This is a genomic window from Actibacterium mucosum KCTC 23349, assembly GCF_000647975.1.
Lineage (GTDB): Bacteria > Pseudomonadota > Alphaproteobacteria > Rhodobacterales > Rhodobacteraceae > Actibacterium > Actibacterium mucosum.
The window spans coordinates 111,137-221,161 of record NZ_JFKE01000006.1 but is presented as its reverse complement, the minus strand read 5'-3'; the positions used below and the strand labels follow the sequence as shown (position 1 = coordinate 221,161).

Here is a 110,025-nt window from a genome sequence, read left to right as displayed (position 1 = left end):
TTCGGTCTGGAACCGCGTGCCGACATCCTGCACCGCGTGGTCCGCTGGCAGCGTAACAACGCGCAAGCCGGTACCCACAAGGTCAAGACCCGCTCGGAAACCAGCTATTCGACCAAGAAGATCTATCGCCAGAAAGGCACCGGCGGCGCCCGCCACGGTGACCGCAACGCGCCGATCTTCCGCAAAGGTGGTATCTACAAGGGTCCAACCCCGCGTAGCCACGGCCACGAACTGCCGAAGAAGTTTCGCAAGCTGGGCCTGCGTCACGCGCTAAGCGCCAAGGCGAAAGCCGGCGAACTGGTGGTGATCGAAGAAGCTGCTGCCGAAGGCAAAACCGCCGCCCTGGCCAAACAGGTGAAAAACCTGGGCTGGAAACGCGCGCTGGTCATTGACGGGGCTTCGGTGAACGAAGACTTCCTGAAGGCGGCGCGCAACATCGAAGGTCTGGATATCCTGCCGACGATGGGTGCAAACGTCTATGACATCCTGAAACGTGACACGTTGGTGATCACCAAGGCAGGTGTCGAAGCACTGGAGGCTCGTTTGAAATGACCGCGAAAGCAGAACATTACGACGTGATCCGCAAGCCGATCATCACCGAGAAAGCCACGATGGCGTCCGAAAACGGCGCCGTGGTGTTCGAAGTGTCGATCGACGCGAACAAACCGCAGATCAAGGAAGCGGTGGAAGAGCTGTTTGGCGTCAAGGTGAAGGCCGTGAACACGACCATCACCAAAGGCAAAACCAAACGCTTCCGCGGCCAGCTGGGCAAACGCAAAGACGTGAAGAAGGCTTACGTGACGCTGGAAGAAGGCAACACGATCGACGTATCGACCGGGTTGTGACGCACCTGCGTGCTTGAAAAACTGAAGGCCTCGTGCAGAATTGCACGGGGCCTTTTTCATTGGTGAGCTGTGATTTGCGGTATTTGAAAAGTGATTGGTTCGTCCTTCTCGCGATCAATGCTGGGTTGCCGGGATTGTTGAAGTACTGGATCTACTTTGACCCATAAAACTCTTTCCGTGGCTATATCGTGCTGTTTGTTGCACTGGGGATGTTTCTCGCAAACCTTTGGTGCGGTGCGCGCTCAAATGGAATAAGCCGATACCTATTCTATGTTATTGGTGTTTTAAACATCCTCACCTACGCCACGATAGGAAATGCCAGTTTTCTTCTTTCTGCCCAAGATTATTGGCGTCTCATCGTACTTGAGTAAGTTCGATTTGCCCGCTGCAAGGATGCAGTGTCCGCGTTGGAAACGAGAGCGCTGAATTGTCCCCCTTGCTTGGAGTGGGACGACAACTATGCTTTGGCGCGTAAATGCACTTGCGCCTTGGCAGGTATTGATACTCCCGATCCGCGGTCACCATTTGCGCAGTTGGTGGAGAGTGACACAAAAAGAACTCGTGGAGTTGCGCAGAGACTTCTGGACCGACGGGCAACTTAGGCTTATCGCAAGTTAGGTGGGCAGCACGGACGGGAAGTTGGTAAACAGCGTGAATTTTTTCAAGTGGTTGTTTGTGTTTCTTATCGCTTTGGGGTTCCTCTCGATGCTTTTACTAGTTTTTTTTATTGCGGCGAAAGAGGGTCACTTCGATAGCTGTAAGTTTCAAAAAGCGGAGCAAGCGCTAAAGGTTGCTGAACGCGAGTTCAATTATAACGTTCGTTCTAAACCTGAATGGCGCAATCTGGAGTTTCGAGCCCGTTTGATCAGTATTAGCATTATAGATAGTGGAGGAAACTCCGCGCTGGTGCTCTTCGAAAGCGTAGAAGTGCCAAAGGTTAAGGCAGAGATGTGGATAATGGACGACTGCACTCAAGGAGTAACTCTTAGATGAGTTTGCTGCCAGATATTGCGAGAAGGGTCTTTAGATCTAACGCTTCTGTTTTGTGATCGGCCAGCTTTCAGCGCGAAACAGCGGCCGCAGGCCGCCGCGCATCGCCGACGCGCCCCCACGCGGCGGCGAATTGGCTAGGCTTGGTGATCCGTTGGCAGGGTTTACCGAAGCTGCGCGATAAAGGGGCGGTCACGTATGTTGGATCGCCCCGCGCGCGTCGTCGATGCGCGGCTTTGCTCAACAATTGTTGGGGCTGCTATAGACACCACCCGCCATCCCCGTTATACTGCGCAAATCTTGTGGCCTCGGATTCGTTCCGGGGCCTTAGATATTTGGAATTTGGGGACCTTCGGGGCCCTACACATCGGCCGAAAGGCCCACACATAGCGGGGCGCAAAGCCCTCGCACAGCTAAACGGAAGACAGAAAGCATGGCACTCAAGTCGTACAAGCCGACGACGCCGGGCCAGCGCGGGCTGGTGCTGATCGACCGTTCGGAGCTTTGGAAAGGACGTCCTGTCAAATCCCTCACCGAGGGTTTGACCAAGTCGGGCGGCCGGAACAACACCGGACGGATCACATCGCGTCGCTGCGGTGGTGGGGCAAAACGCCTCTACCGGATCGTTGATTTTAAGCGCAACAAAATGGATGTGGCGGCCACCGTCGAGCGGATCGAATACGACCCGAACCGGACCGCCTTTATCGCCCTGGTCAAATACGAAGACGGCGAGCAGGCCTATATCCTGGCCCCGCAGCGTCTGAGCGCGGGTGACACCGTGATCGCATCGGCCAAGGCCGACGTGAAGCCGGGCAACGCGATGCCGTTCTCGGGCATGCCGCTGGGCACCATTGTTCACAACATCGAGCTGAAACCGGGCAAAGGCGGCCAGATCGCCCGTGCCGCCGGTACCTACGCTCAGTTTGTTGGCCGTGACGGTGGCTATGCTCAGATCCGCCTGTCGTCGGGCGAGCTGCGCATGGTGCGTCAGGAATGCATGGCCACCGTTGGTGCCGTATCGAACCCCGACAACTCGAACCAGAACATGGGTAAAGCCGGTCGTATGCGCCACAAGGGCGTGCGCCCGTCGGTGCGTGGTGTTGTCATGAACCCGATCGACCACCCCCATGGTGGTGGTGAGGGCCGCACCTCGGGTGGTCGCCATCCGGTGACCCCGTGGGGCAAGCCCACCAAGGGTGCCCGCACCCGCAACAAGAACAAGGCGTCGCAAAAGCTGATCATCCGCTCGCGTCACGCCAAGAAAAAGGGCCGGTAATCTATGTCGCGTTCTGTTTGGAAAGGGCCCTTCGTCGACTCTTACGTGCTGAAAAAAGCCGAGAAGACTCGCGAAAGCGGCCGCAACGAAGTGATCAAGATCTGGTCGCGTCGTTCGACAATTCTGCCCCAGTTCGTGGGCCTGACCTTTGGCGTTTACAACGGCCAAAAGCACATTCCGGTTAACGTGTCCGAAGACATGATCGGCCAGAAGTTCGGCGAATACGCCCCGACGCGCACCTATTACGGGCACGCGGCGGACAAGAAAGCGAAGAGGAAGTAAGCCATGGGTAAGGACAAAAATCCCCGCCGCGTGGCCGAGAACGAAGCGATGGCCAAGGCCCGCATGCTTCGTACCTCGCCGCAAAAGCTGAACCTGGTTGCCCAGATGATCCGCGGCAAGAAGGTGGATCAGGCCCTGTCTGACCTGACCTTCAGCAAAAAGCGCATCGCGGATGATGTGAAAAAGGTTCTGCAGTCGGCCATCGCCAACGCAGAAAACAACCATAACCTGGATGTGGACGAGCTGATCGTGGCCGAGGCCTGGGTTGGCAAGAACCTGACCATGAAACGCGGTCGTCCGCGGGCCCGTGGCCGGTTCGGCAAAATCCTGAAACCGTTTGCCGAGATCACCATCAAGGTGCGTCAAGTTGAGGAGCAAGCCTAATGGGTCATAAGGTAAATCCGATCGGCATGCGCCTGCAGGTGAACCGCACCTGGGACAGCCGCTGGTACGCAAACACCAAAGATTTTGGTGATCTGCTGCTGGAAGACATCCGCCTGCGCGATTTCATCAAGACCGAGTGCAAGCAGGCCGGCGTCAGCCGCGTCATCATCGAACGCCCGCACCGCAAATGCCGCGTCACCGTGCACACCGCACGTCCTGGCGTGATCATTGGTAAAAAAGGCGCCGATATCGAAGGTCTGCGTCGCAAGCTGGCGGCGATGACCGACAGCGAGCTGCACCTGAACATCGTTGAAGTTCGCAAGCCCGAGCTGGACGCCCCCCTGGTGGCCGAAAGCATCGCGCAGCAGCTTGAGCGTCGTGTGTCGTTCCGCCGTGCCATGAAGCGCGCGGTTCAGAACGCCATGCGCATGGGTGCCCAGGGTATCCGCGTGAACGTTGCCGGCCGTCTGGGTGGTGCCGAGATCGCGCGGACCGAATGGTACCGCGAGGGCCGTGTGCCTCTGCACACGCTGCGCGCTGACATCGACTATTCGCACGCCGAAGCCGAAACGCCTTATGGCATCATCGGCATCAAGGTCTGGATCTTCAAAGGTGAGATCATGGAGCACGACCCGTCGGCCCGTGATCGTCGTCAGCAGGAGCTTCAGGAAGGCCCCGCGCCCCGTGGCGCCGGCGGCGGTCGTCGCTAAGGAGTACATGACATGCTACAGCCAAAGCGTACAAAATTCCGCAAGATGCACAAAGGCCGGATCAAGGGCGACGCCAAAGGCGGCTCGACCCTGAACTTCGGCACCTTCGGCCTGAAGGCAACCACGCCCGAGCGCGTGACTGCCCGTCAGATCGAAGCCGCACGTCGTGCCATGACGCGTCACATGAAACGTCAGGGCCGTGTTTGGATCCGCATCTTTCCGGACACCCCGGTAACCTCGAAACCCACCGAGGTTCGGATGGGTAAAGGTAAAGGTTCGGTCGATTTCTGGGCCTGCAAAGTCAAGCCCGGTCGCGTGATGTTCGAACTGGACGGCGTCGACGAGGAAACCGCCCGCGAGGCCCTGCGCCTTGCCGCGATGAAACTGCCGGTGAAATCGCGCGTCGTTCTGCGCGAAGACTGGTAACCCGGAAAGCGTGCACGCCACGCACCGGTTCAAGACTTAAAGACCCCGCCGGGAAACTGGCGGGGTTTTTCTTTGGCGTGATCTGGCAAAACGCTGACTTCTGTTTCGGCAGGGCGAAAACAGGGTTGTCATATCCGACGCGCTGGCCTAAATGGCCGCTCCCTCATTCCAGCAGCCCGAGTCCGCCATGCCCGCCGATACGCTTGCCATAGACTTTGGAACCTCGAACTCGGCCGCCGCGATTCTGCGCGACGGCAAGGTTGAACGCATCGCGATCGAGTTGGGGGCCGAGACCCTGCCAACAGCCGTGTTCTTTCCAACACGCGGCGGTGGCATGCAGGTGGGAACCGTCGCCAATGACGCGCTGATCGATGGGGCCGAAGGGCGTTATATGCGGGCGCTGAAATCGGTTCTGGGGCAGGGGCTATTGCACGAGGAACGTCTAGTTGGTGGCCGCCGCCAGTCGCTGGCCGATATCATCACCGCATTTCTGACCCTGCTGCGCGAACGGGCCGAGGCCGCCACCGGCCTGACCCTGCGCCGCGCCTTGTCCGGGCGCCCGGTGCATTTTCATTCCAACGATGCCACCCGCGATGCCCGCGCGCTGGAAGATCTGCGCGCCTGCTATCTGGCCGCCGGGTTCTGCCACGTCGACTTCCTGCCCGAACCCGAGGCCGCCGCCATTGCCTGCCAAAACATGGGCCACCCCGGCGCGCTGGGTCTGGTGGTGGATATCGGCGGCGGTACGTCGGATTTCACTCTGTTCAGAACGGCCGACGGTACCCCCGAAATCCTTGCCAGCCACGGCATCCGGCTGGGCGGCACGGATTTTGACCATCGCCTGTCCATGGCCTTTGCAATGCCCCAGCTGGGGTTGGGCGGCGAGCTGCGGCGCGAGATGGGGCCGGGCCGTGTGCCAATCCCGCGCGCACCCTATGTCGAGCTGTCGACCTGGGCCAAGATCCCATTCCTGTACACCGCCAAAACCCGCCGACTGGCCGAAGATATGCACCGTATGGCGTTGGAGCCGCAAAAGCTTGCGCGGTTTGCCGAGGTGATCGAGATGGAGCTGGGTCACGAACTGGCCTTTGCCGTGGAACGCGGAAAGATTGCCGCAAATGGCGGTGCAGACGGGCATATTCGGATGGAGTTCATCGAGCCCGACCTGAAGGTGCCCCTGTCACCCGATGCGATGCAGAAAACGTTGCAGGGAAATCGCCATGCGCTGGGCGATGCTGCGGCCGAAACCTTGCGCAAGGGTGGGGTGGATGCCGATCAGGTGGGCCGCGTGATCCTTGTGGGCGGGTCCAGCCTGATGGGGTTCGTTTCCGACGAAATGTCCGCGCTCTGCCCGAATGCCGAATTGCTGCGCTCAGAGGCGTTTACCGCCGTGGTGGACGGGCTGGCCCTGGCCACGGCGCGCTAAGGTTTCGGCACCGTTGCAAAAGCGGGGGTGAAGTATTTCGCGTCCCCCTCGGCCAGCGTCGCCCCAAGCTGTTCAGCCGTGGCATAATGCATCGCATGCGCGTCCGGATCATACCCGGCCTTGGCGGCGGCCATGGCTGCGTGGGCGAAGGCGCGCTCCCAATCGGCACCGTTTTTCAGGCCGTCCAGGGCCAGTTCCGCCGAATGCTGTGCCGCCGTTGACCCGGCCCGCGCCATGGCCCACCCAAACAGCAATTCCGCATGGGCAATCTGGTTCTCGGTGCCGATCTTGCGCCAGAAAAGCCGGGCCGTCGCCGCCAGCGAGACCAGTTGCGCCACCTGCGCATCGCTCAACTCGGGCGTCTCGATCAGACCCCACGCGGCATTGTTGCACTCGGCGGCCACCGCCTTGGGGTCAATATGCTCAGGCGTCGAGCCATTTGTAGTTGAAGCTGACACTGATCCGGTCCTCCTCGGCCATGTTCATCGGAACTTCGTGGCGCAGCCAGCTTTCCCACAACACCACCTCGCCCACCTTTGGGGCGACATAGATAAAGGGCTGCAACTCTTCACGGGCGGATTTGCGCCGCGGTGGGGCGGCCATCATCATCGGGTGGCGCGGGTCTTCGAGTTTCAGCGCGCTGGTGCCATCGGGCATGGCCACATAGGTGGTGCCCGAGATCACCGAATGCGGGTGGATATGGCTGGAATGGGTGCCGCCCTCGGGCAGGATGTTGATCCACAGATCCTCCAGCACCAGCTTGCCGCCGCCCAGGTCGAACTCCAGATCCTCGGCAAAGGCGGCCACATGGGCGTCCAGCACCGTGACCAGATCGGAAAAGATCGGAAATCGCCACGGCAGATCGGTGAGCGAGGCATAGGACGTATAGCCGGGATAGGCGTTTTCCGCGCACCAATCCTGCCCCGCCGCGTCATCTTCGGCGATGGCATAGCAACTGGCCTCCATCTCGGGCGCGTCGATGGCGGGTTCAAACGCGGACAGATGGGCGCGGTACAGGCGGGTGGTGAAAAGCGAGGTGATTTGGGTCATGCGTTCGTCTTACAGGACGGGCATGACAATGACGAGAACCAAGCGATTGCGCCGGGTTGCACGTTGTGGGTGTCTAATCCACGAAAACCGAAATCTTTCCCTTGCCTTACCCCCCGCACCACCCTATAGAGGCGCATCTCGTGAACCGGCAACGGATTCGCGGGTTTGTCATTTGAACCACCGGGATGCCAGTCACCCTGCCAGATCAGGGGCTGTCCGGTGTTTGAGAAAAGGAAAAGGCGATGAACGCCAACGAATTGCGGGATAAAACCCCTGACCAGCTGCGCGATGAGCTGGCTGGTCTGAAGAAAGAAGCCTTCAATCTGCGGTTTCAGCAGGCCTCGGGCCAGCTGGAAAGCACCGCGCGCATGCGTCAGGTTCGCCGTGACGTGGCCCGTGTTAAGACCGTTCTGAACGAAAAAGCCGCTCAGGCAGCCCAGTAAGAGGATCACGATATGCCCAAACGCATTTTGCAAGGTGTCGTGACCAGCGACCAGAACGCCCAGACTGTAACCGTGTCGGTAGAGCGCCGCTTTACGCACCCGGTTCTGAAGAAAACCATTCGTAAGTCCAAGAAATACCGGGCGCATGACGCGAATGACCAGTTCAAGGTTGGTGACCAGGTCCGTATTCAGGAATGTGCACCGATCTCGAAAACCAAACGCTGGGAGGTGATTGCCAGCTAACGCCCGGCCGCTCATCAAACCTTGCGGTTTTCTTCGCTGGCGACAGCGATGAGGGCCGAAAGGACCGAAGAGCGGGTGGGAAAAGCTGTGCAGGCACATCTCGGTATGATCGAAACCCTGGGGGCAATCCCCAAAGGTCGGGAGAAACCAAATGATCCAGATGCAGACCAATCTGGATGTTGCTGACAACAGCGGCGCACGCCGTGTTCAGTGCATCAAGGTCCTGGGTGGTTCCAAGCGCAAATACGCATCCGTCGGCGACATCATCGTTGTCTCGGTCAAGGAAGCCATCCCGCGTGGTCGCGTAAAGAAAGGTGACGTCCGCAAGGCCGTCGTCGTACGCACCGCCAAAGAAGTTCGCCGCGATGATGGCACCGCGATCCGCTTTGATCGCAACGCCGCCGTCATCCTGAACAACAACATGGAGCCGATCGGCACCCGTATCTTCGGCCCGGTTGTGCGCGAGTTGCGCGCCAAGAACTTCATGAAGATCATCTCGCTGGCTCCGGAGGTGCTCTGATGGCTGCGAAACTGAAAAAAGGCGACAAGGTCGTCGTTCTGGCCGGCAAGGACAAGGGCAAAGAGGGTGAGATCACCTCGGTCAGCCCCAAGACTGGCAAAGCCATCGTCGACGGCATCAACATCGCCATCCGCCACACCCGCCAATCGCAGAACTCGCAGGGCGGCCGCGTTCCTCAGGCCATGCCGATCGACCTGTCGAACCTGGCACTGTTGGACAGCAACGGCAAAGCCACCCGCGTTGGCTTCCGCGAGGAAGACGGCAAGAAGGTCCGCTTTGCCAAGACCACCGGGGAGACCGTCTGATGCTGGATGCTGAAACCTACACCCCGCGCCTGAAGGTGCTGTACAAGGACACGATCCGCGGCGCGCTGAAGGAAGAGTTCGAATACAAGAACGACATGATGATCCCCAAGCTGGAGAAGATCGTTCTGAACATCGGTTGTGGCCGTGCTGCCGTGCGCGACAGCAAGAAGGCGAAATCGGCGCAGGCCGACCTGACCGCGATTGCCGGCCAGAAGGCCCTGACCACCGTCGCCAAGAACTCCATCGCTGGCTTCCGCGTTCGCGAAGGTATGCCGATGGGCGCCAAGGCCACGCTGCGTGGTGACCGCATGTACGAATTCCTCGATCGCCTGATCACCATCGCAATGCCGCGTATCCGCGACTTTCGTGGTGTGAAGCCTTCGTTTGACGGCCGCGGCAACTTCGCCATGGGCCTGAAGGAACATATCGTCTTCCCCGAGATTGACTTCGACAAAGTCGACGAAGCCTGGGGCATGGACATCGTCATCACCACCACCGCGAAAACCGACGCGGAAGCAAAAGCGCTGTTGAAGCATTTCAACATGCCCTTCACTGCATAAACCGCGGGAGAGAGAGAACATGGCTAAGAAAGCAATGGTCGAACGCGAGAAGAAGCGTCAGAAGCTGGTGGACAAATACGCTGCCAAGCGCGCTGCGCTGAAAGAGATCGCGAATAACGAAGATCTGCCGATGGAAGAGCGTTTCAAGGCGCGTCTGAAACTGGCGAAGCTGCCGCGCAACAGCTCGGCCACCCGTCTGCACAACCGCTGTCAGCTGACCGGTCGTCCCCACGCTTATTACCGTAAGCTCAAGGTCAGCCGGATCATGCTGCGCGAACTGGGTTCCAAGGGCGAGATCCCTGGCCTGGTTAAGTCGAGCTGGTAAGGAGGGTACGAAGAGATGTCTGTGAACGATCCCGTAGGTGATATGCTCACCCGTATCCGCAACGCGCAAATGCGTGGCAAGTCCACCGTGCGCACCCCTGGCTCGAAACTGCGCGCCTGGGTTCTGGATGTGCTGCAAGACGAAGGCTACATCCGCGGCTACGAAAAGACGCAAGGCGACCGTGGTCTGCCCGAAATCGAAATCAGCCTGAAATACTACGAAGGTGAACCGGTGATCCGCGAGCTCAAACGCGTATCGACCCCCGGCCGCCGCGTGTATGTCGGCTCCAGTGACATTCCGCAGGTCCGTCAGGGTCTGGGTGTGTCGATCGTCTCCACGTCCAAGGGCGTGATGTCGGATGCAAACGCTCGCAGCCAGAATGTTGGCGGCGAAGTGCTCTGCACCGTCTTCTAAGGAGGTCTGCAATGTCTCGTATTGGTAAGAAACCGGTCGGGCTTCCCTCGGGTGTCACCGCATCCGTTTCGGGTCAGACCATTGAAGTGAAGGGCCCCAAGGGTACCCGCAACTTCACCGCAACCGACGATGTGACGCTGGCCGTTGAAGATGGCAAAGTGGCGATCACCCCGCGCGGTTCGTCCAAGCGTGCCCGCCAGCAATGGGGCATGTCGCGTACCATGGTGCAAAACATGGTGCAGGGCGTGACCGAGGGTTTCAAGAAAGAGCTTGAGATCCAGGGCGTTGGTTATCGTGCCCAGATGCAGGGCAAGGTTCTGAAACTGAACCTGGGCCTGTCGCATGACGTGGATTTCGAAGTTCCGGAAGGGGTCACCGTGACCGCGCCGAAACAAACCGAAATTGTGATCGAAGGCATCGACCAGCAACTGGTTGGCCAGGTCGCCGCGAACATCCGCGAATGGCGCAAGCCCGAGCCCTATAAAGGCAAAGGCATCCGCTACAAGGGCGAGTTCATCTTCCGTAAGGAAGGCAAGAAGAAGTAAGGACCAGCAAGATGGCAAACAGCAAACGGGAACTGTTCCTAAAGCGCCGCCTGCGCGTCCGGAACAAACTGAAAAAACGGAATGTCGGCGGGCTGCGCCTGTCGGTGCACCGTTCGAACAAGAACATCAGCGTTCAGCTGATCGACGATGTAAACGGCACCACCATCGCCGCAGCTTCTTCTCTGGAGAAGGATCTGGGCGTTGCGGGCAAGAACAACGTCGAAGCAGCCGCCAAAGTGGGCGCTGCTATTGCAGAGCGTGCCAAGAAGGCGGGCGTGGAAGAATGCTATTTCGACCGCGGCGGCTTCCTGTTTCACGGCAAGGTAAAGGCTCTGGCCGATGCCGCGCGTGAAGGCGGGCTGAAGTTCTAATCAACGTGTGGGTGGCCGCCGCAGGCCACCCCGATGATCCGGGGGCCCATTGGCTCACCAGGGTTGGACAGATCAAGGCGCATCGCGCCACATAGATAAAGGGATGCCTCATGGCAGAACGTGAAAACCGTCGGGGTCGCGGCCGCAACCGCGAAGAAGAAACCCCAGAATTCGCCGACCGTCTGGTCGCGATCAACCGCGTGTCGAAAACCACCAAGGGTGGTAAAAACTTCGGCTTCGCCGCCCTGGTTGTTGTTGGCGACCAGAAAGGCCGCGTGGGCTTTGGTAAAGGCAAGGCCAAAGAGGTGCCCGAGGCGATCCGCAAGGCCACCGAACAGGCCAAGCGTCAGCTGATCCGTGTGCCGCTGCGCGAAGGCCGCACCCTGCACCACGACATGGAAGGCCGCCACGGCGCCGGCAAGGTGATCATGCGCACCGCGCCAGAGGGTACCGGGATCATCGCCGGTGGTCCGATGCGTGCCGTGTTCGAGATGCTGGGCGTCAAGGACGTTGTGTCCAAGTCGATCGGCTCGCAGAACCCCTATAACATGATCCGCGCCACGCTGGACGGTCTGCGCAAAGAGGGCTCGCCCCGTCAGGTTGCACAGCGTCGCGGCAAGAAAGTGGCCGACATCCTGCGCAAGCCCGAAGTTGCCGAGGCGCCCGCCGCCGAAGCAGCTGAATCGGCTGAAGCTTAAGGAGATCTGAGACATGGCCAAAACCATCGTTGTCAAACAGATCGGCTCGCCGATCCGCCGCCCCGCCAAACAGCGCCAGACGCTGATCGGCCTGGGCCTGAACAAAATGCACAAAACCCGCGAGCTGGAAGACACCCCGGCGATCCGCGGCATGGTCAACAAAATCCCGCACCTCGTCGAGATCATCGAAGAACGCGGTTGAACTGACCCATTTGCAGACATGAATACGCCCCGCAGGAAACTGCGGGGCGTTTCTTGTTGGAGGCCTATGCTCCGGACACGCATCTGGCTTCCAATGGCCCGCTTGGCGCCTGAGGCGGACGCCGCCGCAGCGCGCCCAGCCGGTTAACAGCCGCGCAGCGGCCCGGCCATCGCCAGCCCCTCTGCCGGGCTGGCGATTTGGTGGACGCAGGCGCGAGGCTCGTTCTGTGTAAGTACGTGGCAGCCATAAAGCGCCCTACATCGCAAGTAGGATCGCCACCCCAGGGCCTGGCGTTGGCCTCCGGTGGGCGGGCCCTTGGCATCAAACTCTGCTCTGTCCGCAAAGCCGCCAACAGGCCGTTCAGATAAATGTTTGTAGTGGGCTGCTCCGGCCAGCCGAACAAAACCCTCCAATGACCGCACAGAGCCCAAGCCTACAAATTTCTGCACCCAACACAAAATGTCTTCAATGCGAATGACTGTTTGATCCCACCAGCTTGATAATTGTTCGATGCAATAGATACTGTGCGTGCCTACGGTGGTTCATCAGAGTTCCTTCACATGCGCCTCAAGCCCATTCTTTTCGTCTGCTTTTTTGCTGCGCAACCAGCGCAAGCAGAAACGGTTCAGGTGCCAGTTTTACCTGATGGTAGTGTGGACGTAGAACAATTGATGTCCGGTTTTGACATCGTATTCCCCATTCTTTCGTCTGGAGCGCAAGCTTCTGGTTTTTCAGGAAAGTTGCTTGGTGAGGACTTTGACGGGAATGTAGTTGAAGCTGAATTTGCGGGAGACTTGAGGATTGCGATCGACGCGCCGACACTCTCTGAGCACGCTAACTTCCTGATAGCTGTATTGGCGACAGATGCAATTTGTGCCCGCAATGGGCTTCGTCCTGGGCTTGTGCTTTGGAGCGAAACAAAAAAACGAAAGGGCAGCAGCTGGGAGGTTTCGACGTCATGTTCTCCTTCGGACGAATAAGTTCATTCGAACCGCTTTTGGTGATTTGCAGACATTGAACGTCCGTCGATGAATGGCGGCTTCGTCCGGCATTACAGTCATTGACCGCGCGCCGCCTGCTTGCACTGACTGGCCAGTTTTGCGGCGCTCGCTTTGGCATTTTAGGTGCAGTAGCGGGGTTCTCGGATCATGGTTCAGTGCCCTAAAAACTTGGTGAACCATCGTGTTTTGCGGCTCCTCTTGTTTGAGGGGGTCACGGTGTGGTGTTTTGCACGGATTGGGTCGGCAAGGCGGCGCAATGGAACGCGCCAAAACACTGCACCCGCCTGACCAGAGGCGGTGGCCCCTTGCACCAAACCTCCACACCGCGTATACGCGCCCGGTGGCGGTCTTTGCCGCAGAATCAAAATCAAGAAACGCCGTGGTTGGCCCGTTACGCTTCGGGGGTCACATCCGGCAAAGGAGAAGCGATATGAAACTGCATGAACTGCGCGACAATCCTGGCGCAACCAAACCCCGCAAACGCATTGGTCGTGGTCCGGGTTCGGGCACCGGTAAGACCGGTGGCCGGGGTATCAAAGGTCAGAAATCGCGTTCGGGTGTGGCCATCAAGGGCTATGAGGGCGGCCAGATGCCGCTTTATCAGCGTCTGCCCAAGCGTGGCTTCAACAAACCCAACCGCAAGAAATTTGCCATCGTGAACCTGGGCCTGATCCAGAAATTCATCGACGACAACAAGCTGGATGCCGGCGCCGAGATCAACGAGGACGCTTTGATCGCATCCGGTCTGGTGCGCCGCAAGCTGGACGGGATCCGCGTTCTGGCCAAGGGCGAGGTCACCTCGAAGATCACCCTGAACGTCACCGGCGCGTCGAAATCGGCGGTGGACGCCGTTGAAAAAGCAGGCGGCAGCCTGACCACCGCGGCCGCGGCGGCAGAATAAACTTGTTTGCAGCCCCTCGGGCGCATACATCGTAACGCAAGTTTTCCAAGCGCCGCCTGACCGGAAAACGGTCCGGCGGCGCTGTCATGAAAGAGACAGGGCAACATGGCTTCAGCAGCAGAGCAAATGGCCGCAAACATGAGCTGGGGCGCCTTCGGGCGCGCGACCGAGCTGCGGCAGCGGATCCTTTTCACCCTCGGCCTTCTGATTGTGTATCGCTTGGGCACCTTCATCCCGGTTCCGGGGATCGACGGCGCCGCGCTGCGCGACTTCATGGAGCAGGCCGCACAGGGCGTGGGCGGCATCCTGTCGATGTTCACCGGCGGCGCGCTGGGCCGGATGGGCATCTTTGCGCTGGGCATCATGCCGTATATCTCGGCCTCGATCATCGTGCAGCTTCTGACGGCCATGGTGCCGGCGATGGAGCAGCTGAAGAAAGAGGGGGAACAGGGCCGCAAGAAGATCAACCAGTACACCCGCTATGGCACGGTGGTTCTGGCCACGTTCCAGGCTTACGGGCTGGCGGTCAGCCTGCAATCGGGCAACCTGGTGACCAATCCGGGGCTGTTCTTCATTGCCTCGACGGTCATCACCCTTGTGGGTGGCACCATGTTCCTGATGTGGCTTGGCGAGCAGATCACTGCGCGCGGTGTGGGCAACGGCATCTCGCTGATCATCTTCGTGGGCATCATCGCCGAGGTTCCGGCGGCGCTGGCGCAATTCCTCAGCTCGGGTGCCTCGGGCGCCATCTCACCTGCGGTGATCGTTGGCGTCATGATCATGATGGTCGCTGTGATTGCCTTTGTTGTGTTCATGGAACGCGCCCTGCGCAAGATCCATATCCAGTATCCGCGCCGACAGGTGGGTATGAAGGTCTATGACGGCGGCACCTCGCACCTGCCGATCAAGGTGAACCCGGCCGGCGTGATCCCGGCGATCTTCGCCAGCTCGCTGTTGCTGCTGCCGACCACCATTTCAACCTTCAGCCAGCAGGGCCAGACCGGCCCGGTGATGTCGACGATCCTGGCATGGTTTGGTCCGGGGCAACCGGCCTATCTGCTGTTCATGACGGCGATGGTGGTGTTCTTTACGTATTTTTATACCTACAACGTCGCGTTCAAGACCGAAGACGTTGCCGACAACCTGAAAAACCAGAATGGCTTTGTGCCCGGCATCCGCCCCGGCAAAAAGACCGAAGAGTACCTGGATTACGTCGTGACGCGCATCCTGGTGCTGGGTTCGGGATATCTGGCGCTGGTGGTCCTGATGCCCGAGATCATCCGGGCGCAGCTGTCAATCCCCTTCTACTTTGGTGGGACATCTGTACTCATTGTGGTTTCGGTCACGATGGATACGATCAATCAGGTTCAGTCCCACCTGCTGGCGCATCAGTATGAGGGGCTGATCGAGAAATCGAACCTGCGCGGCAAGAAGCGCGGTAAAAAAGGGACAGCGCGTCGATGAACATTATTCTGCTCGGGCCTCCAGGGGCTGGGAAGGGAACGCAGGCTGGCAAGCTTGTGGCTGAGCGAAACATGGTGCAGCTATCAACCGGAGATATGCTGCGCGAGGCCCGCACATCGGGCACGGAAATGGGCAACAAGGTTGCCGCGGTGATGGACCGGGGGGATCTGGTCACCGACGAAATCGTCATCGGGCTGATCCGCGAAAAGCTGGAAGCCGGCACCGACCATGGCGGGTTCATCTTCGACGGCTTTCCGCGCACGCTGGCTCAGGCCGACGCGCTGGGCGAATTGCTGAGCGAAATGGGGCAGACGCTGGACGTGGTGATCGAGCTGCAGGTTAATGACGACGTGCTGGTCGACCGCATCGTGAACCGCGCGGCCCAGGCCGTTGCGGCCGGAGGCACCGCGCGTGCAGACGACAACGAGGAAAGCCTGAAAGTGCGCCTGATGGCCTATTACAAGCAGACCTCGCCGCTGATCGGGTATTACCACGCCAAGGGCGATCTCAAGTCCATCGACGGGCTGGGCGAGATTGACCAGGTTGCGGCCGATATCAAGGGGATTCTGGGCTAAGCCAGATACCCTCTTGACGGAACTGTAAAATGGCCGTACGCACGACCACTCGATAAGAGAATCGCAAGATTCGCAAGGGTTTTGCAGGAATTGACCCGGAGGCGTTCAGCTTTCGGGTTTCCGTTGTGAAAAAAGGTTCCGGCGCTACGGAACCGCAACCGAAGGAAGAGAAATTTGGCACGTATTGCCGGGGTGAACATCCCCACCGCCAAGCGCGTACCCATCGCACTGACTTACATTCATGGCATCGGCGACCACAAGGCTGCAGAAATCTGCGAGGCCGTGGGCATCGAAGTCACCCGTCGCGTCAACGAACTGTCGGATGCCGAGGTTCTGGCCATCCGCGAACATATCGACGCCAACGTCACCGTAGAAGGTGACCTGCGCCGCGAAGTTCAGATGAACATCAAGCGTCTGATGGACCTGGGCTGCTATCGCGGTCTGCGTCATCGCCGCAACCTGCCGGTTCGCGGTCAGCGCACCCACACCAACGCCCGCACCCGCAAAGGCCCCGCAAAGGCCATTGCCGGTAAGAAGAAATAAGAGGGGGCTGGAAGAATGGCACGCGATAAGACCCGCACCAAGCGTAAAGAGCGTAAGAACATCGCCGCAGGCGTGGCGCATGTGAACAGCTCGTTCAACAACACCAAGATCCTGATCTCGGACGTGCAAGGCAATGCGATCTCGTGGTCGTCGGCCGGCACCATGGGCTTCAAAGGCTCGCGGAAATCGACGCCCTATGCGGCACAGATGGCGGCCGAGGATGCTGGTAAGAAAGCACAGGAACACGGCGTTAAGACGCTGGAAGTTGAAGTGCAAGGCCCCGGCTCGGGCCGCGAAAGCGCCCTGCGCGCGCTGGCCGCGATCGGTTTCAACATCACATCGATCCGCGACGTGACCCCGATTGCACATAACGGCTGCCGCCCGCCAAAGCGCCGCCGCGTATAATTTGATACCCAACCGGGCCGCGTCATCCCCGATGCGGCCTGGATTTTCCGTTTTTGATTGACCTCGGGCGTTTGCGGCAAGGGACATGGGCCGCAGACAGGAATTGAGGAGACACGCATGATCCACAAGAACTGGCAAGAACTCATCAAGCCGACACAGCTGGACGTAAAGCCGGGCAATGACCCCGCGCGTCAGGCAACTGCTGTCGCTGAACCGCTGGAGCGGGGCTTTGGCCTTACGCTGGGCAACGCCCTGCGCCGCGTATTGCTGTCGTCGCTGCAAGGCGCCGCGATCACCAGCGTTCAGATTGATAACGTTCTGCACGAGTTCTCGTCGGTTGCCGGTGTGCGCGAAGACGTCACCGACATCGTTCTGAACCTCAAGGGCGTGGCCATCCGCATGGATGTCGAAGGCCCCAAGCGTGTGTCGATTGCCGCCAAGGGCCCCGGTGTTGTGACCGCCGGCGACATCTCGGAATCCGCGGGCATCGAGGTTTTGAACAAAGACCACGTGGTCTGCCACCTGGATGACGGCGCCGACCTGTTCATGGAGCTGACCGTGAACACCGGCAAAGGCTATGTCGCTGCTGACAAGAACCGCCCCGAAGATGCGCCCATCGGTCTGATCCCGATCGATGCGATCTATTCGCCGGTCAAAAAGGTGGCCTATGACGTGCAGCCGACCCGCGAAGGTCAGGTGCTGGACTATGACAAGCTGACGCTGAAGATCGAAACCGACGGGTCGATCACCCCCGAAGATGCCGTGGCCTTTGCCGCGCGCATTCTGCAGGATCAGCTGTCGATCTTCGTGAACTTCGACGAGCCCGAGGCCGCCGGACGTCAGGACGAAGACGATGGTCTGGAGTTCAACCCGCTGCTGCTGAAGAAAGTGGACGAGCTGGAATTGTCGGTGCGTTCGGCCAACTGCCTGAAGAACGACAACATCGTCTATATCGGCGACCTGATCCAAAAGACCGAGGCCGAGATGCTGCGCACCCCGAACTTCGGCCGCAAGTCGCTGAACGAGATCAAGGAAGTGCTGTCGGGCATGGGCCTGCACCTTGGCATGGATGTCGAGGAATGGCCGCCTGAGAATATCGAAGACCTGGCCAAACGTTTCGAGGACCAGTTCTAAGAACTTCTGGGTGGCCTTTGGCCACCCGCAATGCCCGCACCTGGCGGGGATTATTTGGGCGCAAGCCCCAAGGTGAGCGGCCCGCACGCACGGGCCGCCGGACAAAGCAAAACGAAGTAGGAGAAGAAATATGCGTCACGCGAAAGGCTATCGTCGCCTAAACCGCACGCACGAGCACCGCAAAGCCCTGTTCGCAAACATGGCCGGCTCGCTGATTGAACACGAACAGATCAAAACCACTCTGCCCAAGGCCAAGGAACTGCGCCGCGTGGTCGAGAAACTGGTGACCCTCGGCAAAAAGGGTGACCTGCACGCACGCCGCCTGGCCGCCAGCCGCCTGAAGCAGGATCAGCACGTTGCGAAACTGTTCGATGTTCTGGGCCCGCGCTATGCCGAACGTCAGGGTGGTTATGTCCGCGTCCTGAAGGCCGGTTTCCGCTATGGCGACATGGCACCGATGGCCATTATCGAGTTCGTTGACCGCGACATCGACGCCAAAGGCGCAGCCGACAAAGCACGTGTTGCTGCCGAAGAGGCCGCTGAAGAATAAGATTTCCGAATCCCGGAAACGAAAAACCCCGCCAGCCGGCGGGGTTTTTTCATGCCATTTTGGCAGGTCTTTTATTGGCGGCGTTCTGCCTTATGCGCCGCGTCGAAACCGCGCGACATGTCATTGATCAACTGGCTCAGCCGATCGTCAATGACGGGGGTTGCCCCCAGGTATTCCAGCACATCCCGGCGTACCGGTTCGGGGAACCGCATCACCTTGGTAAACAGGCTGGGATGAATCTCCTTCACAACAGGCTCCAAATCCTTAATTCTAGTACAGTCACACCCCTCAATTTAAGGTTGACTGAAAATCAAGCAACTTGTCTAAAAGGACATGGCCATTCAGGTAGCGATTGACAGCGCTCTAGATATGCTCGGCGCAATATCCCCCAAAGGCTACTACATCGGTGTTCATATCCGTGTGGCAGCGCCCTTGATGACGTTTAACACGTATGACCGTGACTGGGTGGACCACTACACGCAGCAGGCCTTTGCCCTGCGTGACCCTACAACCGCCTGGGGGTTCTCGCAGGTTGGCAGTGTGCGTTGGTCGGAAATGGGAATCCCCGACCCGTTTGGTATTATGGATCAGGCTGCCCAGTTCGGCCTACGCTATGGCGCGACGGTTTCATTCGGCGAGATCACCTCGCGCACCATCGGTTCGATTGCCCGCGACGATCGCGAGTTCACCGATGAAGAGATCAACAGCGCCGAAAAGATAATTCAGCGGTTGCACGTCTTTACGGAACCTTCCGAAAGCCTGACCACCGCACAGATCGAAGCCCTGCAATGCATCGCCGCAGGAGACCGCCACGCTGCCGCTGCGGCCAAGCTGGGAATATCTGAAAGCGCGCTGAAGGCTCGCCTGTCATCGGCCCGCCGAAGACTCATGGCCAGAACCACCGCCGAAGCTATCCAGCGCGCCAAAGACTTCCGGCTTTTGTAAGGTACGCAGTCTCCGACTGAGCAGGGACCCTCAGTTCCTCAACCACAGTGGAGACTAAGACCATGCAAACAACCACCCTCAGTTTCGCCAATTTGCACAGCCATGGCGAGCTTTTTGCGAACCTTCTTCGCGCCAGACGCGAAAGCTTCATCGTCGAACGAAAATGGGATCTGCCCGAGGCGATGGGGATGGAATATGATCAGTATGACACCCCGGCCAGTCGCTGGATTGCCGTACACGACGGCGGGCAGATCCTTGCCGGTGTGCGCCTGACCCCCACCACGACCACCTGCGGCATCTATTCCTACATGATCCGCGACGCACAGCGCGGCCTTCTGGACAGCATTCCCAAGGATTTGCTGGAAATGGATGCCCCGGTTGATGACCATGTGTGGGAATGCACCCGCGCCTTTGTCGCATCAAAAACCCCGCTGCAACAACGTATCCAGATTTACCTGGAGTTGATCGGGGGCATGGCCAAAACCTCGCGCGAGCTTGGCGCGACACAGGTGATTGCCCTGACACCGGCCAATTGGGGCCTGTGGATGAAACGCGTGGGGCTAAAGGCCAAGGCCATCGGTCGCAAGGTCTTTATCGATGATGGCGACTATCAATGCGTGTCGCTGGACCTCAGCGATCATTTGCACTGATCACGATCCGGGGGGTCGTATTGACTTGGGGTGCCTCCTGTCGGTTACTGCCGGCCGGAGGTGCCCCCCCAATGAAACGACTTTTTCTGGCCATTGCCCTGACCCTCGCCGCGCCCTTTGCACAGGCAGACAGCCAGGTGCCGCAATCATCCGCGCAGCTGCAGCTTTCCTTTGCCCCGGTGGTCAAAACCGCCGCGCCTGCGGTGGTGAACATCTATGCCAAGCGCATTGTCGAACGCCGCGTCAGCCCCTTTGCCAACGACCCGATGTTCTCGGAAATGTTCCGCGACCGGGGGCGGTTGGTGCCGCGGGTGGAAAACTCGCTGGGCTCCGGCGTGATCGTGACGCCCGCAGGCATGGTTGTGTCCAACTATCACGTGGTCGGCATGGCGACCGAAATCCGCGTGGTGCTGGCCGACCGGCGCGAGTTCATCGCCGATGTGCTGCTGGGTGATAAAGAGGCCGACCTTGCGGTGCTGAAACTGCGCGGCGCGCAGGACCTGCCGGCGCTTGCGTTCCGCGACAGCGACGCGGTCGAGGTTGGCGATCTGGTGCTGGCCATCGGCAACCCCTTTGGCGTGGGGCAGACCGTGTCGTCGGGCATCGTGTCGGGTCTGGCGCGGTCGGGCCTGTCGTTTGGATCGGGTCGCGGCTATTTCATCCAGACCGACGCGCCGATCAACCCCGGAAACTCGGGCGGCGCGCTGGTGGATATGGACGGGCGGCTGGTGGGCGTGAACACCGCGATCCTGACCCGCTCGGGCGGCTCCAACGGCATCGGCTTTGCCATCCCCGCCAACCTGGTGCGCCGCTATGTCGATCAGGCGCTGGAAGGCCACGCCAATTTTGTGCGCCCCTGGGCGGGCATCACGGCGCAGGTGCTGGATGCCGCCATGGCCGAGGCGCTGGGCCTCGACCGGCCCGAAGGCATCGTGATCGCCGACCTGCATTCTGACAGCCCCTTCCGTGCGGCAGGCCTTGGTGTGGGGGACGTGATCGTGGCCTTTGGCGGTGTCGCCGTAAACACCCCGCAAGAGCTTTACTTCCGCATGGCCACTGAACCCAACGGGGCCGCCGCGCCCGTTGAATTCCTGCGCGCGGGTGACCTGATCGCGGCCAGCGTCACCATGATGCGTGCCCCGGAAACCCCGCCGCGCGACCCGGTGCAAATCGCCAATGGCCGCGTGCTGTCCGGGCTTTCGGTCACCAATGTGAACCCCGCCGTCGCGGCCGAGTTCAACCTGCGCGGGGTCGAAAGCGGCGTGATGGTTGTCACCCCCGGACCGGCCGCCGGGCGCGGCGGGCTGCGGGTTGGCGATATCCTGCTGAACATCAACGGCCAGCAGATCGACACCACCGCCGACGTGGCCCAGGCCGCCAGCGCTGACCGCCGCACCTGGACCTTCCGCTATCAGCGCGGCAACCAACTGGGCGTGTTGCGGTTCCGTCTCTAGCGACACTGGGCTAAACAAGGCGCATGGCCGACCTCTTTGATCAGACCCCCGCCACGCCCGACCAAGGCGCCGCTGCCACGCCGCGTCCGCTTGCGGACCGTCTGCGACCACGTGCGTTGACCGACGTGATCGGTCAGGACCACATCCTTGGCCCCGAAGGTCCGCTGGGCGTGATGCTGGCCTCGGGCTCGCTTGGCTCCATCATCTTCTGGGGCCCGCCCGGCGTTGGCAAAACCACCATCGCGCGGCTTCTGGCGGATGAGACCGATCTGGCCTTCGTGCAGATCAGCGCGATCTTCACCGGCGTGCCGGACCTGCGTAAAGTGTTCGAGGCCGCCAAGCTGCGCCGCAGCCAGGGCCGCGGCACGCTCTTGTTTGTGGACGAGATCCACCGCTTCAACAAGGCCCAGCAGGACGGGTTCCTGCCGCATATGGAGGACGGGACCATCCTTCTGGTTGGTGCGACCACCGAGAACCCCAGTTTCGAGCTGAACCGGGCCCTACTCAGCCGCGCGCAGGTGATGGTGCTGGAACGGCTCGACCTGGCGCAGCTGGAGCTGATGGCCCAGCGGGCCGAGCGCGAGCTGGACCGCGCGCTGCCCCTGACCGGCCCGGCGCGCGAGGCGCTGTTGGAAATGGCCGATGGCGACGGGCGGGCGCTGTTGAACCTGATCGAACAGGTCGCGGCCTGGCGGGTCGACACCCCGCTGGACCCCGCGTCCCTTGGCGCGCGGCTGCAACGGCGCGCGGCGCAGTATGACAAATCGGGGGACCAGCATTACAACCTGATCTCGGCCCTGCACAAATCGGTGCGCGGCTCAGACCCCGACGCGGCGCTTTACTGGTTCACGCGCATGCTGGAAGGCGGCGAAGACCCGCGGTATCTGGCCCGCCGCGTCACCCGGATGGCGGTGGAGGATATCGGCATGGCCGACCCGCAGGCGCAAGCCGTGTGCCTGCAAAGTTGGGAAACCTACGAGCGGCTGGGCAGCCCCGAAGGGGAGCTGGCGCTGGCGCAGGCGGTGATTTACCTGGCGCTGGCACCAAAATCCAACGCGGGCTATGCGGCCTATAAAAACGCCCGGTCTGCGGCGCGCAAAACGGGATCAGAACCGCCGCCCAAACACATTTTGAACGCGCCCACGGCGCTGATGGCCGAACAGGGTTATGGGGATGGGTATGAATATGATCACGATGCCGCCGATGGGTTTTCCGGTCAGAACTATTTCCCCGATGGCATGGCGCGCGGGGTGTATTACCAGCCCGTTGAGCGCGGGTTCGAGCGCGAGCTGAAGCGGCGGCTGGATTATTTTGTCAAACTGCGCGCGCAGCGGTCGTAACCCAATCGTGCGCCTTGCGGCGCAAGTTTTTTGTCTCGCGCGCCGCCTTCGGCTTTGCGCTCGGGTGGGCGCTGCTTGACATCCGTGGCGTGCCGCTTCAGGACCTGCTGCATGTGGATGACATTGGCACAAGTGGCATTGGGTGGCGCGGTTGGTGCGTCGGCCCGGTATCTGACCGGTTTGGCGGCGTTGCGGCTGTTAGGGCCGGGGTTTCCCTGGGGTACGTTTGTGGTGAACGTCGTGGGTTCGTTCGTGATGGGTATCCTGGCCGTGGTTCTGGTGCAGTCGGGCGGGCGGTTTTCGCCATTGCTGATGACCGGTGTTTTAGGCGGGTTCACCACGTTTTCGGCCTTTTCCCTGGACGCGGTGACGTTGTTTGAGCGCGGGCAGGTGGGGTTGGCTTTGCTTTATGTGGGCGGCTCGGTGTTGGTGTCGATTGTGGCTTTGGCGGCGGGGCTGTTCTTGGCGCGCGGGGTGGTCGCATGAGCGGTGTACAGCAGGTGAATGTCGCCCCCGGCGATGGCGATCAGCGGCTTGATCGTTGGTTTCGTCGGCAGTTCCCGCATGTCAGCCAGGGCCGGATCGAGAAGATGTGCCGCAAGGGCGAGATTCGCGTGGATGGCGGCCGGGTAAAACCGGCAACCCGTGTCGAGGCGGGGCAGGTGGTGCGTGTGCCGCCGTTGCCCGAGCCCGGCCAGATCACCGCGCAGGCCAAGCCGCGCGTGTCGGATGCCGACACCGCGATGATGAAGCGCGCGGTGCTGTATCGCGATGACCACCTGATCGTGCTGAACAAACCCGCCGGGTTGCCGTGCCAGGGCGGCAGCAAACAGACCCGGCATATTGACGGGCTGTCCGAGGCGTTGTGCTTTGATCTGGACGAAAAGCCGCGTCTTGTGCACCGGTTGGACAAGGACACGTCGGGGGTTTTGCTGATGGCGCGAACCCGGGCCGCGGCAGCAGGGCTAACGGCCGCGTTTCGCGCGCGTGACACGCGCAAAATCTATTGGGCCGCGGTGGCTGGTAAGCCGATGCCCGGCATGGGCACGATCCGCTTTGGCCTGGTCAAAGCGCCGGGACATGGCGCAAAGGGCGAAGGTGAAAAGATGCTGTGCCTGCATCCCCGCGACGTGGACAACACGCCCGGCGCCAAACATGCCACCACCGACTACGCGGTGATGTCGAACCTTGGCGGGCGGGTCAGCTGGACCGCGCTGGTGCCGGTGACGGGACGCACACACCAGTTGCGCGCCCATATGGCCGAGATCGGGCATCCGATCATTGGCGATGGCAAATACGGTGGCAGCGGACAGGAAAACCTGGGCGATGGCTGGGGTGCGCAGCTGGGTGGCGAAATCAGCCGCAAGCTGCATCTGCATGCCCGCTCGTTGTCGTTCACCCATCCGGTGAGCGGTGCGCGCATGTCCTTTACCGCACCTCTGCCCGAGCATATGGCCCGCACGTGGAAGCAGCTGGATTGGCGCGAAAGCGATGTGCCCGCTGATCCGTTCGAGGACCTGGAATGAGCGACCTGCGTTTGGTGGTTTGGGATGTGGACGGTACCCTGGTAGACAGTCAGGCGCATATTCTCATGGCATTTGGCCGCGCGTTTGACGCGCTGGGTTTGCCCATGCCGGACCGCGCGGCGGTGCTGTCGATTGTCGGCCTGTCGCTGCCACAGGCGGTGGCAAAACTGGCCGGTGATCAGGACGCGGTCACGCAAGAAAAGCTGATCTCGCTTTACAAGGATGGGTTTCAGGCGATCCGGGCCGAGGGCGAAACCAGCCAGCTTTACCCCGGCGCCTTGGACACCTTGCAGGCTCTGCACGGCCATGACGAGGTGCTGATGGGTGTGGCGACGGGCAAATCGAAACGCGGGCTGGACCATCTGCTGGACACGCTGGACCTGCGGCGGTTCTTTGTCACGACGCAGGTCGCGGATTTCCACCCCTCGAAACCGCACCCTGCGATGCTGCAGGCGGCACTGGCCGACGCGGGGGTCGCGCCGCAGGATGCGGTGATGATTGGCGACACAAGCTATGACATCGATATGGGCCGCACCGCCGGTGTGCCCACGATTGGCGTGCATTGGGGGTTCCATCCCGCCGTTTCGCTGACACAGGCCGATCACCAGGCCACCGAATTTGCACAAATCCCCGCGATTCTGCGCGGGCATTGGGGGATCTGACATGTCGGAATGGGCGCCGAAACGGTTTTGGGACAAGGCCGCCACGGCCGAGACAGAGGGCGGTTTCACCGTAGAACTCGACGGTCGCCCGGTGCGCACCCCGGCCAAATCCGCGCTGGCCCTGCCGACCCGCGCGCTGGCGGATGCAATTGCGGCGGAATGGGATGCGCAGGTCGAAAAAGTGGACCCGTCGACCATGCCCTTCACCCGCTCGGCCAATGCGGCAGTCGACAAGGTAACACCCCAGCACGCCGAGGTCGCCGATATGCTGGCAGCTTACGGCGAGACGGATCTTTTGTGTTATCGCGCCACCGACCCACAGGAACTGGCGGCGCGACAAGAGGCCGAATGGGCCCCGTATCTGGCCCGCGCGGCCGACGAGTTTGCGGCCCCTCTGGCTGTTACGGCCGGGATCGTACCCGTGACCCAGCCGACCCAAAGCCTGCATAATCTTGCGGCGCAGGTGCATGCCTGCCCGCCCTTCGTTCTGACCGCGCTGCATGACATGGTGGCGCTGACAGGATCGCTGGTTCTGGGGCTGGGCTGCCTGCATCGCTGGGCCGACCCGGCCGAGATATGGCGGCTGTCGCGGATCGACGAGGAATGGCAGATCGAACAATGGGGGCGCGACGAAGAAGCCGACGCGTTAGCTGATTCCAAATTTGCCGAGTTACAGCACTCTGTACGCTTTGCAGAACTGATTGCCTCTTAAGCGCAGGGCAAGTTCCCCTGAACAATTCGGCGGCGGCCCGGTGCCAAACGGTAATTATTTTGCCATTTGGCCAAATTTGCGGCGAATGCCTGCTGGACGCCTCTTGACCTTCCAGAGCGAATTTGCCCAAACTTCCAATCACCTGCTGTGGATAACCACGGTTGGCAACTATGACCCCACGGCAGGGAGATGGCCGAAGGGGCTCAACAGGAAGAGGTAAATATGAAAAAATCCGTAATTCTCGGTGCCTTTGCGGTTGCTGGACTTTCGGCCGGAATGGCTGCTGCTGGTACGCTGGACGACGTGAAAGCACGTGGTCAGCTGAACTGCGGCGTGACCACCGGTGTGCCCGGCTTCGCAGAGCCCGACGCAAATGGCGTATGGCAGGGTTTCGACGTGGCGGTATGCCGCGCCGTTGCCGCAGCCGTTCTGAGCGACTCGAATGCCGTTCAGTTCGTACCGACCACCGGTAAAACACGCTTCACCGCGCTGGCTTCGGGCGAGATCGACATGCTGGCCCGTAACACCACCTGGACCTTCAGCCGCGACGTTGACCTGAAGTTCGAATTCACCGGCGTGAACTACTACGACGGTCAGGGCTTCATGATCCCGAAAGAGCTGGGCGTGTCCTCGGCCAAGGATCTGGACGGCGCAACCGTCTGCATCCAGACCGGCACCACGACCGAGCTGAACCTGGCGGACTTCTTCCGCTCGAACAACATCAGCTACGAGCCCGTGCCGATCGAAACCGGTGCCGAAGCTGTTCAGCAGTACACCGCAGGTGCCTGTGACGTGTACACCACCGACGCCTCGGCGCTGGCCGCACAGCGTGCGAACTTCGAAGATCCCGACGCGCACGTGATCATGCCAGAAATCATCTCGAAAGAGCCGCTGGGCCCGCTGGTCCGTCACGGCGACAACGAGTGGGGCGATATTGTCCGCTGGACGCTGAACGCGCTGATCACTGCTGAAGAGCTGGGCGTGACCTCGGCCAACCTGGCTGAACTGGCCGGTGGCACCAACAACCCCGAGATCAACCGCCTGCTTGGCACCGAAGGTGATCTGGGCGGTATGCTGGGTCTGGACGGTGACTGGGCCGAACGCGCCATCGGCGTGGCCGGCAACTATGGCGAGATCTTTGCCACCAACATTGGTGAAGAAACCCCGATCGGTCTGGCGCGTGGTCTGAACGCGCAATACACCGACGGTGGCCTGATCTACTCGCCGCCTTTCCGGTAAGAACGACCATAAGGGGGTGCGCATCGCGCGCCCCCTTTTTCCTTGCAACCGGAAAACCGGGCAAGGGCTTGCAGAGCACACGAAAAGAACGTGCCTGAATAACCAAAAAGCAAACGGGGAACGTCCTGGATGACGACCATAACCGACACGCCAGCACCGGCGTCGTTTCGGCTCTCTTCGCTGATCAACGACACCCGGTATCGCTCATACACATTCCAATTCATTGCCCTGGTCGCGATCATTGCGACCATGGCCTTCATCGGCGGGAACCTGGTGCGTAACCTTGCCGCCGCCGGGTTGAACATCAGTTACGATTTCCTCGGCGCGCAGGCCGGGTACGACATCAACCAGCGTCCGATTTCTTATGAAAGCACGGATACGCATGGTCGCGCGGCCATCGTTGGCCTGCTGAACACGTTGATTGTCGCCTTCCTTGGCTGCATCACCGCGACCGTCATCGGCGTCATCGCCGGCGTTCTGCGCCTGTCGCCGAACTGGCTGGTGCGCAAGCTGATGTCGATCTACGTGGAAATGTTCCGCAACGTGCCGGTGCTGATCTGGATCCTGATCATCTTCTCGATCATGATCAACACGACACCGGCGCCAAGGGCGTTCAAGGGCGAAGACGCAACCGCGTCGATGTGGTTCTTTGACAGTGTCGCGGTGACCAACCGGGGTGTGTTCCTGCCGAAACCGATTTACGAAAGCGGCTCGCTGATCGTTGGTATCGTGTTCCTGCTGTCGATTGTCGGCATCTTCGCCTTCCGCCGCTATGCGCGCAAACAGCTTTATGATCACGGCAAGCTGATCCCAACCTTCTGGCCCAGCGTGGCATTGTTCTTTGTGCCCGCGATCCTGGCGCAGTTGGTGCTTGGCAACCCGATCACGCTGGAATACCCCGAGCTTAAGGGCTTCAACTTCAAAGGTGGCATGACCGTCCGCGGTTCGCTGATCGCGCTGTGGTTCGCGCTGGCGATCTACACAGGCGCATTCATCGCCGAGAACGTGCGCGCCGGTATCCAGGCCATCCCCAAGGGCCAGACCGAGGCCGCAGGGGCGCTGGGTCTGCGACCGGGCCGGATCATGAACCTTGTGGTACTGCCGCAGGCGCTGCGGGTGATTATCCCGCCGCTCATCTCGCAATATCTCAACATCACCAAGAACTCGTCGCTGGCCATCGCCGTGGGCTATATGGACCTGACCGGCACGCTGGGTGGGATCACCCTGCTGCAGACCGGTCGCGCGATCGAGGCTGTGCTGCTCTTGATGCTCTTCTACCTGACCATCTCGCTCAGCATTTCTTTCGTGATGAACATCTACAACAACTCGATCAAACTGAAGGAGCGGTAAGCCATGACTGACACCAATGTCTCCTTCGTGCGCACCGAACAGATCCCGCCCTCGCCGCCACCCGCGGCCGAGGCCGGGATCGTCAAATGGATGCGCGAGAACCTGTTCTCCAGCATTCTGAACACAGTGCTGACGGTGATCGCCGCGTACGTGATCATCCGGTTGCTGATGGGCATCGTACCGTGGTTCGCCAATGGCGTCTGGGAAGCCGGATCGATGCGCGAATGCCGCGACATTCTGGCCGGCGCCTCGGGCGCCTGTTTCGCGGTGCTGGTGGATCGCTGGGATCACCTGCTGTTCGGGTTCAAATACCCGCCCGAGGCCTATTTCCGCATCGTGATCGCCCTTGTCCTGCTTCTGGTGGCCGCGCTGCCGGTTCTGTTTCAGACCGTCCCGCGAAAGCTGCTGTTGTTCACCGGGCTCTACCCTTTCATCGCCTATTGGCTGATTTGGGGCGGCTCGCTATGGACACCGCTGATGCTGCTGGCGCTGTTTGTGCTGACGGCCATGGTGTACCGGCTGATCGGCGAGCAGATCTCGACCGACATGCGCAAAATCGCCGCCGCTGTGGTGGGTTTGATCGCCGGCGTTGGCCTGGCCTATCTGCTGTTCATCGGCGCGGGCGAGCTGGGCTTTATCGCCAACTCCATCGGCACCTCCGGGGCGCTGAACACGGTTGCCTACGGGGCCTTCTGGCTGATGTCGGGCTTTACCTACCTGTTCTTCATCCCGATGGGCATCTTCGTGGGCTACGCGATCTATAACAGCTACGAGGGCGGCGGGCTTGTCTCGGTTGTAACCGCGCTTCTGTTCCTCTATGCGGCGCTGACCTTTGTCTTTGGCCCTGTTTCCGACGGCCTGGCCTCGGTTGTCGGGCTAGAGCTTCAGGCGGTCGCCTCGCGCGATCTGGGCGGCTTTGTACTGAACATGATCCTTGGCACCGTCTGTGTGTCGCTGTCGATCCCGCTGGGCATTGCTCTTGCACTGGGCCGACAGTCGGACATGCCGCTGATCAAAGGCGTCTGTGTGATCTTTATCGAGTTCATTCGCGGCGTGCCCCTGATCACCCTGCTGTTCGTGGCCAACGTGATGCTGGCCTATTTCATGCCACCCGAAAGCAACTTCGACCTGGTCTTGCGGGTGATCATCATGATCACCGCCTTCTCGGCCGCCTATATCGCCGAGGTGATCCGCGGCGGTCTGGCCGCCCTGCCCAAGGGACAATACGAAGCAGCAGACAGCCTGGGCCTGAACTATGCCCAAGCCACGCGGTTGATCATCCTGCCGCAGGCGCTGAAAATCTCGATCCCGGGTATCGTGAACGTGGCCGTTGGCCTGTTCAAGGACACCACGCTGGTCTCGATCATCTCGATGTTCGACCTGGTGGGCATGATCCGCGGACCGATCCAGAACGCCACCGAATGGATCGGCGTCTACTGGGAGGTGTACGGCTTTGGCGCCATGCTCTTCTTCGTCGTCTGCTACGGCATTTCGCAATACTCACAATGGCTGGAGCGTCAGCTTCAAACCGACCATCACTAAGAAAGGTTCGGAACAATGACCCAAGCACAAATGCAAGTTTCCGACGAAGTCGCCATCGAAATCCGGGGCATGAACAAGTGGTACGGACAGTTCCACGTGCTGCGCGATATCGAACTGACCGTGAACCGCGGCGAACGCATCGTGATCTGTGGCCCCTCGGGGTCGGGCAAATCGACGCTGATCCGCTGTATCAACGCGCTGGAGGAACACCAGAAGGGCTCGATCGTGGTGGACGGCACACAGCTGACATCGGACCTGAAAAACATCGACACGATCCGGTCCGAGGTTGGCATGTGCTTTCAGCACTTCAACCTGTTCCCGCATCTGACGATCCTGGAGAACTGTACCCTCGCCCCGATCTGGGTTCGTAAGATCCCCAAGAAAGAGGCCGAGGAAACGGCGATGCATTTCCTGGAAAAGGTGAAGATCCCCGATCAGGCCAACAAGTATCCCGGTCAGTTGTCGGGCGGTCAGCAACAGCGTGTGGCCATCGCCCGGTCGCTGTGCATGCGCCCGCGCATCATGCTGTTTGACGAGCCGACCTCGGCCCTTGACCCCGAGATGATCAAAGAGGTGCTGGACACCATGATCGAGCTCGCCGAAGAGGGTATGACGATGCTCTGTGTGACCCACGAGATGGGCTTTGCCCGTCAGGTCGCCAACCGCGTGATCTTCATGGATGCCGGTCAGATCGTCGAACAGAACGAGCCCGAAGCGTTCTTTAACAATCCGCAAAGCGACCGGACCAAGCTGTTCCTCAGCCAGATCCTGGGCCACTGATCGCGCCATCGCGGCCTGAAAAGTTTAAAGAACCCCGGCTTCGCGGCCGGGGTTTTTTAATAACTACGTTAAAGATCGGCCGGAATGGTGAAGTCCAGCACCTTGCCACTACCCGGCTGAACCTCGGCCCAATCGCTGGCCTCGAAGGCGGCAACAAGGGTTGAACAGGTAGGGTAATCGCGGAATCGCGGGTGGTCTGGCGGGCTGGCCAAAAGCGCCGCGGCAAAGCCGGCAATACCGGGGTTATGGCCCAACATCATCACCGGGTCGGCGGCACAATTCTGCAATGAATTCAACATCGTAGAAGGCGGGGCAAGGTAAAGATCGGGCTCGCGCCGGATCAGGGCCGTGTCGGGGAAATGGGGGGCCATCCGGTCCCAAGTTTCCAACGTGCGGCGCGCCGGCGAGCTCACCACTTCAGCCGGGATATATCCTTTGGAATTCAACCACTTAGCAATCTCGGGCGCAGCTTTCTGACCGCGCTTGTTCAGGGGCCTATCAATATCTTCGGCGGCCGGATCTCCCCAGCTGGACTTCGCGTGCCGAACAAGGATCAGCAATAGGGTCATATTGTGCGCTTCACCCGCTTCGTTGGCACCGTGGTTTACGAAGTTTGCACAGTTTCCGATGGACGAGCAAGCATAGGTTAATTCAAGGCTATCGCTGAGGCCGGATCAGCGACCCGGCACCGTGGTCGGTAAAAAGCTCTAGCAAACAAGCATTTGGCGCGCGCCCATCCAGAATGACGACGGCCCGCACGCCGCCATCGATGGCGGCCAGCGCGGTTTCGGTTTTGGGAATCATGCCACCGGCGATCACGCCTGCTTCGGTCAGATTGCGGATCTGGTCAGGGGTCAGTTCGGTGACCACCTCGCCGCTGGCATCCTTGACCCCGGCCACATCGGTCAGCAGCAGCAGGCGATCCGCCTCCAGCGCCGCGGCGATGGCGCCAGCCGCCGTGTCGCCGTTGATATTGAATGTCTCGCCGTTTTCGCCCGCGCCCAGCGGGGCAACAACAGGGATCATCCCGGCCTCAAAAAGGTTATTCAAAACATTGGGTTGCACCTTTGATGGCGTGCCAACAAAGCCCAGATCAGGGTTGGTTTGGGTGCAGGTAATCAGGTTGGCATCCTTGCCCGAAAGCCCCACGCCTTTGCCGCCCTGCCGGTTGATGGCCTGTACGATACGCTTGTTGACCTGGCCCGACAGCACCATCTCGACCACGCGGACAGTTTCTGCATCGGTCACACGTTTGCCGTTCACGAATTCGGATTTTACTCCAAGCTTTTCAAGCATTTCGTTGATCATCGGCCCGCCGCCATGCACGATCACCGGGCGCACACCGACCTGTTGCATCAGCACGATATCGCGGGCAAAGCTGTCCATCGCCTCGTCGCTGCCCATGGCGTGGCCACCAAATTTTATGACGACGACGGCACCGTCATAGCGCTGCAGGTAGGGAAGCGCCGCAGAGAGCGTACGCGCGGTGGCGATCCAGTCACGGTTCATGGCGGTTTGCTTTTTCATCTCGGTTTCCTCTGGAGGCTGTTGGTAAACCGGCGCCGCTGTCGCGGCAAGAGCTTACCTGACCCCCTCCCTGTCCCTCCCCATGGGGGGAGGGGACCTTGGGGTGATCGCACCTGACTATTCGATGCCGGCGATCGTGGCGCGCAGGGTGGGGATGCCAAGGCCTTTTTCGGACGAGGTGAGGATCAATTCAGGATAGGCCGCCGGGTGTTTCGACAATGCATTGCGAACCTGGGCAAGGGTCTTCTCGCGGTCCTTGTCTTTCACCTTGTCCGCCTTGGTTAGCACCACCTGGAAGGTCACGGCGGACGTGTCGAGGAGGGTCAGGATCTCTTCGTCGACCTTCTTCACGCCGTGGCGCGCGTCGATCAGGACAAAGGCACGTCGCAGGGTGGCGCGGCCCGCCAGGTAGGCCTTGAGCAGGCGTTGCCATTTTTCGACCACGGGCAGGGGCGCCTCGGCATAGCCATATCCGGGCAGATCGACCAGAAAGGGGCCGCCCGTGGTGGTGAAAAAGTTGATTTCCTGTGTGCGACCCGGTGTGTTCGAAGCGCGGGCCAGCGCCTTGCGGCCTGTTAGTGCGTTGATCAGGCTGGATTTCCCGACATTCGAGCGGCCGGCGAAGCAGACTTCGACCCGATCGGCGGGCGGCAAGCCGTCCATGGCCACGACGCCTTTGAGAAAGTCGGTTTCAGCCGCGAACAGCTTGCGCCCGCGTTCCAGCATTGCCGGATCGGGATCGGGGGCGAGGGGGAAGGGCAGGGTGGTCATGGCGCGGTGACCTTGTCACCGGCAGCAATGCGCCCGGGCTTGGTGACGCGCGCGGCAACGCCAAAATGCGTGTGATCCCAACCGTCGCGCAAGGCGGCCAGTGTATTGATATCGCGGCGGCCAGTATTCGGGTTTGCCTCGGTTGCGCGGCAACGCGTTATCGGTTCTTCCACCGTCAATTCGGCGTCGCCGATACCAATGGTGGCACCAGGCCATGCCAGTTCTTCGAACGGGGCCAGACCTTCGACCCACAGGTTGCCGCGGAATCGGCGGGCATCAAGGGGCTGTCCGATCTTGTCGCCCAAAGCACGCAGCGACGACAGGCCCATGATCGAGACCGAGGCATAGTCCACATCGGCCATCCCGGTTTCCGGTGCGGCGATCATTTGGGTCGGTTGCGGTCTTTCGGGCGCGTAGATCGGTGTGATCCAGTTAACCAGCGCCGCGCCCTCGGTGGCGGGATCGATGGTGAGGTCCGGCAGATCGGGGTGGCTGAACGTGATCCGGTTGCCCTTGCATTGGGCGGTCACCGCCATAAGGCCCGGGCCGTAGCAGCCGCGCGCGAAGTTGCGGCATTGCTGCCAGGCGCCGGTATCTTGCGCGTCACCGGTCAGGATCGCCCAGGCCCGGTCCAGCGGCAGGGGGCGGCCTGGTGTCAGGTCAACCAGCTCCAGCGGCTCAGCCCCCACGCCCTTGACCGGGTGGCGCCAGATCTGGGCCAGGGTCGGCGTCATTTCGCGTCGGGCTTTTTGTTGCGCTGAAAACTGGCGCGGATGTTGCCGAACACGTCGGGTTTGTAACCTTGCAGGCGCATGATCGAATACTGCTGGATGAAGGTGATCGTGTTGTTCGCGATCCAGTACAGAACCAGCCCGCTGGCGAAGGTGCCCAGCATGAACATGAAGATCCACGGCATCCATGCAAAGATCATGGCCTGCGTCGGGTCGGTGGGTGCGGGGTTCAGCTTTTGCTGCAGCCACATCGAGATACCCAGCAGGATCGGCAGAATGCCCAGCGAAATGAACGCCACAAGACTGTTGGGATCAGGCGCGGCAAAAGGCAGGATGCCGAAGAGGTTGAAGATCGAGCTGGGATCGGGCGCCGAGAGGTCTTTGATCCAGCCAACCCAAGGGGCCTGACGCAGGTCAAGCGTCACGAAGATCACCTTGTAAAGCGAGAAGAAGATCGGGATCTGCAGCAGGATCGGCAAACAGCCCGAGGCCGGGTTGACGCGCTCTTTCTTGTAAAGCGCCATCATCTCTTGTTGCAGCTTCTGGCGGTCGTCGCCGGCCTTTTCCTTGATCTTTTCCATCTCGGGCTGCAGCTCTTTCATCTTCGCCATCGAGACGTACGAGCGGTAGGCGAGCGGGAAGAGGATGGCCTTGATCAGCAGGGTCAGCGCGATAATCGCCCAGCCCATATTGCCAATCATCTCGTTCAGGGCGTGCAGCACGCGGAAGATCGGCTTGGTCAGGAAGAAGAACCAGCCCCAGTCAATCGCATCGTCAAAATTGTCGATATTCCGGTTTTCCTGGTAACCGTGGATTATGTCCCATTCCTTGGCACCGGCAAAAAGCAGGGTTTCGGATTTCACCGTTTCACCCGGCCCAACAACCAACGTGTCCTTGCGCGCAATGGACCGGTAGGTGTTGGCGCTTTGGTCATATTGCAGGATCGACTGATAGGGCGTGTCGTGGTCCGGCACCAGCGTGGCCATCCAATAGTGGTCGGTAAACCCGACCCAGCCGCCACCATTCACCTTGGCTACATCGGCCAGGTTCGTGCCATAGGACCACGGTGTATCGTCGTCCATATCGCGCATTTTCTTGTAGGTCAGCGAGTCGCGTTCATCATCTTTCTGGCGGATTGCGCCTTCGTGCAGCATGAAGACGCCTTTCAGGTCAACCGGTTCACCAACCCGTTCCAGTGACGCTTCGGGCGCGATGCGTGCGGTGGCGCCGCTGTCGTTGCGGACGCTTTGCACGATGGTGAACAAGTAGTCCTCGTCCACCGAGATATCGCGGCGGAAGGTCAGGCCCTTGGCGTTGCGCCATTCCAGAACCACCGGGGTTTCGGGTGTCAGCGTTTCGCCCTCTGCCAGTTCCCACAGGGTGTTGGCGTTGGGCACATCGTCGAATGTCAGGTCGCCACCAGGAGCCCAGCCGAACAGGGCGTAAAAGCTGCTGAGCTCGGTCGCGGGGCGCAGGAAACTCACGCGTGGGCTGTCTGCGTCCAGGGATTCGGCGAATTTGGTCAACAACAGGTCGTCGATCCGCCCCCCCATCAGTGACAACGAGCCTTCGAGGCTGGGTGTGATCACCGGCACGCGAGGCGCCGTGGCCAAGGTCTCGGCCCCTTGCGGGCTGGCGGATGGGGTTGGCGTGTCCGAAGAGGTTGCGGTAGGCGCCGCACCGCTTTCGGCGGGCGGGGCGGTCAGGCTGCCGGTTTCGGGATCAGCCAACGACGCGGGCTGTGGCTGTTCCGGTGGAAAAAACACCAGCCACACAAGCATCACGATTGAGCTGAGAACCACAGCCAGAATTAGGTTCTTATTCTGATCATCCATCAAAGACCGCCATCCATCGCGTATTCAGGTGATGGAGGTTCAACAGAAGGCGGGCGGGAAGGTCAAGCGGATTCCCTTGTTTTTGATGTCTCACCCGGCCTGACGGCGTGGTGTCTCAACAATGGGCAGCTTCTTGCGATGGCTTGTACACCACGCGATAGTTTCTTCGAACGGGATCGGCCGCGAAATCCCATAGCCCTGAACATGGCCGCAACCCAGCTGCGACAGCATTGCATGTTCCTCGGATGTCTCGACGCCTTCTGCAACTGTGTCGAGGTCCAGACGGTCGGCCATGGTTAAAATCGCTTCTACAAGATTGCGCTGCTCGGAATCCTCGTCGATTTTGGTCACAAAGGATCGGTCAATTTTCAGGCGGCCAACCTTGAACCGCCGGATCGAAGTGATCGAAGCCTGCCCGGTGCCAAAATCATCAAGATCGATCCCGCAGCCCAGGTTCGAAAGCGCGGCAAGATTGCGAACCACAACATCGTCCGGCGAATTGGCGACGACGGTTTCCAAAACTTCGACGGTCAGGCGATCTGGTGTCAGGCCAAAACGGTCCAGCTCCCACTGTATACGGTCGACCAGCCGGGGATTGCGCAGTTCATCGCCTGAAAAGTTTACACCCACATTCGGCACCTTGATGCCCGCGGTGTCCCAGCTGCGCAGGGCAGACAAGGCGTGGAACAGGATTTCCTCGCTCAAGCGTTCGGACAGCCCCGCATGTTCAATCGCGTCCAGAAACTGCCCCGGCGGAACCAGCCCGCGTTCCGGGTGGGCCCACCGGGCAAGGGCCTCGAACCCCGAAACCTCGCCGGTGTCGGTTGAAATCTGTGGCTGAAACCATGGCCGGATCTGTCCTGTATCCAGCGCCTCGGCCAGTTCATCGATCAGTTCACTGCGTTGCGCCACGGCAACCTGCATGTCCTTGGAAAAGGCGCGGATGGCGCCGGGCCCGTGTTGCCGGGCCTCCAACATTGCGGTTTCGGCCGCATTCATCATACCGGTGCCCGATGGCTGCGGAGACCGCGCTGGCAGGCAGAAACCAATCGAAGAACTGACATAGGCCGTGGTGGCATCGATACTGACCGGTTCGCGCACCGCATCCTGAAGACGCGCGCAGATTTGAAGAACGGTTTCCAGGTCCGCCCGCCGCATCGGGGCGAGGGCAATGGCGAAACTCGACCCTTCGGCGCGGGCCAGAATGTCTTGCTGTCGCAGCACGGATTGCAACCGTTCCGCAACCTTGCGCATAACGATGTCAACGGCAGGCAGGCCAAATCGCTGCTCAACATCGCCGACATCTTCAACAGAGACCACAATCGCCGCCGTTGCCGGGCTTCGATGCGCAAAAGCCGAATCCAATGCCGCCACCGCGTCACCACGCAGGCGCAGGCCAGTTGCAACATCCGTGCCACCCTGCGTTGGACCCGCCTGCGCCGTTTTTCCGAAAATCGCATAGAAGAACGGGGGCAACAGGGCGAAGATGACCAATGCCGTTTCCCCGCCAAGCCAAAACGCCGCAAGACTGCATGCAGGCAGGAAGGCAATCCCCTGCGGCATGGCAAACAGGCTTTGCGTTAAGCACGTAGCGCGCGCAAAAATGCGATCCATCGGCCGGCATCCTTTGGTCAATCGCGGAAAAACACCGCAGACCTTTAGGACGCTAGAGACCGATACTGTTCACGAGGTTAACGGAGTTGTGGAATATCTGGATAATTTTCTCTTTCTTTGCGCGGGTCTGTTTGAAGCCCGGCAAAGTCAAACAGCTTGGGGTCCAGCAAATGCGAGGGGCGTGCATTCATCAGCGCACGGAACATGACCTGCCGGCGACCGGGGCTGTTTTTCTCCCATCCATCCAGAATTTGCTTTACCTGTTGGCGCTGCAGCCCGTCCTGGCTGCCACACAGGTCGCAGGGGATGATGGGATAGTTCATCGCATGCGCGAACTTTTCGCAATCGGCCTCGGCCACATGGGCCAATGGACGGTAGACAAACAGGTCACCTTCTTCGTTCACCAGCTTGGGCGGCATCGTCGCAAGACGCCCGCCGTGGAAGAGGTTCATAAAGAAGGTTTCCAGAATGTCGTCCCGATGGTGGCCCAGAACCACGGCGCTGCAGCCTTCTTCCCGGGCAATGCGGTACAGGTTGCCGCGCCGCAGTCGCGAGCATAGCGCACAATAGGTTCGCCCCTGCGGCACCTTGTCGACAACCACGGAATAGGTGTCCTGATACTCTACCCGGTGCGGCACCTCCATCTTTTCAAGAAACGCGGGCAAAACCGTCGAGGGAAACCCCGGCTGCCCTTGGTCCAGATTACACGCCAGCAGCTCCACCGGCAGCAACCCGCGCCACTTCAACTCGTAAAGCACCGCCAAAAGGGTATAGCTGTCTTTGCCCCCGGACAGACAAACCAGCCACTTGGCGTCCCGCTCTACCATCCCGTACTGCTCGATGGCCTCGCGCGTGTACCGCACGATCCGCTTGCGCAGCTTCTTGAACTCGGTCGTCGAGGGCGCACCATGAAACAAGGGGTGGATGTCGTCGTTATCGTCCAGCATTGGTTGCCTTTCCTGCAGGCGTTTGACTTGCCATAAAGGAGCCAGTTTGCAAACGTCAATGCACAGCATCGGTGGGGGCCGGTTTTGGAACAAAAGCAAGAGCCGCGAAAACAGGGGTTCGGGCGGCGCGCGCCGTCGGCCTCGCTGGGCCTGTTGATCTTTGCCTTCGGCGTGTCGGCGGGGTTCCTGGTGGCGTTTTCCGGGTTGGGGGTGCTGGACGAGGGCACCGGGGTGATCCTGATCATCTTCCTGGCGGTGCTGATGTTCATCGCCGCGCTGGGCCTTGTGCTGTTCGTGTTCCGCAAACCGCTGTGGCGGCGGCTTTTCGGGCTGGCGGAAACGCAGTTAGAGCTGTTCGCCGGTCCCCTGTCCGACGTGGCCAAAGGCGCGGTGGACCGCGACCCGCACCGCGCAACCGAGGCCGCGCGCGATCTGGTTAACATGGCGCTGGCGCGCTACGCTTGGGTCTCGACCCGGCGCTGGGTGATCGGTTCGTTGACGGGTCTGATTGCAGCCATGGCCGCCTTTGCCGGCACCGCGCTGCTGTTTCGCCAGAACGAGCTTTTGGGTGCCCAGAACACCCGCATCGACACCCAAATCGCGCAGCTGGACCAACAGATCGCGCTGGACGATTACAACGTTCAACTGGCCGAGGCCGCGCGCAACGCCCAGCTGGTGGTCGAGATCACCAATATCGCACAGGCGCTGGGCCAGGCCGCCGACCGCCGTACCGGCCCGGTGGAAACCGCCGAGGATTTTGTGGCGGTGCTGGACCCGGTGGCCGACCTGCCGCGCGGGCTGGTGCTGCGCATCGCCTCGGCCAGCCAGGCCACCAAACCCTATAAGTTCCTGCAAACCGGCATCCGCCCCGAAAACCACAACGCCATGATGCAGGCCGCGATGGCCCTGCGCCCCGACCTGCCGCAAACCCGCGTGCAAATGGCCCAGGCCTTCCGCTGGCCCGAACTGCAAACCGGCACCCGCCTGATCGACCGCCCCGCCAGCCCCGAACGCGGGCAATTGCTGCGCGCGCTGACGGCCTCGGGCCTGCGCGAGCTGGAAGTGCTGAATTTCTACGGGATGGACCTGTCCTATGCCTATGCGCCCGGTATCCGCCTGTTCCTGATCTCATCGCAAATGGGGCAGTTCAGCTATGCTGATTTCTCCTTCGCCAATGTGCTGGAGACCAAGATGCAGGGCGCCTGGCTGTCCCATGTCCGCTTCACCCAGGCCTACCTGCGCGACAGCGATTTCGGCGCGCTGCCCGGCGAGCTGGTCAAACCGCCCTTCTCGGGCGAGCTGCCGTTCTTCAACACACAGCTCGACGGGGCCGATTTCACCGATGCGGTGGCTGAACGGGTGGGCTTTGTCGGCGCCCATGCCATGGCGGCAAATTTCGACGGGGCCACGCTGATCGCGCCGGATTTCCGCTATGCCACGCTGGCCGCCGCCACCTTCCGCGGCGCGGCCCTGATCAATGCGCAATTCGAAGGGGCTGACCTGCGGTCGGTCGATTTCGATGGGGCCGTGGTCACTGGCGCGGGCTTCCTCGACACTCTCACGGAAACGGCTGCCCCTGAAACCTTCCGGGCCGACCGCTATACCTTGGCCGAAATCTCACCGGCAGAGGCCATCGCGCGCATCGACTCACTCTACCGCTACCTCGACGCAGATACGCTACAGACGCTTGCCGGCGAAAACGGTCTCTACATCGTCACCCGCACGTCCCCCTTCGAAAACTAGAAATAACCCCAACCGCACCCACCAAACCCGAGCGCGGAGCCAAAGGCGACAAGCGAGACACAAAAACGCGCCGTCAGGCGCTCATTTGGGTCCACACCCGCAACCCGAACCGGGCTTGTCGGGCACCGGGTCATAGCCCGACCCGCCCCACGGATGGCACCGCCCGATCCGGCGCAGGGTCAGCAGACTGCCCTTCACCGCGCCGTGTTTCTCCAGCGCTTCCAGCGCATAGGCCGAACAGGTTGGCTGATACCGGCACGAATGCCCAACCCAGGGCGAAAACAGCAACCGATAAGCGCGCACGGGCAGCGCGGCGATATGGGCCAGCGGGGTCACGAATGCACCTTCTTCAACGCGTAACGCAAATCATTGACCAGATCGACATAAGCACGATCCGCCGTCACACCAGCCTTGCCGATCAGAACATAATCCCACCCCGCACGCCCTTTGACCCGCAGAACCTCATGCGCAATCGCACGCAGCCGCCGCTTGGCCCGGTTGCGCGCGACGGCATTGCCCACTTTCTTGGAACAGGTGAACCCCACGCGCACGTGATCCGCCACCTCGTCCGGCCCGCGCTTGCGCGCCTGCAGGATGAAGCCGCGCACGTTCTGCCGCCGGGCCCGCGCTGCTTTCAGGAAATCAGACCGCTTCTGCAAGACCTCCAGACATGACAAAACCGCCGCAGGCCCGTCCGAAGCAGGCACATCAGGGCCTGCCACGTTGTCCTCCGGCGGTGTCATATCAGATGCCTTGCGGCGCCGGGCTTACGCGCTCAGCGACTTCCGGCCGCGCAGGCGGCGGGCGTTCAGGATCTTGCGGCCAGCTTTGGTGGCCATGCGCGCACGGAACCCGTGGCGGCGCTTGCGAACCAGGTTCGAAGGTTGATACGTGCGTTTCATCGCGGCTCTCCGTTTCGTCGGACCCGAATCCAAAACCGGATTCGAGGGTCAAAGGTGTTCGAAGCCCGCTCATTAGGTCCATTGCGATCCCAAGTCAATTCGCTGGCGACGTTTTTGTAACATTTCACGGTGCAAAATTTCAGTGACCCGCAAAAATGCCGCTGAAGGGCCCGTTTGGATCACCTGGCATCAAGCCGCTGTGAACTGCGTATATTTTTGCCGCCCGCACCGTCATCTATGCCCTATGACAGGCACGAAGGACCGGAATACAGGCTATGACAGACATGACCAACCAGAAACAAGGCAGCGGATGGCGCAAGAAACTGCCGTTGATCGTCATCATCATCGCGGCGCTGATCGGTGCCTTTACGCTGCGCGATTACCTGTCCTTTGATACCCTGGCACAGCACCGCGAGGCCTTGATCGCCTTTCGCGACGCCAACTACGCCCTGACGGCGGCGGCGTTCATTGGAATCTATGTGCTGATCGTGGCGTTCTCGCTGCCGGGTGCCACGGTGGCCACGCTGACGGGTGGCTTCCTGTTCGCCACCTTCCCCGGTGCGCTGTTCAACGTTCTGGGCGCCACCCTGGGCGCGACGATCATCTTTCAGGCCGCCCGCTGGGGCTTTGGCGCGCAGCTGGGCGCAAAACTGGAATCCTCGGACGGTGCCATCAAGCGGATCAAGGACGGGATTGATGAGAACCAGTGGTCGATGCTGTTCCTGATCCGCCTTGTGCCGGTGGTGCCGTTCTTCGTGGCCAACCTCGTGCCCTCGTTCCTTGAGGTGCCCCTGCGCCGCTTCGTGATTTCGACGTTCTTCGGCATCATGCCGGGCGCGGTTGTCTATACCTCGGTCGGGGCCGGGCTGGGCGAGGTCTTTGCCCGCGGCGAAACCCCGAACCTTGGGATTGTCTTCGAACCACACGTGCTGTTGCCAATCCTGGGCCTTGCGGCGCTGGCGGCCTTGCCGGTGGCCATCAACCTGCTGCGCAAAAAGGGCTGAGCCATGACCGCGATCAAGACGGATCTGTGTATCATCGGCGGCGGCTCGGGCGGGTTGTCGTTGGCGGCGGGCGCGGTGCAGATGGGCGCCAAGGTGGTGCTGGTCGAAGGCCACAAGATGGGCGGAGATTGCCTGAATTATGGCTGCGTGCCATCCAAGGCGCTGCTGGCGGCGGGCAAACAGGCGCAGGCGACGCGGTTGGGCGGGTTCGGCGTGGCCGGTCACGACCCGCAGGCCGATTATGCCGCCGCCAAGGACCATGTGCGCAACGTCATCGCCACGATCGAGCCCCATGACAGTGTCGAACGCTTCGAAGGGCTGGGCGTGCAGGTCATCCAGGAATTTGGTGAATTCATCAGCGAGACAGAGCTGAAGGCCGGCGACCACGTGATCACCGCGCGCCGCTTTGTCATCGCCACCGGCTCGTCCCCCTTCGTGCCGCCCATTCCGGGGCTGGAGGATGTGGCCTATGAGACCAACGAGACCCTGTGGGAGCTGCGCGAGAAACCCGGCCATCTGCTGATTATCGGCGGCGGGCCCATCGGGTTGGAAATGGCGCAGGCGCATCGCCGCCTGGGCAGCGACGTCACCGTGATCGAAGGCATGAAGGCGATGGGCAAGGATGACCCGGAGCTTGCCGCGATCATCCTGGACAAGCTGCGCGGCGAAGGCGTTGAGATTGCCGAAGACGCGATGGCCGAGCGCATCACCGGGGACGCGGGCAATATCACCGTGCAAACCAAGGACGGGCGCAGCTTTACCGGCACGCATCTGCTGATGGCCGTGGGCCGCAAGGCCAATACCGACCGGCTGAACCTAAAGGTCGCCGGGGTGGAGACCACCCGCGCCGGGGTTCAGGTGGATGCCAGCCTGCGCAGTACCAACAAGCGGATCTATGCCATCGGCGACGCGGCGGGCGGTCTGCAATTCACCCATGTGGCGGGGTATCACGCCGGCGTTGTGATCCGGTCGATCCTGCTGGGCCTGCCGTCCAAGGCGCGCACCGACCACATCCCCTGGGCCACCTATACCGACCCTGAACTGGCGCAGGTTGGCCCAACCGAGGCTGAGGCCCGCAAAACCTATGGCGACAAGCTGACCGTTGCACGGTTCGAATACGCGGGCAATGACCGCGCCATCGCCACCGGCAAAACCACCGGCCTGATCAAGGTGATGGTGGTCAAAGGCAAACCCGTTGGCGCCTCGATCGCCGGGGCAGAGGCGGGCGAGCTGATTGGCATCTGGGCCATGGCCATCGCCAACGGGCTGAAGATGAGCGCCGTTGCCAACATGGTTGCCCCCTATCCGACGCTGCTGGAGGTTAACAAACGCGCCGCGGGTGCTTATTTCTCGCCCAAACTATTTGAAAACATTTGGGTCAAACGCGTGGTAGGGTTTGTGCAGAAATACCTGCCATAGCGTCAACAAGGGTAAACATACGTGCTGAAATCGCTCTCAGGTCGGTTTTTGATGCTGACGATTGTGTTCGTCATGCTGGCCGAGGTGATGATCTTTGTTCCCTCGATCGCGCGTTTTCGCGAGGATTTCCTGCTCAACCGGCTTGAGCGGGCGCAAATCGCGTCTTTGGCGGTTCTGGCCTCAAGCAGCGGGATCGAGATGGATCTGGAAGACGAGCTGCTGAAAAACGCGGGCGTCTTTAACGTGGTGTTGCGACGCGACCAGTCGCGGCAACTGGCGCTCAGCTCGTCCATGCCGGCCAGTGTCACCAAAAGCTTCGATCTGCGCGATGCCGGGCCGATGATGCTGATCCGCGACGCCGTGGCGCGGGTCTCGAACCCCGAAAATGAACTGATCCGCGTGATCGGTCAGCCGGTCAACGACGCCGGGCTGTTGATCGAAGTCACCATGTTCTCAGAGCCGCTGCGCGTCGCAATGATCGACTATGGATTGCGGATTTTCTGGCTGTCGCTTGTGATTTCGGTCATCACCGCGGTGTTCTTGTTCCTTGCTGTACAACGGTTGATGGTTGCGCCGATCCAAAAGGTGATCAGCGCCATGCGCGACTATGCCGAGGCCCCCGAAGACGCGCGTCGTATCATTTCGCCCGAAAGCGCCATCAACGAGATTCACGAAGCGGAAACGGCGCTGCAAACAATGGAACAACAGCTGTCGACCGCCCTGCGCCAGAAGGAACGTCTGGCGCAGTTGGGCGGGGCCGTTGCCAAGATCAGCCACGACCTGCGCAATATCCTGACGACGGCACAATTGTTTGCCGACCGGATGGAGCGCAGCCAGGACCCGGCTGTGGCCAAGTCCGCGCCCAAGATCGTGGGTGCCATTTCGCGCGCCGTCAGCCTGTGCGAAAACACGCTGGCTTTCGGCAAGGCCGAGGAACCCGCGCCGCGCCTGTCGCACATCTCGTTGGCCCCGTTGGTGAATGACGTGGTGGATTCCGAACGACTGGCCGCCGGCGAGGCCGAGATCAGCTTTTCCGAGGATGTGCCCGCCGGCATGGCCCTGCGCGCCGACCCCGAACAGTTGTACCGCGTGATCTCGAACCTTACCCGCAATGCACGCCAGGCCATCGAGGCAACGGGCAAGCCGGGCGAGATCTGTATCCAGGGCGCCGAGGAAGACCTGGAATGGTTGATCTGCATCCGCGATACCGGTCCGGGCTTGCCTCCCAAGGCGCATGAGCATCTGTTCAAACCCTTTCAGGGCAGCTTCCGCAAGGGCGGTACGGGGCTGGGCCTGACGATCAGTTCGGAATTGATCCGCGGCCATGGTGGACGGCTGGAACTGGCGGAAACCGGTGCACAGGGTACCGCTTTCACCATCCGCATCCCCAAGGGTGAACACGTAATCGAGGCACAGGCAAAATAATCAAATTTTGCCCTTGCCATTCGCCGGGCGCAGGTCTAAATGAGGCCTCCACGCGCTGGTAGCTCAGTTGGATAGAGTACTTGACTACGAATCAAGGGGTCGGGGGTTCGAATCCTCCCCAGCGCGCCAATTCCCCCCATTAAACGCCGGACAGATTTGACCTTTGCGTCATAAACTGACCCATCACTTCACGGGTTAACCGCTGCTGTTTCGTTTGATCTGACATCCTCACCGGAAAATCACGGCAGAATTGTCCCGTGGCGAACATGGGAGGGGGCGAGGCAATGCCATTCCGCCAGGGAGGTGTGGACCGCAGGCTCGGCAGGGGATACGGCCCTGCCTAACGAGCGGCAGAGGGCAACGCCCTTGCCTTAATGGCCAGGGACGTTTGGCTTCTCCAATTCCCTCTGGCCCACGAAATGGAAACCGCCGCGCTACCGGCCACCATTGCGGTCAATCGGTTTTAGAAATGAACTTCCGAGGAGCGGACAAAGCGCCATTTCGCTGCGGATGCGCCAACGGCCGCTTATCGGATTGGTCATTCTAAACAAAGAGGAAGCAACCGAGCTATCGGCCCGGATGCCTCCATATGCTTCGTGATGCGTCACCAATGGTTGGGATCGTCCAGCGGCCCAACGCATCGCGATGAACCTTTCAGCGGGACGAATGGCCCGGCGTTCAAGGTCTGGCCCAACCATCCATGCGGATACTGGAGCGACAAGGGCGGCTGCGCATCGGCTTCGGTGACGGGCGCGAAGCCCACTTTGGAATAGAAGTTGATGTCACCATAGGTCAGGGCAACATCCACCCCACGATCCCGAAGCGTTTGCAGAGCATGGGTGATTAATCGTTGCCCCAGCCCTTTACCCTGATGTGCGGTGGCCACCGCCACGGGCGCAAGAATGACCACCGTCCGTGTGTCATCGGCATAGATCATTGGCGTGAAGATGATGCTGGCCACAACCTCGCCTTTCTCGATGGTTAAGAACACGTGGAGGTCGTCTGACCCAAGCGACGTCAGCATGTCGGTGACCAATGCCTTGATCAGCGCGGCGGCTTCAGCCCCTTCGGATGCGGAGAAGGTGTCGAAGAACATCGCAATGATGGCATCGGTTTTGTCTGAGTATTCAGTCGTAAATTCCATGGTCTGTTCCTGTGGATCAGTTTATCAGGTTATCGTTGATTGAGCTGAGCACGCACGGCTTCTATCCCCAGTTTTGAGGCGCGATACGGTCGTCCGCTTTGCGAGCGGATGAAGCGCCGTTTTTTGAGCCGCAAGAAAACTGGGAGCGTGCATTCCGACAGGATGTGCCCATCGCGCGTGTAGCAGGTGATTTTGCGAATTTTGCCGTTCTCGTATCGCTCGTGGTGGATTGTTCCACCGAGCGCGAGTTCATGCAAAACACGCTGTTCATGTTTTGAGATGTTCAACTGATGGTCTCGATTTCATGAAGATGCAACAACAGACCACTCAGCGTGCCGCGTGAGCAGTCTTGGTGTTAAGCGTTCCCAGGGCCGAGTGGCGGGAACAGGCTTATGCCCGGGTCTCTTGCATAAAAACTCCATCTAGAGCAGCGGTTGCTGCTCTAGGTGTCCAAGTAAGTCCAAGTTTCAAAGAATGCAACCGTAGACACATCACCGGGGGGCAAAGCGCGTTCAGGGAGCAGTCCGACAAGATGGTACCGGAGTACAACCACCAAAACCGGACATTCGCGCGCAATGCAGCATTCTGTAGGTTTGGGCTCTTTGCTGACATTCGCTGCCAATGAAACCAACGGCCGCTATTCTTATTGAGTCAGAAATGCTTGTCGGTTGGGTGCGAATGAATGACGCGCTGCACTGAATTGATACACGAAATTCTCGGCGCGGGGTCCTGGGTTCGGGACGTTCCGCGCGCCTGATTGAAGCATTGACCGCTGTGAATTCCCGCTTCGATGGGCAGGAATGCGTCGCGTGTCGTTTGTCGCTTCACGTACAATTTGAAACTTCCGTCGCACTTGCAAGCGCCAATCGCCACTAGGTCCGTGATCCGGTCAGCGGAAGAAGGTCACGCCGCTTTGATAAGTGCCCATGACAATCCCGGTGCGGGGTTCTTTGCCGGCCATGTATTGAAACAGCGCAGGCTGCGCGAAACTGCGAGTGGCGGGGGCGAAATCACCGTTTGAATCCAGCGCAAGCGGGCCGGTCCACAGCGGGGTAACTGACAGCTTGGTTTCGGTCAGATCCACGTGCAACGCTGTCAGAACCGCATGGGGCTCGGTGGAGCCGGCGATTTGCAGGCTCATGCTGATATAGGCCACCAATCCTTGCGTTTCGGGGTCGCGCGCAAGGGTGATCGGGCTGGAAATCTCTGCCGACGTCGCGCGTTTCATGAAAAACGGGTCCAGCAAAGTGATGGGAGGGCAGGTGAGATCGGCCTTGATCTGGCCGGAACGGTTTGCGGCGTCGCGGACCACGAACATGTTCCCCTTGGACGCACAGAAAAACAGGCCCGTGACCGGATCAATTGCCGGGGCGGCCACCATTTCAGGGCTTTCGCGATCGGGGATGTCCATGTGCCATTGCGGCTGCAGCTTGCCGTCTTTATCGGCCACGCCGGTGACGGCGAAACCGCCCTCGGGGGTATTGCCGTTGACCAGGATCACCGGCGTGCCATCTTCGCGCAAAATGGCGCTGGCCGAGCCGCCCTGGCGCCCGTCGCCAACCACGCCGAACTGATACCGATCCGAAGATGCGCCCGTGACATCTGTTTCGGTCAAACGCGCGCTTTTGTCATCGCCGTTGCCCGATACCTGCACGCGCATCAGGCGCACCGGATCCATGGTTTTCTCGGTCGTGTGATCAGCCGTCAGCGCGCCTTGCATATAAAGGGTGTCGTCCACAAGGACGATCGATTGCATGACCTTGTAGCCCGCCATCTGGGGCTGGCCATCAACCATCAGCAGGTCGCGAATGGGATAGACGTCAACCGTGCTGCCATCGACCGGATCGATTTTGCACAGCACACCCTGGTGGGTTACGAAGACAATTTTGTTGTCCTTAGAATAGCGCAGGCAGCGCGCGCCACCGATCTTTGTGTCCGCGGCCTCGCCGGCCATTTCAGCGGTCGGGCGACGCCAGATGGTTTTGCCGTTCTCATCAAGACACACCATCTCGTCCGCGTTGGCTGCATAGACACGCCGGTCGCGGCTTCCATCGTCAAAGACTAGGTTCACCAACAACAGCCCGCTGATCCAGCGACCAGGCGCGGTGGAATCTTTCGGTTGATCCAGAATCTCGCGCTTGGTTTGCCAGATTTTTCGTCCGGTGTTTACGTCAAAGGCAACCAAGGCCGGCTCGCGCGCGCTTTCATAGACGCAGATTGCGTATTTCTCGCCGGTGTAGCCGCTGAAATTGATCCCGCCGCGGCTCGGGTAGGGTACGTGTTTGACTTCGGAAAGCGTGCGCAGTGGCGGCAATTCGCACAAGGAATCGTCCATCAGGTTGGAATGCGCCATGGGGCAGCCTTTGCCGTCTGGCTCGATCCCGACAAGGGTGCGCGTGTCGGTGGTTGTGGGTGGCTTGGCTGGCAGGTCTTCGTGGCGGTAACCGAAGGATTCAGCCAATTCACGGACTTCGGGCACGAACTCACCTGCATCGCTGCGCCACGGTAGGGGGCCGTTCAGCGGAGATTTTGGTGCGCGATAGGGGCGCAGCATTGGCGCCTCGAGAAAGTTGGAATCGTTGCCACCCAAGGCGTTTGTCGGGCCATAGCAGGCAAAAGGCGACTCTTCTGGATGCCGCATTTCGGTGACGGCATCGGGCCCGTCATCGATCCCAAGCCACTGGCAGATGCCTGGCAGCACCTCTTGCGGGTTCTCCAGAATGTCTTCGCCCCGCACGCGCAACCACCTGTCCGGCGCGACGTTCTTTTCGAAATCAAGAATGTATTGGTGCGATTGCAGCCAGTGGAATTGGGGGTCAAAAACCGGGTCGCCGCCGCCCCGTGCGTCCCAGCATTCCGGGCGCGATGCTTCCAGTCCAATACGAAACCACTCGGTATTCACCATGGACGAACAGTTGGAATAGGGATGCCGGGTCACGTGGATGAACCGCGCATCGGGCGCCAGGCTCAGCAGGTTGTTCAGGTATCGCGGCTCGGTCACCGTCATCGGGCTTTTCTCGACGATCCCGCGCGGCGAAACGCTGGCTTCCAGCATCGCAAAAAGTGCGGCCGTGGTCATGGACTGGTTGTTAAACAGCCATTGTTCCGCCTGAAAGGCGGATGCATTCGTCTGGGCACCAGTTTCCAGTTGCGCAATCGCCCGCACAAGCCCGGCGCGCAGGAAGGGGCGATAATTGCCACCTGTCATCTGCAGCCACTCGCCCACCGTGTCGGCAATCGAAAGGTTCGTTTCGGGAACGCCGTAAAGCTGCGGGTGCTGGCCGATGACCGCGCTCAGGACCGACGTAAAGGCGCGGCCCGGGCCAAGCAGGAATACAGAAGCGACCATAATTCACCTTATTCAAATTCGCGCAGCATCCGTCCGGGCAGACATCCACCACCGCCGTTTTTCAAGTAACGCTATCTAGAACAGATTTTGCGAGGCCTTGAAAGAGTCTCGGGGCAGGCTGGCTCCGTTCCGGGCAAATCGTTGGCCCATGCTGCACGGTTTGGCAAAACGCGACGGCGCGACTGGACGGCACATCGCCTCCACGCCCGCTGCTGTCCGCCGTACCCGGTTGGTGGGCGCGCTAAAGCTCGGTCACCTCACCGGTCACGTTGTCCACCACCAGCAACGTGTCAAACCGGGTCATGGTAACGTCAGAGCCATAAAGATCGCGAATGCGTTGCTGATACTCGGCACCGTGCCATTTTTCGGCCGCTTCCATGGACTTCCAGACATAGACCCCGCCACCCTGTGACTTGGTTTCGTCGAAGAAATAGTTCTTGCGGATCAAGTCGGTGTTCTGCGACCAGGCCGGGGCGGTGGTGCGATACTTGGCCATCACTTCGTCCCGTGAAATGCCTTTGGGCAGATCAAAGGTCACAATCTCTGTAATCATGGCAGCGGCTCCTTTAATGCCCGAACTAGGCAAGGCAATGATCCACCATGTAACGTCAGAATGTAAAAGGAATTCGTGCGTCGGATCAGTCCGATGGCATACGCGCCAACCCGTCGACGAAGAAGGACCGGAACGCGGCGGGGTGTTCGCTCATCGGGAAATGGCCCACCTCGTCCATCACCGCCAGCGTTGCGCCGGGGATGGCGTCGGCGGTGCGGCGGGCATCATCCGGCGTGCAGGTGAAGTCATAGGCGCCCACGATGAAATGCACCGGCGTCTTGGCGGTGTCGATATCACCCAGATTGCCCACCAGGCTGTCGTCGCGGGTGTAAAAGCTCAGATCGCCCCGGAACACGCCCGGCCCGCTGGACATGAACATCCACAGCGTGTTCCACCGTTCGGCCAGCGGCGCGTGGGGCGAGATGTTGGTCGAGACCAGCGCCGCGCCCATCTCGCCGCCATGGGCGTCGGGGCGATGGAACCAGTCGATATCGTACCACGCGGGCTGAAAGTCCGACGCCTCGATGGCCAGGAACCCGGCGAACCGGTCGCCGTGATGGCGCGCCAGTTGCAGCGCGATGCGCCCGCCCATCGACACGCCCGCCAGCACCGGCCGGTCCAGTCCCAGCCCGTCGATCACCGCCAGAACGGTGGCCATGTAGGTTTCGGTGGTCAGCAGGTATTCCTCGTCGTGGAACCCTTCGGGTGGCAGGCTTTTGCCATGCCATGGCATGTCGAAGGTGATGATCCGGTTGGTCTTCGTGATCTCGGCATCGTTCAGGATATGGCGCCATTGCCGCGTGTCCGACCCCGCGGTGTGCAGGCACAGAACCGGGCAGCCCTGACCTGCCTCTTCGACGTAAATCCGTTGCGCGCGGCCCGCGACCTGCACGTTCAGATAGCGGCCAGTGATTGGTTCGATGCTCATGCCGCGCCCTCCCGTCCCAGCAACAGGACCTCTTTGAAAAACATCAGGTTCTTGACCAGCCGCAGGATGTCGCCGGAAAACTCCAGCCGCCCGATCTTGGCCATGGCAAAGATGTCGTGAAAGCCCGGCGGCGGGGTGGGGGTCCAGAATGCGGCCAAGGCTTCGGCATCGGTGCTCAGCCCAAACTGATAGGGGATCTTCTTGGACGGGCCGGGCGTGATCGTGGCCAGCGCGCCCTTGTCGAAATGCAGGTAAAACTCGTCACCATCCACCCGCAACAGCACCGTGTCCGAAATCAGCCGCCCGCGGCGCAGTAGCTGCGGTTTGTCTTGCAGGCGCATTTGCACGTCTTGCAGTTTCTCAAGCATCTTCCTTGCCCCGTGTCTCATTTGCTCGGAACCTAGGAAGACAGGGCAGACGGGCAAAGGTATCGCGCCATACCTGTACTTCGATCCGGCGAAACCGCAGCCTCGGGTCAAAGATCAGCCCGCAAGGAGGAGGACCCATGCGCAATATCACCATCGACAACATTACCGACGCCGTCGTGGCAGCCATTGGGCAGAACGGCGACATCACCCCGCGCCAGCGCGAGATCATGACGGCGCTGGTCCGCCACCTGCATGGCTTCTGCAAGGATGTGAACCTGACCACCGACGAGTTCATGGGTGCCTGCGATTTCCTGGCCCGCGCCGGGGCGGTGTGCAGCGACAAGCGGCAAGAGTTCATCCTGCTGGCCGACATCCTGGGGGTTGAGGTTCTGGTCGACATGATCTCGAACCCCACACCCAATGGCGAGACCACCGGCACCGTTCTGGGCCCGTTCTTCCGCGAAAACGCGCCGGTTCTGCCGCAGGGTGCGTCGATCGTGCAGAAACATTTCGACAACGAGGAAAGCGTTTTCGTCGAAGGTTACGTGCGCGACAAGGACGGCAATGCCATCCCCGGTGCGGTTCTGGATGTGTGGGAAGACGCGCCCAACGGTCTGTATGAAAACCACGACCCCGATCAGCCCGACTATAACCTGCGCGGCCGGCTCGAGACCGACGACACCGGCTATTACGCCTATCGCGCCCTGCGTCCGGTGCCCTATCCGATCCCCAGTGACTGGACCGCGGGCGAGATGATCTCGTTCATGGGGCACCACACGATGCGCCCCGGCCATATCCACGTGGTGATCAACAAGGACGGGTTCCGGCCTCTGATCTCGCAGCTTTACGACGGTTCGTCCGACTATCTGGACAACGATTCCGTGTTCGCCGTGAAGGAGGAGTTGATCGGAGAGTTCCAACCCGCTGGCGATGCGCTGGACACCGATCTGAAGGTGCGGTTCGACTTTGTGCTGACCGCCGCCGACACGGCCATGGCGGCCGAGTGATCTGCCGCCGGCGGAGGGATGTCCCCGCGTCCCTCCGCTCTCCCCCCTCGGATCTAACCAAACGGCCTCACGATGTTGAACCCTTCCCCTGTCCTTTCGGATCCCCTGGTGATTGAAGCGATCGAAACCACGATCGTCGATTGCCCCACCACGCGCGCGCACAAACTGTCGAACACCTCGGTGTCGTATCAGTCCTACGTCGTCGTGCGGGTCGCTTTGTCGGATGGCACCGAAGGATGGGGCGAAGCGGCCACGTTGGGCGGGCCACGCTGGGCCGAGGAAAGTGTCGAGGCGATCAAGGCCAATATCGACACCTATCTTGCCCCCGCGCTGATCGGGGCCGAGGTTCTGAGTTTTGAGGCCAACGCGCTGCGGATGCGCGCCGCGGCCACGCGCAACTCTGCCGCCCGCGCCGCGGTCGAGGCCGCAATGATCGACGCCGCCGGCCATTCTCTGAGCTTGCCGGCCTACGCGTTTCTGGGCGGCAAGGTCCGCGACGAGGTCGAGGTCTTGTGGGCGCTGGCCTCGGGCGATGCCGATCAGGAGATCGACGAGGCGCGTGACAAGCTGCAAACCCGCCAGCACCGGCGGTTCAAGATCAAGCTGGGCTTTCACACGCCGGCCCGCGACATGGCGCGGCTGGCCCGCATCGTCGAGGCGCTGCCCGGCGCCGTGATTGTCGTGGACATCAACCAGGGCTGGTCCGAGGCCACCGCGATCCGATATTTGCCGGCCTTGTCCGAGATGGGCGTGGCGCTGATCGAACAGCCACTGAAACCCGGCGCGCTGGCGGCCACCGCGCGCGTGGCCCGCCGCAGTCCGATCCCCGTGATGGTGGACGAAGCCGCCTTTTCCGCTGCCGAGATCGTGCAAAATGGCATCGCCGGGGCGGGCAGCGTCTATTCGCTGAAACTGGTCAAAAGCGGCGGGTTGTTTGCGCTGAAACGTGCCGCCGGTGTCGCCAATGCCTTCGGGATGGAGCTTTACGGCGGCTGCCTGCTGGAAAGCAGTATCGGTGCGGCCGCGCATTTGGCGGTGTTTGCGACTCTGCCTGAACTGGAATGGGGTTGCGAGCATTTCGGCCCGCGTATCCTGCGTCGCGACCTTGCCGCGACGGGGTTGCAATTCAGCGACTACAAACTGCGCATTCCCACCGGACCGGGCATGGGGGTTCGTCCGGACATGGACGTGCTGCGCGACGTGGCGCGCCCTTAGTCCTTTGGGCCGCGCCGAAACTTGCGGGCGACGTCGAAGAAATTCATCACGTGGGACGTGCGGTTGTCGATCCGCGCATGCAGCGACAAAGCCGTGCCGGGATTGTGGCCCTTGTAGCTGCGAAAAAACACGCCGGGCCGCGTTGCTTCGGACACCGATTTCGGCACAACCGCGATGCCGGCCCCAACTGACACCAGCGAGATTGCGGTCTGGTAATCCTGCGCCATTTCCGTGGCGCGCGGCTCGAACCCTTCACGGGCGCAGATCGCCAGCACCTGATCGGCATAGCTGGGCCTTGGGCGGCGCGGGTACAGCACCAGCGTCTGATCGGCCAGATCACGAAACGACAATGCCGATTTGGCGGCCAACGGCGAGTTGTCAGGGATCGCCAGGATCAGCGGCTCCATCGACAGCTCCTGCGACCGCAGCTCGTCATCCTGCAAGCTGGGCCGCGCCACAGCCAGATCGATCTCGCCCTGCACCAGCGCCGAGTGCAGCGCCGCGTTATTCATCGCCGACAGGGCCAGTTCCACCTCGGGATAGTGCGAACGATAGGATTTGATCAGCGTCGGCAGCACGCCATACGACGCGGACCCCACAAAGGCCAGCCGCAGACGTCCGGCGCTGCCTTGCCCCACGGCGCGGGTCTCGCGATAGGCCGAATCCAGACGGTCCACCAGATGGCGGGCATGGCCTTCGAACACCTCGCCGGCCTGCGTCAGCTTGATCTGAGACCGCGACCGGTCAAACAGCTGCGCGCCCACCTCGTCTTCCAGCGCCGAGATGGCGCGCGACAGCGGCGGCTGCGCGATCTGCAGCCGCGTCGCGGCGCGGCCGAAATGTTTTTCCTCGGCCAACGCAATGAAATACCTAAGGCGCCTCAGTTCCATAGCGTATCCCCCGGGTGTCAAGCCTCCTTTGTACCAGATGCCGCGTCCAAGCAAACAGTGGGCCGGGTATGACCCGATACCTTTCTGTGATGGAACACCGGCGTCATCCTGTTGTCAGCCGCATGAAGGGACATCAGGGAGGGAAACCATGTTCATCAATCGCCGCAAGTTGTTGAAGTCTGCTGCCTCGGCCGGGCTGGCCGCGGGGGCATCGGGCCTCGCGCTGCCGGCTTATGCCGCCAGTCGCCCGATCAAGATCGGCTTTGTCTCGCCGCAGACCGGCCCCCTGGCCATTTTTGCCGAGCCCGACAACCACGTGCTGAACACGTTCCGCAAGCAGATTGGTGACGGCATCATGATCAACGGGTCCAAGCACCCGGTCGAGTTCATCGTGAAAGACAGCCAAAGCAGCTCGAACCGCGCCTCAACCGTGGCGCAGGAGCTGATTTTCGAGGACGAGGTTGACCTGTTGGCCGCCACCTCGACGCCCGACACCACCAACCCGGTCGCCGACCAGGCAGAGCTGAACGGCGTGCCCTGCATCACCAACGACACCCCGTGGCAGCCGCATTTCTTTGGCCGCCAGGGCGACCCGGCGGTTGGCTTCGACTATACCTATCACTTCTTCTGGGGGCTCGAGGATATCGTCGAGGTCTTCATGGCCCAATGGGCGGCCGTGTCCACCAACAAGGTTGTGGGCGCGATGTGGCCCAACGACCCCGACGGCAACGGCTGGGCACATCCCGAGCTGGGCTTTCCACCGGTGATGGCGGCCAACGGGTTCGAACTGGTGGATACCGGCCGTTATCAGAACCTCAGCGACGATTTCTCGGCCCAGATCTCGGCCTTCAAGAATGCCGGGGTCGAGATTGTGTCGGGCGTGATGATCCCGCCCGATTTCACCACCTTCTGGACGCAAGCCGCCCAGCAGGGCTTTAACCCCAAGGTCGTGAATGTCGGCAAGGCCAGCGAGTTCCCGCAGGCCATGGCGGCGCTGGGCGACCGGGCTGACGGGCTGTCGGTCGAGGTCTGGTGGCACCGCACCTCGCCCTTCAACTCGTCCTTCACCGGCCAGACCAGCGCCGATATCGCCGACGCGTTCGAGGCCGATACCGGCGCCCCGTCGACGATGCCGCTGGGCTTCAAGCACTCGCTGTTCGAGGTGGCGTTGGACGCGTTGCAGCGCACCGAAGACCCCACCAGCCCGGAAAGCATCGCAAAGGCCATTGGCGAGACCAAGCTGGATACCTGCGTGGGCCGGATCGATTTCTCGGCCGGGCCGGTGCCCAACATCGCCAAGACGCCGCTGGTTGGCGGGCAGTGGACCATCGACAGCAAGGGCAACCCGCATCTCGATATCACGCTGAACCTTGGCCACACCGATATCGCCACCACCGCGGAAATGCGGCCCATCGGCTGATCGGCAATCCCTGCATGTCCGGGGCGGCCGCCTGCCGCCCCGGTTCCTGCTTGAAACGGAGGAACGCGTGACCGTACTTCTTGAACTTAAGGGCGTGAACAAGTCGTTCGGGGCCTTGCGCGTGGCGCAGGACGTGACGTTCGACCTGCCCGAAGGTCAGGCGCTGGGTGTGATCGGCCCCAATGGCGCCGGTAAATCGACCCTGTTCAACCTGATCGGCGGCGCCTTGCCGCCCTCGTCGGGGCAGATTGCCTTTGACGGCCACGATGTGACGCGCACCCCGGCCTCGGCCCGCTGCCGCGCGGGTGTTGCGCGGTCGTTCCAGATCCCGCACCCCTTTGTCGGCATGTCGGTGTTCGAGAACCTGCTGGTCGCCTCGTCCTTCGGCGAAAGTGGCCACACCGATCCCGAAGCCGCGGCGGCGCATATCCTTGACATCACCGGGCTGCGCCATCGCGCCAACCGGCATGCCGGATCGCTGACCCTGTTGGAGCGCAAGCGGCTTGAGCTGTCCCGCGCCCTGGCCACCGGCCCCAAACTGCTGCTGCTGGACGAGATCGCCGGCGGTCTGACCGAGGGTGAATGCCACGACCTTGTCGCCACCATCAAGGATGTGCAGTCCACCGGCGTGTCGATCATCTGGATCGAACATATCGTGCATGCGCTGATGGCGGTGGTGGACCGGCTGATCGTGATCGACTTTGGCCGCATCGTCGCCGATGGCGACCCTGCCACCGTGATGGCGCAGCCCGAGGTGCAGGAGATCTATATGGGCATCAGCGTGGAGGACGCGGCATGAGCCTGCTGTCCGCCACATCCGTCACCGCCCATTACGGCGATTTCCAGGCGCTGTTCGGCATCAACTTTGCCATGGCCGCGGGCGAGACCGTCGCCATCATCGGCTCAAACGGCGCTGGGAAATCCACTTTTCTGCGCGCCTTGACCGGCCTGCGCCCCACCACGGGCCAGAACATTCAGTTCGACGGCGCCCTCATCGCGGGCCTGCCCGCCGACGCGATCCACAAACGTGGCCTGGCCATGGTGCCCGAGGGTCGGCGGCTGTTCCCGTCGCTGACGGTCGAGGAAAACCTGCAGATCGGCGCGGCCGGCGGCCGGGCGGGGCACTGGACGCTGGACGCGGTTTACGACCTCTTTCCCGACCTGCGCGACAAACGTCGCAATGGCGGCACCGAATTGTCGGGCGGCCAGCAACAGATGGTCGCCATTGGCCGGGCGCTGATGTCGAACCCCAAGCTGTTGCTGTGCGATGAGATCAGCCTGGGCCTGTCGCCCAAGGTGATCAAGGACATCTACGCCGCGGTGCCCCGCATTCAGGCCGCCGGCACCTCGTTGATCGTGGTCGAACAAGACGTGGGTCAGGCGCTGGCCGTGGCCGACCGGATCTATTGCTTCATGGAGGGGCGTGTGTCGCTGACCGGAACCCCGGCCACCGTGACCCGCGCAGAGATATCGCAGGCCTATTTTGGTCTGAATACGGAAGGAACCGCTGCATGATCTGGGTGAACGCAATTTTGCAGGGCGTGCTGCTGGGCGGGCTTTACGCGCTGTTTGCCGCCGGGCTCAGCCTGATGTTCGGGGTCATGCGCTTCGTCAATATCGCCCATGGCGATTTCATCGTGGTGGGCGCCTATGCAATCCTGACCGCCATCGTGACCATGGGCCTGCCGCCCGTGCTGGGCGTGGCCGCGGTTCTGGTGCTGATGGCGGTGGCGGGCTTTGCCGGCCAATACGTGGTGTTGAACCGGGTGCTGGGCAAGGACATCCTGCCGCCGATCCTGGTCACCTTCGGCATGTCGATCATCCTGCAAAACGCGCTGTTAGAGATCTATTCCGCCGACAGCCGCAAATTGCCCACCGGCACGTTCGAGACATCGTCGATTGACCTGGCCGGCGGGCTGGCGGTTGGGGTGTTGCCGCTCTGCATGTTCCTCACCGCGCTGGCGGTGATCGGCGGGCTGCAGTTCGTGTTCTACCGCACCGCGCTGGGCCGGATGCTACGCGCCACCTCGGACGACCCCGAGATCGTGCCGCTGATGGGGGGCAACAACAACCGCATCTTTGCCATTGCCACGGCCATGGCCTCGCTGGTGGTGGGCATCGCCGGCATCTGGCTGGCGATGAAGACACAGTTCGACCCCGCCGCCGGCCCCGCGCGCCTGCTGTTTGCGTTCGAGGCGGTGATCATCGGCGGCCTCGGCAACCTGTGGGGCACGCTGGCCGGAGGCATCATCCTTGGCGTTGCGCAAACCCTCGGCGCACAGATCGGCGGTGGGTTTCAGATCCTTGCCGGGCATCTGGTGTTCCTGCTGATCCTGATCGTGCGGCCCAAGGGCCTGTTCCCCCGGATGAAAGGCTAAAACCATGGCAAACCGCATTCTTCAGGCGCTGCTGGCGCTGACCATCCTTGCCCTTGCCTTGGCGCCCCTTTGGGCCGGGCGCGCCGATCTGCGGCTGCTGATGGAGGTTCTGGCCTATCTGGCGCTGGCCCAGATGTGGAACCTGTTGGCAGGCTACACCGGGCTGATCTCGGTGGGGCAGCAGGCCTGGGTGGGGCTGGGCGGCTATCTGTTCTTTGCCCTGACGATCCTTGGCGGCGTGCCTGTCTTTGCCGCATTCCCGCTGGCTGCGCTGCTGACGGCGGTGCTGGCGGTGCCCACGGGCTGGGTCGCGTTCCGCCTGCAGGGCGCCTATTTCGCCATCGGCACCTGGGTCATTGCCGAGGTCTACCGGCTGGTTGCCGCACAGGTGGGCGCGCTGGGCGGCGGCTCGGGCATCTCGTTGCCCGTCGCAGTGGCCAAATCCATCGCCGAAACCCGCATGGGCCGCGAATACGTGATGTATTACATCGCCTTCGCGCTGGCGGTGATCGCGGTGGCCGGCGTCTGGCTGATCCTGCGCTCGCGCTGGGGTCTGGCGCTGACCGCCATCCGCGACAGCGAGGTTGCCGCCGAAAGCGTCGGCGTGAACACCATGCGGTCCAAGTTCCTGATCTATGTGATCACCGCCGGGCTGACCGGGCTGACTGGCGCTTTTCTCTTCTTCCAGAAACTGCGCATCACCCCCGACGCTGCCTTCAGCGTGAACGACTGGACCGCCTTCGTGATCTTCATCGTGGTGATTGGTGGCATTGGAACGATCGAGGGCCCGATCATCGGTACGATCCTGTTCTTTGCCCTGCGCGAGGTCGCGGCGGATTGGGGCACCTGGTACCTGATGGGTCTGGGCGCGTTGGCCATCGCGGTGATGCTGATCGACAAGCGCGGCCTTTGGGGCGCGATCCATGCACGCTGGGGCCTGTCGATCCTGCCCGTTTCGCGCAATTTGCCCGACTAGGCGGCGCGAAGGGCCGTGCTGGTGATCTTTGCCAGCGCAGCGCCGGTGTGAACGGCGGTGTAAACGGGCCGGGGAGGGCGCGCCAACGGTTCCACCGTCCGCGTGATCCAGCGCCGTTCCTCCATTCCGCGCAGCGATTGCGACAAGGCGCGGTCGCTGATCGTCATCAGCCCCTGCTTGATTTCGGTGAACTGCCGCGGTTTGTGCAACTGCGTCAGCACGGGCAAGGTCCACGCCTTGCGCAGCAGATCGCGATCCTGTGCAGCGGTGGCTCCCTGAACCTGCGCGGCAAGGGCTGCAGCCGTAACACCCTGCTCGGTCAACCGAAACTCGGGCCGTAACGGATGGCCGTGGCCGGGATTGCGCTCTAACAATCCGGTTTCAATCAGATGCTGCAGGCTTTGGGCAAAGGCGGTGCGCCCCGCGCCCGTCGCCTTGAGCAAAGGCGCCTGTCGACCCGGCACACCTTCATGCAACGCTGCCAAAAGCGGCAACGCCCAGGATCGCGTTGTCAGGTTGACAAGATGGCTAATGTACATAAAGTATAGTTAATATATTTTCAGACATCAGGAAACCCCATGCCCGCCATTTCACTTGAAAACACCATTACCATCGCGATGTCGGTCAGGGACCGCCACGCCAGCGCCGCCTGGTATGCCGACATGCTGGGCTTCGAGCTGATCTTTCACGCGGACGAGGCCGGCTGGTCCGAGGTTCAGACAAAAACCCCGGGCGTGACCATCGGGCTTGGCGAAGCGGTAGAGCCCGCGCCGGGCAACTGCGTGCCTGTCTTCGGCACCGCCGATCTGGATGCCGGCCGCGCACAGCTGGAGGCCGCCAAGGTGCGGTTCGACGGCCCAACCGAGGTGATCGACGGCATGGTCAAAACCGCCACCTTCTACGATCCCGACGGCAATGCGCTGATGCTGGCGCAGGATCTGACGGGCGGCTGATCGCGGTATTGCCGCTCCACCTCCAACAGCTTCTGTTTGCGCCACAGCCCACCACCATATCCCGTCAGCGCCCCATCGGCGCCCAGCACCCGGTGACAGGGCACCAGCAGCGCGATCTGGTTCGCCCCATTGGCCCGCGCCACGGCGCGCACCGCCTCGGGGCGGCCCAGCTGCGCGGCCAATTGCGCGTAACTGCGCGTGTGGCCCGCGGGGATGCGGCGCAACGCGTCCCAGACCGCCTGCGCAAATCCGCTGCCGCTGTATGCCAGAGGCGTATCAAACTGCGCACGCTTGCCGGTGAAGAACTCGTTCAGTTCGACCTGAACCTGCGCGCTGGGTTCAAACCGGCCCAGCCCGATGCGCCCACGCGTGTCCTTCTCCAGCCGCGCAATCTCGGTCTTCAGAGCCTTGCGTTCCAGAAACTCCAGCAGGTGCAGATGGGTGCGGCTGCTGATCGCAACCATGTCGCCCAATGGCGAGCGAATCCAATGGGCGCGCAACAGCGCGTCGTCCTGCATATGGCCCGGTGCCCGGCCCAAAAGGCGGGCAAAGGCGTCGCGAAACGCGCTGGCCGAGGCGAAGCCCGCCGCGTGCTGCGCCTCGATCACCTTGTCGCCGTCCGCCATCGCCAAAAACCCTTCGCCCAGCCGCCGTTGCCGCGCGATCTCCAGAAAGGTCATGCCGAACTGCCGCTTGAATACCCGCCGCACGGTCGACGGGGCAAAGCCGCGCGCGGCCACCGCGCCCTCGGTCCAGCGATAGGCGGGGTCGGCCTCAAGCGCCTCCAGTAGCGCGTTGATGCAAGGGTCCGCATCCGCCGCGGGGCGCATCGGGTGACACCGCTTGCACGGCCGAAACCCGGCCTGCAGGCAGGCCGCCGGGCTGGGGTAAAAGGTGCAATTCTCGCGCTTGGGTTTGCGGGCGGGGCAGGTCAGGCGGCAGAAAATACCGGTTGTGCGCACGCCAACAAAGGCCTGCCCGTCAAAGGCAGCGTCGCGGTCCAAAAGCGCGCGGTAAAGCGTGTCGTCGTCGGGCAGGTCAATCAACATGGATCTACCCTAACAGCCGGCCATTCGCCGTGCCGCCGAAAATCGCCCGTGTATTTGAAAATGTCCGCAAAAATGGCGACGCGCGGTCCGCGATCAGGGTTCGTCCCGACAAAGCGGGCAGACGCCTTCGGCTTCGACCACGGCTTTCTCAATCTGGAACCCGGCCAGGTTTGCAGTCTCGGCCAGCGCTTCACGCGACAAGGTGCCCGGCTCTTCGGCAACCGTATTGCAATCGCGGCAAATCAGGAAAGTTGGCGCGTGTCCGTGCCCGGGGTCCGAACAGGCCACAAAGGCGTTAAGCCGTTCGATCTTGTGCGCAAAGCCATGGGTCGTCAGGAAATCCAGCGCCCGATAAGCCACGGGGGGTTGCGCAGGGCGTCCTTCGGCCTCCAGCGCCTTCAGGATGTCATAGGCTCCCAGCGCCTTGTGATGCTCCAACAACAGTTCCAGTACCCGGCGGCGGATCGGTGTCAGCTGTAGCTTTTTTTCAGCGCATTGCGCTTCGACTGCGGCCATACGATCGGCCACGCAAGCCGTATGGTCATGCCCCCGAAAACCGAAACTGGCCATCATCACCTCGTGGAAAACCCTTTGCAAAAATTGATATAGTGTAACACCCGGCAAGGCAACCAGCTGTGCCTATATCCATCGGCGCGATTTATCCGTCGGCAGGTCGCGGTTGGGGCGCTGTTTCAGTTCGGCAGCGCGTACAGAACCCGAAAGGCCGACCGGTATTGCGGCACCATGACCCCGGTTCGGTCGGCGGCAATACATGCCCGCCCCACCGGTCGATTTCGGGGTCGTTCCCTTCGCCTCTGATTCGCGATCAAGACACTTGCGCGTTGTTCGTTTCGCCAAAACCCGGGCGATTAGCTGAGAATATCACGCAACTCAGGGGTGTTTTGTTTAATATTGAACCAAACTCTGAAGGCCCCGATTCCGCCTGCGCGATCATTGTTCAAAATGTTGGCCCCGTTGCACTATTTGAAGGCGTTTGCATAGCGGACATGCGTTCGTTGCAGGCTTCTGGGGGTGGAAAACCCTGAAAATAAGGCACTTGCATGCCTGCTATGCATTTCGAGCCCTGCCTCGCGCGAAAAAGTTACGATACGTCACTAGGCATCATATTTCCCACGCTCGGGTTCTTCAGGAGGAGAAACAATGTCCAAAGTCGCACTTGTCACCGGTGGATCGCGCGGTATCGGCGAAGCCATTTCGTTGAAACTTAAACAATCCGGCTTCACCGTGGTCGCCACCTATGCCGGCAACGACGAACGCGCTGCCGCCTTTACCGAGGCCACCGGCATCAAGACCTATAAATGGAACGTTGCCGACTATGACGCCTGCGCCGAGGGCATCGCCAAGATCACCGAAGAGGTCGGCCCGGTCGAGGTTCTGGTCAACAATGCCGGCATCACCCGCGACGCCCCGTTCCACAAGATGAAGCCCGAGCAGTGGCACGAAGTGATCAACACCAACCTGACCGGCGTCTTCAACATGACGCATAACGTCTGGGGCGGCATGCGCGAACGCAAGTTCGGCCGCATCGTCACCATCAGCTCGATCAACGGTCAAAAAGGCCAGTTCGCGCAGGCCAACTATGCCGCCTCGAAAGCCGGCGATATCGGCTTTACCAAGGCCCTGGCCCAGGAAGGCGCCCGCGCCGGCATCACCGTGAACGTTGTGTGCCCCGGCTACATCAACACCGACATGATGAGCACCATCCCCGAGAAGGTGATGAACGAAGTGATCCTGCCGCAGATCCCGGTGGGCCGTCTGGGCGAACCCGAAGAGATCGCCCGCGCCGTGGCCTTCCTGGCCTCGGACGATGCCGGCTTTATCACCGGGTCGACCCTGTCGGCCAATGGCGGTCAGTACCTGGCCTGATCGCATAACAAGGAGGAGACCGCTATGACCGGCCAGATCCCGGATATCGACCCCGTAGAGTCACAAGAATGGCAAGACGCCATCGAAGACGTCATTGCCCGCGATGGCGCTGACCGTGCACATTACCTGCTGGACAAAGCCGTTCAGCAGGCCCGTGCGTCAGGTGCCAACCTGCCGTTTTCGTCCACCACGCCCTATCAGAACACCATCCCCGTGGATGATCAGTACGAAATGCCCGGCGATCAGGACATGGAATGGCGCATTCGCACCATCAACCGCTGGAACGCGATGGCGACCGTGGTGCGCCGCAACAAGGAAAGCAGCGAATATGGCGGCCATATCGCCTCGTTCGCTTCCTCGGCGGTGATGTATGATGTGGGTCTGAACCATTTCTGGCGGTCGAAATCGGCGATCCATGGCGGCGATCTGGTGTTCTTTCAGGGCCATGTGATCCCCGGCATCTACGCGCGGTCCTTCATGGAAGGCCGGATCAGCGAAGAGCAGCTGGAAAACTTCCGCTCGGAAGTGGATGGCGGCGGTCTGTCGTCTTACCCGCACCCGTGGCTGATGCCTGATTACTGGCAATTCCCGACGGTGTCGATGGGTCTGGGCCCGCTGATGGCGATCTATCAGGCGCGGTTCATGAAATACATGCACAATCGCGGTTTGATCGACATGGCCGACCGCAAGGTCTGGTGCTTCCTGGGCGACGGCGAGATGGACGAGCCCGAAAGCCGCGGCGCCATCGACCTGGCGGTGCGCGAAGGGCTGGACAACCTGATCTTCGTGATCAACTGCAACCTGCAGCGTCTGGATGGCCCGGTGCGCGGCAACGGCAAGATCGTGCAAGAGCTCGAGGGTGACTTCCGCGGTGCCGGCTGGAACGTGATCAAACTGCTCTGGGGCAAAGGCTGGGACGAGTTGCTTGAAAAAGACACCTCGGGCCGTTTGCGTCAGCTGATGGATGAAACCGTGGATGGCGATTACCAGACCTTCAAATCGAAGGACGGCGCCTATATCCGCGAACATTTCTTTGGCAAATACCCCGAGACCGCCGAGCTGGTGAAAGACTGGACCGACGAGCAGATCTGGGCGCTGCGCCGTGGCGGCCACGATCCGCAAAAGGTCTATACCGCGTTCAAGAAAGCCTCGGACACGCAAGGTGTGCCCAGCTGCCTTCTGGTGAAAACCGTCAAGGGTTACGGCATGGGTTCGGCCGGCGAAGGCCAGAACACCACCCACCAGCAGAAGAAGATGGCCGAGGATCAGCTGCGCGCCTTCCGCGACCGGTTCGACATCCCGGTCACCGACGAAGACCTGCCCAAAGCGCCGTTCGTGGCGCTGAACAACGCGCAAAAGGCTTATCTGGCCGATCGCCGCAAAGAGCTGGGCGGCGCGTTCCCCAAACGCTTCTCGGATGCGCCGTCGCTGAACATCCCGGATCTGGAGAAATTTGCCGGACAGCTGAAAGGCACGGGCGAGCGCGAAATCTCGACCACCATGGCCTTTGTCCGCATCCTGACGACGCTTTTGCGCGACAAAGAGATCGGCAAGCAGGTTGTGCCGATTGTGCCGGATGAAAGCCGCACCTTCGGGATGGAGGGGCTGTTCCGCTCGGTCGGGATCTATAACCCGCTGGGTCAGAAATACACACCCGAAGATGCCGACCAGATGATGTTCTACAAGGAAACGACCGACGGTCAGGTCCTGCAGGAAGGCATCAACGAGGCTGGCGCCATGGCGGATTGGATCGCGGCGGCGACGTCGTATTCGAACCACGGCGTGCCGATGATCCCGTTCTACATTTATTACTCGATGTTCGGGTTTCAGCGGATCGGCGATCTTGCCTGGGCCGCCGGTGACAGCCGCGCACGCGGCTTCATGCTGGGCGGTACCGCAGGCCGCACCACGCTGAACGGCGAAGGATTGCAGCACGAAGATGGCCACAGCCATATCCTGGCCGGGACTATCCCCAACTGCATCACCTATGACCCGACCTTCAGCTACGAGGTGGCGGTGATCGTTCAGCACGGCTTGCAGCGCATGTATGCCGATCAGGAAGATGTGTATTTCTACCTGACGCTGATGAACGAGAACTACAGCCACCCCGACATGCCGATGGGCGCCGAAGAGGGGATCATCAAGGGGCTTTACCGGTTCTCGAAGGTTGAGAAACCCGGCAAGAAGCACGTGAACCTGATGGGGTCGGGCACCATTCTGGTGCAGGCGATGAAAGCTGCCGAGATGCTGGCCGAAGATTTTGGCGTAACGGCCGACATCTGGTCAGCGCCCAGCTTTAACGAGCTGGCCCGCGATGGGCAGGACGTGGCGCGTCACAACCGCCTGAACCCGCTGGACGATCCCAAAACGGCCTATGTCACCGACGTGCTTTCGGGGGCCACGGGGCCGGTCATCGCGGCCACTGACTATATGAAGAACTATGCCGAGCAAATCCGGCCCTTCCTGCCGGAAGGTTTGCGGTACACGGTTCTGGGCACCGACGGCTTTGGCCGCTCGGACAGCCGGGTGAACCTGCGCCGGTTCTTCGAGGTGGATGCAAACCACATCGCCGCTGCCGCGATGGTTGATCTGTACCGCGAGGGTGCGGTGACCAAGAAAGACCTGACCGCAGCATTGAAAAAGTATGACATCGACGGCGAGAAGCCCAACCCGCGGCTGGTTTGAGCGCGGACGGAGGAGATTGAGAAATGGCAATTGAAGTAAAAGTTCCCGATATCGGCGATTTCACCGATGTGCCCGTGGTTTCGGTTCTGGTCTCGGTGGGTGACGTGATCGCCGAGGAAGACCCGATCGTCGAGCTGGAAAGCGACAAGGCGACGATGGAAGTGCCCAGCCCGGCTGCCGGCAAAGTGGCCGAGATCAAGGTGGCCGAAGGTGACAGCGTGTCTGAGGGTTCGCTGGTGTTGATCCTGGAAGGCGAAGCGGCCTCGGGGGGTGTCGAACCCCCCTCGGCCGCGGCCGCCCCGGCCCCGTCGGCAACTGCCGCAGCGCCAGCGCCGGCGGCCCCGGCTGCCGCGCCCGCGCCGGTCACCGATGCCGGGTTCGGCAAGGCGCATGCCTCGCCCTCGGTCCGGGCATTTGCGCGGACATTGGACGTGGACCTGGCCTCGGTGAACGGGTCGGGCCGCAAGGGTCGCATCCTGCGCGAAGATGTCATGGCGGTTTTCAAATCGACCAAGGCACCCGTTGCGCCGAAAGGCGGCGACGTTCAGGCCGGTATGGGTATCCCACCGATCCCCGCCGTGGATTTCAGCAAGTTCGGGCCCACCGAAGATGTGGAAATGCCGCGGATCAAGAAGATCTCGGGGCCGGCGTTGCACCGGGCCTGGCTGAACATTCCGCATGTCACCCATAACGACGAGGCCGACATCACCGAGCTGGACAAATACCGCAAGGAGATGGACACCGCCGCCAAGGAGGATGGTTACCGCGTGACGCTGTTGTCCTTCGTGATCAAGGCCTCGGTCTCGGCGCTGAAGACGCATTGGGAATTCAACAGCTCGATCCATCCTGATGGCGACAAGCTGATCAAGAAGGATTTCTACAATATCGGTTTTGCCGCCGACACGCCGAACGGATTGATGGTGCCGGTGATCAAGGATGCCGACCGCAAGGGGCTGGTCGAGATTTCGAAAGACCTGATGGAACTGTCGGGCAAGGCCCGCGCCGGCGAGTTGAAGGGCCCCGATATGCAGGGTGCAACCTTCACCATCTCGTCGCTGGGCGGCATTGGCGGCACCTCGTTCACGCCGATTGTGAACGCACCGGAAGTGGCCATTCTGGGTCTGACCCGGTCGAAAATGGCGCCGGTTTGGAACAAGGCGACCGGCGAGTTCGAGCCGCGCCTGATGCAGCCCCTTTCGCTGAGCTATGACCACCGCGCGGTGGACGGTGCTTTGGCGGCGCGTTTCTGCGTGACGCTGAAGACGCTGTTGGGCGATATGCGGAAACTGATGTGGTAAGGAGCCGGTAAGATGGACGTTAAAGTACCTGATATCGGTGATTTCACCGACGTGCCCGTGGTTAGCATTCTGGTTTCGGTGGGCGACACGGTCGCCGCCGAGGACCCGCTGATCGAATTGGAAAGCGACAAGGCGACGATGGAAGTGCCCAGCCCGGCAGGCGGTGTGGTGAAGGCCATTGCCGTGGCCGAGGGCGATAATGTGTCGGAAGGCAGCGTGATCCTGACCCTGGAAGGGGATGCGGGCGAAGCCAAGCCGGCCTCGGGGGGTGTCGAACCCCCCTCGGCCGCGGCCGCTGTCGCGCCCGAGGCGGTTGCCGCAACCGGTACGGCCACCGGCGCCGGGGACGTGCATGGCGAGGTTGTTGTGCTGGGGTCGGGGCCGGGTGGCTATACGGCTGCGTTCCGGGCTGCCGATCTGGGCAAGAAGGTTGTTCTGATCGAGAAAGACAGCAACCTGGGCGGTGTGTGCCTGAACGTGGGGTGTATCCCCTCCAAGGCGTTGCTGCACGCGGCCAAGGTGATCACCGAGGCCGAGGAGATGGGTGCGCATGGCGTGTCCTTTGCGGCGCCCCAGGTGGATCTGGACAATTTGCGCGGCTGGAAGGACAGCGTGGTCAAACAGCTGACCGGTGGCCTGGGCGGTTTGGCCAAGGGTCGCAAGGTGCAGGTTGTGAACGGCTATGGCCGCTTCACCGGGCCTAACATGATCGAGGTCGACAATGACGGCGCAAAGACCACCGTCAGCTTTGACCAATGCATCATTGCCGCCGGCTCGCAGCCTGTGCAGCTGCCGTTCATTCCGCATGACGACCCGCGGGTGATCGACAGCACCGGTGCGCTGGAACTGGACGGTGTGCCAGAGCGTCTGCTGGTTCTGGGTGGCGGCATCATCGGGCTGGAGATGGCGACGGTTTATGACGCGCTGGGCTCGAACGTCACCATTGTCGAGCTGATGGATCAGATCATCCCCGGCGCCGACAAGGACATCGTCAAGCCCCTGCACAAGCGGATCGAGGGCCGGTACGAAGCGATCAGGCTGAAGACCAAGGTTACCGCGGTTGAGGCGTTGGACGAAGGCCTGAAGGTCACCTTCGAAGATGACAAGGGCGAGGTCAGCACCGACATGTTCGACAAGGTGCTGGTGGCCGTAGGCCGGCGTCCCAACGGGGCGTTGATCGACGCGGGCGCGGCCGGTGTGGCCGTGGACGAGCGTGGTTTCATCGCCGTCGACAGTCAGCAACGCACCGGGGTGGCGCATATCTTTGCCATTGGCGACGTGGTGGGTCAGCCGATGCTGGCGCATAAGGCGGTGCACGAGGGCAAGGTGGCCGCCGAGGTTGCGGCCGGGCACAAGCGGTTCTTTGACGCGCGCGTCATCCCGTCGGTGGCCTATACCGACCCCGAGGTCGCCTGGGTTGGCCTGACCGAAACGCAGGCCAAGGCCGAAGGCATCAAGGTGGGCAAAGGCGTGTTCCCCTGGGCTGCGTCGGGCCGGTCGCTGTCGCTGGGTCGGTCCGAAGGCATCACCAAGCTGATCTTTGACGAAGAGACCGACCGCGTGATTGGCGCCGGGATCGTTGGCCCCAATGCCGGTGACCTGGTAGCCGAGGCGGCCCTTGCGATCGAGATGGGCGCCGATGCGGTGGATCTGGGCCATACTATCCACCCGCACCCAACGCTGTCGGAAACGCTGAACTTCGCGGCCGAGATGTTCGAGGGCACGATTACCGACCTTATGCCGCCGAAAAAGCGCAAGTAAATCAACGGCGCGCGCCGGCCTAACCGCTGGCGCGCCTGTCCACCTGATCGTTGGGCATCCAAGCCCCGATCACCTCCAATGCGCGGGCCTTGCGCATGGGCTTGGCCAGAAAATCCGACATCCCTGCCGCAAGGCATTGGTCGCGATCTTCGGCCATGGCGTTGGCTGTCAGCGCGATGATGGGTACAGGGGCGGTTGTTTCGCGTCCCCGTATGGCCCGCGTGGCCTCTAACCCGTTCATCACCGGCATCGAAACATCCATCAGCACCATATCGGGTCGGTTGGCAAAAAACGCCTCCACCGCCTCGGCCCCGTTTTCGCAGATTTGCACTTCTGCGCCCTGTCCTTCCAGAATGCGGCTGATCACCAGCTGGTTGGTGCGGTTGTCTTCGGCGACAAGGATTTTCACATCGGTCAGTGATGCACCTTGCCCCGCCGACGTGATCGCTTGGGTGGGCCTTGCGCCCGGCCCCCCCGACAAAAGGCGGGCCATGGTGGATTGCAACATTTCAGCCCGCGCCGGTTTCAGCAATACGGCGTCAAACATGTCGCGCACAAGATCCGCACCGGCCACGTTCTTTTCAACCGAGGACAAAAGGACCACGGGGAAATCCGCAATCTCGGCCATGCCCAGCATGCGCTTGCGCAGGGTCAGGCCATCCATCTCAGGCATCTGGTAGTCAAGAAAAGCCAGATCAAATCGCGTGTGATCCCTCAGCTTATCAAGGGCCACAGGGCCAGATTCTGCCACCACAACCGTGGCACCCCAGCTTTCCAGATGGCGCTGCAGGATGACGCGATTGATCTCAAGATCGTCAACGACAAGCACATTCAGCCCCTTGGGCAGGGCGCCGGGGGCATCAAAGTTGGCCCCCGCGACCGGATCGCTTTCGGGCAGCGGCAGTTGAACGGTGAAATCCGATCCCTTGTTCAGTTTCGATTCCACGTCGATGGAGCCTTCCATCAACCGGATCAGCCGATGCGAGATGGCAAGCCCCAGGCCGGTGCCGTCGAATTGCCGGGTGCTTTCGTTATCGACCTGTTCGAAAGCGCTGAAAATGGTGGCCTGCTTGTCTTCGGGAATGCCGATTCCGGTATCACGCACCAGAATCCTTGGCGTCCCCGTTTCAGGGTCCATTTGCAACCGGATCAGCACGAACCCTTCATGCGTGAACTTCAACGCATTGCCGACGAGGTTGATCAATATCTGGCGGATACGGCCGGAATCTCCCAGAAACCACGTACTGGCGTCGGTTTGAATGTCGGTACAAATCTCGATCCCTTTGTCGGCAGCATTCGGTGCCAACAGCGCCGCAACATTGTGAATACACTCCGCCAGATCAAAGGGTTCCGAGCGGATTTCCATCTTGCCGGCCTCAACCTTCGAAAAGTCGAGAATGTCGTTCACGATCGCCTGCAACGCGTTGCAGCTTTCGATGACCGTGCGGGTGAACATCCGCTGATCATCGTTCAGCGGCGTTTCGTCCAGCAATTCGGCCATGCCGATAATGCCATTCATCGGGGTGCGGATCTCGTGGCTCATATTGGCCAGGAACGCGGCCTTGGCACGGGCTGCTGCCTCGGCCTGTTCGCGCGCGGCCTCCAGCATGATCTCGTTGCGTTTCAGTTCGGTCACATCGGTGCGCAGACCCACGACGTTGCCCGCCGCTGTCTTCTTGTCCCTTTGACGAATCCAGCGGCCGTCATTGGTCTCAAACACGCGCACCACGCCAAAATCGGACTGACGCCGGGCCATAAGCGCGGCGATGAACTCGTCCTCTTTGCCCTCGATATCCGGGACCACGCCGGAATGGGCCAGTTCACGTATCTGGTCCTCATAGGTCAGCCCCTTGCGCAAAATCTGCTCGGCCCCGGCGAACTGGCTGCGGAACGGGTCGTTGCAAATGAACATGCGGTCGTCGCTGTCATACAGAACGAAGCCATCTTCGATGGCCGCTATCGCGTCTTCGAACAACGTGTTCAGGCGCGCCATCTCGGCCTGTTTCCGCGCGTCAGATCGCGACATGATACGCAGCCCGTACACGAAACACGCACCCGACAAGAAGGCCAGGCACGGCACGATTACCGGCATCTGCAGCCAACCCGTCATTGCGCCTCCTCGAATGTCGATCAACTGGTCTGTTCGCGGATCACAGGATGGGCCGAGAAGGTTGTGCAAAGCTTAACACCCACACAGTTCGGGAAACCACGTTCATACTGGCGGCGGCAAAAGTTTAAACTATGCCCCATTGCGGGGTCAAAAACTTACAAAACCCCGTTAAACTTTCTTATAAAACACCGAAAAGCCAAACGCGAGGCTGGCCTGGCAATGACCATTTTGCCAAACAGATGTATTAATTGGCCGCCGCTGAAGAATTGGAAATAGAAATTCAAATCTCAGGGAAATCTGCACGTTTCAGTTTATATGTGCTTTAGCAATTGATTTGCAGGCCTGGCTGCCAAGGTAAAGCTCAATAAAGTCCGGGTTTTCGTTTATTTGGTCATTCAGAATTACTTCCAGCCATTCCGGATTTTTTTGGGAGAAACTCTCAATGTTGGCGCAAAGGGCCGCGCCGATGATCCCGGGATCGGAATTTGAAAGAACGACAAGAACCGCTTCCTGTACACCGCCGTCATCAAATTTGTCATCAAACGTATCAAGAAGCGCCGCAGCAATTTCTACCGACTCTGATTTTTCCAACTCATGCACAAATTCTACAAAGGCCAAATCGACATCAATATCATCGTGTGACACCTTTCGCGCATCTGACAGGCGTTTTGTGCGTTCAACAATGTCCGGGTACTTTTTCATATTAGATACGTTCCAATCAGGATATTCCTTTTGGTTCGCGCCCGAAAGTATCACCATTTTGGTATTAAGGCCAAATAAGCATTTCTACTCCAAGTTCCTGACCCCAGAAAACCCGGAAATAAATATCGACTTCTCTGATTGGAAACAGTTTTGGGTAGCCTCCTGAATATGGCCCGCCAAATGGGAAAGGATGTCCCGAAAGTTGGAAAGCCAGCGATGACTGGGAAAAGAGAAACCAAATGAGATCGCGTCCAAACTACGATAGATTTGATGGTTTCCAATTCCCTCAAGGCACCTCGCGCGGCACGGAACCTCGCGATGAGGCAAGGAGGATCGCGGCCTTAGCCCGACGAATCAATGGCCCGAAGAGCGTGGACCGGGCCAATCGACGGAAGCCGCGCCATTCTGGCCATGGAGATACCTGATGCAATGAATCGGAGATTTGGTGGAGCCTAGGGGAGTCGAACCCCTGACCTCTTGCATGCCATGCAAGCGCTCTCCCAACTGAGCTAAGGCCCCTTGCTGCGGCAGTTATCCGCTCGCCCGGGTGTATCTATGGAACACTGCGGGCGAGATCAAGCGGAAAATGCAGCTTTTATTCGTCGTCTTCGGCGGGAACGTCTGCGATTTCGTCCAAGGAAACGTCGTCATTGTCGTCGTCGTCCAGAACGTCATCTTCCAGTTCGATATCCGCGCTGTCGTCATCATCCAGCACATCCACTTCTTCGGCGTCGGTGCTTTCCTTGGCCGCTGTTGTGGATTGAGCATCGGACTTGTCAGCGACAAGACTGCGCGATTTTGTGTTGGTCAGGCTTTCAAGCGAAAAGCTGTGCCCGCATTCCGGGCAGACCATCGGATCACGTCCCAGGTCATAAAACCGGGTCGAACAGTTGGTGCAAACGCGCTTTACGCCCCATTCTTCTTTGGGCATCGGGATTCCCTTCGGTGATCGTCACTTGTGCGTGGGTCGGAGCCAACTGCCATAACAGGGGGACGGTGTCAAAGGGCTTTTGCCTAGAAAAGGTACGAAATCTGGATGTGTGTGCTGCGATGGGTTGATAGGGTAGGTGCATGGCCGAAACTCAGCCGACATATCTGGAACTGCCCGGCACGCCCGACCTGCGGGTGCAACTGCGCCGTTCCGCCCGGGCGCGGCGGTTTTCGCTGCGCGTTTCGGGGCTGGACGGTCGCGTGACCTTGACCTTGCCGCGGGGGGCTTCGGTGAGACAGGGGGCGGATTTTGTCCGCTCTCGCGAGGAATGGATCCGCCGGCATCTGGAAGACAAGCCGGAACGTCAAACACCCGGATTCGGTGCTTTGATACCCTTTGAAGGATACAAGCTGGAGATTGTTCCGGGCACCGGGCGTGCGCCGCGTTTGGACGGGATGCAGTTGCTGGTTCCGGGCACGGCCGAGTCAGTGCCGCGCAAGGTCGAGACCTTTCTGAAGCATATGGCGCGCGATCGTCTCGCCGAGGCAAGCGACCGCTACGCCGCCAAGCTGGGGCGTGACTACACCCGGATCACGTTGCGCGACACGCGGTCGCGCTGGGGCTCTTGCAGCTCACGCGGGGCGCTGAATTATTCGTGGCGTCTGATCATGGCCCCGGTTGAGGTGTTGGATTACGTTGCCGCGCACGAAGTGGCGCATCTGGCACAGATGAACCATTCGCCGGCCTATTGGCAGGTTCTGGAAGGGCTTTGTCCCGATTATCGTGACCACAAGGACTGGCTGCGCATACACGGCAACACGTTGCATGCCTGGGTGTTTCGCGATTGACCCTGCGGGGATTTGTGATCACATTTGCACCATGGAAGATTTGCCACGTCCCCCCGAAAGCGGATCTGCTGCGCACGAACATGTCTATCGCGTGTTGCGGGGCCGCATTTTGCACGGCCAGCTAAAACCGGGCGCGGCGCTGACACTGCGTGGTGTGGCCGATCAGTTCGGCGTTTCGATGACCCCTGCGCGCGAGGCGGTGCGGCGCCTGTCTGCCGAAGGAGCGTTGAACCTGTCGTCGTCGGGCCGGGTCAGCACGCCCGAGTTGAGCAATGACCGGATCGAGGAACTTGCCGCCATCCGCGCGCTATTGGAACCCGAGCTTGCCTCGCGCGCATTGCCGCGCGCCCATGAGGCGCTGATTGAACGCCTGCAGTCGATCAATGCAACCATCGCTGATGTGGTCAGCGTGGGCGACGCAGTTGGCTATATCCGCGCGAATCTGGAGTTTCATCGAACCCTTTACCTGCGCGCGCAGGCCCCGGCGATGCTGGCCCTGGCCGAGACCGTATGGCTGCAACTTGGCCCCACGATGCGCGCGCTGTATGGGCGGTTAGGCCGATCCGAGCCGCCCGGCCATCACAAGCTGATCATTGCGGCCTTGCGGGCCGGCGACGAACCCGGACTGCGCGTGGCGGTCCGGGCCGATGTCACGCAAGGCCTGCGGATGCTGGTCACCTGATCAGATCGGTGCGTCCTCGCGTACCAACCCTTTTGCCTTCAGTTCGGCCCAGAAATCGCCGGGGATCTCGGCATTGGCCGCGGCGATGTTCGCGGCCACTTCGGCCGGGCTTTTGGCGCCGGGGATAACCGAGACATGCGTGGGATGGCGCAGGGGGAACTGAAACGCGGCGTCGACCAGGTTGACCGAATGATTGGCGCAAACGGCCTCTATTGCGGCGACACGATCCAGGATCGGCTGTGGGGCAGGGTCATAGTTGTAGAAGGCGCCGGGTTTTGCCCCAGTCGCCAGAATGCCTGAATTATAAGGTCCACCTGTCACGATCCCGATGCCCCGCTGTTCACACAATGGCAGGAAACTGCTCAGCGCCTCTTGTTCAAGCAGCGTATAGCGCCCGGCCAGCAGGAACAGATCGAAATCGCCACGCTCGGCCAGTGTCTGGCAGACCTCCCATTCGTTGACCCCGGCGCCAATGGCCTTGACCACGCCTTGGTCGCGCAGTTCGATCATCGCGTCATACCCGCGGGTTTCAAACAGCTCGTTGATCCGGGCATCGGATGCTTCTTTCGAACCGTGGCTGAAGATACACAAGTCATGGGCATAGATAATGTCTAACCGCGAAGCACCCAGCCGTTCCAGAGACAGTTCAATCGACCGCATCACACCATCATACGAGTAGTCGAACACTTCCTGCCGGTTCGGTACATCAAACCACTTGCCGATACCGGACCTCTCTTCCGGGGCGCATGGCCGCAGCAGACGGCCAACTTTGGATGACAGCACATACTGATCGCGCGGTTTGTGGCGCAGGAACGGGTTAAGGCGGATTTCGGACAGGCCCAGCCCATAAAGCGGCGCAGTGTCGAAATGCCGGATACCGCCGTCCCATGCCGCGTCAAGGGTGGCGCGCGCCTCTTCATCGGAAATGGCTTGGTAGATATTGCCAACCGGCACAGCGCCAAATCCAAGTTCGGTAAAAGTCAGGCCCCCATTGGACAGACGGTCCCAATGGCGTGTCTTCAGTGTCATTTATCTATCTCCATAAGCGGGCTGTAATGCCCCTCTATTTCACGGCCCCAGCGGCCATGCCTTTGATGATGTACCGCTCCAGCACGATGGCCACGACAATCAGCGGCAGGATCGCGGCCGAAGACAGGGCCGCCATGGACCACCAGTTAATGCCTTGGCTGCCGGTCTGGCTGGCCACCATTACGGGTAATGTTTTGGCGTCAGTCGAGGTCAGCAGCGCGGCAAAGAAATACTCGTTCCAGCACAGAACCAGCGACAGGATGAACGCCGCCACCATACCTGGCAGGGCCAGCGGCAGAACGATCTGCAGAAACGCGCCCCAGATGCCCAGACCGTCGACCAGCGCGGCCTCTTCCAGTTCCACCGGGATGCCCTGGAACTGGTCGCGCATGATCCAGACAACAATGGGCAGGACCATCAGGGTGTAAAGCAGGATCAGCCCCACCCGCGTGTCCAGCAGGGCCAGGCTTTTGTACAGCACCAGGAAGGGCAGGGCCAAAACCACCGGCGGCAGGATCATCTGGCTGAGAAAAAAGAACGAAATGTCCGAGTTCCGCATGAAGCCAAAGCGATAGTTGAACCGCGACAGCCCATAAGCCGCCAGCGACCCCAGTGCCACCGCCAGCGCCGAGGCCGAGACGGCGACAATGGTTGAGTTCCAGAAACGTTTCAGGAACTCTTCGCGCACGGTCGAGACCTCGCCGATCAGGTCGGGCGACAGGCCCAGCGAGGCCCAGCCTTTCCAGCGCGGGGTGAAATCGACCCACGGGATCAGATTGCCCTTCATCACGTCGGGCGCCAGCTTGAACGCGGTGGTCAGCGTCCAAAAGATCGGGAAAAGGCAGATCACTGCCCATGACAGCAACAGCGCATAGATCACCGTGCGGCTGACCACCCGGCGCGCCTTGCGGGCGGTGTCGGACGGGTTGTCGTGAAAGATCTGGGTGCTGTCAGTCATGCCGGGCGCTCCATCCAGCGGCTCACAAGCTTCAGCAGCGCGGTGACAAACAGGATGATCAGCACCAGGTACACCATCGCCAGCAACGTGCCATAGCCGACATTCGACCGGTCACGGTATTCGCGGAAGATAAAGCTGGTCACGCTGTCCGTCGCGCCGCCGGGGCCGCCCGACGTGACGTTGATGATGATATCGGCCAGCTTCAGCTTAAAGATAATACGGATCACCACGGCGGTGACCGACACGGGCAGCATCAGCGGAAAGATCACTTCGCGGAACGCCTGCCACGCGCTGGCGCCGTCCACTTTCGAGGCCTCGATCACCTCGCGCGGCAGCGCCTGCAAACCGGCCAGCAGCATGATCATCATGAAGGGGATGAACGTCCACGCATCCATCGCCATGATCATGAACCGCGCCATTTCGGGGCTGCCGAAGAAACTGGGGCTGTCCCAGCCCAGCTCGCGTGCGGCACGGGCGATGGGGCCGAACCGCACCTCCAGCATCGACTTACCGATCATCCAGCTGACCGCGACGGGGGACAGCATCAGCGGCAGCAGGAACACCACGCGAAAGAATTTGCGCGCCCGGATTTGCGCGTTCAGCAGCAGGGCCAGACCGAAGGCGATGACATATTCCACCGACACGGCCAGCACGTAATAGACCATGTTTTTCAGCGCGTTCCAGTAAAACGCATCGTTCCACATCTGCACCAGGTTGGCCGTGCCATTGGGCCGCGCGCCGTTCTGGCTGGCCAGGTTCCAGTCGGTGAACGAGATGTATAGGCCAAACAGCAGCGGAAAGACCACAAGGCTGACCACGAACAGCACCGCAGGTAACACGAACAGGCTGCGTTTACCTTTTTCCCCCCGCGTTACCACTTGCGCAGCACAAAGCGCTGTGGCCCACAGAAGGTAGGCATATAAAACGGGCCGCCAGCTGTCGAAGCCGGCGCCGATATGGCCCGCCTCGTGCAAGGCTTGCAAAAGAGCCAACGCAGCGAACAGCGCGGCTGCACCCCAAGTCATCAGACGCCCGGTGCGTATCCGTGCCGGTGAAATCTGATCCGATGTCACCGTGTGCAACAGGTCGCCTTCGTTTTCCATTACCCACCCAATGCAATTTTTACCCCCGGCGAAACGTGCCGCCGGGGGCAGGGTTGATCACAGGCCCAATGCGGCCTTGTACAGCTTGATCTGGCTTTCACGCCCGATCTGATCGGTGATCTTGTCCCATGCTGCGGCGATGGCATCGGCACCTTCCTGAACCGAGCCGTATTGGCCGGCATAGATCTTGGCCAGTTCGTCCTCGGCGACCGAGTAGTACTGGAAGATCCCCGGAATGCGCGGTTCGATCGCAGCGTTGGGGTGGTTATAGCTGTCCGCGTTCGAGCCGAGGTAATCCTCGACAAAGGCGCGGTCATACCCGGCCTCTTCCCACTCGTCATAGTTGAAGTGCGAGTTGCGGTACGGCTGAAAGCCCGACGGATAGGCCGACATCCACAGCGACAGATCCTTGCCACCCAGATGCGCCGCAGCCGACCACGCGGCCTTTTTCTTCTTGTCGTCGCCATCCACGGTTTTCATCACGTATACGCCCCAGCCGATATAGGCCATGTTGGGGGCCTCGTTGCGGCCTTCCTCCCACGCGCCGGTGGCGGCGTTGTATACCGCATCGCCCGCCGGAATGGTCGAGAAGCCGATGACATCGCCCACGACAGAAGTGTCGGATGTGCGCGCGTTCGAGCCCACGTCGCCCCACCATGTCAGCATGCCGCCGGTGCCGGCCAGGAACTGCTGGAACGCGGTGGTCCCAGGGTCGGCGTTGATCTGGTCGGCCGGATAGGCCTTGTCGGTGTTGACCAGTTCCATCACCTCTTCGATGGCGCGCACGAAGGCGGGGTTGTTGACCCGCGGCTTCATGGTGTCGGGGTCGAACAGCCATGCCGGATCGTCGGCATGCTTGGCATAACCCGTGGCGCGGTCTTCCAGGAAGTAGAAGCCAAAACCGCCCCAACCCTTCAGCGGGTCAAGGAAGCCATGCGCCTCCAGCCCGGTCAGCGGGTCGGTCTTGCCGGCCAGGAACTTGGAATGCGCGTTGACCTGGCTCCAGGTGGTGGGAACCTCCCACGCGGACCCGTCGCCCTCTTCGGCCCAGGCTTTGGCGAAATCGGCGTTCTCGTAATAATCCTTGCGATAGGCAAAGGTGTGGCAGTCGCCGTCGATCGACACGCGATAGGTCTTGCCGTCCCAGGTGCCCACGGGCGCCTGCAAATAGCCGACATAGTCGTCCATATCGATCTGGTCTTTCACCCAGTCGGGCATTTCCGATGCCAGACCCTTGCCCAGCACGTCGCCTTCGAACGGGGCGCCCATCTCGATAATGTCGAAATCCACGGTGCCGGTGGCGATGGATTGCTGCAGGCGGGCGTTATAGTCGGCCTGCGCCAGGTCGATCCAGTTGATCTTAGCGCCGGTATAAGCCTCCCACGGTTTCAGAAAGCCGCGGAACAGGAAGTTGTGCAAGTTCTGGTTGTTCAGACCCATAAAGGTCAGCTCTACGCCTTCGAACTCTCCCTCGGCCACATTGGCCTTGGAGGCGCCCAGGCACATCTCGCCCACGGTCTGCCAGTCGCGGTCTGTCGGTGACCCCGCGCCCACACCCGGAATTTTCAGAATCTCGGCCCGCAGGTTCGCGTGCCCGTCGGCCAGCGCCACCCTCGGCATCGCGGCCGCGGCTCCCAATGCGGCGGTGCCCTTCAGCATGTTGCGGCGCGACATGCGCTGCACAGCGGTGACGTAGTTATACAGGTCTACTTTCATCGTCTCCTCCCAAAGACTTCAAACACAACCGAATTTCCCGTCGGGCCAAAATTGTATTGAATAGTTTTTTTAGTTGGCGGCGCCGGTAATCTGCGGTCATGGTTGAGTATGAACTGAAATGTTAGTGTGTCAATGATTGCCGTTTGGTCGGCATGGACAGGGCCGGGGGCCTTGGCTAGCATCCCAGATGCCACGGGAGGGGCAGCACGAAATGGCGACAGTTGCGATCAGCGACGTCAGGAAATCCTATGGGTCAACGCAGGTGATCCACGGGGTCGACGTTCACATCGACGACGGGGAATTCGTCGCGTTGGTGGGCCCCTCTGGTTGTGGCAAGTCGACATTGCTGCGCATGATTGCGGGGCTAGAGCCGATCAATGGCGGCACCATCGCCATCGGGCCGCAGGTGGTCAACAACCTGCCTCCGGCCGAGCGTGACATCGCCATGGTCTTTCAGTCTTACGCGCTTTATCCCCACAAATCCGTGGCCGATAATATGGGGTTCGCGCTGAAGGTTGCAGGCGTCGACCGGGCCGAGATTGCCACCCGGGTGGCCAAGGCGGCCGAGATCCTGGGCCTGACCGATCTGCTGTCGCGCAAGCCGCGCAACCTGTCGGGCGGCCAGCGTCAGCGCGTGGCGATGGGCCGCGCCATCGTGCGCGACCCGCAGGTGTTTTTATTCGACGAGCCGCTGTCGAACCTGGATGCCAAGCTGCGCATCCAGATGCGCGCCGAGATCAAAGAGCTGCATCAGCGCCTGCGCACAACCACTGTGTTTGTCACCCACGATCAGGTCGAGGCGATGACCCTGGCCGACCGAATCGTTGTGATGCAGGCGGGGCGCATCGAACAGATCGGTGCGCCGCTGGACCTGTACGACAACCCCGCCAACACCTTTGTGGCCACCTTTATCGGCGCGCCGTCGATGAACCTTCTACCTGGCACGGTGGCGGGCGAAACATTGACGCTGACGGATGGCCAAACACTGGCGATTGGCGCCGGTGTAACAGGCGCGGTACAGTTGGGTATTCGGCCAGAACACCTTTCGCTGTCGGGCAGCGGCCCCGCCTTGCAGGCCGAGGTTAAGGTGGTTGAGCCCACCGGGGCCGAGACCGTGGTGGTCTTTCGATGCGCCGGGCAGGATATTACGGCTGTTTTCCACAACCGACACGAATTTGCACCGGGTCAGAATGTGACCCTGCATGCCGATCCCGGGCGGCTGTATATTTTTGACGATGAAACCGGCCAACGCTTTACCGCCTCGGCCCAAAAGGAGACCCAGGATGCTTAAAGGCATAGACCCGATCCTGAACGCCGACGTTCTTTACGCGCTCAGGGCCATGGGCCATGGCGACGATTTGATCATCGCCGACACCAACTTCCCCTCGGACGCCATTGCGCGGCAGACAACGCTGGGCCGTGTTCTGCGCATTGACAGGCCGGTGGCCGAGGTGGCACGCGCGGTGCTGTCGGTCTATCCGCTGGACACGTTTGTCGATGACAGCGTCGGCCGCATGGAAGTGGTGGGCGAGCCGGACACGATCCTGCCGGTGATGCAGGAGTTTCAGGCCGAGGTTGCGGCAGCAGGCTGGGCTGATCCGGCGCTGCCGATCGAACGCTTTGCCTTTTACGACCGCGCCAAATCCGCCTATGCGGTGATCCAGACCGGCGAGCGGCGGTTTTATGGCTGCTTTGCCCTGCGCAAAGGCGTGATCCCGCCGGACGAGGGGTAAGCGATGAACAAGGTTGCCATCCTCGGCGTGTTTGTCGCCGACACAGCCTATCGCGCTGACCGGATGCCGCGCATGGGCGAGACCATATTGGGAAATTCCTTTGCGCTGGGCCCGGGTGGCAAAGGGTCGAACCAGGCAGTGGCCTGCGCGCGCGTCGGGGCCGAGACGCATATGATCACCCGGTTGGGGGTTGACGATTTCGCCGGCATGGCGCGCAGCACATGGGCCGAGGCAGGCGTGATCGGCCATGTGATCGACACGCCCGACAGTTACACCGGCGCGGCCTATATTTTTGTCGAGGAAGCCTCGGGCGATAACGCGATCATCATCTCGCCCGGCGCCGCGGCCCTGATCACCGCCGCAGATATCGAGGCGAACCGCGACGTGATCGAAGGCGCGGATGTCTTTATCACACAGCTGGAACAACCGATGGATGCGGCGATGCGCGGGCTTCAGATCGCGCGCGCGGCAGGCGTGACCACGATCCTGAATCCCGCCCCGGCGGCCGAACTGCCCGAAGGCATGCTGGCGCTTTGCGATTACGTTACCCCGAACGAGACCGAAACGGCCGAGATCACCGGTATCCCGGTCGAGACCGAGGCCGATGCCGCCCGTGCCGCCGAGGCGCTGAAAGCCGCCGGTGTCGGCACGCCGATCATCACGCTGGGCGAGCGGGGGGTGTATCTGCACAGCCACGGCATTGTCCCCGCCTTCAACGCCGGCCCGGTGGTGGAAACCACCGGCGCGGGCGACGCGTTCAACGGCGGGTTTGCGGCGGCCCTGGCGCGCGGCGAGACCCCGCAAGCGGCGGTGCGCATCGGCTGCGCCACCGCCGGGATCTCGGTCACCCGGCCCGGCACCGCGCCTTCGATGCCCAGCTGGGACGAGGTTGCCGCGTTGTTGGGGTGAGGTTGCGTTGGCCCTTAGCCGGTTAACAGCACCGAAGGTGCCCGGCTGATCGCCAGACCGCCCGTAAGGGCTGGCGATTTTGCGGTTGGCACGCCCGGCAGTTCTGTTGGAGGAACCGGGCTGTCATAAAGTGCCTTAACACACCCGTTGCATCGCCACCCCGCGGTCTTTTGTGCCAGGTGGATGGGATAGGTTTCGGTGCCTCTAGCCGGCCCGGATCATATCCGCCGCCTTCTCGGCGATCATGATCACCGGCGAGGCGGTGTTGCCTGACACGATCTTGGGCATGACCGAGGCATCCACGACGCGCAGACCAGCCACACCATGCACCCGCAACTGGTCGTCGACCACCGCCAACGGGTCGCCGCCCATCTTGCAGGTGCCCACGGGGTGGAAAATGGTGGTGGCAATGTCCCCGACGCCTTGCAGAATTTCTTCGCGGGTGGTCATGGCGGGGCCGGGCAGCAGCTCTTGCGGCGCATAGGGCTTCAGCGCCTCGGCGGCCATGATGTGGCGCACCTGCTCCACCGAAATGGCGGCCACCATCCGGTCGCGTTCGGCAGACAGATAGTTCAACCGAATGTCGGGCTGCACGGCCAGATCGCGCGTGGCGATATGGCAATCCCCCACGCTGTCGGGCCGCAGGTTGCAGACCGACATGGTGATGGCCGGGAACGGGTGCAGCGGGTCACCCAGCTTGTCGGTGCTCAGCGGTTGCACGTGGTATTCCAGATCGGGGGTCTCCAGCGACGGGTCGGATTTGGTGAACAGGCCAAACTGCGACGGCGCCATCGACAACGGCCCCGACCGGCGCAGCGCATAGTCCAGCGCCATGCCGGCCTTGCCCCAGAGCGAGTTCGCCTTCTGGTTCAGCGTCACCGCGTTTTCGATCCTGAAAACGGTGCGGATTTGCAGGTGATCCTGCAGGTTCTCGCCCACGCCGGGGCTGTCATGGGCCACCGCGATCCCCAGATCGTGCAGCCGGTCGGCCTGCCCGATGCCGGACAGTTCCAACAGCTTGGGCGAGTTGATGGCACCGGCGGCCAGCAGCACCTCGCGCCCGGCGCGCGCCTCAACCACCTGACCCTTGTGGCGATAGCGCACGCCGACGGCGCGGCGGCCCTCCATCATCACCGCCTCGGTCTCGGCCTCGGTCACCACGCGCAGGTTGGGCCGCTCCATCGCCGGGCGCAAAAACGCCTTGGAGGTGTTCCAACGCACGCCGCCCTTCTGGTTTACCTCAAAAAAACCCGACCCCTCGTTGGTGCCGGCGTTAAAGTCATCGGTCGGCAGGATGCCGCGCTCAGCCGCGGCGTCCTGAACGGCGTTCAGGATGTCCCAGCTCAGCCGTTGCCGGGCCACCTTCCACTCGCCGCCTTCGCCATGCAGGTCGGTCTCGCCGCCATGGTGATCCTCGGATTTGCGGAAATAGGGCAGCACATCGTCCCAGCCCCAGCCGCGATTGCCCATCTGTGCCCAGTTGTCATAATCGGCGGCCTGCCCGCGCATATAGATCATGCCGTTGATCGAGCTGCACCCGCCCAGAACCTTACCCCGCGGATAAGCAAGCGAGCGGCCGTTCAGCCCCGGTTCCTCGGCGGTGCGCATCATCCAGTCGGTGCGCGGATTGCCCATGCAATAGAGGTAGCCCACCGGGATATGCACCCAATGATAGTTGTCGCGCTGACCGGCCTCCAGCAGCAGCACCCGCGTGCGGCCATCCGCGCTCAGCCGATTGGCCAGCACACAGCCCGCTGTACCGGCGCCAACGATGATATAGTCCCAATCCGCCATGGGCTGTCCTCCCCGCGGTCGAGGCTGGCCCAAATACGCGTCGGGTTCAACGCCCTACCTGTCGCCGGCGGCAAGGCTTGCCCAGAACGGGCGCAGGGCGTCGGTTAGCGCGGTATAGCTGGCATAGCGCCTGGCATAGTGATCCGTCATCGCGGGGTCGGGCGTATAGGACCGGTCGGGGGCGGCCATGGCGTTGGCGGCGGCGGCGTAGCCGGGGAAGAGCTTCAGCCCCACCGCCGCCGACATCGCCGCGCCCAGGGCGCCGGTTTCCTCGGCGCGGGCGACGGTGACGGGGATCTGCAAGACATCGGCAAAGATCTGTGGCCAGACCGGGCTGCGAGCGCCGCCACCCGACAGGATCGCGGTGTCGAACTGCATGCCTGCGCCCGCCATCACGCCGATATGGCGTTTGTGTTCAAACGCCACGCCCTCGAACAACGCGCGCAGCAGGTGCCCTTCGCCGTGCCAGCCGGCCAGCCCGTAAAACCCGGCGCGGAAATCGGCGCCCTGACCCGAGCCGTACAGGAACGGGTGAAAGAACGGATCGTCCGCGGCGGGCGGCGTCGCGGCGACCGCTGTGTTGCAATGGCCAAACGGGTCGTCGTGATGGCCGCCGCGTTCGACCAGGTGGCGCACATACCATTCCAGGTTGGCCGCCGAGGTGGCGCTGGCCTCGAGCGTGACAAACCGCTCGGGGCGGAAGGCGGTGACCATGAACAGGTCGGGATTGGCCGGCGGGGTGGCCGACAGCACCTGGTTGATGCTCCAGCTGCCGGCGATGATGCTGGCCTGCCCGTTCTCGGCCGCCCCCGAGCCCAGGGCGCTGGCCACCACGTCAAACAGGCCCGCCATGACCGGTGTGCCGGCGCGCAGGCCCGTGGCGGCGGCGGCGGCCTCGGTCACGTGGCCGGCGATATCGCTGGGGTTCAAAAGGCGCGGCAGCAGGCCCATGGCGTCGTCCAGGCCATAAAGCTGCATCAGCTCGGTGTCATAGGCCAGCGTTGTCATGTTCAGCAGCCCGCCCCCCGACATGTCGGAGATCTCCGAGACGCGCTGACCGGTCAGGTGCCACGTCACCACGTCCTTGGCGCACAGCACCGTGCCCGCGCGGGCATAGGTGTCGGGCGCGTTCTGTTTCAGCCAGGCCAGCAAGGTGGCGGTTTGCGCCGGCCACGGCATCTGCAAACACCGCGCGTGCAGCTGAGCACCCGATTGTGCCTTCAGCGTGCCGGCAAGGTCAGCAGCGCGCGCATCCAGCGACTGAATGCCGATCAGCCCGTCGCCGGCCTGATCCAGCAGGTAAAGACCGTTGCCATGACCGGCGCAGGCGATGGCGGCGATATCGGCAGGATCGATCCCGGCGCTGGCGATGCAGTCGCGGATCACCTGCTGCGCATTGTCCCACAGCTCGGGGATCGAGCGTTCCACATGGCCCGGCGCGGGTGTGGCCGAGGCGCCATCGCGCCCGGCCATGGCCAGCTGCGTGCCATCGGTGCGGAACAGCACGGCCTTGATCACCGTGTTCCCGGCATCCAGCCCCAGCAGGTAACGTTCGTTCATGGTATCATCCTTGCGTGGATTGGTCTGTGTCGCAACGGGCATCGCGCGCGGCCAGGGTGGCGGGGTCTACCCGGTGAAACCGGTGCAGCGCTGCGCGGAACCGGGTGATCTCGGCCGCGGTTTTTTCCGCCGGCCAGCCGCGCGCCTGCGCCAGCTGGTTGGTCACCGCTTCGATCACCCGCGCGGAGATGGCGCCGGTGATGGCCAGATCGGTACGCCGCTGCAGGATATCGGCGGGGCTTTGCACCATTTCGTTGTCGATGATCCAGCCGATCTCGGAGGTGGTATAGGCGCTGCCCGGGCAAAGCGGCGCGTCGGGTCCGGCGGCGCAATGGCCCAGGATCTCTTCGGCGCGGCTGCCATAATGCTGCAGCATATGTTCGGCGCGGGGCAGGGGCACGTTGAACCTCCGCGACAACGTGTCGGCCTGCCGTTGCAGCGCCGCCTGGTCGGCGGGAAACCCCTGACCGCCGCCAATGGCCCGGTCCAGCGTTGCCACCTTGCGGCTGTGGCCCAGCGCCTCCAGCACCATGTCGGCGGACTGTTCACCAAAGGCGCGGAACGTGGTCCATTTGCCGCCGATCATGCAAAAGACCGGCGGCGTGCCGTCGATGCGGCGGGTGAAATGCCCGCGCGAGATGCGGCCGGTGAACCCCTCGTCGGACCGGGGCAGGGGGCGGACGCCGGAATAGGTATAGACGATCTGGTCCGGCGCGACGCGGATATCGGGGAACACGTGCCTCAGCGAGGTCAGGATATAGTCCAGCTCGTCATCTTCGCACCGCACCGGCCCGGCCTGATCCACCCGCAGATCGGTGGAGCCCAGCAGCACCCGGCCCAGATACGGAAACAGGATGCAGACGCGGCCATCGACATTCTCGAAATAGATCATGTGGCCGTTCAGGGCGGCCAACAGATCGGGGTTGTCGATGATCAGGTGCGAGCCCTTGGTGCCGCCCACGAACCGCGCATTGCCACCGTTCGGCAGCAGGTCGCGATTGGTCTCGTCCAGCCAGGCGCCGGTGGCGTTGACCATGGCCCGGGCGGTCACGTGCACCTCGGCCTGATTGGTCAGGTCGCGCACCAGTATGGTTTCATCCGTGCGGGAAAGTTCGGCGTAGTTCAGCGCGCGGGCCGCCGGGCAGTCGCGCAGCGTGTCGGTGATCAACTCCAGCCCCAGCCGCTCGGGATGCGAGATCCAGGCGTCGTAATAGGTGGCCGAAAATTTCAGCTTGGGGTTCAGCCGCGGCCAGGCGGCGAAGGTGGCGGCACGACCGCGAAAGGTGTGGCGCGGCATCTGGCGGCGTTTCGCGGTGAAGATGTCGTAAAAAGCCAAGCCCAGCTTGATCACCACCGCGCCGCGATTGGCCGGGCGGCTGCGTTTGGTCAGAAACCCCAGCGCGCCGTTGAAAATGCCCGAAAAGACCTGCGTGATCGGCACCGTGGTGGGCAGCGGTCGCACCAGATGCGGGGCATTGCGCAGCAGCGCGTCGCGCTCGGCCAGGCTTTCGCGCACCAGATCGAACTCGCCGTTTTCCAGATAACGCAGCCCGCCATGGATCATGCGCGACGGTGCCGCCGAACAGCCCGAGCAGAAATCCGACCGCTCGACCAGCAGCACCCGCAACCCTTGCAGCGCCAGCTCGCGCCAGGTGCTGATGCCGTTGATGCCGCCGCCGATGACGATGGCGTCAAAGGTCGGGTCGGCGGCCAGGTCGGCCCATGTGTTGGCCCGCGTTTCAGGCATGGCTTCTCTGTTCACCGCAGCCGAGGCCGCGGTGCCTTTCCTCGTTCACTTGTCATGGCGGATTAACCGGTGGTGACGATATCCGTCAGGTGCCGGGCGGCCGCTTCGTTGATGGTTTGGACCTGTTGGTCGGTCAGTCTGATGCGCCCGGCGGCGGCGTTTTCGGCCGCCTGTTCGGGGTTGCGCGCGCCGCACAGGGCAAAGGTGATGCCGGGCTGTTGCAGCGTCCAGGCGATGACGGTTTGCGCGATGGTGGCGTTGTGGTCGGCGGCAATCGGCGCCACCTCGTCCAGCAGGGCGGCCACGCGGGTGCGGTTTTCCACCGAAAAGCGCGGATCGGTGATGCGCAGATCGTCACCTTCGAACACCCGGTCCGGGCCGATCTTGCCCGACAGAAGACCCAGCGCCAGCGACGAATAGCTCAGGATCGACACGCCGTGATCGGCGCAGATCGGCACCAGCTCACCCTCGATCTTGCGGTGGATCATCGAGAACTCTTCCTGAATGCTATCCAGCTGCCCCGCCGCCACATAGGCGCGCAGATCCTCGGCCGTCACGTTCGACGCGCCGGTGGCGCGGATCTTGCCCGCCGATTTCAGCTGCAACAACGCCTCGAGCGTTTCGTCGATCGGCGTCGTGGGGTCCTGCCAATGGGTGATGTACAGGTCCAGGTAATCGGTGCCCAGCCGTTTCAGGCTCTGCTCTACCTCGTGCACGATGCTGTCGGCGCCCAGATAGCGGTGCACCGGCTTATCTTGTTGATCGAAGAAATGGTTGCCCTTCTGCGTGTGCCAGACCAGCCCGCATTTGGTGGCCAGCACCACCTGATCGCGACGGCCCTTGATGGCCTGGCCCACGATCTGTTCCGAATGGCCCATACCATAGGCCGGCGCGGTGTCGATCAGCGACAGGCCCGCGTCCAGCGACGCCTGGATCGCCTTGATCGAGGCCGCGTCATCCGCGCCGCCCCACATCCAACCGCCAATGGCCCAGGTGCCCAGACCCACCGCCGACGCCTCGACGCCCGATGCGCCAATGGGGCGGATCAACATTTCGTCGTTCATGCAGCTTCTCCCTCGCCTTGCATGCTGTCAGCCAGTTCCAGCACCTTCAGTGCCGTGGCCTCGTCCGTAATCAATGTGTCCAGGTATCCGCCGCGCAGTACCGCAAGGATCGGCGCCGCCTTGTTCAGCCCCGATGCCACGCCGATCCGTGTGGGGATGGCGCGCAATTCTTCAAGCGTCAGACTGATCAGTCGCCTGTTGCGTTCGTACTCGCAGGCCGTGCCGTCACCGGTCAGCAGATGTGCAACCAGTTCCGAACGCGCACCGGCGGCCTCGATCGCCTCGCGGTCAATACCGTTGTCGGGGTCCAGTTCGTAATAGGAACTGTCATCGGTCAGGATCGAACCGATGCCCACCATCATGACATCCGCCTGCCGCGCCTGTTCAAATACTTTGCGCACCGGTCCCATCTGCAAAACCATCTCGCGCATTTCTGGCGTGTCGGCAAAAAGTGGCGCGTGAATCTGGTAGGACTGACCGCCCAGCTTGTCTGCCATGATCGCGGCGACGTGGTTCACATCTGTATAGTGTTTGCCCTGCACCAACCCGGTCACAGGATACAAATCCACCGCGCGGCGCGTTCCGCCATCCAGACCCAGCGCCACCGAGCTGACACCCTTGCCCCCGGTGATTGCCAGTGTCATGCCATCCTGCAGGACCGAGGTCAGGTGATTGGCCGCCGCCACCCCAACCTCACGCAGCGCGGTTTCCAGACTGTCGCTTGCCGTCGGGGTGACGACGGCGTTTTTCAGCCCGCCCAGCTCGGTCAGCCGCGCCTCAAGCTCCAGCAGGTCCTGAATGGGCGAGGTGATCTTGATATGCACCAACCCCTCGGCCCGCCCACGCTTGATCATCCGGTTCACGGTGGCATGCGCCACGCCCAGCTCTTTGGCGATATCGGCCTGGCTGCGTTCTTCCAGGTAATACATCACCAGCGCTTTGTGCATCTGGCGGGCTTGGGTCAGGTCGTCGCGTCGGCGGTTGGCGGGCATGGGTATTATCCTTTCGGCATCAGGCTTTGCGCGTGTGCACGATATGATCAATCGTCACCGCAACCAACAAGATGCCACCCTTGATGCCGTCCTGCCAGAACACTGGCACATCCAGCAGCTGCAAGGACGAACTGACCAGCGACAGCAGCGCGATACCCAAGATCGCCCCCAGCACCGAACCCTGGCCGCCATAAAGGCCCGCGCCCCCGATCACCGCGGCGGCGATCACGTTCAGCTCCATCCCCACGCCAAACTGGGGCGGGGCCGCGCCAAAGCGCGACATGAAGATCACGCCGGCCAGCCCCGCCAGGGTGGAACACAGGATAATCGCACCGGCTTTGACCCGCTTGACGCGGATGCCCGAATACTCGGCCGCCTTTTCGTTCGAGCCCACGTAATAGACCCGCCGGAAAATCGTCGCCCGCCGCAGCAGAAAGTCCGCCACACCCACGATGACAAAGAACAGGATCACCACGAAAGGAATTCCGTAAAGGCTGCCCTGGCCCACAAATTTGAACTCGGGCGGCAACGAGAACAGCGACAGCGGCGTGCCTTGCGTCACCACCAGCGTCAGCCCGCGCGCAATGCCCAGAAATGCCAGCGACACGATGAAGTAATGCAGGCCCACGCGCGTGACGAAAAAGCTCATCACCACGCCGATCATCGCCGCCGCCCCGATGCCCATCAGGCTGGCCACCCAGGGGTCCAACCCCACCAGGAACAGCTTGCCCGCCACCGCCATCGTCAGCGCCATGACCGAGCCGACCGACAGGTCGATGCCGCCGACGATCAGCAGGATCGTCATGCCCACCACCACGATGCCCTCGGTAGAGAAGGACAGCAGGATCGCCCGCAGATTGCCCTCGGTCAGGAAATAGGGCGAGGCGAAAGACATGAACACGCTCAACGCCAGAATGATCACGATCAACGCGAATTCGCGCATGCGCACCAGCCGCATCAGCATGCTGGTTTTTGCGCCACTTTGGTTTGTCATGTTGCTCATTGTCTGATCGCTCATCTTCTTACCCCGTCAGCGCCAGGCCCGAGGCCAGCGCCATGATATTCTCTTCTGTCATCTGATCGCCGGACAGCTCGCCGCTGATCCGACCCTCGGCCATCACCAGCACCCGGTCGCACAGCCCGATCACCTCGGGCAGTTCGCTGCTGACCACGATGATGCCCACGCCCTGTTCGGCGAAATCGCGCAGCAGCGCGTGAATCTCGGCCTTGGCGCCCACATCGACGCCGCGCGTTGGTTCGTCCAGCATCATCACCGCGGGGTTCGCCGTCAGCAACTTGGCAATCGCCACCTTCTGCTGGTTGCCGCCCGACAGCGACGACACGTCGTCGCGCAGGCTGCCGGCCTTCAGCCGCAGCTCGGCCCCGTGGGTGCGGGCCTGGTCCATCTCGGCACGCCTGTCCAGCATGCCAAAAGGCGTTGTCACCTTGTCCAGCCGTAGGGCCGAGACATTCTGAGCAATGGGCATGTTCAGGAACACGCCTTCACCTTTGCGGTCCTCGGACAGGTAAACCAGCCCGCTGCGAATGGCGTCGGCATAATCGCGCGGGTGGATGGCGGCGCCGTTCAACTCGACCCGCCCAGCCGTCCGCCGGCGCAGCCCGCACAGCGTCTGCACCAGCTCGCTGCGCCCGGCGCCGATCAGCCCGGCAAGGCCCAGGATCTCGCCCTTGTGCAGCGTCAGGTCAACGCCGCGCACGCGGCCCTCGTCGGCCACGGCCTCGGCGCGCAGGATCACCGGCCCCGCGGTCGGGTCGCCGGTCAGCTTGTCGGGATACAGATGCGTCATCTGCCGGCCCACCAAGGCGTTCACCACATCCTCGGGCGTGGTGTCGGCCACCGGCGTGTCCATCACGTATTCCCCGTCGCGCAGAACGGTCACGTGGTCACAATGTTCAAAAATCTCGGCCATCCGGTGCGAGATGAAAATAATGCTCATGCCCTGCGCCTTCAGCCGGTGCATGATGGCAAACAACGCCTCGGTCTCGCGGTCGGTCAGGGCGGCGGTGGGTTCGTCCAGGATCAGGATCTGGCAATCCAGCGTCAGCGCCTTGGCAATCTCGACCACCTGCTGGTTCGAGATCGACAGATCCCCCACCAGCGTATTCACGTCGATATCGGCCAGCTGTTCGATGGCGGCACGGGCCACCTGACGGACCTCGCGATAGTTCACAAGGAACCCGCCCTCGGTGTTGATGCGTGACATACAGATGTTCTGGGCCACGCTGACCTGCGGGCAAAGGGCGATTTCCTGATGCACAAAGCCGATGCCGGCGCGTTGCGCTTCCAGCGGCGATCGGAACTGGCGCGCGTCGCCGTTCAGAACAATCTGGCCGCTATCGGGCTGCACGATCCCGTCGATAATCTTCATCAGCGTCGATTTCCCGGCGCCGTTTTCCCCGGCCAATGCGTGGATCTCGCCGCGGCGCAGGGTGAAATGCACCCCCTTCAACGCGTGGATCGCACCATAGCTTTTGCGGATATTGGTCAGTTGCAGAACGATGTCATTCAACATGGCCGAAGGTCCTTGGGCGGGGGTATTGCGGGGTGTCCGGGGCGGCCTAGGGAACCGCCCCGAACGGCGTTCACATCACTCGTTGATGCCTTTGGTGCCGCGACGCTTCAGGTACGCGTCCCAGTAGAAGTTGTCGGCGATCTCGGCGGTGATGATCGAGAACCCGTTGTCGACAACCGGCATACCCATCGGGTTAAACCCGGTCTGGGCGTGATCGTTCATCGGGTCGATCAGCTCCGGGTGGGCCGCCATCCACAGCAGCATAAAGCCCCAATAGCCCTGCGCGCCCTGGTTCGGGTTGACCGAGGCAAAGATCTTACCCTCTTTGATCAGGTCCAAAATCTTGCCGTTCACGTCGGCATTGGCGATCTTGATGTCCTTGCCGCTTTCCTCGACCGCCTGCGCGGCACCCAGCGCCGAGCTGGCCTCGGGCATCCAGATGGCGCCCAGGTTCGGGTGCGCCTGGATCATCGACAGGGTCGAGTTATAGGCTTTGGTCGGGTCCTGGTTGGTGGCCGCACGCGCCACCAGCTTCATGTCGGGATACTTGTCTTCCATCCGCGAGATAAAGGCCGAGATGCGCAGGTCGTGGTTGTCTTGGCCGGGGTTTTCCAGCACGGCGTATTCGCCTTTGCCACCCATGGCTTCGGCAATAGCGTCAGCCACGAACGTACCTTCACGCACGTTGTCCGAGGTGATGTAGGAAATCCGCTTCGAATTCGGCGAATCCGCCGCGAAGGTCACCACCGGAATGCCGCCATCCACGGCGCGGTTGATCGGTTCAATGAACGGGTCCGAGTTCATCGGGTGCACCATGATGCCCGCGGGCTTCTTGGCCAGAACCTGCTCGAAACTGGCAAGCTGCTGGGTGATGTCATAGGCCGGGGTGCCGGTGTATTCGGTTTCACAGCCGAACTGCTGTGCGGCCTGTTTGAACATCTCGTAGACCGGGAACCAGTATTCCACCCCCGACACCATCACGTTCATCACGTATTTCTCGCCCGGCTCGCAGCGGAACGGCGTATCCTCGGCGGCAAATGCCGGCGCGGCCGTTGTGGCCAACGCGGCAGCCATCAGTCCTTTGACAAAAGCTTTCATCGCTTCCTCCCATTCGGTTTGCACCCACCCTTCACGATTGTCGCGGCGGGCTGGCATCTGTTGGGCGGCACGTCCTCCTTGTGTCGCCACGCCCCTAACGGTTGGTGGGAATCGTTAAACAGTCAACATATTGATGACAAGGAAATATATTTCCAAACGATGGCTGTATCGTGTATCAAAACTGTATCAATTCAGCAACTTAAGCCCCAGACGAACGCGTTTTTTTGCGCTGTCGACTGATTAACTTTGCGTCGCGCCCCTTGCGCTTTGGCGCTGTTTGCGCAACCACTTCAGGCAATGTTTTCTTGCCAGAGATTGGGGCGCGAGATGGCTGAAAAACCTAAGCATGGCACGGATTTCGATCTGTTCGTGATCGGCGGTGGCATCAATGGCTGTGGCATCGCGCGCGATGCTGCGGGGCGCGGGCTGCGTGTGGGCCTGGCCGAGATGAATGACCTGGCCTCGGCCACGTCTTCGGCCTCGACCAAGCTGTTCCATGGCGGCTTGCGGTATTTGGAGTTTTTCGAGTTCCGTTTGGTGCGCGAGGCATTGATCGAACGCGAAACCTTGCTGCGCGCCATGCCACATATCAGCTGGCCGATGCGATTCGTGCTGCCGTATCACCGCGAAATGCGGTTCGATAGCGCCACGCCGACATCCAAATTGCTGACCTTCTTCATGCCTTGGATGAAGGGCCGCCGCCCGGCATGGCTGATCCGGTTGGGCCTGTTTCTTTACGACAATCTGGGGGGGCGCAAGATCCTGCCGGGCACCGAAACACTCCGGCTTCCCGGCACACCAGAGGGGCGGCCACTGAACCGCAAATTTGTGCGCGCCTACGAGTATTCTGATTGCTGGGTTCAGGATTCGCGACTTGTGGCGCTGAACGCACGGGATGCGGCAGATCGCGGGGCGCAGGTCATGACCCGCACGCGTGTCTCTGGTGTGGACAGCCATGGCGATCACTGGGCCGTCACGCTGACCGATGCCGATACCGGCGACACCCGGCAGGTCACGGCGCGCATGTTGGTCAACGCCGCCGGGCCCTGGGTTGCCGACATGATCCACAACACCCTGCGCATCAATGCGCCTGCGGGCGTGCGGCTGGTACGCGGCAGCCATATCGTGGTGCCGCGCCTTTACGACCACGACAAATGTTATTTCTTCCAAGGTCAGGACGGTCGGATCATCTTTGCCATTCCCTACGAGGAAGACTTCACCCTGATCGGCACCACCGATGCCGACCACGACGCGCCCGATGTGAAACCCGAATGTACCGAGGAAGAGGCCGATTATCTATGCGCCTTCGCCTCGCAATATTTCGAACAGCCGGTGACGCGCGATCAGGTGGTGTGGACCTATTCCGGTGTGCGCCCGCTTTACGATGACGGCGCCACCTCGGCCACGGCGGCCACGCGCGACTATGTGCTGAAGGTCGAAGATACCGGCACCGCCCCGGTGCTCAGCGTCTTTGGCGGCAAGATCACCACCTATCGCCGGCTGGCCGAAAGCGCGCTGGACAAGATCGCGCCCTATTTCCCCGGCCTGCCCGACAAATGGACCGCCGGCGTGCCGCTGCCGGGGGGCGATTTCCCGGTGGATGGCGTGGACGGGCTGATCGCACAGCTGCGCGCCGCGCATCCGTTTTTGTCAGCCCGCCATGCCAAACGGCTGATCCGCACCTATGGGGCCGAGGCCGCCGAGATGCTGCGCGGGGCCACCGCGCTCGCGGATCTGGGCCGTGATTTCGGTGCCGAGCTTTACGAGGTCGAGCTGCGCTGGCTGATGGACCGCGAATTCGCCCGCCGCGCCGAGGATGTGCTGTGGCGGCGCACCAAGCTGGGATTGCATCTTGACGACGCGCAGGCCGCAGCGCTGGATAGCTGGATGGCGGCCAACGCACCGCAGGGAGGATAAGCATGAGCCACATACTGGCCTTTGACCAAGGCACCACGTCCAGCCGCGCCATCGTGTTTGACGCGGGCCTGACGGCCAAAGCGTCCGCGCAGGAAGAGTTCACTCAGCATTTCCCGCAATCGGGCTGGGTGGAGCACGCGCCCGCCGATCTGTGGGCTACCACGCTGGCCACCGGCCGCGCGGCGCTGGACAAGGCCGGGCTGACCGCCGGCGACATCGCTGCCATCGGCATCACCAACCAGCGCGAAACCACGCTGGTCTGGGATCGCGAGACCGGCGAACCGATCCACCGCGCCATCGTCTGGCAGGACCGCCGCACCGCCGGCATCTGCGACGCGCTCAAGGCCGATGGCCACGAGCCGATGATCACCGCGCGCACCGGCCTGCTGCTTGACCCATATTTCTCGGGCACCAAGCTGAAATGGCTGCTGGACAATGTCGACGGCGCCCGCGCCCGGGCCGAGGCCGGGCAGCTGATCTTTGGCACCGTCGACACGTTCCTGATCTGGAAGCTGACCGGCGGCGCGTCCCATGTGACCGACGCCACCAACGCCGCGCGCACGCTGATGTACAACATCGCCGATGGCGCGTGGGATGCCGAGATCTGTGCGCTACTGGGCGTACCCATGGCCATGCTGCCCGAGGTGCGCGATTGCGCCAGCGATTTCGGCACCACCGACCCGGCGCTGTTTGGCGCCGCCATCCCGATCCTGGGTGTGGCGGGCGACCAGCAGGCCGCGACCATCGGGCAGGCCTGCTTTCAGCCCGGCATGATGAAATCGACCTATGGCACCGGTTGTTTCGCGCTGCTGAACACCGGCGACACCATGGTGACCTCGCAAAACCGGATGCTGACCACGATCGCCTATCAGCTGGACGGCAAGGTGACCTATGCGCTGGAGGGTTCGATCTTTGTGGCCGGGGCCGCGGTGCAATGGCTGCGCGACGGGCTGGGCATTATCGAGGCGGCGGATCAGACGCAAGCGCTGGCCGAAACCGCCGATGCGGGGCAGGACGTGATCCTGGTGCCCGCCTTCACCGGCCTTGGCGCGCCTTACTGGAACGCCGAATGCCGCGGTGCGGTTTACGGGCTGACCCGTGGCAGTGGGCCGGCCGAGTTTGCCCGCGCCGCGCTGCAAAGCGTGGGCTATCAGACCCGCGATCTGCTGCAGGCGATGCAGGCCGACTGGGGCGCGCAGGGCGGCGATGCGGTGCTGCGGGTGGATGGCGGCATGACCGCCTCGGACTGGACGATGCAGTTTCTGGCCGACATCACCGGTGCCGCCGTTGACCGGCCGCATATTCTGGAAACCACCGCGCTGGGCGCGGCTTGGCTGGCGGGCATGCGCGCGGGGATCTGCCCCGATATGGACGGCTTTGCCGCCAACTGGGCGCGCGAGCGGCAATTCACCCCGCAGATGGACGAGGGGACGCGCAGTGCCAAATACGCCGCATGGGGCCGCGCGGTGCAGGCCACGTTGTTGGTCTGAAGTTCAGAAATCGACCGTCACGCCGGGCAGGTTCAGCGCGATCATCAGGTCGCGCAGCTCTTGCCGGGCAGCCAGGTTCGACAGGTTCAGGTTCCCAACACCCAGATCGCGCAGATCGAGCAGCGTGGTGCCATTGGGGAACAGCTCGCGAAAGATCACCCGCTCGTTGAACCCGGGCGCCACGCGGAAACCGATGCGGCGGGCCAGCGTGTCCAGTGCCTCGCCCATCTTCTTCTTGTTGTGCATGTTTTGCGCGCCCACCCGATTGCGCAGCACCACCCAGTCAATCGCGCTGAGGCCGGCTTGCGCGCGTAACTGGCGCGCGCTCCACACCATTTCGGAATAGACAGACGGACCCAGAATTCGACCGTCATCGGCATCGGTGCGCGCCAAGAGGTCGAAATCAACAAAGCTGTCATTCAGCGGCGTGATCAGCGTGTCGGCCAGCGAATGCGCGACCTGACTGAGCCGCGTGTGCGAGCCGGGGCAATCGATCAGGATGAAATCGGCGTCCTGCTCCATCCCGGACACGGCCATGGACAGGCGGCGGTCAAAAATGTTTTCGCCGGGCTGCAGGCTGTCCTTGTCGATCTCTGGCAGGTCGCGGTATTCCGGTGTCGGCAGGTTCAGGCCATGTTTGGCACAAAATTTCTGGCGATTGTCGATATAGCGGCCAAAGCTGCGTTGCCGCAGGTCCAGATCCAGCGTTCCCACCTTGTGACCCATGCGCGACAACGCGGTGGCAACATGCATCGACATGGTCGATTTGCCCGCACCGCCCTTTTCGTTCCCCACAACGATGATATGCGCCATGCCTTACCCCTTGGTCGTGCCGCAGCTTAGCGCCGCATGCTTTGACAAACACTATATGTGGTGTGATGGGGTGGGGGAAGCGGTATATAGCGGTTATCCACAGCTATTGTATTTGTGCCATGGCCCCGGCAAGGGCCTGCATCAGGGCGCTTTGGCTGTTCTCGGTGCCGCCGCTCAGGCTGGCAAAGCGTTCGGAAAACGCGTGCAAGCTGATGGCGCCGACGGAAACTTGCAGCAGCGCGTCGTAACTGGACACAAGCCGCAGATCGTTGCCCAAGGCCGCGCCGGCTGTCACAGATACTGTGCCGTTCCCGGTTTCGATTGCAAAGGCTTCGCCTTCCACTTCGAGCGTTGCGGTCAGCGGCGTGTCGCCCGCCCCGGCGCGTTCCAACGCGGCGGCCAGTGTCACCGCGATGGTGCGCAGGTTGCCCGGTTTCTTGGGCTTGGCCACGGGCATAAGCTGCCCACCCAGCCGCGCCAGTTCAAACAGCAATTGCCGCGTCGACCAGCCCACATCGGTTAGCTGGTACAGCGTTGTGCCATGTGGCCCCGGCCCCTTTTCTAAAAACCCCTCGGCCGCCAGATGCACCAGCCGGTCCGACAACAGGTTCGACGCGATTCCGGTCAGCCCCGATTGCAGATCGGCAAACCGCGCCGGGCCCGCATGCAGATCACGTAGGATCAGCAGGCTCCAACGGTCGCCCACCGCGTCCAGCGCCCGCGCGATGGGGCAAAGCAAGTTGTAGCTGCGGGTTTTGGCCATCACACCCTCACGGTTTCGTTACTTTAAAAAATAAAGTCCATGCTTTATCTCTGCACTACACCTAGGCAATCCGCCGCCCAAACGCAAACCCCAAACCGAAAGTCCTGCGCATGTCCAGCAAAGCCAAGATCCTTGTCACCAGCGCCGCCGGCAAGACCGGCCTTCAGGTCTCGATGCGTCTGTTGTCGCTCGGCCATCCGATCCGCGCGATTGTCCGGCGCGACGATGCCCGCGCCGCCGCCCTGCGCAGTGCCGGGGCCGAGGTGATGGTGGGCGACGTCTACGCGGTGCCCGACATGCGCCGAGCCATGAAAGGGGTGCAACGCGCCTATCACTGCGCGCCCACCGCGCCCAACGGCCAGCTGTTCAGCGGCGTGTTCGCCACCGCCGCCGTCGAAGAGCGGGTCGAACACGTCGTCACCCTGGGCCAATGGCTGTCCAGCCCGCACCACCCGTCGCACTTCACGCGCGAGGTGTGGCTGTCCGAACAGATGCTGGCCACATTGCCCGACACCACACTGACCATCGTCAACCCCGGCTGGTTTGCCGATAATTACTTCATGGTGATGGGCATGGCCGCACAGCTGGGCGTGATGCCGATGCCGCTGGGCGATGGTGACACCGCCAAAAACGCGCCGCCGTCGAACGAGGCGATGGCCGCGGTTGCCGCCGCCGCACTGGCCGACCCGGCCACCCATGCGGGCAAAACCTATCGGCCCACCGGCCCCGAACTGCTCAGCCCCAACCAGATCGCCGATGCGATGGGTCAGGCGCTGGGCCGCAGGGTGCGCTATATGCCGGTGTCGGAAAAGATGTTCCACAAGGCGCTGACAGCCAACCCGCCGGGCAATTTCAGCTTTCAGGCGCTGTCGCAGCTGACCCTTTATGCGCAGGAATACCGGCGCGGTACCTTTGCCGTGGGCGGCGCCACCGATGTGGTGCAGACCGTGGGCGGGCTGCCGGCGGAAAGCTTTGTCGAAACGGCGCGGCGCGAGGCGCAGAAACGCCCCGAAACCCGCCGCACCCTTGGCAATCGCATGGCCGGTATCTGGGGGTTTATGAAAACCGGGATGACCCCGGCACCCAACCTGCCGCGCATTCTGCGCCATGCCGATCTGCACATGCCCGCCGACGCCACGCTGGCCATCGACAGCGCCGAATGGCGGTCTACGCACGGGGCCGCGCCCAAGCTGGTCAAGGCCGCCTAACACTCGGGCAGGTTCACCGCCAACCCCCCGCGCGAGGTCTCTTTGTACTTCGCGCGCATGTCCTCGCCGGTCTGGCGCATGGTCTCGATGCAATTGTCCAGCGGCATCACGTGCCCGCCATCGCCGTGCAGCGCCAGCGAGGCCGCCGACACCGCCTTGATCGCGCCCATCGCGTTGCGTTCGATGCACGGCACCTGCACCAGCCCCTTCACCGGGTCGCAGGTCATGCCCAAATGGTGCTCTAACGCGATCTCGGCGGCGTTTTCGATCTGCGCATTGGTGCCGCCCAGCACCGCGCAGAACCCCGCCGCCGCCATCGCCGCGGCTGATCCAACCTCGGCCTGGCAGCCGCATTCGGCGCCGCTGATCGAGGCATTGTGCTTGATCAGCCCGCCAATGGCCGCAGCGGTCAGCAGAAAGGTCTCCAGCCGCGCATCGGTGAACCCGTCGCAATGATCGTCGTAATAGCGCATCACCGCCGGCACCACGCCTGCCGCACCATTGGTGGGCGCAGTCACGATCTGCCCGCCCATGGCGTTTTCTTCGTTCACCGCCATCGCATAGACCGATAGCCAGTCATTGGCGCTGTGCGGCATCGGGTTGCCGGCCTGGCCCAGCCGCGCATGAATGCCGCGCGCACGCCTTGTCACGTTCAGACCGCCGGGCAGGGTACCCTCGGCCCCAAGCCCCCGGTCGATGCACGCACACATGACGCACCAGACGTTATGCAACCCGTCCCGCAGGTCCTCGGGCGACATATTGGCCAGCTCGTTGGCGCGTTTCATGTCAGCAATGCTCAGGCGCGCGTCTTCGCCCATCGCCAGCATCTGCGTAGCATTGGCAAAAGGGTAGGGCGCGTTGGCCGCCGGGGTGTCCTCCTCGGCCACGTCCATCTCGGCGGCGGTTTTCACGAACCCACCCCCGACCGAGAAATAGGCCTGTCGCCACAGCTCGTGCCCATCGGCGTCCAGCACCCAAAGCTGCATGCCATTGGCGTGTTGCGGCAAGGGCGGGCCATAGTCAAAGGCCAGATCGCGCGCGGGGTCGAATCGCAGGCCCTGAGGGGTGATTGAACGTTGTTCAGACAAGGCCACCAACGCCGTCTCGGCGGCATCGGCATCCAGCGTCGCGGGGTCAAACCCCATCAGGCCCAGAAATACTGCCCGGTCGGTGGCGTGCCCTTTGCCGGTAAAGGCCAGCGATCCGTGCAGGCTGCCCGCAACCGCCGCGGCACCGGGCGCATGGTCTGGCAAGGCGGCGATGAAATCGCGCGCGGCGACCATCGGTCCCATCGTGTGCGACGAAGACGGCCCCACCCCGATCTTGAAGATCTCGAACGTGCTCAGAAACATGTGTGCATCTTGGCGCGACAGTGCGGTGTGTCAATTCCCCACGCCACACACCGGACGGCGGATTTGGCGGAAGGGTGGCGGCGACCACAGGCAGGCAAACCCGGATGGCTCAGCGCCCGAAAGAACCAAAGCACCACCGGTTGGTTGCGTGGGGGCAGCTGAACCCATCAGGTGTCATTGCGCAACGGTTATTGCACCAGCGCAAGGACATTGGCGCCACCCGGGATCACCGGCAATGCAAAGTAAGATTCCAGCCCTTCGGCGCATCCGTCCCACGTGTCGGCCGATCCATAGTCGATCTTGCCGGACACTTCGGCAAACACGCCACTTAGTCCGGCAACGTCCGAACCCAGTTTCAGCTCTTTTTGCCCCCCGATTTGCACCCCCTGCAAATTGTTGTTCGACCCGAATTCGATGTTTTCCTCGGAAAACAGGTAGATGTTGAAATACCCGGTTGAACAATAACCCGAGTCGCCGATCTGGTTGTTCGATCCAATCAGGATCTTGTCATTCGACGCAAAGATGGCGTTCGAAAGAACGTTGTTCGAACCAAGCTTCACCTCCTTCTGTGCGACGATGGCAATGTTGGACAGGTTCCGATCCGAGCCCAGATCGGCCACCTCTTCCACGATGTACAGCGTGTTGTCTTGCAGCGGCGTGGTATCGGTGATTTCGCTCAGTTCCACCGGCCCGTCGGTGATGAATGGCGGCATATTGGTAATGGCGTCGGCACGCATGTCCGAAATGATTGACGGAACCAAACCCGGCAACAACAACGTATGGTCCGCCACGGCCAGCGCCTCGGCGGTGCCGGTATTCGCACCGCCTTGTTCAAAATCCCCCAGATCGTTCATCGTGATCTGTGTGCCCGGCGCCACAACATTGTCTGACCCGATCTTTACCCCGTCTGCCCCGTAAAGGCAGAACTCCGAGATATAACTGTTGTTTGACCCGGACTCGACATTTTCATCGCTGAACAGACCGCCCCCCTTGCACCCCTGACCCGCGCCAAGATGTGCAACAGCAGCTCGGACAAGATTAAACTCGCTGATCCCGGCGAGGTTGGCGAACAATGCGGCCAATGGATTTGAATTATTGGTGTCGCGGCGGGTGACGGTCCGCACCGCATTTATAGGGGTTCCACTTGGTGTGAAGACGCCAGCCGACCAGTTCCCGAAACTCACATCGGCGGCCACCAGAACGCCGTTTCCGTCTACATCCGCATGGTTCTTTTGCGCATAGGAAATGGCCTCGATGGTTGCCGCGGCCTGATCGGGCAGTTGGCTGGCACCCGCAAGGGCCGAGGCATCGGCCGCGATTTGCAGCCGGTTCCCGGTGACACGCCCCAACCCGATATCAATGACCAACGCGGCCATCATCAAAAAGATCGGCAATGCCAACACCAGAAAGACACCGATGGCGCCGTCGGTGTTGTGCCTGAAACAGGTAAGACAGCGCAAAGCGCGGGTCACAGCGATGGCTCTTTGCGCATGGTGACCTCGGCAAACAGGTTTTCCAGCCCGGGCACAACGACGCGCAGAAAGGCAAACGTGTTTGGCGTGGTGATCCGAACCACCACGTCATCCGTGCCCGTTGTCGTGGTGTCTTGCGCCACCACCGTGAAGGTCTGAGGCCAATGAGACAGGCTGTTTTCAGCGGCTGTTACCGCCTGGGCCTCGGTTGCGGTGCCGACGGCAAGATCACGGGCTGCGTACCGGGCAGCGTCATACATGTTGTCGGTGACCGACAGCGTATATCCCCACAGCAACAGCGCCAGGAAGATGAACAGGCAAACCGGAAAGACCAGCGCGAATTCCACCATGGCTGCGCCGTTACGATCGCGCCAAAAACCCGCCATCTGCTGTGCCGCGCGATGGAGCGGTTGCTTAACCCATTGGGTCATTGATGGAACCCCTTATTCCCAAGAACGACAGGGCTATCGTGCCAAGCAAGGGGCGCTTATGCCTTTACTGCCCAGCGAAGTTTTCACGCTATTGGAAGGCGAGGAATTTCAATGCAACCATCGGTGGCATTATTTGACGGTCTGATTAAGTTGGGGGCGTTTCCTCGGTTTCGAAACACGCGCAGCCCGGTATTCAGCGGGGCCGTGATCGCACAAGCTGTTACAGACTGCTGCGTTGACCGATGCCACTCATGCCGAGAATGCTCGGCACCCCTGACGGCCAAACGCAAAACGCCGCCCCGTTGGGCAGCGAATTACCGTGGTTTTGCGTAGATGTATTAAAACACTCCGACCAGTTCGAGGTCAGAGCAGCCCAATACATGCGCCATTTATAAGTAAGAAACTATCGCCGGCATCGTAAACGTGTTTACACTCGTTTGCATCGACTCATTCCTTTGGGGAAAAATGCGCGCATTTCTGTTTTCTTTGATTTTCAGTTTTAGCCTGACACATTCAGCCCACGCGATTGAAGGCTTTGAATGCCAGATCGACCAAAAACCCGGCCGCTATGTGCCGCACGTGTTTTCTGTTACATATGACCCCAAGTCGCGAGAGGCATTGGTCTTTGACAGCACCATCGACCATTTCTTTGGCGTTCCTATAGCCGCGCGCGTTACGGCGATCTCTTCAACGAGAATTCGGTTCTCTTGGAGGCTTAGACGCTCCGGAGGACTCGAAACGAATATAAAATGGGCCTACAACGCTGTGGTAAACCCCAAAAATGGGGAGGTCCGGATCAACGTCAAACCGCTGCACTATGAAGAAACATTCTCGGGCTCGGGGCTGTGCCAATCTCTGAGCGCAAAGGACGCGAGATCGCTTGAGCGGAAATTCCATGCCATGTTGGGAAAAGACGCCGAAGAGCAGGCGGCGATAAGCAGGGCACCTTTTCCGGGGGGTAAAAGCAAGCTCCGTTACACTTGTGCAGTGGCTGAACGCAAGCGGGCGCCAAAATGGTGGCCAAAGTCCATCACAATCCAAACCGACGCGCGCAGCGGTGTTACCTATGAAATGGAGATGCTGGATGGTGCGGGAAACATATCCGGCAAGGGAAGTTACGACGTAAACGCGAAATACAATGGCGGTGTATATCATTCATTGCTGATCGAATTTGGAAAAGAACTGCGGACACGGTTCAAAAACAAGGTCATCAGAGAAGTTAGTTTCTCTGCCGTGCTTTATCCTGGAAACACCGCGCCAGAATTCAGAGTTCACGTGCGCAGGTCCGGCGGCGACCGGTATTATGATGCCGCGGCGAACTGCCGGGGACGTTAGGCTCAGAATTGACATCGCAAACGCAAAACGCCGCCCCGTTGGGCGGCGTTTCGGTTTCGCGAAAGGCGCGGTGGCTTAGAAGCCCAGGCCTTCGTATTTCTTTTTGAACTTCGACACGCGGCCGCCGGCATCCATCAGGCGGGTGCCGCCACCGGTCCAGGCCGGGTGCACGCTGGGGTCAACATCCAGCGCCAGCTGGTCGCCCTCGGCGCCCCAGGTCGATTTCATCTGGACCACGGTACCGTCGGTCATCTTGACGTTGATGGTGTGGTATTCGGGATGGGTATCTTTTTTCATGACAACCGTTCCTTACGCTTCAGCGCCAGCTTTGGGCTTGTAGTTGGTGACCTCGGCGATACGTGCCGATTTACCACGACGGGTGCGCAGATAGTACAGCTTGGCGCGACGTACCTTACCGCGGCGGACAACGGTGATGCTGTCGATATTGGTCGAATGCAGGGGGAACACACGCTCTACCCCTTCGCCGAACGAGATCTTGCGCACGGTGAACGACCCGTCGATGCCGCTGCCGTTTTTACGGCTGATGCAGACACCTTCATAGTTCTGAACGCGCGAGCGCGAGCCTTCGATGATCTTATAGCCGACACGGATCGTGTCGCCCGCCTTGAAATCCGGAATGTCTTTGCCAAGCGCGGCGATTTGCTCGGCTTCCAGCTGTGCGATCAGGTCCATCGCATCTACTCCTAAATTGCTCACGGTTTGCCCGCGAAGGTTTGTGCGCGTCCTCAGAGCTCCGTGTCTTCAACCGGGTTCGCCGCGTTCCCACTTGGGGGCGCCCGCCAGAGGTCAGGTCGTCATTCCTTGGTGTCTTCGGCGTGCCGCGGCCAATGGGGGCAGAAGAAACCCCCCGGTCATTCATTCGAAAATCCGCATTGGCGATGCCAAAGGCCCCCGAGTCGGAATTTCCAACCGGGAACGGGCGGTGTTTATGGGGGATGCCTTAGGAAATCAAGCAGAATTTGCACTCTGGCCGCGATGCAAACTGCCCGCTAGATTGCCCGGAAACACTGCGCCGAGGACGCGTCTATTGTCAAACCTGAGAACACCCTGGCGCGCCGTTTCGGCGATGTTTGTGCTGAACGGCGCGCTTTATGGCATCTGGGCCGCCCGTATCCCCGCAATTGCCGAAAAGCATGCGCTTGGGCCGGGGCGGCTGGGGCTGTTGTTGCTGCTGTTGGCCATGGGCGCGATCTTGTCTTTCCCGCTTGCCGGCCGCGCGGCGGATCGGTTCGGCGCTTATCACGTGACCTTGCGGATTGCCGTGGCCTATGTGGCCGCGTTGATCGCCATTGCCTGGGCGCCGGGATTGTGGACTGTTGCAATCGCGCTTTTCCTGTTCGGGGCCACCCACGGCGCAATGGATGTGGCCATGAACACCTGGGCGTCCGAGGTGGAACGGCATATCGGCCGGCCGGTCATGTCGTCGTTCCACGCCATGTTCAGCGTGGGTGCCGGTTTGGGTGCGGGGACCGGAGTGCTGGCTGCGTGGGCGGCCATTGGTCCCAGTATTCACTTCACGACGGCCGGCGTGGCAGCCGCTGTTCTGACATTGGCGTTCGGATGGATCGGCTGGGCCAAGCCTGAGGGGCAAGTTGATCACAGCGGTACCATTCTGGCCATCCCGCGCGGGGCTCTGGCCGCGGTGGGTATGTTGGCTTTTTGCGCTGCGCTGGGCGAAGGTGCGATGGCAGATTGGAGCGCGATTTTCCTTGTCCTGACCACTCAGGTGACCGAGGCCAAGGCCGCGCTGGGCTACACCGTCTTTTCGGTCGCGATGGTTGTGATGCGGTTTCTGGGCGACCGTGTGATCCGCTGGGCCGGGCCGGTAAAGGCCGCACGGATGGCCGGTGCCTTCACCCTGGCCGGGATCGTCTTCGCCGTTGGGTTCGGCACCTACGGCGCTGTTCTGACCGGCTTTGCCCTGCTGGGGTTTGGCTATGCGGTGATCTTCCCGCTGGCCTTCTCGCGCGCGGCCAATGATCCGGCCATGGCGCCCGGGGCGGCCATCGCCTCGGTCGCGACACTGGGATATGGCGGGCTGCTGCTGGGGCCACCAGTGATCGGGTTTGTGGCCGAACTGACATCGCTGCGGGTGGCCTTTGGCCTGCTTGGCGGCTTGGCGGTGCTGATCGTGGTTCTGGCGCAATCCCTGCGCCCGCCACATTCCGCTGGACAAACCACCGCCACGGCGAAATCTTAAGCTGCGAAACAACCCGAAGGCTGACCCATGGACCTGATCACACCTTACCTGACCTATGTCATCGCGCTGGCCATTGCGGCCGTGATCCCCGGGCCGGGCGTGGCGGCGCTGGTGGGGCAGTCCTTGGGCGGGCAAATGCGCAGCGCGGTGTTTTTCACCGCTGGCATGGCGCTGGGCGATGTGACTTATCTTACCGTCGCCATTATTGGCCTTGCGGCAGTGGTGCAGACCTTTGCCGGGGCCTTTGTGGTGATCAAGATCCTTGGCGCGGTTTACCTGATCTATCTGGGCATCCAGTTCTGGGCTGCGGGCACCAACAGCACGGCCATTGACGCCGGTTCGGGGCGCCGGGGCTTCCGGGCCTTGCTGGCGGCCTATCTGGTGACGCTGGGCAACCCGAAAACCGTGGTGTTTTATCTTGCGCTGCTGCCCACCGTTCTGCAGTTCGAGACCATCGGCGTGGCGCAGTGGGCGGTGTTGACGGTGCTGACGATTGTGGTGTTGTTTGCCACGATGCTGCCCTATGCGCTGCTGGCCAATCGCACCCGGGCCCTGATGACGCGCCCGCGCGCCCTGCGTCGATTGAACCGGATCGCGGGGGCCACGATCGGCGGGGCCGGCGCGTTGGTCCTGGGCCAAGCGGCAACGGCGGCGCTGCGCCGGGCCTAGTCGTTTTGCCGTGATTTGAAGGCCGCCCACAGGTCAGGGCGGCGCGCGCGGGTCAGCGCCTGCGACATCTCGTGGCGCCATTTGGCGATTTCGCCATGATGGCCCGACATCAGCACATCGGGGATCGCGCGGCCCATCCAGCTGGCCGGCCGGGTGTATTGCGGATGCTCCAGCAAGCCGTTGGAATGGCTTTCTTCCTCGGTTGAGGCTTCGTTGCCCAGCACCCCGGGGATCAGCCGCACGGTGGCGTCGATCATCGCCTGCGCGGCGATCTCGCCGCCGGTCAGCACGAAGTCGCCCAGGCTGACCTCTTCGACCTGATGGTGGTCCAGCACCCGTTGATCCACGCCTTCGAACCGGCCGCACAGCATGGTGATACCCTGCGCGCCCGCCCAGCGTTTGGCCGTGGCCTGCGTGAACGGCGCGCCGCGCGGTGACAGGTAGACCACCGGCCAGTCGCCGCGATCCGGCACCGTGCCCTCTTGCGCGTCCGACAGGGCGCGGTGCACTACATCGGCGCGCAGCACCATGCCCGCGCCGCCGCCGGCCGGCGTGTCGTCGACATTGCGGTGTTTGCCCTCGCCATAGGGCCGAAGGTCGATGGTTTCCAGCGCCCAGAGCCCCTGATCCAGCGCCTTGCCGGTCAGCGATTGCCCCAGCACGCCGGGAAAGGCCTGCGGGAACAGCGTCACGATCTTGGCCCGCCACGCGCCTTTCAGCGCTGGCCGCTCGGCCATCAGGTCCCGCGGGGTCAGCGAGGCGCTGATCGACAGGCGGCCATGGGATTTTGGCGGCTGTGTCATGCAACGATCCTTCCGTCATCGGGTGCGGTGGCGCGGTGCCCAAGGTCCTGCGCGAACCGCAGCATATAGCCGTCGGGGTCCAGAACCACAAATTGCCGCTGACCTTCGAACCCGTTTTCGGTGCGATACCACGCAGTTTCCAGCGGGCGGAAAATCCGGGCGTTGGCCGTGGCACATCGGGCATGCACCGTGTCCACGTCGCTTGTCATGATCTGCAGATGCATGCCGCGCCCCAGCGGCCCCTCGGGTGTTGCCAGCCAGGTGTCATCGCCCAACTGCTCCAGCATCAACTCGGCCCCCTGATGGGACAGGTAGAAAAACCCCTGCGCCGGACGGTCGTACAGGCACGCGAACCCCAAGACCTGCTGATAGAAGGCCGCGCTTGCCTGTGCATCGCGGCAAGCCAGTTCGGGAACCAGCGCTGCGCCGGTCATTCTGGAAACAGACCCTCGGGCGGGTCGGCGATGATGCGGCCGCTGGTCAGGTCCACGGTCGGCACCGCCTCGCGCGTGAAAGGCAGCAAAACGGTGCTTTTATAGCCGCGCTTGAACACTTCCAGCAGGTCGGTGGCACCGTGATTGTGCACCGCGCGCACCTCGCCCAGTTCGGCCCCGCCGGTATCCAGCACCGCCAGCCCGATCAGGTCGGCGTGATAGAACTCGTCATCGGGCAGGGCGGGCAGGGCGTCGCGGGGGGCAAAAAGCTGCGTGCCTTTCAGGCCATCGGCGGCCTCTTTGCTGCTGACACCGGACAGGCGCGCGGCAAAGCCGTTCTTGATGGGCCGTGTGACAGTGACCGTGAAGGACGTGCCCTCTTTCGTGGTCAGCGGGCCATAGTCGCCAATGGCCTCCGGCTCGGCGCAAAAGCTTTTCAGCCGCACCTCGCCGCGCACCCCGAACGAGCCGGCAATCGCCCCAACGCAAACCTTGTCGTCCATCATTCCCTCTCTGCCACGTATGACCTGTTCGAACATGAGGCGTGCCCCAAAGGCAAGCCCCGGCGTCGCCCGGTGCGTTATCGATCCTCTATGATCAAGGTATCGGCCCGCTCTTCCCAACCCAATCGTTCCAGTTCGGGCGTGTCGGTAGCCTCGGCCGGGTAACCAACGCAGAGATACCCCACCAGCCGCCAACACGCGGGCGCATCCAGATCGCGCGACAGCTGATCGGGGTCAAGGATCGACACCCAGCCGACGCCAATGCCTTCGGCCCGTGCGGCCAACCAGAACTGCGTGATGGCCGAAACAACCGAGTATCGGCGCATCTCGGGCATTGTTCCGGCGCCCAGGCCGCGGCCCTTTTCGGTGGCCTCGTCGCAGAAAATGGCCAGCTGCACCGGTGCCTCGCGCATGCCGCTGAGCTTGAGCGTGGCATAACGTTCGGCATCCGCACCGGCATAGCCTGCCAGCGCCGCTTCGTTGGCCGTGGTGAAGTTCAGCAACGCCGCGCGCCGCGCCGCGTCCGAGGCCACACGCAGAATGCGCCACGGCTCGCTCAGCCCCACCGACGGGGCACTGGCAAAGGCCGAAATGCAACGCGCCAGCGCCGCGTCGTCCACCGGGTCCGTCAGGAACCGCCGAACGTCGCGCCGCCAGCGCATAAGGTCGGCCAGCTGGCCGCGAAAGGTCCCGTCAAAGACAGGGCCGTTCGTATCGCCGGGCTTACTCAGCGGCTTCTTCTGCAGGAGCTTCGGCTTCTGCCTCTTCGGCCGGTGCAGCAGCAGCTTCGGCAGCTTCAGCAGCCTTGGCGGCTTTTTCCTCGGCGCGCTCCTTGGCCTTGGCACCGGGTTCCGCTTTCTGCGGGTTGTTGCGTTCTTTCTTGTCCAGAACGCCGGCGGCTTCCAGCATGCGGCTGATGCGGTCGGAAGGCTGTGCGCCTTCGCCCAGCCAGTACTGCACGCGCTCGATGTCCATCTTCACGCGCTCTTCGCTGTCTTTGGGCAGCAGCGGGTTATAGGTGCCCAGCTTCTCGATGAAACGGCCATCGCGCGGCATGCGGCTGTCGGCAGCCACGATGCGGTAAAAGGGGCGTTTCTTCGACCCACCACGGGCCAGACGGATTTTAAGTGCCATTGGTTGTTCTCCTTATGATGGCGTTTGGCGGCTTTCGCGCCGCCTATTTCTTGTGTTTGTTGTGGTGCTGAATGACTTCAGCAATGATGAAGTTCAGGAATTTCTTGGCAAATTCGGGGTCCAGATCGGCCCGCCGCGCCAGGTCTTCCAGCCGTGCAATCTGTTGCGCCTCGCGGTCGGGATCGCTGGGCGGCAGGTCGTGGCTGGCCTTCAGCTTACCCACCGCCTGCGTGTGCTTGAACCGCTCGCCCAGCGTATAGACAAGGATCGCGTCCAACCGGTCGATGCTTTCGCGATGCTCTTTCAGCAGCTCGGCGGCGCGGGTGACATGATCAGTCAATGGCCCATCCTTTCGGTTTGAACAGCGGGTCCTGGTAATGGCCGATTTCCAGCGCGATGCCGTCGGCGATCTGGCTGTCTTTCAACTCGGCGGCTGTGGGGTGGCGATACACCACGTCATGCCCGTCGATTGACTTGGCAGCCTTGTCAATCTTGGCGCCCAGCCGTTCCGCCAGCCGGATCGAATCCAGGTTCTTGGGGTCGATATAGCTGACCGCGCCGTCCCAGCCCTGTTCGTCATAGAAGAACTGGCGCGCGGCGTTGGTCGCTTCCAGCGCATAGCCTTTGCCGGCCTTTTCGGGCCAGATGATCCACGCGATCTCGCGCTCGGGCCACACGGCGGGTTGCCAGCCGCCCGCCATGCCCAGCGTCTCGTCGGTGACCCGGTCGTGGATCATCCACATGCCAAAGCCGCGGATCTCCCAATGGCCGATCTCGGCGGCATACAGCATCCAGGTCTCATACGGGTTCAGCGGGCCACCCATGAACCGAGCGCGGTAGCTGGTGAAGGTCGCCTTGAAATTCGGATAGTCCTCGGGCTCGGGGCCACGCAGGATCAGTCGTCCGGTTTCCAGCACGGGGATGTCGCGATGACCCATCAGAGCGCCTCCGGTGCCGGGTGGCGGTAGATCGTCAGCGGGCCGAACTTGGCGTGGTCGAATTCGGTTTCTTTCACCGCGCCCAAACGTTCAGCCACACGGGCCGATCCGTCATTGCCTGGTGCCACAAGGCTGATCGCGGTGGACCAGCCCAGCGTGCCATAGGCATAATCGCGCGCGGCACGTGCAGCCTCGGTGGCGTATCCCTTGCCTTCGGCACCATCGAACAGGTCCCAGCCGATCTCGGGCTCGGGCCAGCCTTCGGGGTTCCACAGCCCAATCAGGCCCACCTGTACGCCGTCCGCCTCGACAATCCAGCGGCCATAGCCGCACAGCGTCCAATGGCCGATCTCGGTCGCCAGCTGCCGCCACGCGTCCTCGGCGGTTTTGGGGCCGCCCACAAATTTTGACCGGTCGCTGGCGTAAAAGTCGCGCAGAAACGGGATGTCGCGGGCATCGGGCCCG

At 61.7% G+C, this 110,025-nt stretch carries 120 protein-coding genes and 2 tRNA genes (2 of these 122 only partly in view); 68 read left to right on the top strand and 54 right to left on the bottom strand.

The features are described 5' to 3' along the window. From rplD to ACMU_RS15075, 9 genes are all read left to right on the top strand, one after another. Nucleotides 1–552 carry the 3' portion of a 50S ribosomal protein L4 gene (gene rplD / locus ACMU_RS15115; RefSeq protein WP_035261074.1) on the top strand. 66 nt of this gene lie to the left of the window's left edge, so the window shows 552 of its 618 coding nt (coding positions 67–618); the start codon falls outside the window, past its left edge; the stop codon is at nt 550–552. After that, on the top strand, nt 549–845 hold the full coding sequence (locus tag ACMU_RS15110) for a 50S ribosomal protein L23 (RefSeq protein ID WP_035261073.1): 297 nt from the start codon (nt 549–551) through the stop codon (nt 843–845). The genes rplD and ACMU_RS15110 overlap by 4 nt, the downstream gene beginning before the upstream one ends. A gap of 618 nt (nt 846–1,463) precedes the next feature. Next, entirely contained in the window at nt 1,464–1,838 is a 375-nt protein-coding gene (locus ACMU_RS15105) for a hypothetical protein (RefSeq protein WP_035261072.1), read from the top strand. A gap of 430 nt (nt 1,839–2,268) precedes the next feature. Further along, nucleotides 2,269–3,111 carry a 50S ribosomal protein L2 gene (gene rplB, locus ACMU_RS15100; RefSeq protein WP_035261070.1) on the top strand — a complete coding sequence of 281 codons (843 nt, stop codon included), beginning with the start codon at nt 2,269–2,271 and terminating at the stop codon, nt 3,109–3,111. A gap of 3 nt (nt 3,112–3,114) precedes the next feature. Further along, complete coding sequence (gene rpsS, locus ACMU_RS15095) at nt 3,115–3,393, top strand: 30S ribosomal protein S19 (RefSeq protein WP_035261069.1); 279 nt, start codon at nt 3,115–3,117, stop codon at nt 3,391–3,393. A gap of 3 nt (nt 3,394–3,396) precedes the next feature. Then, the gene (rplV, locus tag ACMU_RS15090; RefSeq protein WP_035261067.1) at nt 3,397–3,777 is read left to right on the top strand and encodes a 50S ribosomal protein L22; all 381 of its coding nucleotides are present in this window, start codon (nt 3,397–3,399) and stop codon (nt 3,775–3,777) included. Further along, a complete protein-coding gene (rpsC, locus tag ACMU_RS15085) occupies nt 3,777–4,487 on the top strand; it encodes a 30S ribosomal protein S3 (RefSeq protein WP_035261066.1) in 711 nt (236 codons plus the stop codon). The genes rplV and rpsC overlap by 1 nt, the downstream gene beginning before the upstream one ends. 12 nt (nt 4,488–4,499) lie before the next feature. Further along, nucleotides 4,500–4,913, top strand: coding sequence for a 50S ribosomal protein L16 (gene rplP, locus ACMU_RS15080; protein ID WP_035261065.1), 414 nt, complete (start codon nt 4,500–4,502; stop codon nt 4,911–4,913). Nucleotides 4,914–5,100: 187 nt separating this feature from the next. Further along, nucleotides 5,101–6,339: an Hsp70 family protein gene (locus ACMU_RS15075; RefSeq protein WP_035261063.1), complete on the top strand. Its 1,239-nt coding sequence runs from the start codon at nt 5,101–5,103 to the stop codon at nt 6,337–6,339. Here the strand turns inward: ACMU_RS15075 and ACMU_RS15070 are convergent. Together ACMU_RS15070 and ACMU_RS15065 are read right to left on the bottom strand one after the other, a co-directional pair. Continuing rightward, on the bottom strand, nt 6,336–6,797 hold the full coding sequence (locus tag ACMU_RS15070) for a hypothetical protein (RefSeq protein WP_152544638.1): 462 nt from the start codon (nt 6,795–6,797) through the stop codon (nt 6,336–6,338). The two genes, ACMU_RS15075 and ACMU_RS15070, sit on opposite strands and share 4 nt — an antisense overlap. Next, nucleotides 6,763–7,389 (bottom strand): TIGR02466 family protein, encoded by a 627-nt coding sequence (locus ACMU_RS15065; protein ID WP_035261061.1) that lies wholly within the window; start codon nt 7,387–7,389, stop codon nt 6,763–6,765. Before ACMU_RS15065 ends, ACMU_RS15070 begins: the two co-directional genes overlap by 35 nt. Nucleotides 7,390–7,631: 242 nt before the next feature. Between ACMU_RS15065 and rpmC the strand changes: the two genes are divergently transcribed. From rpmC to rplQ, 19 genes are all read left to right on the top strand, one after another. Then, nucleotides 7,632–7,832: a 50S ribosomal protein L29 gene (gene rpmC, locus ACMU_RS15060; protein ID WP_035261059.1), complete on the top strand. Its 201-nt coding sequence runs from the start codon at nt 7,632–7,634 to the stop codon at nt 7,830–7,832. A gap of 12 nt (nt 7,833–7,844) precedes the next feature. Then, nucleotides 7,845–8,075, top strand: coding sequence for a 30S ribosomal protein S17 (gene rpsQ / locus ACMU_RS15055; RefSeq protein ID WP_035261057.1), 231 nt, complete (start codon nt 7,845–7,847; stop codon nt 8,073–8,075). 151 nt (nt 8,076–8,226) lie between these two features. Continuing rightward, nucleotides 8,227–8,595 carry a 50S ribosomal protein L14 gene (gene rplN / locus ACMU_RS15050; protein WP_035261056.1) on the top strand — a complete coding sequence of 123 codons (369 nt, stop codon included), beginning with the start codon at nt 8,227–8,229 and terminating at the stop codon, nt 8,593–8,595. Then, a complete protein-coding gene (gene rplX, locus ACMU_RS15045; protein WP_035261055.1) occupies nt 8,595–8,900 on the top strand; it encodes a 50S ribosomal protein L24 in 306 nt (101 codons plus the stop codon). The genes rplN and rplX overlap by 1 nt, the downstream gene beginning before the upstream one ends. Beyond that, nucleotides 8,900–9,460 (top strand): 50S ribosomal protein L5, encoded by a 561-nt coding sequence (gene rplE / locus ACMU_RS15040; protein WP_035261052.1) that lies wholly within the window; start codon nt 8,900–8,902, stop codon nt 9,458–9,460. Before rplX ends, rplE begins: the two co-directional genes overlap by 1 nt. Nucleotides 9,461–9,479: 19 nt before the next feature. Continuing rightward, entirely contained in the window at nt 9,480–9,785 is a 306-nt protein-coding gene (gene rpsN / locus ACMU_RS15035; protein WP_035261051.1) for a 30S ribosomal protein S14, read from the top strand. A 15-nt stretch (nt 9,786–9,800) separates the two neighbouring features. After that, on the top strand, nt 9,801–10,199 hold the full coding sequence (gene rpsH / locus ACMU_RS15030) for a 30S ribosomal protein S8 (protein WP_035261050.1): 399 nt from the start codon (nt 9,801–9,803) through the stop codon (nt 10,197–10,199). 11 nt (nt 10,200–10,210) lie between these two features. Continuing rightward, entirely contained in the window at nt 10,211–10,744 is a 534-nt protein-coding gene (gene rplF, locus ACMU_RS15025; protein WP_035261048.1) for a 50S ribosomal protein L6, read from the top strand. 11 nt (nt 10,745–10,755) lie between these two features. Continuing rightward, a complete protein-coding gene (rplR, locus tag ACMU_RS15020) occupies nt 10,756–11,115 on the top strand; it encodes a 50S ribosomal protein L18 (protein ID WP_035261047.1) in 360 nt (119 codons plus the stop codon). A 110-nt stretch (nt 11,116–11,225) separates the two neighbouring features. After that, on the top strand, nt 11,226–11,813 hold the full coding sequence (gene rpsE / locus ACMU_RS15015) for a 30S ribosomal protein S5 (protein ID WP_035261046.1): 588 nt from the start codon (nt 11,226–11,228) through the stop codon (nt 11,811–11,813). 13 nt (nt 11,814–11,826) lie between these two features. Next, complete coding sequence (rpmD, locus tag ACMU_RS15010; protein WP_035261044.1) at nt 11,827–12,015, top strand: 50S ribosomal protein L30; 189 nt, start codon at nt 11,827–11,829, stop codon at nt 12,013–12,015. 503 nt (nt 12,016–12,518) lie between these two features. After that, the gene (locus ACMU_RS19355) at nt 12,519–12,995 is read left to right on the top strand and encodes a hypothetical protein (protein WP_152544637.1); all 477 of its coding nucleotides are present in this window, start codon (nt 12,519–12,521) and stop codon (nt 12,993–12,995) included. A 451-nt stretch (nt 12,996–13,446) separates the two neighbouring features. Beyond that, entirely contained in the window at nt 13,447–13,917 is a 471-nt protein-coding gene (gene rplO / locus ACMU_RS15005; RefSeq protein ID WP_035261042.1) for a 50S ribosomal protein L15, read from the top strand. A gap of 105 nt (nt 13,918–14,022) precedes the next feature. Beyond that, the gene (gene secY / locus ACMU_RS15000) at nt 14,023–15,381 is read left to right on the top strand and encodes a preprotein translocase subunit SecY (RefSeq protein ID WP_035261040.1); all 1,359 of its coding nucleotides are present in this window, start codon (nt 14,023–14,025) and stop codon (nt 15,379–15,381) included. After that, the gene (locus ACMU_RS14995; protein WP_035261039.1) at nt 15,378–15,956 is read left to right on the top strand and encodes an adenylate kinase; all 579 of its coding nucleotides are present in this window, start codon (nt 15,378–15,380) and stop codon (nt 15,954–15,956) included. Before secY ends, ACMU_RS14995 begins: the two co-directional genes overlap by 4 nt. A gap of 174 nt (nt 15,957–16,130) precedes the next feature. Then, on the top strand, nt 16,131–16,499 hold the full coding sequence (gene rpsM, locus ACMU_RS14990; protein WP_035261036.1) for a 30S ribosomal protein S13: 369 nt from the start codon (nt 16,131–16,133) through the stop codon (nt 16,497–16,499). Nucleotides 16,500–16,514: 15 nt separating this feature from the next. Continuing rightward, nucleotides 16,515–16,904 carry a 30S ribosomal protein S11 gene (gene rpsK / locus ACMU_RS14985; RefSeq protein ID WP_035261034.1) on the top strand — a complete coding sequence of 130 codons (390 nt, stop codon included), beginning with the start codon at nt 16,515–16,517 and terminating at the stop codon, nt 16,902–16,904. Nucleotides 16,905–17,021: 117 nt separating this feature from the next. Continuing rightward, nucleotides 17,022–18,038 carry a DNA-directed RNA polymerase subunit alpha gene (locus ACMU_RS14980; protein ID WP_035261032.1) on the top strand — a complete coding sequence of 339 codons (1,017 nt, stop codon included), beginning with the start codon at nt 17,022–17,024 and terminating at the stop codon, nt 18,036–18,038. Between the two features lie 130 nt (nt 18,039–18,168). Continuing rightward, nucleotides 18,169–18,588 carry a 50S ribosomal protein L17 gene (rplQ, locus tag ACMU_RS14975; protein WP_035261031.1) on the top strand — a complete coding sequence of 140 codons (420 nt, stop codon included), beginning with the start codon at nt 18,169–18,171 and terminating at the stop codon, nt 18,586–18,588. Between the two features lie 71 nt (nt 18,589–18,659). Here rplQ and ACMU_RS19525 read toward each other — a convergent pair whose 3' ends face one another. Beyond that, a complete protein-coding gene (locus tag ACMU_RS19525) occupies nt 18,660–18,836 on the bottom strand; it encodes a hypothetical protein (protein WP_161635690.1) in 177 nt (58 codons plus the stop codon). A gap of 85 nt (nt 18,837–18,921) precedes the next feature. Here ACMU_RS19525 and ACMU_RS14965 point away from each other — a divergent pair, with 85 nt between their 5' ends. The 12 genes from ACMU_RS14965 (at nt 18,922) to ACMU_RS14910 (ending at nt 30,788) form a co-directional block, all read left to right on the top strand. Then, nucleotides 18,922–19,533: an autoinducer binding domain-containing protein gene (locus ACMU_RS14965; RefSeq protein ID WP_035261028.1), complete on the top strand. Its 612-nt coding sequence runs from the start codon at nt 18,922–18,924 to the stop codon at nt 19,531–19,533. 62 nt (nt 19,534–19,595) lie between these two features. Then, nucleotides 19,596–20,183 (top strand): acyl-homoserine-lactone synthase, encoded by a 588-nt coding sequence (locus ACMU_RS14960; RefSeq protein ID WP_035261026.1) that lies wholly within the window; start codon nt 19,596–19,598, stop codon nt 20,181–20,183. A gap of 71 nt (nt 20,184–20,254) precedes the next feature. Then, on the top strand, nt 20,255–21,637 hold the full coding sequence (locus ACMU_RS14955; RefSeq protein ID WP_035261024.1) for a trypsin-like peptidase domain-containing protein: 1,383 nt from the start codon (nt 20,255–20,257) through the stop codon (nt 21,635–21,637). A gap of 23 nt (nt 21,638–21,660) precedes the next feature. Further along, nucleotides 21,661–22,977: a replication-associated recombination protein A gene (locus ACMU_RS14950; RefSeq protein ID WP_035261023.1), complete on the top strand. Its 1,317-nt coding sequence runs from the start codon at nt 21,661–21,663 to the stop codon at nt 22,975–22,977. Between the two features lie 111 nt (nt 22,978–23,088). Beyond that, on the top strand, nt 23,089–23,463 hold the full coding sequence (gene crcB, locus ACMU_RS14945; RefSeq protein WP_035261021.1) for a fluoride efflux transporter CrcB: 375 nt from the start codon (nt 23,089–23,091) through the stop codon (nt 23,461–23,463). After that, on the top strand, nt 23,460–24,503 hold the full coding sequence (locus ACMU_RS14940) for an RluA family pseudouridine synthase (protein WP_035261019.1): 1,044 nt from the start codon (nt 23,460–23,462) through the stop codon (nt 24,501–24,503). The genes crcB and ACMU_RS14940 overlap by 4 nt, the downstream gene beginning before the upstream one ends. Next, nucleotides 24,500–25,165, top strand: a complete 666-nt coding sequence (locus ACMU_RS14935) for an HAD-IA family hydrolase (RefSeq protein WP_035261017.1) — start codon at nt 24,500–24,502, stop codon at nt 25,163–25,165. The genes ACMU_RS14940 and ACMU_RS14935 overlap by 4 nt, the downstream gene beginning before the upstream one ends. A gap of 1 nt (nt 25,166) precedes the next feature. Further along, nucleotides 25,167–25,877, top strand: coding sequence for an ATP12 family chaperone protein (locus ACMU_RS14930; RefSeq protein ID WP_035261015.1), 711 nt, complete (start codon nt 25,167–25,169; stop codon nt 25,875–25,877). Between the two features lie 222 nt (nt 25,878–26,099). Then, a complete protein-coding gene (locus tag ACMU_RS14925; RefSeq protein WP_035261132.1) occupies nt 26,100–27,116 on the top strand; it encodes an amino acid ABC transporter substrate-binding protein in 1,017 nt (338 codons plus the stop codon). A 129-nt stretch (nt 27,117–27,245) separates the two neighbouring features. Continuing rightward, entirely contained in the window at nt 27,246–28,466 is a 1,221-nt protein-coding gene (locus ACMU_RS14920; protein ID WP_035261013.1) for an amino acid ABC transporter permease, read from the top strand. Between the two features lie 3 nt (nt 28,467–28,469). Continuing rightward, nucleotides 28,470–30,008 carry an amino acid ABC transporter permease gene (locus tag ACMU_RS19790; RefSeq protein WP_035261011.1) on the top strand — a complete coding sequence of 513 codons (1,539 nt, stop codon included), beginning with the start codon at nt 28,470–28,472 and terminating at the stop codon, nt 30,006–30,008. Between the two features lie 30 nt (nt 30,009–30,038). After that, nucleotides 30,039–30,788, top strand: a complete 750-nt coding sequence (locus tag ACMU_RS14910; protein ID WP_152544644.1) for an amino acid ABC transporter ATP-binding protein — start codon at nt 30,039–30,041, stop codon at nt 30,786–30,788. Between the two features lie 68 nt (nt 30,789–30,856). On the opposite strand, the gene ACMU_RS14905 is transcribed toward ACMU_RS14910, so the two are convergent. From ACMU_RS14905 to ttcA, 7 genes are all read right to left on the bottom strand, one after another. Continuing rightward, nucleotides 30,857–31,357 (bottom strand): SixA phosphatase family protein, encoded by a 501-nt coding sequence (locus ACMU_RS14905; RefSeq protein ID WP_035261007.1) that lies wholly within the window; start codon nt 31,355–31,357, stop codon nt 30,857–30,859. Nucleotides 31,358–31,445: 88 nt separating this feature from the next. Beyond that, on the bottom strand, nt 31,446–32,315 hold the full coding sequence (gene argB / locus ACMU_RS14900) for an acetylglutamate kinase (RefSeq protein WP_035261006.1): 870 nt from the start codon (nt 32,313–32,315) through the stop codon (nt 31,446–31,448). Nucleotides 32,316–32,432: 117 nt separating this feature from the next. After that, complete coding sequence (gene yihA, locus ACMU_RS14895) at nt 32,433–33,086, bottom strand: ribosome biogenesis GTP-binding protein YihA/YsxC (RefSeq protein ID WP_035261004.1); 654 nt, start codon at nt 33,084–33,086, stop codon at nt 32,433–32,435. Then, nucleotides 33,083–33,820, bottom strand: a complete 738-nt coding sequence (locus ACMU_RS14890; protein WP_035261001.1) for an MOSC domain-containing protein — start codon at nt 33,818–33,820, stop codon at nt 33,083–33,085. The genes yihA and ACMU_RS14890 overlap by 4 nt, the downstream gene beginning before the upstream one ends. Continuing rightward, entirely contained in the window at nt 33,817–35,652 is a 1,836-nt protein-coding gene (gene yidC, locus ACMU_RS14885; RefSeq protein ID WP_035260999.1) for a membrane protein insertase YidC, read from the bottom strand. The genes ACMU_RS14890 and yidC overlap by 4 nt, the downstream gene beginning before the upstream one ends. Before the next feature lie 90 nt (nt 35,653–35,742). Continuing rightward, a complete protein-coding gene (locus ACMU_RS14880; protein WP_035260998.1) occupies nt 35,743–37,266 on the bottom strand; it encodes a putative bifunctional diguanylate cyclase/phosphodiesterase in 1,524 nt (507 codons plus the stop codon). A gap of 77 nt (nt 37,267–37,343) precedes the next feature. Beyond that, nucleotides 37,344–38,213 carry a tRNA 2-thiocytidine(32) synthetase TtcA gene (gene ttcA / locus ACMU_RS14875; protein WP_035260996.1) on the bottom strand — a complete coding sequence of 290 codons (870 nt, stop codon included), beginning with the start codon at nt 38,211–38,213 and terminating at the stop codon, nt 37,344–37,346. A gap of 84 nt (nt 38,214–38,297) precedes the next feature. On the opposite strand from ttcA, the gene ACMU_RS18885 reads away from it, so the two are divergent. Beyond that, complete coding sequence (locus ACMU_RS18885; RefSeq protein ID WP_051588371.1) at nt 38,298–39,956, top strand: pentapeptide repeat-containing protein; 1,659 nt, start codon at nt 38,298–38,300, stop codon at nt 39,954–39,956. Nucleotides 39,957–40,037: 81 nt separating this feature from the next. Here the strand turns inward: ACMU_RS18885 and yidD are convergent, their stop codons facing one another. The 3 genes from yidD to rpmH are packed head-to-tail and all read right to left on the bottom strand — an operon-like array spanning nt 40,038 to nt 40,858. Beyond that, entirely contained in the window at nt 40,038–40,292 is a 255-nt protein-coding gene (yidD, locus tag ACMU_RS14865; protein ID WP_035260995.1) for a membrane protein insertion efficiency factor YidD, read from the bottom strand. Continuing rightward, a complete protein-coding gene (rnpA, locus tag ACMU_RS14860) occupies nt 40,289–40,699 on the bottom strand; it encodes a ribonuclease P protein component (RefSeq protein ID WP_035260994.1) in 411 nt (136 codons plus the stop codon). The genes yidD and rnpA overlap by 4 nt, the downstream gene beginning before the upstream one ends. 24 nt (nt 40,700–40,723) lie before the next feature. Beyond that, a complete protein-coding gene (rpmH, locus tag ACMU_RS14855) occupies nt 40,724–40,858 on the bottom strand; it encodes a 50S ribosomal protein L34 (protein WP_035260992.1) in 135 nt (44 codons plus the stop codon). A gap of 275 nt (nt 40,859–41,133) precedes the next feature. Between rpmH and ACMU_RS14850 the strand changes: the two genes are divergently transcribed. The 4 genes from ACMU_RS14850 to ACMU_RS14835 all read left to right on the top strand — a co-directional run bounded on the left by ACMU_RS14850 (nt 41,134) and on the right by ACMU_RS14835 (nt 44,835). Further along, complete coding sequence (locus tag ACMU_RS14850; protein WP_035260990.1) at nt 41,134–41,862, top strand: TVP38/TMEM64 family protein; 729 nt, start codon at nt 41,134–41,136, stop codon at nt 41,860–41,862. 3 nt (nt 41,863–41,865) lie between these two features. Further along, nucleotides 41,866–43,281 (top strand): dihydrolipoyl dehydrogenase family protein, encoded by a 1,416-nt coding sequence (locus tag ACMU_RS14845; RefSeq protein ID WP_035260989.1) that lies wholly within the window; start codon nt 41,866–41,868, stop codon nt 43,279–43,281. Nucleotides 43,282–43,332: 51 nt separating this feature from the next. Further along, nucleotides 43,333–44,706: a sensor histidine kinase gene (locus tag ACMU_RS14840; protein ID WP_081805543.1), complete on the top strand. Its 1,374-nt coding sequence runs from the start codon at nt 43,333–43,335 to the stop codon at nt 44,704–44,706. Nucleotides 44,707–44,758: 52 nt separating this feature from the next. Next, nucleotides 44,759–44,835: transfer RNA gene (locus ACMU_RS14835), tRNA-Arg, on the top strand. 475 nt (nt 44,836–45,310) lie between these two features. Here the strand turns inward: ACMU_RS14835 and ACMU_RS14830 are convergent. From ACMU_RS14830 to ACMU_RS14805, 6 genes are all read right to left on the bottom strand, one after another. Continuing rightward, nucleotides 45,311–45,850, bottom strand: coding sequence for a GNAT family N-acetyltransferase (locus ACMU_RS14830; RefSeq protein WP_035260986.1), 540 nt, complete (start codon nt 45,848–45,850; stop codon nt 45,311–45,313). A 29-nt stretch (nt 45,851–45,879) separates the two neighbouring features. After that, on the bottom strand, nt 45,880–46,137 hold the full coding sequence (locus ACMU_RS19115) for a YjhX family toxin (protein ID WP_081805542.1): 258 nt from the start codon (nt 46,135–46,137) through the stop codon (nt 45,880–45,882). A 602-nt stretch (nt 46,138–46,739) separates the two neighbouring features. Beyond that, entirely contained in the window at nt 46,740–49,199 is a 2,460-nt protein-coding gene (locus tag ACMU_RS18880; protein WP_051588370.1) for a sulfotransferase, read from the bottom strand. 241 nt (nt 49,200–49,440) lie between these two features. Then, nucleotides 49,441–49,752, bottom strand: coding sequence for a YdhR family protein (locus ACMU_RS14815; RefSeq protein WP_035260984.1), 312 nt, complete (start codon nt 49,750–49,752; stop codon nt 49,441–49,443). 85 nt (nt 49,753–49,837) lie between these two features. Beyond that, entirely contained in the window at nt 49,838–50,680 is an 843-nt protein-coding gene (locus tag ACMU_RS14810) for an alpha/beta fold hydrolase (RefSeq protein ID WP_035260983.1), read from the bottom strand. Continuing rightward, nucleotides 50,677–51,048, bottom strand: a complete 372-nt coding sequence (locus ACMU_RS14805) for a hypothetical protein (protein WP_035260981.1) — start codon at nt 51,046–51,048, stop codon at nt 50,677–50,679. Before ACMU_RS14805 ends, ACMU_RS14810 begins: the two co-directional genes overlap by 4 nt. 137 nt (nt 51,049–51,185) lie before the next feature. On the opposite strand from ACMU_RS14805, the gene ACMU_RS14800 reads away from it, so the two are divergent. Together ACMU_RS14800 and ACMU_RS14795 are read left to right on the top strand one after the other, a co-directional pair. Further along, nucleotides 51,186–52,055, top strand: a complete 870-nt coding sequence (locus tag ACMU_RS14800) for an intradiol ring-cleavage dioxygenase (RefSeq protein ID WP_035260979.1) — start codon at nt 51,186–51,188, stop codon at nt 52,053–52,055. Between the two features lie 108 nt (nt 52,056–52,163). Beyond that, nucleotides 52,164–53,270, top strand: a complete 1,107-nt coding sequence (locus ACMU_RS14795; RefSeq protein ID WP_236626276.1) for a muconate/chloromuconate family cycloisomerase — start codon at nt 52,164–52,166, stop codon at nt 53,268–53,270. On the opposite strand, the gene ACMU_RS14790 is transcribed toward ACMU_RS14795, so the two are convergent. Then, a complete protein-coding gene (locus tag ACMU_RS14790) occupies nt 53,267–54,160 on the bottom strand; it encodes a LysR family transcriptional regulator (RefSeq protein ID WP_035260975.1) in 894 nt (297 codons plus the stop codon). The genes ACMU_RS14795 and ACMU_RS14790 overlap by 4 nt on opposite strands. A gap of 148 nt (nt 54,161–54,308) precedes the next feature. On the opposite strand from ACMU_RS14790, the gene ACMU_RS14785 reads away from it, so the two are divergent. From ACMU_RS14785 to ACMU_RS14765, 5 genes are all read left to right on the top strand, one after another. Beyond that, the gene (locus ACMU_RS14785; protein ID WP_035260973.1) at nt 54,309–55,580 is read left to right on the top strand and encodes an ABC transporter substrate-binding protein; all 1,272 of its coding nucleotides are present in this window, start codon (nt 54,309–54,311) and stop codon (nt 55,578–55,580) included. Between the two features lie 67 nt (nt 55,581–55,647). Further along, complete coding sequence (locus ACMU_RS14780) at nt 55,648–56,379, top strand: ABC transporter ATP-binding protein (RefSeq protein ID WP_035260971.1); 732 nt, start codon at nt 55,648–55,650, stop codon at nt 56,377–56,379. Continuing rightward, on the top strand, nt 56,376–57,095 hold the full coding sequence (locus tag ACMU_RS14775; RefSeq protein WP_035260969.1) for an ABC transporter ATP-binding protein: 720 nt from the start codon (nt 56,376–56,378) through the stop codon (nt 57,093–57,095). The genes ACMU_RS14780 and ACMU_RS14775 overlap by 4 nt, the downstream gene beginning before the upstream one ends. Then, the gene (locus ACMU_RS14770) at nt 57,092–57,958 is read left to right on the top strand and encodes a branched-chain amino acid ABC transporter permease (RefSeq protein WP_035260968.1); all 867 of its coding nucleotides are present in this window, start codon (nt 57,092–57,094) and stop codon (nt 57,956–57,958) included. The genes ACMU_RS14775 and ACMU_RS14770 overlap by 4 nt, the downstream gene beginning before the upstream one ends. A 4-nt stretch (nt 57,959–57,962) precedes the next feature. Next, nucleotides 57,963–58,934, top strand: coding sequence for a branched-chain amino acid ABC transporter permease (locus ACMU_RS14765; RefSeq protein WP_051588369.1), 972 nt, complete (start codon nt 57,963–57,965; stop codon nt 58,932–58,934). Here the strand turns inward: ACMU_RS14765 and ACMU_RS14760 are convergent. Beyond that, on the bottom strand, nt 58,931–59,473 hold the full coding sequence (locus ACMU_RS14760; protein WP_035260967.1) for a winged helix-turn-helix transcriptional regulator: 543 nt from the start codon (nt 59,471–59,473) through the stop codon (nt 58,931–58,933). The genes ACMU_RS14765 and ACMU_RS14760 overlap by 4 nt on opposite strands. A 39-nt stretch (nt 59,474–59,512) precedes the next feature. Here ACMU_RS14760 and ACMU_RS14755 point away from each other — a divergent pair, with 39 nt between their 5' ends. Then, nucleotides 59,513–59,887 carry a VOC family protein gene (locus ACMU_RS14755; protein WP_035260966.1) on the top strand — a complete coding sequence of 125 codons (375 nt, stop codon included), beginning with the start codon at nt 59,513–59,515 and terminating at the stop codon, nt 59,885–59,887. Here ACMU_RS14755 and ACMU_RS14750 read toward each other — a convergent pair. Together ACMU_RS14750 and ACMU_RS14745 are read right to left on the bottom strand one after the other, a co-directional pair. Further along, nucleotides 59,833–60,936: a bifunctional transcriptional activator/DNA repair enzyme AdaA gene (locus tag ACMU_RS14750; protein ID WP_035260964.1), complete on the bottom strand. Its 1,104-nt coding sequence runs from the start codon at nt 60,934–60,936 to the stop codon at nt 59,833–59,835. The genes ACMU_RS14755 and ACMU_RS14750 overlap by 55 nt on opposite strands. 93 nt (nt 60,937–61,029) lie before the next feature. Then, nucleotides 61,030–61,506: a Fur family transcriptional regulator gene (locus ACMU_RS14745; RefSeq protein ID WP_035261123.1), complete on the bottom strand. Its 477-nt coding sequence runs from the start codon at nt 61,504–61,506 to the stop codon at nt 61,030–61,032. A gap of 591 nt (nt 61,507–62,097) precedes the next feature. On the opposite strand from ACMU_RS14745, the gene phbB reads away from it, so the two are divergent. Genes phbB through lpdA form a run of 4 tightly spaced genes read left to right on the top strand, consistent with a single transcriptional unit; the run spans nt 62,098 to nt 68,567 of the window. Continuing rightward, nucleotides 62,098–62,823 carry an acetoacetyl-CoA reductase gene (gene phbB / locus ACMU_RS14740; protein WP_035260962.1) on the top strand — a complete coding sequence of 242 codons (726 nt, stop codon included), beginning with the start codon at nt 62,098–62,100 and terminating at the stop codon, nt 62,821–62,823. A 24-nt stretch (nt 62,824–62,847) separates the two neighbouring features. Further along, a complete protein-coding gene (aceE, locus tag ACMU_RS14735) occupies nt 62,848–65,508 on the top strand; it encodes a pyruvate dehydrogenase (acetyl-transferring), homodimeric type (protein WP_035260960.1) in 2,661 nt (886 codons plus the stop codon). 23 nt (nt 65,509–65,531) lie between these two features. Next, nucleotides 65,532–66,806: a 2-oxo acid dehydrogenase subunit E2 gene (locus ACMU_RS14730; RefSeq protein WP_035260959.1), complete on the top strand. Its 1,275-nt coding sequence runs from the start codon at nt 65,532–65,534 to the stop codon at nt 66,804–66,806. Between the two features lie 12 nt (nt 66,807–66,818). After that, a complete protein-coding gene (gene lpdA / locus ACMU_RS14725; RefSeq protein ID WP_035260958.1) occupies nt 66,819–68,567 on the top strand; it encodes a dihydrolipoyl dehydrogenase in 1,749 nt (582 codons plus the stop codon). 19 nt (nt 68,568–68,586) lie between these two features. Here lpdA and ACMU_RS14720 read toward each other — a convergent pair whose 3' ends face one another. The 4 genes from ACMU_RS14720 to ACMU_RS14705 form a co-directional block, all read right to left on the bottom strand. Continuing rightward, nucleotides 68,587–70,677 (bottom strand): response regulator, encoded by a 2,091-nt coding sequence (locus tag ACMU_RS14720; RefSeq protein WP_051588368.1) that lies wholly within the window; start codon nt 70,675–70,677, stop codon nt 68,587–68,589. Nucleotides 70,678–70,983: 306 nt separating this feature from the next. Next, nucleotides 70,984–71,436, bottom strand: coding sequence for a hypothetical protein (locus ACMU_RS14715; RefSeq protein WP_152544636.1), 453 nt, complete (start codon nt 71,434–71,436; stop codon nt 70,984–70,986). A 386-nt stretch (nt 71,437–71,822) separates the two neighbouring features. Then, nucleotides 71,823–71,898: transfer RNA gene (locus tag ACMU_RS14710), tRNA-Ala, on the bottom strand. 76 nt (nt 71,899–71,974) lie between these two features. Then, a complete protein-coding gene (locus ACMU_RS14705) occupies nt 71,975–72,310 on the bottom strand; it encodes a TIGR02300 family protein (RefSeq protein ID WP_035260954.1) in 336 nt (111 codons plus the stop codon). A gap of 140 nt (nt 72,311–72,450) precedes the next feature. Between ACMU_RS14705 and ACMU_RS14700 the strand changes: the two genes are divergently transcribed. Beyond that, complete coding sequence (locus ACMU_RS14700; protein WP_035260952.1) at nt 72,451–73,158, top strand: M48 family metallopeptidase; 708 nt, start codon at nt 72,451–72,453, stop codon at nt 73,156–73,158. A gap of 31 nt (nt 73,159–73,189) precedes the next feature. Next, nucleotides 73,190–73,840 carry a GntR family transcriptional regulator gene (locus ACMU_RS14695; RefSeq protein ID WP_035260950.1) on the top strand — a complete coding sequence of 217 codons (651 nt, stop codon included), beginning with the start codon at nt 73,190–73,192 and terminating at the stop codon, nt 73,838–73,840. Here ACMU_RS14695 and ACMU_RS14690 read toward each other — a convergent pair whose 3' ends face one another. The 4 genes from ACMU_RS14690 to ACMU_RS14675 are packed head-to-tail and all read right to left on the bottom strand — an operon-like array spanning nt 73,841 to nt 78,646. Continuing rightward, complete coding sequence (locus ACMU_RS14690) at nt 73,841–74,869, bottom strand: aldo/keto reductase (RefSeq protein ID WP_152544635.1); 1,029 nt, start codon at nt 74,867–74,869, stop codon at nt 73,841–73,843. A 34-nt stretch (nt 74,870–74,903) separates the two neighbouring features. Beyond that, nucleotides 74,904–75,827, bottom strand: coding sequence for a carbohydrate ABC transporter permease (locus tag ACMU_RS14685; RefSeq protein ID WP_081805541.1), 924 nt, complete (start codon nt 75,825–75,827; stop codon nt 74,904–74,906). Further along, nucleotides 75,824–76,930 carry a carbohydrate ABC transporter permease gene (locus ACMU_RS14680; RefSeq protein WP_035260948.1) on the bottom strand — a complete coding sequence of 369 codons (1,107 nt, stop codon included), beginning with the start codon at nt 76,928–76,930 and terminating at the stop codon, nt 75,824–75,826. Before ACMU_RS14680 ends, ACMU_RS14685 begins: the two co-directional genes overlap by 4 nt. A 57-nt stretch (nt 76,931–76,987) precedes the next feature. Further along, nucleotides 76,988–78,646: an extracellular solute-binding protein gene (locus ACMU_RS14675; protein WP_035260946.1), complete on the bottom strand. Its 1,659-nt coding sequence runs from the start codon at nt 78,644–78,646 to the stop codon at nt 76,988–76,990. 211 nt (nt 78,647–78,857) lie between these two features. Between ACMU_RS14675 and ACMU_RS14670 the strand changes: the two genes are divergently transcribed. From ACMU_RS14670 to ACMU_RS14660, 3 genes are read left to right on the top strand one after another with little or no spacing between them, the layout of a single operon-like run. Next, nucleotides 78,858–79,937, top strand: a complete 1,080-nt coding sequence (locus ACMU_RS14670) for an ABC transporter ATP-binding protein (protein ID WP_035261115.1) — start codon at nt 78,858–78,860, stop codon at nt 79,935–79,937. Next, on the top strand, nt 79,930–80,379 hold the full coding sequence (locus tag ACMU_RS14665; RefSeq protein WP_035260944.1) for an RbsD/FucU family protein: 450 nt from the start codon (nt 79,930–79,932) through the stop codon (nt 80,377–80,379). Before ACMU_RS14670 ends, ACMU_RS14665 begins: the two co-directional genes overlap by 8 nt. A 3-nt stretch (nt 80,380–80,382) precedes the next feature. After that, nucleotides 80,383–81,288: a ribokinase gene (locus ACMU_RS14660; RefSeq protein WP_035260942.1), complete on the top strand. Its 906-nt coding sequence runs from the start codon at nt 80,383–80,385 to the stop codon at nt 81,286–81,288. Between the two features lie 204 nt (nt 81,289–81,492). On the opposite strand, the gene ACMU_RS14655 is transcribed toward ACMU_RS14660, so the two are convergent. The 8 genes from ACMU_RS14655 to ACMU_RS14620 form a co-directional block, all read right to left on the bottom strand. After that, nucleotides 81,493–83,082: a GMC family oxidoreductase gene (locus ACMU_RS14655; protein WP_035260941.1), complete on the bottom strand. Its 1,590-nt coding sequence runs from the start codon at nt 83,080–83,082 to the stop codon at nt 81,493–81,495. Between the two features lie 54 nt (nt 83,083–83,136). Further along, on the bottom strand, nt 83,137–84,642 hold the full coding sequence (locus tag ACMU_RS14650; RefSeq protein WP_035261113.1) for an FGGY-family carbohydrate kinase: 1,506 nt from the start codon (nt 84,640–84,642) through the stop codon (nt 83,137–83,139). A gap of 4 nt (nt 84,643–84,646) precedes the next feature. Beyond that, nucleotides 84,647–86,389, bottom strand: coding sequence for a glycerol-3-phosphate dehydrogenase/oxidase (locus ACMU_RS14645; protein ID WP_035260939.1), 1,743 nt, complete (start codon nt 86,387–86,389; stop codon nt 84,647–84,649). 62 nt (nt 86,390–86,451) lie between these two features. Next, nucleotides 86,452–87,453 carry an aldo/keto reductase gene (locus tag ACMU_RS14640; RefSeq protein ID WP_035260937.1) on the bottom strand — a complete coding sequence of 334 codons (1,002 nt, stop codon included), beginning with the start codon at nt 87,451–87,453 and terminating at the stop codon, nt 86,452–86,454. Then, nucleotides 87,450–88,445 (bottom strand): sugar-binding transcriptional regulator, encoded by a 996-nt coding sequence (locus ACMU_RS14635; RefSeq protein WP_035260935.1) that lies wholly within the window; start codon nt 88,443–88,445, stop codon nt 87,450–87,452. Before ACMU_RS14635 ends, ACMU_RS14640 begins: the two co-directional genes overlap by 4 nt. Before the next feature lie 19 nt (nt 88,446–88,464). Then, a complete protein-coding gene (locus ACMU_RS14630; protein WP_152544634.1) occupies nt 88,465–89,463 on the bottom strand; it encodes an ABC transporter permease in 999 nt (332 codons plus the stop codon). Nucleotides 89,464–89,467: 4 nt separating this feature from the next. Beyond that, nucleotides 89,468–90,979, bottom strand: a complete 1,512-nt coding sequence (locus ACMU_RS14625; protein WP_152544633.1) for a sugar ABC transporter ATP-binding protein — start codon at nt 90,977–90,979, stop codon at nt 89,468–89,470. Nucleotides 90,980–91,054: 75 nt separating this feature from the next. Beyond that, nucleotides 91,055–92,077, bottom strand: a complete 1,023-nt coding sequence (locus ACMU_RS14620; protein WP_035261109.1) for a substrate-binding domain-containing protein — start codon at nt 92,075–92,077, stop codon at nt 91,055–91,057. Between the two features lie 327 nt (nt 92,078–92,404). Between ACMU_RS14620 and glpD the strand changes: the two genes are divergently transcribed. After that, complete coding sequence (gene glpD / locus ACMU_RS14615; RefSeq protein WP_035260934.1) at nt 92,405–93,994, top strand: glycerol-3-phosphate dehydrogenase; 1,590 nt, start codon at nt 92,405–92,407, stop codon at nt 93,992–93,994. Between the two features lie 2 nt (nt 93,995–93,996). Then, nucleotides 93,997–95,484 carry a glycerol kinase GlpK gene (gene glpK, locus ACMU_RS14610; protein ID WP_035260932.1) on the top strand — a complete coding sequence of 496 codons (1,488 nt, stop codon included), beginning with the start codon at nt 93,997–93,999 and terminating at the stop codon, nt 95,482–95,484. Nucleotides 95,485–95,487: 3 nt separating this feature from the next. On the opposite strand, the gene ACMU_RS14605 is transcribed toward glpK, so the two are convergent. Continuing rightward, nucleotides 95,488–96,297, bottom strand: coding sequence for a division plane positioning ATPase MipZ (locus ACMU_RS14605; RefSeq protein WP_035260930.1), 810 nt, complete (start codon nt 96,295–96,297; stop codon nt 95,488–95,490). Between the two features lie 103 nt (nt 96,298–96,400). Continuing rightward, on the bottom strand, nt 96,401–97,060 hold the full coding sequence (locus tag ACMU_RS18875; RefSeq protein ID WP_051588367.1) for a winged helix-turn-helix transcriptional regulator: 660 nt from the start codon (nt 97,058–97,060) through the stop codon (nt 96,401–96,403). Nucleotides 97,061–97,170: 110 nt separating this feature from the next. On the opposite strand from ACMU_RS18875, the gene ACMU_RS14595 reads away from it, so the two are divergent. Next, nucleotides 97,171–98,268, top strand: a complete 1,098-nt coding sequence (locus tag ACMU_RS14595; protein WP_035260928.1) for an NmrA family NAD(P)-binding protein — start codon at nt 97,171–97,173, stop codon at nt 98,266–98,268. On the opposite strand, the gene ACMU_RS14590 is transcribed toward ACMU_RS14595, so the two are convergent. The 3 genes from ACMU_RS14590 to ACMU_RS14580 form a co-directional block, all read right to left on the bottom strand. Next, the gene (locus ACMU_RS14590) at nt 98,265–99,620 is read right to left on the bottom strand and encodes an L-serine ammonia-lyase (protein ID WP_035260926.1); all 1,356 of its coding nucleotides are present in this window, start codon (nt 99,618–99,620) and stop codon (nt 98,265–98,267) included. The genes ACMU_RS14595 and ACMU_RS14590 overlap by 4 nt on opposite strands. A gap of 188 nt (nt 99,621–99,808) precedes the next feature. Beyond that, on the bottom strand, nt 99,809–101,092 hold the full coding sequence (locus ACMU_RS14585; RefSeq protein ID WP_035260924.1) for a pilus assembly protein TadG-related protein: 1,284 nt from the start codon (nt 101,090–101,092) through the stop codon (nt 99,809–99,811). Next, on the bottom strand, nt 101,089–101,523 hold the full coding sequence (locus tag ACMU_RS14580) for a TadE/TadG family type IV pilus assembly protein (protein WP_081805540.1): 435 nt from the start codon (nt 101,521–101,523) through the stop codon (nt 101,089–101,091). The genes ACMU_RS14585 and ACMU_RS14580 overlap by 4 nt, the downstream gene beginning before the upstream one ends. 465 nt (nt 101,524–101,988) lie before the next feature. On the opposite strand from ACMU_RS14580, the gene ACMU_RS14575 reads away from it, so the two are divergent. After that, the gene (locus ACMU_RS14575; RefSeq protein ID WP_035260920.1) at nt 101,989–102,858 is read left to right on the top strand and encodes a hypothetical protein; all 870 of its coding nucleotides are present in this window, start codon (nt 101,989–101,991) and stop codon (nt 102,856–102,858) included. Nucleotides 102,859–102,933: 75 nt separating this feature from the next. On the opposite strand, the gene rpmE is transcribed toward ACMU_RS14575, so the two are convergent. Both rpmE and rplS read right to left on the bottom strand, forming a co-directional pair. Then, the gene (rpmE, locus tag ACMU_RS14570; protein WP_035260918.1) at nt 102,934–103,155 is read right to left on the bottom strand and encodes a 50S ribosomal protein L31; all 222 of its coding nucleotides are present in this window, start codon (nt 103,153–103,155) and stop codon (nt 102,934–102,936) included. A gap of 12 nt (nt 103,156–103,167) precedes the next feature. Beyond that, complete coding sequence (rplS, locus tag ACMU_RS14565; protein WP_035260917.1) at nt 103,168–103,551, bottom strand: 50S ribosomal protein L19; 384 nt, start codon at nt 103,549–103,551, stop codon at nt 103,168–103,170. Between the two features lie 355 nt (nt 103,552–103,906). On the opposite strand from rplS, the gene ACMU_RS14560 reads away from it, so the two are divergent. Continuing rightward, a complete protein-coding gene (locus tag ACMU_RS14560; RefSeq protein ID WP_035260916.1) occupies nt 103,907–105,079 on the top strand; it encodes an MFS transporter in 1,173 nt (390 codons plus the stop codon). Between the two features lie 27 nt (nt 105,080–105,106). After that, entirely contained in the window at nt 105,107–105,748 is a 642-nt protein-coding gene (locus tag ACMU_RS14555; protein WP_051588366.1) for a LysE family translocator, read from the top strand. Here the strand turns inward: ACMU_RS14555 and trmD are convergent. The 8 genes from trmD to ACMU_RS14515 form a co-directional block, all read right to left on the bottom strand. Beyond that, nucleotides 105,745–106,551 carry a tRNA (guanosine(37)-N1)-methyltransferase TrmD gene (gene trmD / locus ACMU_RS14550; protein WP_035260914.1) on the bottom strand — a complete coding sequence of 269 codons (807 nt, stop codon included), beginning with the start codon at nt 106,549–106,551 and terminating at the stop codon, nt 105,745–105,747. The two genes, ACMU_RS14555 and trmD, sit on opposite strands and share 4 nt — an antisense overlap. Further along, entirely contained in the window at nt 106,548–106,985 is a 438-nt protein-coding gene (locus ACMU_RS14545; RefSeq protein ID WP_035260912.1) for a bleomycin resistance protein, read from the bottom strand. Before ACMU_RS14545 ends, trmD begins: the two co-directional genes overlap by 4 nt. After that, a complete protein-coding gene (rimM, locus tag ACMU_RS14540; RefSeq protein WP_035261104.1) occupies nt 106,982–107,488 on the bottom strand; it encodes a ribosome maturation factor RimM in 507 nt (168 codons plus the stop codon). Before rimM ends, ACMU_RS14545 begins: the two co-directional genes overlap by 4 nt. A 77-nt stretch (nt 107,489–107,565) precedes the next feature. Beyond that, nucleotides 107,566–108,219 (bottom strand): 5,6-dimethylbenzimidazole synthase, encoded by a 654-nt coding sequence (gene bluB, locus ACMU_RS14535; RefSeq protein WP_268870878.1) that lies wholly within the window; start codon nt 108,217–108,219, stop codon nt 107,566–107,568. After that, nucleotides 108,212–108,622 carry a 30S ribosomal protein S16 gene (gene rpsP / locus ACMU_RS14530; RefSeq protein WP_035260910.1) on the bottom strand — a complete coding sequence of 137 codons (411 nt, stop codon included), beginning with the start codon at nt 108,620–108,622 and terminating at the stop codon, nt 108,212–108,214. The genes bluB and rpsP overlap by 8 nt, the downstream gene beginning before the upstream one ends. Before the next feature lie 43 nt (nt 108,623–108,665). Then, nucleotides 108,666–108,962: a chorismate mutase gene (locus ACMU_RS14525; protein WP_035260909.1), complete on the bottom strand. Its 297-nt coding sequence runs from the start codon at nt 108,960–108,962 to the stop codon at nt 108,666–108,668. After that, the gene (locus tag ACMU_RS14520) at nt 108,955–109,560 is read right to left on the bottom strand and encodes a GNAT family N-acetyltransferase (RefSeq protein ID WP_035260907.1); all 606 of its coding nucleotides are present in this window, start codon (nt 109,558–109,560) and stop codon (nt 108,955–108,957) included. The genes ACMU_RS14525 and ACMU_RS14520 overlap by 8 nt, the downstream gene beginning before the upstream one ends. Beyond that, on the bottom strand, nt 109,560–110,025 hold the 3' portion of the coding sequence (locus ACMU_RS14515) for a GNAT family N-acetyltransferase (RefSeq protein WP_035260905.1). It continues 38 nt past the right edge of the window; 466 of the gene's 504 nt are visible here — the last part of the coding sequence; its start codon lies beyond the right edge, outside the window — the gene reads right to left on this strand; the stop codon is at nt 109,560–109,562. The genes ACMU_RS14520 and ACMU_RS14515 overlap by 1 nt, the downstream gene beginning before the upstream one ends.

Excerpts from the sequence above, each read along its gene's own strand:
- ACMU_RS19790 (WP_035261011.1), top strand. The coding sequence starts at position 28,470 with ATGACTGACACCAATGTCTCCTTCGTGCGCACCGAACAGATCCCGCCC.
- rplS (WP_035260917.1), bottom strand. The coding sequence starts at position 103,551 with ATGGACCTGATCGCACAGCTGGAAGCCGAGCAAATCGCCGCGCTTGGC.
- ACMU_RS14590 (WP_035260926.1), bottom strand. The coding sequence starts at position 99,620 with ATGTTTCTGAGCACGTTCGAGATCTTCAAGATCGGGGTGGGGCCGTCT.
- ACMU_RS15110 (WP_035261073.1), top strand. The coding sequence starts at position 549 with ATGACCGCGAAAGCAGAACATTACGACGTGATCCGCAAGCCGATCATC.
- ACMU_RS14785 (WP_035260973.1), top strand. The coding sequence starts at position 54,309 with ATGTTCATCAATCGCCGCAAGTTGTTGAAGTCTGCTGCCTCGGCCGGG.
- ACMU_RS14720 (WP_051588368.1), bottom strand. The coding sequence starts at position 70,677 with ATGACGGGTTGGCTGCAGATGCCGGTAATCGTGCCGTGCCTGGCCTTC.
- rplB (WP_035261070.1), top strand. The coding sequence starts at position 2,269 with ATGGCACTCAAGTCGTACAAGCCGACGACGCCGGGCCAGCGCGGGCTG.
- ttcA (WP_035260996.1), bottom strand. The coding sequence starts at position 38,213 with ATGCTGGACGATAACGACGACATCCACCCCTTGTTTCATGGTGCGCCC.
- ACMU_RS14980 (WP_035261032.1), top strand. The coding sequence starts at position 17,022 with ATGATCCACAAGAACTGGCAAGAACTCATCAAGCCGACACAGCTGGAC.
- ACMU_RS14790 (WP_035260975.1), bottom strand. The coding sequence starts at position 54,160 with ATGGAACTGAGGCGCCTTAGGTATTTCATTGCGTTGGCCGAGGAAAAA.
- ACMU_RS14940 (WP_035261019.1), top strand. The coding sequence starts at position 23,460 with ATGAGCGGTGTACAGCAGGTGAATGTCGCCCCCGGCGATGGCGATCAG.
- ACMU_RS14760 (WP_035260967.1), bottom strand. The coding sequence starts at position 59,473 with ATGTACATTAGCCATCTTGTCAACCTGACAACGCGATCCTGGGCGTTG.
- ACMU_RS14685 (WP_081805541.1), bottom strand. The coding sequence starts at position 75,827 with ATGACTGACAGCACCCAGATCTTTCACGACAACCCGTCCGACACCGCC.
- ACMU_RS14920 (WP_035261013.1), top strand. The coding sequence starts at position 27,246 with ATGACGACCATAACCGACACGCCAGCACCGGCGTCGTTTCGGCTCTCT.
- ACMU_RS14575 (WP_035260920.1), top strand. The coding sequence starts at position 101,989 with ATGCGCGCATTTCTGTTTTCTTTGATTTTCAGTTTTAGCCTGACACAT.
- ACMU_RS14630 (WP_152544634.1), bottom strand. The coding sequence starts at position 89,463 with ATGAGCGATCAGACAATGAGCAACATGACAAACCAAAGTGGCGCAAAA.
- ACMU_RS14705 (WP_035260954.1), bottom strand. The coding sequence starts at position 72,310 with ATGCCCAAAGAAGAATGGGGCGTAAAGCGCGTTTGCACCAACTGTTCG.
- rpmH (WP_035260992.1), bottom strand. The coding sequence starts at position 40,858 with ATGAAACGCACGTATCAACCTTCGAACCTGGTTCGCAAGCGCCGCCAC.
- ACMU_RS14545 (WP_035260912.1), bottom strand. The coding sequence starts at position 106,985 with ATGACCGGCGCAGCGCTGGTTCCCGAACTGGCTTGCCGCGATGCACAG.
- ACMU_RS15075 (WP_035261063.1), top strand. The coding sequence starts at position 5,101 with ATGCCCGCCGATACGCTTGCCATAGACTTTGGAACCTCGAACTCGGCC.
- rpsC (WP_035261066.1), top strand. The coding sequence starts at position 3,777 with ATGGGTCATAAGGTAAATCCGATCGGCATGCGCCTGCAGGTGAACCGC.
- ACMU_RS14905 (WP_035261007.1), bottom strand. The coding sequence starts at position 31,357 with ATGACCCTATTGCTGATCCTTGTTCGGCACGCGAAGTCCAGCTGGGGA.
- ACMU_RS14650 (WP_035261113.1), bottom strand. The coding sequence starts at position 84,642 with ATGAACGAACGTTACCTGCTGGGGCTGGATGCCGGGAACACGGTGATC.
- ACMU_RS14995 (WP_035261039.1), top strand. The coding sequence starts at position 15,378 with ATGAACATTATTCTGCTCGGGCCTCCAGGGGCTGGGAAGGGAACGCAG.
- ACMU_RS14880 (WP_035260998.1), bottom strand. The coding sequence starts at position 37,266 with ATGGATCGCATTTTTGCGCGCGCTACGTGCTTAACGCAAAGCCTGTTT.
- ACMU_RS14935 (WP_035261017.1), top strand. The coding sequence starts at position 24,500 with ATGAGCGACCTGCGTTTGGTGGTTTGGGATGTGGACGGTACCCTGGTA.
- secY (WP_035261040.1), top strand. The coding sequence starts at position 14,023 with ATGGCTTCAGCAGCAGAGCAAATGGCCGCAAACATGAGCTGGGGCGCC.
- ACMU_RS14700 (WP_035260952.1), top strand. The coding sequence starts at position 72,451 with ATGGCCGAAACTCAGCCGACATATCTGGAACTGCCCGGCACGCCCGAC.
- rpmE (WP_035260918.1), bottom strand. The coding sequence starts at position 103,155 with ATGAAAAAAGATACCCATCCCGAATACCACACCATCAACGTCAAGATG.
- rpsK (WP_035261034.1), top strand. The coding sequence starts at position 16,515 with ATGGCACGCGATAAGACCCGCACCAAGCGTAAAGAGCGTAAGAACATC.
- rplF (WP_035261048.1), top strand. The coding sequence starts at position 10,211 with ATGTCTCGTATTGGTAAGAAACCGGTCGGGCTTCCCTCGGGTGTCACC.
- ACMU_RS14930 (WP_035261015.1), top strand. The coding sequence starts at position 25,167 with ATGTCGGAATGGGCGCCGAAACGGTTTTGGGACAAGGCCGCCACGGCC.
- ACMU_RS14810 (WP_035260983.1), bottom strand. The coding sequence starts at position 50,680 with ATGAGCATCGAACCAATCACTGGCCGCTATCTGAACGTGCAGGTCGCG.
- ACMU_RS14680 (WP_035260948.1), bottom strand. The coding sequence starts at position 76,930 with ATGGAAAACGAAGGCGACCTGTTGCACACGGTGACATCGGATCAGATT.
- ACMU_RS14715 (WP_152544636.1), bottom strand. The coding sequence starts at position 71,436 with ATGGTGATACTTTCGGGCGCGAACCAAAAGGAATATCCTGATTGGAAC.
- rpsS (WP_035261069.1), top strand. The coding sequence starts at position 3,115 with ATGTCGCGTTCTGTTTGGAAAGGGCCCTTCGTCGACTCTTACGTGCTG.
- rpsN (WP_035261051.1), top strand. The coding sequence starts at position 9,480 with ATGGCTAAGAAAGCAATGGTCGAACGCGAGAAGAAGCGTCAGAAGCTG.
- ACMU_RS14955 (WP_035261024.1), top strand. The coding sequence starts at position 20,255 with ATGAAACGACTTTTTCTGGCCATTGCCCTGACCCTCGCCGCGCCCTTT.
- ACMU_RS14655 (WP_035260941.1), bottom strand. The coding sequence starts at position 83,082 with ATGGCGGATTGGGACTATATCATCGTTGGCGCCGGTACAGCGGGCTGT.
- ACMU_RS14635 (WP_035260935.1), bottom strand. The coding sequence starts at position 88,445 with ATGCCCGCCAACCGCCGACGCGACGACCTGACCCAAGCCCGCCAGATG.
- rplX (WP_035261055.1), top strand. The coding sequence starts at position 8,595 with ATGGCTGCGAAACTGAAAAAAGGCGACAAGGTCGTCGTTCTGGCCGGC.
- ACMU_RS14640 (WP_035260937.1), bottom strand. The coding sequence starts at position 87,453 with ATGAACGACGAAATGTTGATCCGCCCCATTGGCGCATCGGGCGTCGAG.
- rnpA (WP_035260994.1), bottom strand. The coding sequence starts at position 40,699 with ATGACACCGCCGGAGGACAACGTGGCAGGCCCTGATGTGCCTGCTTCG.
- ACMU_RS14595 (WP_035260928.1), top strand. The coding sequence starts at position 97,171 with ATGTCCAGCAAAGCCAAGATCCTTGTCACCAGCGCCGCCGGCAAGACC.
- rpsH (WP_035261050.1), top strand. The coding sequence starts at position 9,801 with ATGTCTGTGAACGATCCCGTAGGTGATATGCTCACCCGTATCCGCAAC.
- ACMU_RS18875 (WP_051588367.1), bottom strand. The coding sequence starts at position 97,060 with ATGGCCAAAACCCGCAGCTACAACTTGCTTTGCCCCATCGCGCGGGCG.
- ACMU_RS14665 (WP_035260944.1), top strand. The coding sequence starts at position 79,930 with ATGCTTAAAGGCATAGACCCGATCCTGAACGCCGACGTTCTTTACGCG.
- argB (WP_035261006.1), bottom strand. The coding sequence starts at position 32,315 with ATGAAAAAGCAAACCGCCATGAACCGTGACTGGATCGCCACCGCGCGT.
- ACMU_RS14960 (WP_035261026.1), top strand. The coding sequence starts at position 19,596 with ATGCAAACAACCACCCTCAGTTTCGCCAATTTGCACAGCCATGGCGAG.
- rplO (WP_035261042.1), top strand. The coding sequence starts at position 13,447 with ATGAAACTGCATGAACTGCGCGACAATCCTGGCGCAACCAAACCCCGC.
- ACMU_RS14925 (WP_035261132.1), top strand. The coding sequence starts at position 26,100 with ATGAAAAAATCCGTAATTCTCGGTGCCTTTGCGGTTGCTGGACTTTCG.
- rplQ (WP_035261031.1), top strand. The coding sequence starts at position 18,169 with ATGCGTCACGCGAAAGGCTATCGTCGCCTAAACCGCACGCACGAGCAC.
- ACMU_RS14580 (WP_081805540.1), bottom strand. The coding sequence starts at position 101,523 with ATGACCCAATGGGTTAAGCAACCGCTCCATCGCGCGGCACAGCAGATG.
- ACMU_RS14950 (WP_035261023.1), top strand. The coding sequence starts at position 21,661 with ATGGCCGACCTCTTTGATCAGACCCCCGCCACGCCCGACCAAGGCGCC.
- yihA (WP_035261004.1), bottom strand. The coding sequence starts at position 33,086 with ATGACCACCCTGCCCTTCCCCCTCGCCCCCGATCCCGATCCGGCAATG.
- rplR (WP_035261047.1), top strand. The coding sequence starts at position 10,756 with ATGGCAAACAGCAAACGGGAACTGTTCCTAAAGCGCCGCCTGCGCGTC.
- ACMU_RS14675 (WP_035260946.1), bottom strand. The coding sequence starts at position 78,646 with ATGAAAGTAGACCTGTATAACTACGTCACCGCTGTGCAGCGCATGTCG.
- rpsQ (WP_035261057.1), top strand. The coding sequence starts at position 7,845 with ATGCCCAAACGCATTTTGCAAGGTGTCGTGACCAGCGACCAGAACGCC.
- ACMU_RS14520 (WP_035260907.1), bottom strand. The coding sequence starts at position 109,560 with ATGGGTCATCGCGACATCCCCGTGCTGGAAACCGGACGACTGATCCTG.
- rplN (WP_035261056.1), top strand. The coding sequence starts at position 8,227 with ATGATCCAGATGCAGACCAATCTGGATGTTGCTGACAACAGCGGCGCA.
- ACMU_RS14755 (WP_035260966.1), top strand. The coding sequence starts at position 59,513 with ATGCCCGCCATTTCACTTGAAAACACCATTACCATCGCGATGTCGGTC.
- rplP (WP_035261065.1), top strand. The coding sequence starts at position 4,500 with ATGCTACAGCCAAAGCGTACAAAATTCCGCAAGATGCACAAAGGCCGG.
- ACMU_RS14555 (WP_051588366.1), top strand. The coding sequence starts at position 105,107 with ATGGACCTGATCACACCTTACCTGACCTATGTCATCGCGCTGGCCATT.
- ACMU_RS14890 (WP_035261001.1), bottom strand. The coding sequence starts at position 33,820 with ATGACGCCGACCCTGGCCCAGATCTGGCGCCACCCGGTCAAGGGCGTG.
- trmD (WP_035260914.1), bottom strand. The coding sequence starts at position 106,551 with ATGACACAGCCGCCAAAATCCCATGGCCGCCTGTCGATCAGCGCCTCG.
- ACMU_RS14660 (WP_035260942.1), top strand. The coding sequence starts at position 80,383 with ATGAACAAGGTTGCCATCCTCGGCGTGTTTGTCGCCGACACAGCCTAT.
- ACMU_RS14805 (WP_035260981.1), bottom strand. The coding sequence starts at position 51,048 with ATGCTTGAGAAACTGCAAGACGTGCAAATGCGCCTGCAAGACAAACCG.
- ACMU_RS14775 (WP_035260969.1), top strand. The coding sequence starts at position 56,376 with ATGAGCCTGCTGTCCGCCACATCCGTCACCGCCCATTACGGCGATTTC.
- ACMU_RS14730 (WP_035260959.1), top strand. The coding sequence starts at position 65,532 with ATGGCAATTGAAGTAAAAGTTCCCGATATCGGCGATTTCACCGATGTG.
- ACMU_RS14625 (WP_152544633.1), bottom strand. The coding sequence starts at position 90,979 with ATGTTGAATGACATCGTTCTGCAACTGACCAATATCCGCAAAAGCTAT.
- ACMU_RS14745 (WP_035261123.1), bottom strand. The coding sequence starts at position 61,506 with ATGGCCAGTTTCGGTTTTCGGGGGCATGACCATACGGCTTGCGTGGCC.
- glpD (WP_035260934.1), top strand. The coding sequence starts at position 92,405 with ATGGCTGAAAAACCTAAGCATGGCACGGATTTCGATCTGTTCGTGATC.
- ACMU_RS14670 (WP_035261115.1), top strand. The coding sequence starts at position 78,858 with ATGGCGACAGTTGCGATCAGCGACGTCAGGAAATCCTATGGGTCAACG.
- ACMU_RS14830 (WP_035260986.1), bottom strand. The coding sequence starts at position 45,850 with ATGGAATTTACGACTGAATACTCAGACAAAACCGATGCCATCATTGCG.
- ACMU_RS14605 (WP_035260930.1), bottom strand. The coding sequence starts at position 96,297 with ATGGCGCATATCATCGTTGTGGGGAACGAAAAGGGCGGTGCGGGCAAA.
- ACMU_RS14695 (WP_035260950.1), top strand. The coding sequence starts at position 73,190 with ATGGAAGATTTGCCACGTCCCCCCGAAAGCGGATCTGCTGCGCACGAA.
- ACMU_RS14645 (WP_035260939.1), bottom strand. The coding sequence starts at position 86,389 with ATGCCTGAAACGCGGGCCAACACATGGGCCGACCTGGCCGCCGACCCG.
- ACMU_RS14815 (WP_035260984.1), bottom strand. The coding sequence starts at position 49,752 with ATGATTACAGAGATTGTGACCTTTGATCTGCCCAAAGGCATTTCACGG.
- rpmD (WP_035261044.1), top strand. The coding sequence starts at position 11,827 with ATGGCCAAAACCATCGTTGTCAAACAGATCGGCTCGCCGATCCGCCGC.
- ACMU_RS14840 (WP_081805543.1), top strand. The coding sequence starts at position 43,333 with ATGCTGACGATTGTGTTCGTCATGCTGGCCGAGGTGATGATCTTTGTT.
- ACMU_RS18880 (WP_051588370.1), bottom strand. The coding sequence starts at position 49,199 with ATGGTCGCTTCTGTATTCCTGCTTGGCCCGGGCCGCGCCTTTACGTCG.
- crcB (WP_035261021.1), top strand. The coding sequence starts at position 23,089 with ATGTGGATGACATTGGCACAAGTGGCATTGGGTGGCGCGGTTGGTGCG.
- ACMU_RS14750 (WP_035260964.1), bottom strand. The coding sequence starts at position 60,936 with ATGTTGATTGACCTGCCCGACGACGACACGCTTTACCGCGCGCTTTTG.
- ACMU_RS14845 (WP_035260989.1), top strand. The coding sequence starts at position 41,866 with ATGACCGCGATCAAGACGGATCTGTGTATCATCGGCGGCGGCTCGGGC.
- ACMU_RS14910 (WP_152544644.1), top strand. The coding sequence starts at position 30,039 with ATGCAAGTTTCCGACGAAGTCGCCATCGAAATCCGGGGCATGAACAAG.
- ACMU_RS14800 (WP_035260979.1), top strand. The coding sequence starts at position 51,186 with ATGCGCAATATCACCATCGACAACATTACCGACGCCGTCGTGGCAGCC.
- rplV (WP_035261067.1), top strand. The coding sequence starts at position 3,397 with ATGGGTAAGGACAAAAATCCCCGCCGCGTGGCCGAGAACGAAGCGATG.
- ACMU_RS14690 (WP_152544635.1), bottom strand. The coding sequence starts at position 74,869 with ATGACACTGAAGACACGCCATTGGGACCGTCTGTCCAATGGGGGCCTG.
- ACMU_RS14965 (WP_035261028.1), top strand. The coding sequence starts at position 18,922 with ATGGCCATTCAGGTAGCGATTGACAGCGCTCTAGATATGCTCGGCGCA.
- aceE (WP_035260960.1), top strand. The coding sequence starts at position 62,848 with ATGACCGGCCAGATCCCGGATATCGACCCCGTAGAGTCACAAGAATGG.
- rpmC (WP_035261059.1), top strand. The coding sequence starts at position 7,632 with ATGAACGCCAACGAATTGCGGGATAAAACCCCTGACCAGCTGCGCGAT.
- yidC (WP_035260999.1), bottom strand. The coding sequence starts at position 35,652 with ATGGATGATCAGAATAAGAACCTAATTCTGGCTGTGGTTCTCAGCTCA.
- ACMU_RS15065 (WP_035261061.1), bottom strand. The coding sequence starts at position 7,389 with ATGACCCAAATCACCTCGCTTTTCACCACCCGCCTGTACCGCGCCCAT.
- ACMU_RS14765 (WP_051588369.1), top strand. The coding sequence starts at position 57,963 with ATGGCAAACCGCATTCTTCAGGCGCTGCTGGCGCTGACCATCCTTGCC.
- rimM (WP_035261104.1), bottom strand. The coding sequence starts at position 107,488 with ATGGACGACAAGGTTTGCGTTGGGGCGATTGCCGGCTCGTTCGGGGTG.
- ACMU_RS14770 (WP_035260968.1), top strand. The coding sequence starts at position 57,092 with ATGATCTGGGTGAACGCAATTTTGCAGGGCGTGCTGCTGGGCGGGCTT.
- rpsE (WP_035261046.1), top strand. The coding sequence starts at position 11,226 with ATGGCAGAACGTGAAAACCGTCGGGGTCGCGGCCGCAACCGCGAAGAA.
- lpdA (WP_035260958.1), top strand. The coding sequence starts at position 66,819 with ATGGACGTTAAAGTACCTGATATCGGTGATTTCACCGACGTGCCCGTG.
- phbB (WP_035260962.1), top strand. The coding sequence starts at position 62,098 with ATGTCCAAAGTCGCACTTGTCACCGGTGGATCGCGCGGTATCGGCGAA.
- rpsP (WP_035260910.1), bottom strand. The coding sequence starts at position 108,622 with ATGGCACTTAAAATCCGTCTGGCCCGTGGTGGGTCGAAGAAACGCCCC.
- ACMU_RS14620 (WP_035261109.1), bottom strand. The coding sequence starts at position 92,077 with ATGAAAGCTTTTGTCAAAGGACTGATGGCTGCCGCGTTGGCCACAACG.
- rplE (WP_035261052.1), top strand. The coding sequence starts at position 8,900 with ATGCTGGATGCTGAAACCTACACCCCGCGCCTGAAGGTGCTGTACAAG.
- ACMU_RS14850 (WP_035260990.1), top strand. The coding sequence starts at position 41,134 with ATGACAGACATGACCAACCAGAAACAAGGCAGCGGATGGCGCAAGAAA.
- glpK (WP_035260932.1), top strand. The coding sequence starts at position 93,997 with ATGAGCCACATACTGGCCTTTGACCAAGGCACCACGTCCAGCCGCGCC.